A 110392-nucleotide genomic window follows, 5' to 3' on the forward strand; every position below is an offset into this window, starting at 1 on the left:
TACTACGTGGCCTACAACACGATGCACAGCCTGGTCACGGCAGGTGTCATCGCCGGCGTGTGGACCTTGTCCGCCGGACCGGAATGGGCTCTGCTGGCACTGCCCATCCACCTCCTGGGAGACCGGGCCCTGTTCGGGAACTCGTTCAAACCATTCGGTGTCGCCTTCGAACCGGAAATCCATCCCGCCTATCGTCTCTTCGAGCAGCAGTACCGGACTGCCGTCGTCGAAGAGGCCCGGCGTCAGGAGGAGGGCGCGCATGCCGTCCGTGCTTGACACCCTCACCGAACACAGCGACAACCCCAGTTGCTTTCTCGCCCTCAACAGCGGCAACGAGTACTTCCATGACGGATCGATCGACGGCGTGTGCGCCTATCGCCGCTCCGGGCGCCATGTCCTGCAGTTCGGCGGACCGTTCACCGCCCCCGAACACCGGGCGCGGCTGCTGGACTCCTTCGTGACGTACGCCGGACGCCGACTGGTGGCCGTACAACTCCAGCGCGAGGACGCGGAGCTGTACGCCGGACACGGCTTCACGGTGAACCAGATCGGGGCGTCGTACGCGGTCGACCTGGCCCGGTTCACCCTGCGCGGCTCACGCTTCGTACGACTGCGGAACAAGATCTCGCGGGCGAGGCGAGCCGGTCTCGACGTGGCCGAGGTCCAGCCCGGCGACGACTGCGCTGAACTGGACCGGGTGGACGAGCCCTGGCTGCGCGAGAAGGGCCGGCACGTCAAGGAGCTGCAGTTCCTCGTCGGCCAGCGGACCGGGCCGCTGCAACGCCACCGTCGGCTCTTCGTCGGCCGCGTCGACGGCGAAGCGGTCGGCTACATCAACTACTCACCCGTCTACGGCAGCCGCCCCGGCTGGCTGCACGACCTCAGCAGGCGCCGCCCCGATGCCCCGCCCGGCGTGATGGAGGCGCTCAACGCCACCGTGATGGAACAGCTCGTCGCCGACGGCGCCGCCTGGCTGCACTTCGGCTTCACCCCGTTCACCGGGCTGGAGCAGGAGCACGAAGTCCCGGGCCACAGCCGGATGTTCGCCCGCTTCGCGCGGCTGCTCGCCGAGCGCGGCAAGGCGATCTACCCCGCCCTGTCACAGCTCGAATACAAGGAGAAGTGGGCCCCGCACGCGGTCCTTCCGGAGTACATCGCCTTCCTGGGCACACCGCGCCTGCCCGCCGTGTGGCAACTCCTGCGCGCCACCAACGCCGTCTGACCCGTCCGGCCCGGCGAGCGCCGCCGTACGGCCCCATCCCGTCGGGCAGCCCGCCCGTGCCGCCGTAAGCCCGAGAACGACCCCCCACCCCGGAGGACCGCATCCGCATGAGATTCCTCGAGCGTGAACGCACCATCCTGGCCAAGCTGCTGCCCGACCTGGACACCGCCCTGTGTGAGACGCCGCTCATGGAGCTGGAGCGGCCGGGCAGCCCCGGCATCCGGTTCTTCCGGGACAGCGGCGGGCCGGGACTGCTGGTCCCGGAGCGCCATCAGGGCCGGGGAGCCACGGCGTTGGACGCGGTGCGCGTGCAGCGGGCCATCGGCAGCCGCTCGCCGTCGCTGGCCGTGGCGACCACCATGCACCACTTCTCCATGGCCACGCTCGTCGGTCTCGGCGACCGCGGCGAGGGACAGGGACTGGAATGGCTGCTGATCGAAGGCGTCGCGGCCGACAACCGCATCATCGCCTCCGGATTCGCCGAGGGCCGCCGCGGCGCGGGCATCCTGGAACCGACGATGACCGCCGAGGTCACCGAGGACGGCGTACGGATCAGCGGCGTCAAACGGCCGTGCAGCCTGGCCCGCTCCATGGACGTGCTCACCGCGAGCGTCCTGGTGCCCCGCGAGGACGGACCGGGCGACGAACTCGCGGTCGCCCTGGTGCCCGCCGAGAGCGAGGGCGTCAGCGTCAGCGGCTTCTGGTCCAGCGCCTTCCTGGCCGGCGCCGAGAGCGACCAGGTCACCCTCAACGACGTCGTCGTACCTGCGGAGTTGCTGCTGCGGACCGCGGCCACCGCGCAGGGCGGCATCGACGAGCTCCAGACGGCCGGTCTGATCTGGTTCCAGCTGCTGATGACGGGCAGCTACCTCGGCGCGGCCTCCGCCCTGGTCGAACGGGTGCTGCTCAACGACCGCATCCCCGAGCACGAGCGGGTACGGCTCTTCGTCGAGACCGAGGCGGCGGCGGCCGCCGCCGAGGGCCTCGCCCGCGGTGTCGACGCCGGCGACCTCGGCGAGTCCGTGCTCGCCCAGGCACTGTACGTCCGCTACGGCGTCCAGGACATCATCGCCCGCGTCGCCCCGCGCGCCGTCGAACTGCTCGGCGGGCTCAGCTTCATGACGTCCGACGAGGTCGGCCATCTCGCCGCCTGCGCCAACGGACTCTCCCTGCACCCACCGTCCCGGGCCAGGATGACCGGCCCCTTCGCCGACTATCTGGCCGACCGGCCGCTCGCGATCGCCTGACCGGCGCCGCCACCCACCGAACCCGTGCCGGCCGAGACCTGTTGGGGGAGCCCACCCATGCCGCGACACCTCCCGCGTCCCACCGTCCAACCCGCACCCAGGACCAGCGCACGCGACCGCCCGACCCTGCTGCTCACCGGAGGCAGCGGCGTCCTCGGACGAGCCCTGATCGAAGAGCTGGCCGCCGACTTCGACCTGCTCTGCCTCGTCCGCAACCGCCCACTGGGCGACCCCCGGGTGCGCGAGCTGCGCGGCGACCTCCTCGCCCCCCGCCTCGGCCTGAGCCGGCTCGCCTGGCACGAACTCGCCCTCGAGGTCGACGTCGTCCTGCACTCCGCCGCCGAGACCAACTGGCGTATGCGGCCCGCCGACATCGAGCGCACCAACATCCACGGAACCGAGGTCGTACTCGACCTCGCCGCTCGCGCCGACGCGCCCCTGTACCTGGTCAGCACCGCGTTCGTGGCCAGCACCCCGAGCGAGGAGGACGCGCGGCGCTTCCCGGGAGCCGCCGCCTACCTGGCCTCCAAGACCAGGGCCGAACAACTGGTCCGCGAGGCCGACCTGCCCGGCGCGATCATGCGCCCGTCCGTCGTCATGGGCGACTCCTCGACCGGCCGGATCGCCGGGCAGCAGGGCCTGACCAAGACCATCGGCTCGATGGTGCTCGGGCAGGTGCCGGTACTGCCCGGCGCGCCCGACGCCCGCGTCGACATGGTCCCGCAGGACTACGTGACCCGCGCCATCGGGGACCTCGTCCGCGGCGGGGTCGGCAGCGGCGAGTTCTGGCTCACCGCGGGCAAGGAGGCACCCCGGCTCAGCGAGATCGCGGACACCTGCGCGGAGTTCGCCGTCCGCCGCGGCCTGCCCGCACCGCAGCGGCCGCGGCTCATCCCCGTCGAGGCGGTGCACCGGCTGCTGCTGCCCATGCTGGAGGGCACCGCCCTGCCCGAGGCCACGCGCCGCAGGTTCCAGCACTACGCCGAGCTCCTGCTGGTCTTCCAGCGCGAGCTGCCCTTCGACACCTCGCTCGGCCGACCGCACTGCGGCACCCGGCTCAGCCACGCCGACATCCGAGCCGCGCTCGTGCGCAACCTGGAGAGCTGGGCCGACGAGCGCCCCGCCCTCCTCACCCGTCACCGCACCGCCCGCACCGTCGCGACCCCGACCGAGGTGGCCTCATGACACGCTCCCCGGACACCACGGCCGTACGGGCACAGGAAGCGGCGACGCCGCCGTCGGCTGCGCCGGCACAGGAAGCGGCTACGACGACGCCTGTGCCGACTCAGGAAGCGGCTACGGCGACGACAGCTGTGCCGACTCAGGCCGCCGCGACGGCGACGACGCCGGTGCCGGCACAGGCAACCGAACCCACCGACGTCCTCGACCTGTATCTGCGCCACATCGGCTCCGGCCGCGCCGTCATGGGCCGGGTGCTCGGCGGTATGTCCGAGGTGCGATCCGAAGGCCCCTGGATCCACACCGACGACGGCCGCAGGCTCCTCGACTTCGGTGGCTACGGCGTCTTCCTCCTCGGCCACCGGCACCCGGACGTCGTAGCGGCGGTGCACCGGCAGATCGACGTCCACCCGCTGGCGAGCCGGGTCTTCCTGGAACCGGTCGCCGCGCGCGCCGCACAGGCCCTGGCCGCCCATACGCCGCCCGGGATGGACTACGTCCACTTCGTCAACTCCGGCGCCGAGGCCACGGAGGCCGCCCTCAAACTGGCCCGCGCGCACGGCCGCAACGCCCTCGTCACCACCCGCAAGGGTTTCCACGGCAAGACGCTCGGCGCCCTCAGCGTCACCGCCAACGCCACCTACCAGACCCCCTTCCAGCCGCTGCTGCCCGACACCACACAGGTCACGTACGGGGACGCCGGCGATCTCAAGCAGGCGCTGTCCGTCCGCCGCGACCGGGCGTGCGTCATCGTCGAACCGGTGCAGGGCGAGGGCGGCGTGCACATCCCCGAACCCGGCTATCTCACCGAAGTCGCCGCGCTGTGCCGGGAGTTCGGGGCGCTGCTCGTCGTGGACGAGATCCAGACCGGGATGGGCCGGCTGGGCACCTGGTGGGGCGTGGACGCGGAGGGCGTGCGACCGGACATGCTGCTGGCCGGCAAGGGGCTCAGCGGCGGTGTCGTACCGGTCGCCGCGCTGGTCGCCACCGCCGAGGCGTACGCCCCCTTCAGCCGCGACCCCTATCTGCACACCTCCACCTTCGGCGCGTCCCCGATCGCCTGCGCTGCCGCCCTCGCCGCCGTCGAGACCATGGAGCGCGAGGACACCGTGGCCCGCGCGGCGGCCCTCGGCGCGCGCATCCTCGCGGGTGTACGGGAGACCTGCGCGCCGTACCGGGAGCTCCTCGTGCAGGACGTGCGCGGGCGCGGACTGCTGATCGGGATCGAGTTCGCCGAGGACCGGGCCGTCGGCGAGCTCCTGCTGGAACTCATCACGCGCGGCGTCCTCGTCAACCACTCCCTCAACTCCACCCGCGTGCTGCGCCTGACCCCGCCCGCCGTGGTGGCGGACGGCGCGCTCGATCTGTTCTTCACCACCCTCGCCGAGGCCCTGCACACCACGGCAGCCCGTATGGCCGGTTGATCAGGGAACCCCACCCCGGAAAGGAACCGAACCCCCCATGCGCCATGTGGTCCTGCACGCGATCGCCGACGGCTCGCAGCCGGCCGCCGTCTACCACCGCATCATCGACTTCCGCCGCTACCCCGAACTCACCGACACCGTGCGCGAGGTCCGCGTGGACACGCTCCCGGACGGATCGGTCGTGTCGGACTGGACGGTCTCCTTCCGCGGCGGGCTGATGCGCTGGCGGGAACGCGACACGTTCGCCCCGGACACCCTCACACTCACTTTCGAGCAGCTCAGCGGCGACTTCCAGACCTTCGAGGGGAGCTGGCGCTGCGAGCCGCACGACCGCGGCACGCTCGTCGTGTTCACCGCCGCCTTCGACCTCGGCATCCCGACCCTCGCGGAGATCCTCGACCCCGTCGCCGAGTCCACCCTGCGGACCAACATCGCCCGCATCCTGGCGGGCCTGGTGGGCGCGGAGGTGACCGATGAGTGCGCCGCCACCGCTCACGGCTGACCCGTCCACGTACTACGACCCCCTGCACGACGACCCCGGCCCCGGTGCCGCCCGCTGTCTCGGCCTGTACGCCAAACTGGCCGCCGGCGTCAGCGTGGTGACCGCGCGCGGCGAGGACGGCCCGCTGGGGATGACGGTCTCCGCTGTGACCTCCCTGTCGGCCCGGCCACCGCTGCTCCTGGCCTGTCTGCGGGACGGCTCCCGCACGCTCGCCGCCGTCCGGGCCCACGGCGCGTTCGCGGTGCACCTGCTGCGCGAGGAACAGCACGACCTGGCCGACCGGTTCGCCAACCCGACCGCCTCCGCCGCCGAACGGTTCGCCGGCACGGACCTGCGGGAGGTCCTCGGCGTCCCCGTCATCGCGGGCGCGCTCGCCTGGTCGGTGTGCCTGGTGGCGGACGTACGCCGCTACGGCGACCACCACCTGGTCGTCGGACAGGCCGCCGCCGTGCACGTGGGCGGCGGGCGACCGCTGCTGTGGCACGACCGCCGGTTCCGCTCGCTGCGCGACCTCGTGCCGGAGGGCACCGGATGACGCCGTCGGCGTACGGAACCCCCGCCTGGGAGCTGCCGGACCTGCCCGCACAGCCCCCGCTGCACGGCACGGCCACGGCCGACGTGGCGGTGGTCGGGGCCGGTCTTGCGGGCCTGGCCTGCGCCTACCACCTGGCCGAACGCGCCCCCGGCCGGGAGATCGCAGTGATCGACGCCGAGGGCCCCGCCGCCGGTGCCAGCGGCCGGGGCACCGGGCTGCTGGGGCCGCGCGCCGGGCCCGCGATCGACCGGGCGGTACGCCGGCACGGGCCCTGGGCCGCACGCCGGATGTATCTGGCGAGCGTACGGGCGGTGACGGAGGTTCTGGACCTGTGCGGGCGGCTCCACGTGCCGTGCGGGCTGCGGACCGGCGCACAGATCATGGCGACGCGCGCCCCGGCCGGCCTGGCCTCGCTCGGCCGGCAGGCCGGGGCCTACCGTGCGCTGGGCCTGGACGTGCCGGAGCTGTCCGGCGCGCAGGTACGCGCGCGTGTGGGCGTCCCGTACACCGCGGGCCTGCTGCACCGCACCGCCGCCACCCTCGACCCGGCGGCCCTCACCGGCGCCCTCGCCCGCGCGTGCGCCGCCAAGGGCGTGCGGTTCCATGGGCGCAGCCCGCTGCTGGCGGTGCGCGCGGGGGAGCGGGGCGGCTGCGAGCTGGACTTCCCGCAGGGCCGGCTCCGCGCCGGCCGGGCGGTGCTCGCCGTCAACTCCGCGGCGCCGTCCCTCGGTCTGCCGGTCGGCACGATCCTGCCCCTCGAGGTGTACGCCGTCGCCACCGCGCCCGTGAGCGACGCGGCGTACGAGGAACTGGGCGGCTACGACGGGTATGCCGTGGTCGACGCCCTGCCGATGGCCCCGTACTTCCGGCCGCTCCCCGACGGCGGTCTCGTGGCCGGCGGCGGCACGGTCACCCTGCCCACCGGACTCGGCGCGCCCCGGCTGCGCGCCGCTCGGGAGCGGGCCTGGGCGTGGCTGGCCCGCTGGGTGCGGTCCCTGCATCCCGACCTGGCCCACCTGCCGGTGACCCACCGCTGGTCCGGCCGCGTCGGCACGACCGGTGACGGGCTGCCGGTGGTCGGTCCCGTCCACGGCCTGCCCGGTGTCTGGTACATCGGCGGCTGCTGCGGCCACGGCCTGGCGATGTCCGTGGCCCACGGAGCCCATGTAGCCACTGCCCTTCTGGGCGATCCGGACCCCGGTGACCCGCTGCCCTGGCACCGCTCGGCCGCCCCGCGCATGCCCGTACACGGACCCGCCCGCCCCCTGCTGCGGACCTACCTGGACGTCCTGGGGGGCTCCACGCGACGCACCTGCTGACACCCGTTTCGTCGACACGTCCCACCGACACGGAGGTCGTTCCATGACCCGACGCCCCCTCGGCAGCGGCGGCTGCCTGCCGCCGACGCTTCGGATGGGCACCGCGGACGTCGCGTACCACCTGGCCACGCGCGGCAGACCGCTGCCCCTCGCCTTCGTGTTCGCGTTCGAGGGCCGGGCACCGACCCTGGACGCCGTACGCGCGCGCGTGGCCGAACGCGCCCACCGCATCCCGGCGTTGCGCTACCGCATCGCACGGGACCGCCCGGAGTTCCGGCGCGTGGACGGGTTCGCCGTGGAGCAGCATGTGCACGAGGTGTGGCTGCCCGAGGACGCCGATGAGGCGGAGGCCGCGCGGCTGATGCTGGCCCGGCCCATGAACCTGGGTCGACGGCCGCCGTGGGACGTGTGGCTGGTCCACGGCCCCGACGGCGGCCACAGCCTGTGCTATCGCTCCGACCACGCCGTGCAGGACGGTGTCGGCGCGGCCCACACGGCTCGGGACCTCCTCGACGATCATCCCCAGGACGGCCCCCCGGCCTACGACCCCTCGTGGCCGACCGGCCGAGGTCTGGCCGGCGCCCTCGGCGACGCCGTGGGCGGCTTCCGCGCACCCACCGCCAAGCCCGCCGTCGACGGGACGAGCAGCGGCCGCACGGCGCTGTGCCGGGCACACACCCCGCTGGCCCGGCTGCGCGCCATCGGCGGTGCGCAAGGCGGCACCGTCAACGACGTCTACCTCGCCGCCCTCTCCCACGCCGTCCACACCTGGCACATGAAGGCGACCGGAACGCTCCATCCGCCGCTGCCCGTCGCGATCCCCATGTCGGTCCGGTTGCCGGGCGAGGAGTGCGCTCCCGGCAACCGGATGGTCACCGCCCGGTTCCTGCTGCCCTGTGACGAGCCGTCAGCGCACCGGGCCCTGGCCCGGGTGGTCGCGGCCACGGCCCGGCTGCGCGCGAGCCGGCGCCGCGACGCGGTCCATCTGCTGGTGGCGGCCACACCCCGGGCCCTGGGCGCCCGCCTGGGCACTCGCATGGTCAACGGCGACGTCGTCGCCGGACCGGCCAGCGGCGTCAACTTCGGAACGGCCCTCGTCCACCAGGGCATCGCATCCCGCAGCGCCGCGGTCTTCTCGGACGTGGCGTCCGGGATCCGCCTCCTGACGACGCTGACCAGCCAGCACGACACCTCCTGCTTCACGGTCGTGCACGACGCCACGCTGGCCACCGCCGACGAACTCCCGGAGCTGTGGCTGGCGGCGCTTCTGGAACTGGAGCGGGCGTAACACGCGGCTGAGGAGGAACCCCGGGCGATACGGCCCGGCGCTCCTCCTTCGTGCCGGTCACTTCGTCAGCGTGCCCGTCGTCAGGAACGCGCACTTGGCGGCGGCCTCGGTGAGCAGCGGCAGATAGGGCGAGAGTCGCCGGATCACATACGGCAGCGTGAAGAGATCGGCGACTTCGGCCTCCCAGCCCTGCTCCGCCCACCAGCCCTCGGGGTCGGCGAGCTGCCAGTGCCAGGCGATCCCGGTCGTGGACAGGGCTTCCAGGAAGGGCGCCACGAACGCGGTCGAGGCCGCCTCGGCGTTCACGCACTCCGCGCCGAACGTGCTGCCGGGCGCGGAGAGTTCCGTCATCGCGCCGACGATCGACGTCACCGCGTCCGGCTGGAGGTGATACAGGAGCGTCTCGGCCAGCCACGCCGTGGGCCGGCGCGGATCGAAGCCCGCCGCGAGCAGGTCCTCGGCCCAGGACCCGGCAGGGTCGACGCCGACCGTGCTGCGCCGTCCGCAGGTGGGGCCGGTCCCGTCCAGCACGCGGTCCTTGAACTCCAGCACCGCGGGGGCCTCGATCTCGAAGACGTGCACACCGGCCGGCCAGTGCAGCCGGTAGGCACGGGTGTCGAGACCGGCGCCGAGCAGCACCACCTGGCGGCAGCCCGAGCGGGACGCGGTGGCGAGGTGCTCGTCGAAGAATCGGGTGCGCACCACGGCCCAGTCGGGCAGCAGGCGTTGCAGCGGCCCGTCGCCGGGCGGCCCACCGCCGAACCGGGCCGCGTGCAGGAAGTCAGCGGCCCAGGGATCGAGCACGTACGGCGAGTCCCGGCCGCACTCGGCGGCGTGCGCGGCGGCCGTCCAGAGCGCGACGCGCGGAAGGCCGTACGACGGTACCGGGCCCTCGGCATGGGGTCCGGCCGGCGCCGAAGGGGGCTGCGGGCGTGCGGTCTCGGGCAAGGAGAACCTCCGTGGGGTCGGTTGGTCCGATGGGTCAGCGGGAGCGGCGGCGGGCGAGCAGATAGGCCAGCGCGCCCAGGGCGACGAGGCCGCCGGAGGGGCGTGTGGGGCGCTGGCCGCCCATCGCGGCGGTGGTACGCGGCTCGTGGACCTGCAACGCGAACTGCCGATTGGCGATGTCGCCGAGCACCCCGCGCATCTGCTCGGGGCTGGTGACCGCTGCGAGCAGCAGCTCCATGGAGTTGCGCGCGAACTGGTGCCGCCCGAGGAACTCGCGGCCCAGTGCGAAGAGGATCTTCGCGACCTCGCCCTGGAACACCTCCGGCAGTGTGATCTCGGGGGCGAGGCAGCGCACCGAGCCGTCGAGGTTGGCGAAGGACTTGCCGAGCAGCGAGACCGCAGGCGGTGAGCCGATGCCCCGCTTGGTCGCCTTCGCGAGCACGGTGGTGAGGGACACCCCGAAGTTCAGGTCCTCCAGGGACAGATGGGAGACCTTCGGTACGAAGGCCGCCATGTCGGCGGCGAACGCCGGCATGTTGGACCACGACGTCACCCGGCCCATCTCGGCCCAGTGGTGCGCGAGCCCGGCGCCGTCGTTCTGCGCCAACGTCATGAACAGCGGCAGCAGTTGCAGACTCGTACGGCGGTCCAGGCGGCCGACCATGCCCCAGTCGATCAGCGTCGCGGGTCCCCCGGGTACGGCGAAGACGTTGCCCGCGTGCGGGTCGGCATGGAAGACGCGGTGCACGAAGTACCCGTGGTACATGAAACGCAGCAGGTCCTTGCCGACCTCGATGCGCTCGGCGTCGCTGAAGTGGGCGCGGTCGATGTGCCGCACCGACTTCCCCGGGGCCAGCGACTGGACCAGGACCCGGGGGCTCGCGTGCAGCACCCTGGGCACCTCCAGCGTGCGGAAGGACCGTACGTACTGCCGGGCCTCGTCCATGTTGCGGGCCTCGCCGGTGAAGTCCAGCTCCGGCTCCATCGCGTCGAAGACGGAGCCGAGCATCGCCTCGACGTCGATGACCTCGTTGAAGCGGGGCGCGACACGGGCGACGATCCGGGAGGCCCGGCGCATCAGGGCCATGTCCGCGAGCACGCCCTCCCGGATGCCGGGGCGCTGGATCTTGACCACGGCCGGGCGGCCGCCGGGCAGCGTCACCCGGTAGACCTGGGCGAGGGAGGCGGCGCCGAGCGGGGCGACGGTGTCGATGTCGTCGAACCGCAGCTTCCAGTCGGGGCCCAGATCACCGGCGAGCATGGGTTCGAACGCCGAGAACGGCTGGACGTCCACCTGGTCGTGCAGGTTCTGCAGCTCGTCCCGGATCGATTCCGGCACCATGTCGGGCCGGGTGGACAGGATCTGACCGAGCTTCACATAGAAGGGTCCGAGGCTCTCCAGGGCGTGCCGCACGGCCTTGGCCCGCCGCTCGTCGGACCCGGCGTGGCCCGCGTCGGCCTCGGCCGCGCCCGCCTGCCCCTGTCTCGTACGTCTGCGCAGCCGCGTGGCCTGTCCGACCTCGTCGGCGACGAGACTCCCCAGCACCTTGACCACCAGCCGCAGCCGATCCCCGACGACAGACGCCATCGTGCGTGAACTCCTCAGGTAGAGCGGGCCGCGAGGACCGGTCGGTGACCGGCCCAGCGGATGTACGTGCCGAGCCGGTCACCGCGATGCGTGCGGACGCGGCCGCCGTCAGGCCGAGGCGGCCTTGCCGGCCTGGCCCTGGAGCGCCTGGATGAGCTTCGGGATCAGTTCGAGGAGCTGGGCGAGCTGGGCCGGCAGCGAGAGCAGATCGCCCACGCCCTCGGCGGCGTGTCCGACACCGCCCGCCAACTGGCCTACTCCGCCCGCCAGTTGCCCCATCCCACCGAGCGCGTTCGCCGCACCGCCGACCGCGGCCAGGGGATTGGCCGCGCCCGCGGCCCCCGCGAGTCCGCCGAGCGCGGCGAGGGGATTGGCGGCCCCGGCGCCGCCGGCGGCCCCGGTGAGCGCCGCGAGGGGGTTGGCGGCCGCGCCCGCGGCTCCCGTCAGCGCCGCCAGCGGATTGGCCGCCCCACCCGCGAGCGTCCCCAGCGGATTCGCGGCGCCCGCGAGCAGCGCGGCCGGGTTGGCGGCGCCCGCCAGGGCCGCCAGGGCGTTCGCCGGCAGCCCGGCCAGGGCCTCGACGGAGCCGGCGGCGGACGAGGACTTCTCGGGTCGGTTGAGAATGTCGTCGAATGCCTCCTTTCCGCTGTCCGCCATATTGCCCATGAGGTCCTTGAGGATGTCCTGCATGTTTTTGTTGGACATGAACGAGTTTCCCTTTCGCTTGGTTATCCCGTGGCGTCTTCCATGGCTTTCACACAGGCCGTTCTGAGGCGTGCCCGCCCTCTGGTGAAAGCGGCCTCCGCCGCCTTGAGGGAGATGTTGTGAATGCGGGCGAATTCCGCCGTGGAAATTCCCTTGGACCGGGCGAGTATGACTTCCTGCTCCCGCCCCCGCAGCTGCTGGACCTGGTCGAGCAGCCATTTGCCGAACTCCTCGTCGCAGACGTCCTCCTCGGTCGTCCCGGGGTCGTCCAAGAAGGCCGTCCGCTGTAACAGACGTCTGCGTCGTTCCAGGTCACGATAGAAGTCCGTGCACAGGCGCAGCGCCACCGAGGTGAGGAAGGGACCAAGCCGGCTGCCGTCCAGGGCGGAGTGCGCGGCCGCCCGGGCCAGCGTCTCCTGCACACAGTCCTCGGCGTCCTGAAGGCTCGGGAGTCGTCGTCGGACCAGCCGCATGAGGCGGTCCCGGTGCTGGGATATGTCGTCCCAGGAGCATGGGGCGGGCGAGGGGCAGGAGGAATTTCGTGCCATGTGGAATGCAGCCCGTAGTCTCTCGATCGAGCAGGGGGAATGGTGGCCCGATTCAGAATTATGGGCCCTAATTTTTTCCTACCCGAGGCGCCGGGGTGGCAAACCGTAAATCGTTGTCCCGGAATGCGCAGGAATGATTTTCCGGAACGCGGACCGCTCTTATTTTCGGGTGGGAATCTCGCGGCGTGTCCAGTCGCGGTTCCAGTTGACCCACATGTCCCGCACGGTCTGCTGCACCAGGGAGGAGCCGCGCCGCACGTCGGTCGTGAGGGCCTGGACGGCCTCCTTGCCGACCAGTCGCGCGCCGCCCGTGAAGTACGTCCCGCGCACGTGCTGGGGCGAGCGGAACCGGCCCCACAGCAGGATCCGCATCAGCGGCCACAGGGTGAACACCCCGGACGGGCAGCGGTCCTCGGGGTCGAGCGTGCCCCACACCGCGGGGCACAGCCCGCTCTCCCGCAGCAGGTCGAAGATGCGCGTCACGGCCTGATCCTTCGTCAGATCGCCGCTGCCGTAGGCGAGTACGACGTCCCGGGCCTGCTCGAAGAGCTGCCCGACCCAGGGATTGTCGACCCCTTGGAGGCCCCGATAAGGCGCCGTCTCCAAGGCGTCGAATGCCGCTGGATCCCCTGTTTTCTCGAATGCCACCGCCGCCTGGTTCTGCGCGTTCGTCCCGTACAGCGTCGTGATGGTCCACACCCGGTTCCATGCGTTCCACAACTCGAAGTCGTCGAACGACAGATAGCTGCACGAGACCAGGTCGTCGTAGAACCGGAACATCCGCTTGATCCACTGCTCCAGATACGCGAACCGGGCGCTGTCGAAATCGTCCTCGCGCACCGCGTCGATGATCCGGTGGCCGAGCGCGTTGAGCGCCATGACCGTGACCGCGAGTCCGCTGGAGAACAGCGGGTCGATGAAGTCGCTCGCGTGCGGCAGCAGGCACCACCGGTCGCCGACCACGGTCCGCGACGAGAACTGCGTGCGGTCGGTCGACACATACGGCCGTACCGCCCGGGCCCCCTCGAACTGCCGCGCCACACTGGGGAACCGGCGCACATGGCGCCAGAACTCCTCCTCCGCGGACACCCCCTCGGGGCGCGGATGACGGTCCAGGTCGAGATTGACGCCTACGCTGCACAATTCGCTGGTACTGGCGCTGTGGTTGTCGAACGGGATGACCCAGAACCAGCCACCCGGGAAGAGATGGTGCAGCGTGCCCTGGCTGAACGGGCTGGGCATGCCGTGCTGTTCGCGCGGCGGTGCGACCGTGTCGAAGGGCCGCACGTTCACCATGTGCGTGAAGATGGTCCGCGAACGGGTGCGATACGGCGGCTCCTGCCGCAGCCCCAGCCGCTCGGGCAGCAGCGCGCGCATACCGCCGGCGTCGACGACGTACGACGCCTGGAAGGTGCCCTTCTCCCGGGTCACGAGGGTGACCCCGTCCTCCTCGAACTTCACGTCGTCCACGACGGTATGGGTGTGGGCGGTCGCGCCGTAGGAGACCGCGACATGGAACATGTACGCGTCGACGTCCTGCCGCAGATAGTGCGAGTCCGGTCCCAGCGGCGGCCCCCAGGTGGGGTACTGGGTGCACTCCTCGGCGCGAGTGGGCTCCGACTCGCGGTGGTAGACGAAGCTGAAGTTGCGCTTGACCCCGCAGTTCGACGACACATGGCGGCGCAGCGCCCCATTGGTCGCGAGATGCTCGATCTCCGGGACGTCGTAGCGGCGGGCGAGGACCCGCAGGCCGAAGGTGGTCTCGGGGACGGTGGACTCTCCGATGGCGAACCGGGGGTGACCGCTTCCCTCCAGAAGCAGCACCCGTACGCCATGGCGGGCGAGGATCGCCGCCAGCATCGTCCCCCCGATGCCGCCTCCGACGATGGCGACATCGAAAACACGCTGGTCGTCTTGCACGTCTTCGTCCTTTCGCGACGGGAAATGCGCTGTGCCGGGCCGGTGTCCGGCGGCCGTCAGACCGCCGGCCGGCCCGGCAGTGCCCGGCGCAGCCCGCAGGCGGCGATCCGGGCGGAGAACGACAGGGCGAACCAGGGAGTGGGCGCGAGCGCGGCCAACCGCCCCCGCTCGCCCGGCAGTCGGCGGTCACCGCGTCCGGTGACGTCGAGCCAGGCCCCGAAGTGCAGCAGCCGCGCTTCCGGGCCCGCGTTCCGCGCCGGCCGGGGCCGCATGTGCTCGCGGACCGCGCGGGTCAGCGCCGCGCGCCGCGCGTCGTCCACGCCGTGCCCGGCCAGGAAGCGGTCCAGCAACGCGGCCGAACGCCCCGGGAATCCGCCGCGCGGCGCCCCGCCACCCCCGGTCAGCCCGGTGTCGTGGAACGCCGTGGCGACGAACAGCCCCGCCCGGTCGTAGTGGATCCCGCGGGTCTGCGCGTAGGCGTCGGCCAGCAGGAACGTACGCAGCGAGTGCAGCGCGACGGGCTGCGGTACGAGGCGGCGCAGCTCGCGCAGCGCCGCCGTCACCAGCCGGTCTCCGAGCAGCCCCGCCACGGACGGCTCGGCGAGCAGCGGGCGCCACGTCCGCGGCGCCGTGGCGCCTTCGTCCGGCCCGGGATCCCGCAGGTCGTACGGCTGCGCGGGCATGTCGTGCGGATGCGCGGAGCTGCCGTGCGGGTGGGCGGAGCTGCCGTGCGGATGCGCGGAAATGCCGTGCGGGTTCGCGGACATGACCAACTCCTCTCGCATATGCGACGTGCCGGTTGCGCCTGTCTCTTCTCTTTACGCCCGGACCCGGCATCCCCCTGCCCCCGTCCCGCCACCGCCCGGACCTTGGCCGATCTTCGCCCTCGCACCCTCGAACGCGGATACGGCGGCGCGCGAACCCGGCGAACGCGGGCATGGATCCCCGGCACTGACCAGCCGCCACCGCGCTCGACAAGGAGCCGCCAGTGAAGGCCAGTACGTCCCACCCCTCCGAACCCGCAGCCGCCCACGCCCCGCGCCGGATGCTCCTGGGCTACGGCGCGTTCGTCGCCATACCCGTCGGCGTGACCGCGCTGATCCTCGCGTCGGTCGGCTACGCGGGCCCCGCCGGCCACGCGCCCGCCGAGTCCGGCGCCGTGCCCCTGTACCGGATCCTCGGCGCCCTCGCGCTGATCACCGCCTGCGCCGCCTGGGCCGGTGCGCAGGCCCGGCGGATCGGGCAGCCGCGGGTGGTCGGGGAGATCGCCGTCGCGCTGCTGATCGGGCCCTCGGTGTTCGGCGCGCTGCTACCGGACGTGCAGCGCTGGTTGCTGCCCCCCGAGGTGTTCCCGTTCCTCAACACGCTCGGGCAACTCGGCGTCACCCTCTTCATGTTCACCGTGGGACGTGAACTGTCGCTCACCGCGCTGCGCCGCGACGGTCTGTCCGCATCGACACTTATCGGCCATTCCGGCATCGCCATCCCGTTTCTGACCGGTGTGCTCGTCGCGCTGGCCCTGCCGGACACCTACCGGCCCGCAGGGGTGGGCGCCGTGCCGTTCGTGCTCTTCATGGGGCTGAGCCTGAGCATCACGGCCGTTCCCGTGCTCGCCCGGCTGCTCGCCGACGAGGGGCGGCTCAACACCCGGCTCGGCACCCTCGCCATGGCCTCGGCGAGCGTCGCCGACGTCACGGCCTGGTGCCTGCTGGCCCTCGTCCTGGCGATCGCGAGCGGAGGTTCCCTCACGGCCGCGGCCGTCACCGTCGGCTGGGTCGTCCTGTTCGGCCTCGTCCTGTGGTGTGTCGTACGCCCGCTGCTCGTGCGCCTGCTCGGCACGCGGCGCCCCGACGGCCCGATGGCCGCCGCCCGCACGGCCTCGATCGTCCTGGTGACGGTCCTGCTGTGCGCGCTGGCCACCGAACAGATCGGTGTGCACGCGCTGTTCGGGGCGGTGGCCGCCGGTCTCGCCATGCCGCGCACGGAGGCGGTGGAGCAGGTCGCCTGGCGGGTGGAGGGGCTCACCAGCTGGATGCTGCTGCCCTCGTTCTTCATGGCCGTGGGCCTGAGCACCCGGCTCGGCGCGGTGCACGGGGCGACGGGCTGGCTCATCTGCCTGGCCGTCCTGGCCGCGGCGGCCGCGGCCAAGTTCGTCGGCACGGTGGTGCCCGCCCGGCTGCTGCGCTTCTCCTGGCGGGAGTCGGGCCAACTCGGCGCGATGATGAACTGCCGGGGCCTGACCGAACTCATCATCCTCAACACGGGACTCGCGGCCGGCCTGCTCTCGCCCGCCCTGTTCGCCATGCTCGTCGTCATGGCACTCGCCACCACCGCCATGACCGGCCCCCTGCTGCGGCTCATGGACGACTGACCCGGCGTGGGGCCCGAGGCCCGTGCGCCCGGCGTGCTCTCCGGTTCCCCGTTCGGGGGAGTTGCCGCGCGCGGGAACCGGGCAGCCAGACACCGTGATCACCGTTCTGAATGTGCACGAACGCTCCCTCCCCGCACCCCTGGAGGCCGTCGGCGCGCTGATCGACGGCCTCGGCGGAACGGAGGACCGGCTGTGGCCGCCCGACTGGCCGCCGGTGCGCTTCGACGGGCCGCTCGCCGTCGGAGTGGCCGGCGGCCACGGTCCGGTGCGCTATGTGGTGAGCCACTATGTGCCGGGCCACTGGGCGCGCTTCCGGTTCACCGGACCGCGCGGCTTCGACGGCTTCCACGAGTTCAGCGTCGAACCCCTCGACGACGGGCGCACCGTGCTGCGCAACACCCTCGTCGTGCGCCCGCACGGGGTGCTCTGGCTGGGCTGGCTGCTGGTCGTCCGTCCGCTGCACGACGCCGCTTTCCGGCACAGCCTGGACTGCGCCGAGCGCGCGCTGACCGGGCAGGTGGCCCGCCCGGTGAAGTGGGGTTGGTACGTCAGGCTGCTGCGCGCCGCGACCGCCCGCCTGATGCCTCACCCGGCCGACGGCGTCGGTCAGGGGCGGTCGGGCCGGGACCGTAAGACCGGGAGAACGAAGGAAGGCCGCGCGCGCAGGAAGGACGGATCGCCGTGAGTTTCCCGCACCCCAAGATCCCCGGCATCAACACGGACGACATCACCACCGACCTCACCGAGGCACCGCACCGGGCGGCCGGCCTCGGCCAGGCCGCCGTCGCCGGAGTCGTCGCCACCGTCGACGTCCAGGCCGGACAGGACGACTGGGACCTGCCCCTGTCCGAGGAGCATCCGCGCCCGGTCGTGCTCGTGCACGGCACGTTCGGCAACCGCGGCTACACCTGGACCGAGGCCACCCCGCTGCTGCGGCGGACGGGCTACCGGGTCTTCCGCCTCGACTACGGGCAGCATCTGCACCCTGTGATCTTCGGGCTCGGCGACATCAAGAAGTCGGCCGCACAGCTGGGTGAGTTCGTCGACCGGGTCCTGAGCCGCACCGGCGCACGGCAGGTGGACCTCGTCGGCTTCTCGCAGGGCGGCATGATGCCCCGCTACTACCTCAACGCCCTCGGCGGCGCCCCCAAGGTGCACAACTTCGTCGGCATCGCCCCCAGCAACCACGGCGTCACCGCCCAGGGCCTGATGAACCTCGCGCGTCAGATCCCGGGCGCCAGGGAGCTGGTCGAGCAGGGCGCCGTGGGTACCGTCGTCCCGGCGTGGCCGCAACTCCAGCACGACCACCCCTTCCAGCGTGAACTCGCCGACCTGGGCGAGACCACCGAGGGTGTCCGGCACACGGTGATCGCGACGAGTCACGACGACGTGGTCACGCCGTACACCTCGTGCGCGCTCGCCGAGACGGAGGGCCGGTACGTCCGGAACGTGGTGCTCCAGGACCTCGCCCCGGAGGACCACACGGCGCACGCCGCCATGCCCTACAACCCGACCGTCCTGAAGGTGGTCCTCGAAGCGCTGGCCGAGTGAGCGAACGGATCGCTCAGCGGCTGCCGTCGAGCAACACCCGGGCGACCAGGGCCGGATCGTCGCTCATCGGCACATGGCCGCAGCCGGGCAGACGCACGAGACGCGCCCGGGGGATGATCCGCTTCGCCCGGACGCCCTGCCGGGGCACCAGGAGCCGGTCCTTGCTGCCCCACGCCACCGTGACCGGAATCCCCGAGACATCGTCGGTGAACTGCACGTCTCTGCCGGAGCGGAGGGTCTCGAAGAAGCCTACCGCGCGGGCCAGCCCGACCGTCTCGGCCACCACGGACTCGGGCGAACGGCGGCCGGGGCGGGCGTAGATGGTGCTCGTCAGGGTGGCGCGGCCGGCCGCGGAGCGGGACAGCCACTCGACGAGGGGCAGCGGCATGCGTTCGGCGGTCCGGCGCATCCCGGTCAGGACGGTGAAGGCGTACCGCCGCTCCGATGGCGACCAGAAGCCGGCCGGGGACAGGGCCGTGACCGAGCGCACGAGGTTCGCGCGGCCCAGGTCCAGGGCGAGCAGTCCGCCCAGCGAGTTGCCCGCGACATGCGGCCGCTCCAGCTCCAGGGCCTCGCACAGCGCTTCGAGCACGACGCTCATCGACGCCAGGTCGTGCCCCAGCCCCTCCGGCAGCGCGGGCGACTCACCGCACCCGGGCAGATCCACGGCTATCACGTCACGCTCGCCCTCCAGGACGGGTATCACCGGGTCCCACACCTGACGGTGGTGGCCGATGCCGTGCAGCAGGAGCAGCGGTTCGCCGGTGCCCACGCGCGCGTAGGAGACGGTCATGCTCTTCGGGCCGTGCGGGGTGGGGACTTTGAAGGAGACGGTGGCGGACATGCTGCTCCTCGTCGGGGCTCACGGACGGGCGTCGGGTAGACAGCCTGTCAGCAATTGCTACCGACGGGTAGACCCTGGCGGACGACCCTGCCCTCCCCGGCGATTTCGCCTGGACAGGGCCCGGCAGGTGGGCTGGGATGGTGCCGTGACCACCGGAACCGAGACCGACGTCTTCGAAGAGCACCGTCCCGTCCTCCTGGGCGTCGCCTACCGCATGCTCGGCCGCGTGGCCGACGCGGAGGACGTCGTGCAGGACGCCTGGCTGCGCTGGTCGGGCGCCGACCGGTCCGAGGTGCGCGAGCCGCGCGCCTATCTGGTGCGCGTCACCACCCGCCTCGCCATCGACCGGCTGCGCCAGGTCAAGGCGCGCGGCGAGACCTACACCGGCCCCTGGCTGCCGGAGCCGTACGTCACCGACTTCGGGGACACGGTCCCCGACACCGCGGAACGCGCCGTTCTCGCCGACTCCGTCTCGCTCGCCGTCCTCGTCGTCCTGGAGTCGCTGTCACCGCTGGAGCGGGCGGTGTTCGTGCTCAGGGAGGCCTTCGGCTACCCGTACGGCGAGATCGCCGTCATGCTCGACCGCGGTGAGGCGGCGGTACGTCAACTGGCCGGACGCGCCCGCAAACACGTCGACGAACGGCGGCCGCGCTACGAGGTCGACCCCACCCAGCGACGCGACCTGACCGAGCGATTCCTCGCCGCCGCCGCTGAGGGGGACCTGGAGGGGCTCATGTCGCTGCTGGCCCCGGACGTGCGGCTGGTCGGCGACAGCGGCGGCAAGGCGAAGGCGCCGCTGCGGGTCCTGGAGACGGCCGACCACGTGGGCCGCTTCCTCGTGGGCGCCGCACGCAAGGGCGTCGACGACCTGTCCTGGCGCTTCCTGGAGATCAACGGCGGCATCGCGGTGCTGGCACTGTCCGGCGGCAAGCCCGACTCCGTCTTCCAACTGGACGTGCAGGACGGGCGGATCCAGGCCGTCTACATCATCCGCAACCCCGACAAGCTGCGATCCCTGGCCACCGCCTAGACCACGGGGGCTTTGCCTTCATGTAACAAATGGCGTCCTGTACGAACGTGCCGTGAACGTTCCCGGGCGTCACGCGCATGCGTGGACATGGGATGGAGGATTGGTATTGACCAAGGGTGAGGGCCGCCCTATGGTCGCAGATAAGTGCAACAACCTTTAATAAACAAGGGCGCTAAAACGCCGCCGGGCCACGGCGATTGCGGAGGACAGGGTGGGGACCACGCAACTGGAATCGGTGCCGGAACCGAAGTACTGGCATCTGAGGACCGTGCTCACCGAAGCACTGGACTCGGAGTTCTCCGTGGGCGAGATCCTGCCCAACGAGCGCGACCTGGCAGCCCGCTTCGGCGTCGCCCGGGCCACGCTCCGCCAGGCTCTCGAACAGCTCGAACTGGAAGGCAGGCTCCAGCGCCGCCGCGGTGTCGGTACGACCGTCGCGCCCCCGCGCGTGGGCGTGGCCGTCGGCACCCAGCAGCACACCTGGCCCGGTGCGGCCGGCGACGTCTGGCAGACCACGGACTGCGAGCTGAGCGTGCCGCCCGCCTCGGTGGCCGACGCCCTGGAGAGCGGCCGGGACGAACCCGTGCACACCGTGCGCCGCTCGCGCGTCACGCACGGCCAGCCCGTCGCCGCCGAGCTGCTCCACATCCCCCAGTCCTCGGTGCCCGACCTCTCCGGCATCGACGCCCCGTCCGGGGCGGCCCGCGCGCGTGCCGTGCTGCGCGAACTGCACCGGCTGGAGCTGGAAGGCCGGGACAGCGCCGTCGAGCTGGGCTCGGCCCGAGCGGACGACGCCAAGGCGCTGGACCGCCTGCCCGGGGCGCCCGTCCTCGTCGTGACGACCCGCTACATCGCCGAGGGCCGCACCGCCGCGCTCTCCGTCGCCACCTACCGCGCGGACACCTGCCGGCTCACCTTCGGCGACTCCGGCGGCGTGGAGATCCACGAGAACCCGGAGCGCCGGGCGTCCTGACCCCGCACCGACCCGACCTCCCGCGCGCCCCGGACCCTGTCCGGGGCGCACGGCTGTGTCAGCGGCGTCCGGTCACCGTGCCCTCCACCGCGAACAGCTGCTCCTCCACATGGTCGAGGGCGAGGCGCAGTGCGCCCGTCGCGACGGCCGCCTCGCCGAGGAGGGACAGGGCGACGTTCGGCGGGCGCAGGCAGTAGCGGGCCAGTTCGCGCCGCAGGGGCTCCAGCACGCCGTCCAGGCCCGCCGCCCAGCCGCCCACGACGACCAGCTCGGGGTCGAGGGCGAGGACGAGCGCGGCCACGTCGTGGACCAGGCGCTGGATGAAGCGGTCTACGGCCGCGAGAGCCTGCTGGTCGCCCTCGCGGGCCTGGGCGAAGACCTCCGCGACGGCGTGTTCGTCGAGGGGGCGCAGGGGCTCGTCCGTGGTCGACAGGAGGGTCTCCGGAGTCGCCTCGCGGCCCAGCAGATGCAGCGCGCCGATCTCACCGGCCGCCCCGCCGTACCCCCGGTGCAGCTGCCCGCCGATCAGCGAACCGGCACCCGGGCTCAGCCCGGCCAGCACCATCACGACGTCGTCGGACTCGGTGGCGGAACCCTTCCAGTGCTCGGCGACCGCGGCCGCGTTCGCGTCGTTCTCCACCAGCACCGGGCACTTGAAGGACCGGCTCAGCCGCTCACCGAGCCGTAGCCCGGTCCACTCCGGCAGCGCGGCGCCCAGCCGCACGGTGCCGTCCGCGTCCACGATGCCCGGCGTCGCCACCCCCACGGCCCGCAGTGAACCGCGGGCGACACCGGCCCGGCGCAGCAGTTCGGCGACCCCCGTACGCACCCGCTCCAGCCGCTCGTCGGCCGGAGCCGTCTCGTCCACGTCCTTCGCGATGGAGCCGAGCACCCGGCCGTCCAGGTCGGCGAGGAGCGCGGCCACCCGGTGCGCCCCTATCTCCACGCCCAGCAGATGCCCCGCCTCCGCCCGGAACCGGAACCGCCGCGCGGGCCTTCCCTGACGCCGGGCCATACTCTCGTCCGCCGCCTTCTCGACGACGTACCCCGCCTCGATGAGCCCCTCCACCACACCCTCGACGGTCGGCCGGGACAGCCCGGTCACCCGGGTGATCTCCGTCAGCGTGGCGGCGTCCGTGGCACGCAGCGCGTGCAGCACCACCGCGGAGTTGATCCTTCGCAGCAGCGAGGGATCCCCGCCGGTCAGCTGCCCCAAAGCCCGTCCTCCCAGCTCGTGCGCGTGTTGGGCGGATGCTACTCGCCGGTGCGAACCCGGGCGAGTGGTGGGCACCGGCGACCTGGACCGACGTCCTGACCTCCGCACCTGCGACGGCCTGCCTCGGGCCCGCCCCGGACCCGCGATCACCCCGGCGCCACGAACCCCGACTCGTACGCCGTGATCACCGCCTGCGTGCGGTCGCGTGCCCCCAGCTTCGCCAGGACGGCACTCACATGCGACTTCACCGTCTCCGTCCCGACCACCAGCCGGGCGGCGATCTCCGCGTTCGACAGCCCGCGTGCCATCAGCCGCAGCACCTCGGCCTCCCGCTCCGTCAGCCGGGCCCGCTCCAGCAGCGCGCGTGCCGCCCGGTTCCCGCCGTCGTCGCCGTACTGCGCGGCCAGTTGCCGCACGGAGGCCGGGAACAGCAGCGACTCGCCCTCGGCGACCAGCCGCACCGCGTGCACGATCTCCGCCGGCCGGGCCCGCTTCAGGAGGAAGCCGTCGGCACCGGCCCGCAGCGCCTGGTAGACGTACTCGTCGTTCTCGAAGGTGGTGACGACGACGATCTTCGGCGGTTCGTCGACCGTCCGCAGCACCGCCCGCGTGGCCTCGATCCCGTCCAGCAGCGGCATCCGTACGTCCATGGCCACGACGTCGGGCCGCAGTCGCCGCACCAGCGGAATCACCGCGGCCCCGTCGGCCGCCTCCCCGACGACCTCGATGTCGGGCTGCGCCTCCAACACGGCCCGCAGACCCGCGCGTACGAGGGGCTCGTCATCGACGAGGAGAACGGTGACCGGCATCCGGTCAGCCTAGATCAACTCACCGGCAGCTCCACATGCACCTGCCAGTCACCTTCGGTGGGCCCGGTTCGCGCATGTCCGCCCAACAGGGCCGCGCGCTCGCGTATGCCACGCAGGCCGCTGCCTCTGCCGGGCCCGGGTATGTCGGCGGTCAGCGGATTGCGGACGTCGAGGGTGAGCGTGCCGTCCGCGAGCGCGATACGCACCCGCACGGGCACGGATCCCGCGTGGCGCAGCACGTTCGTCAGGGCCTCCTGGAGGATGCGGTAGCCCTCCCGGGAGACCGGACCCGGCACGGTGTCCAAGGGCCCCGTCATCTCGGCGTCGACTTTGGTGCCGGAGGCCCGCGCGGACTCCAGCAGACGGTCGGCCTCCGTGAGCGTCGGCCGGCCGTCGACCGGCCGCTCGGACTCCCGCAGCACGCCGAGGACCCGTTCCAGGTCCTCCAGGGCGGCCCGGCCGGTCTCCTCGATGGCGCTCAGGGCGCGGTCGGTGAAGGCGGGATCACCGGCGGCGCGTGCGGCGCCGGCCTGGACCACGGCCACGGTGAGCGCGTGGCCGATGGAGTCGTGGAGCTCGCGGGCGATACGGGTGCGTTCCAGTAGCTGCTCGGTGCGTTCCTCCAGGGCGGCGAGGCGCTCGGCCCGGGAGGGGCCCAGGAGACGCAGGGCGAGCGCGGTGATGAGGTGGCCCGCGGCGAGGACGGTCACCCCGAGGGCGGCCAGGAACAACGGCACGAGCAGGACGTGCCACCAGGCGTGTCCGGCGAGGACGAACGGCCCGCTCTGTTCGCTGTCGTGCCCGAACGGCGCCGACGCCGAGTCGACTATGGCGAACACCAGTTGGGCGCTGACCGTCATGGTCGCGTAGCCCAGCAGCAGCCGCGCCTGCAGCCATACGACGAGCCGTCCCCGGTCGCCCCAGGACGCGGACGGCGCGGCCACGATGTCGGTGCTCTCGCTGTCGTGCCGGTGACCGGTCAGCAGTAGCCTGGCCTGCAACCCCTCCACGGTGCGCACCGCCGGGACCAGGGCAGCGGGGAGGAGCGCCGCGGCCGCGATCAGCCAGATCCACCACGCCTCCCGCACGAACAGCAGCAGGCTCGGCGCCACGACGGCGATGAACAGATGCAGCCACCGTGTGTACGTCACCGCCCGGCCGAACGGGCGCAGCATGCGGACCATTTCGCCATCGTGCCAGCCGCCACTGACAACGGACCTCCCCCGCACGGGGGAGACGATCTCCACCGGCGGGGGAGGGCCCGGACGCTCTCCACCGGCCAGGCTGCTGCCATGACCAGCATCGAAGTCCAAGCCCTCACCAAGGAGTACGGCGGCCGGCGAGCCGTGGACGACCTCACCTTCACCGTCCTCCCCGGCCGCGTCACCGGATTCCTCGGCCCCAACGGCGCCGGGAAGTCCACCACCATGCGACTCGTGCTCGGCCTCGACCGGCCGACCGCCGGGACCGCCACCGTCGGCGGCCGGGCCTACGCGTCCCTGAGCGAACCCCTGCGCCACGTGGGCGCGTTGCTGGACGCCCGGGCGGCACACGGTTCGCGCACCGGCCGCGACCATCTGCGGATCCTGGCGGCGACCAACCGCGTCCCGGACCGCAGGGTCGACGAAGTGCTGGCGGAGACCGGGCTGGCGTCGGTGGCCCGGCGCCGGGTCAAGACGTACTCCCTGGGCATGCGTCAGCGGCTCGGCATCGCGGCGGCGCTGCTCGGCGATCCCGAGGTCGTCATGCTCGACGAGCCGTCCAACGGTCTCGACCCGGAGGGCATCATCTGGATCCGCGGCCTGCTGCGCCGCCTCGCGGAGGAGGGGCGCACGGTCCTGGTCTCCAGCCACCTCATGAACGAGACCGCGTCCTTCGCCGACCACCTCGTGGTCCTCGGCCGGGGACGCCTGCTGGCGGACACCCCGATGCGGGAGTTCATCCACGCACGCGTGGAACCCCGCGTCCGCGTCCGCACCGCCGACACCACCGCCCTGCGGACGGCACTCGCCCGGCACGGGCACGACGCCGTCCAGCACGAGGACGGGCACTGGATCGTGCGGCACGCACGCGTGGACGACATCGGCCGCCTCGCCTCGGAGGCAGGCGTCCCGCTGCTCGAACTCGCCGCCGAGGAGGCCACCTTGGAGCAGGCCTACCTCGATCTGACGGCCACCGAGACCGAGTTCACCGCACAGCCCCAGGAGGCCTGACCATGGCATTCGCGCCCGTACTCCACGCGGAGTGGCTCAAGATCCGTACGCTCCGCTCGCTGCCGGGAGCACTGCTGGCGCTGTTCGCCGTGACCACGGCGTTCGCCGCGCTCGCCGGCACCGACGGCAGCACCGACCCCGAGTTCGACCCCCTCTTCACCTCTCTGTCCGGTGTCCTTCCCGGCCAGATCGCCGCCGTCTCGTTCGGCGCCATGGCCGTGTCGTCGGAGTACCACGGGGGCGCGCTCCGGCAGACGCTGGCCGCGGTGCCGCAGCGCGGGCGGTGGTTCGCCGCCAAGATGACGGCCGTCGCCGTGCCGGCCCTGCTCGTCGGACTCGTCACCGCCCTCGCGGCGCTCGTCGTCGCCCGTGCCGGACTGGGCCCGGCGGCGAGCGGGCTCACCGCGGCCCAGCAGGTGCGTGGGGTCCTGGGCTGCGGGATCTACCTCATGCTCATGTCCCTGTTCGCGGCCGGGCTCACCGCCGTGTTCCGCAGCGGAGTGGCCACGCTGTCCGTCCTGATCCCGTTCATCCTCGTGGTGTCCTTCGTCGTCGGCGACGCCGCGGGCACCGTGGCCGACTACTTCCCGGACAAGGCGGGCCAGATCGTCCTGCACCAGACCTACGACGGCACCCTCGGGCCGTGGTCGGGTCTGACGGTGACCGCCCTGTGGACGGCGGCGGCCCTGCTCGCGGGGGTCTGGAGCGTGCGACGCCGGGACGCCTGACGGCACGCCAAATGTCAGTGCGGCCGGGTTTACTGGATCCCATGAACATCGCACGGCACATCGCCCTCGTCGACGAGTTGTGCTTCCGCCCGTTCGTGGCGGAGCACAGCGCGTGGGAGGGCGGCGAGAGCGGACCGGGGTACCACCTCGCCGTGTTAGAGAGCAGCCACGGAGACTGCGGGACACGGGCGTCCACGGTGGAGCAGTTCGAGAAGTACCGCGACGCCCTTTATGAGCCGCTCGCCGCCCGCTGGGGAGAGAAGCCCCCGTGGAACGGCCAGACCACCTTGCTGCGCACCGCACAGGAGGAGATACCCGAGCCCTGGACGTCGCTCAGCCAACGCGTGCGTGTGGCCTATGTCTGGGAGGCGGAGGGCACGGGTCGTTGGGTAGCGGTGGCCGTCGCCGACCGCGACCAGGCCGACGACGTGAAGCTCATCGCGGTGACCACCGAAACCGACCCACCGTGACCACCGGGACCGAACTCCCGTCGTGACCACCGGGACCGAACTCCCGTCGTGACCACCGGGACCGAACTCCCGTCGTGACCACCGGGACCGATCTCCCGTCGTGGCCACCGGGACCGATCTCCCGTCGTGGCCACCGGGACCGATCTCCCGTCGTGGCCACCGGGACCGATCTCCCGTCGTGACCACCGGGACCGATCTCCCGCTATGACCACGGGGCCCGATCTCTCTCCCCCCCCCGTGACCGTCCGAGGGTGCCCGATCAGGTCTCGGCCGCCGCCACCCGCAAGCGCCCGAACTCCTCCGCCATCGTCGCCGCCGTCCAATGCGCGTTCAACCCGCTCGGGTTCGGCAGGACCCACACACGCGTGTCCCCGATCGTCCGCTCCTGCGGGCCCACCTGAGCCTTGCGGTCCTCGAAAGCCGCCCGATAGGCGGTGACCCCCACGACGGCCAGCCAACGCGGCCGCAGCCGCTCCACCTTCGTCGCGAGAAGCCGCCCGCCCTCGCGATACTCCTCCGCGCTCAGCTCGTCGGCCCGGGCGGAAGCCCGCGCGACGACATTGGTGATGCCGAGCCCGTACGAGAGCAACTCGCCCTGCTCCGACGGCTTCAAGAGCCTCGGGGTGAAACCGGACAGATGAAGCACCGGCCAGAACCGGTTGCCGGGCCGGGCGAAGTGATGGCCGGTCGCCGCCGTCATCAGACCGGGGTTGATACCGCAGAACAGCACGTGGAGGCCGTCCGCGACGACATCAGGGACGAGTCGGTCACGGGCGGCCTCCAACTGCTCCTGCGTGAAGCGAGTCATACGGAGAGGCGACGGGTCAGAGGATGGCCCCGGGCGTGTAACCGGCGGCCTCCGGGCGCTGCTTCACGATCTCCTCGATCCGGCCGACGACCACGCCGACCTGGTCCGCGGCGGCGCCCGTGAAGGACAGCTTGTCGGCCATCAGCGCGTCCAGCTCGGCACGGTCGAGCGGGATGCGCTCGTCGGCGGCCAGCTTGTCGAGCAGCTCGTTGCGCTCGACGCCCTGCTCACGCATCGCCAGCGCGGAGGCGACGGCGTTCTCCTTGATCGCCTCGTGGGCGACCTCACGTCCGACGCCCGCGCGCACCGCGCCCATCAGCACCTTGGTGGTGGCGAGGAAGGGGAGGTAGCGGTCCAGCTCACGGGCGACGACCGCCGGGAACGCGCCGAACTCGTCCAGCACCGTCAGGAACGTCTCCAGCAGGCCGTCCAGAGCGAAGAACGCGTCCGGCAGCGCGACCCGGCGCACCACCGAGCAGGACACGTCGCCCTCGTTCCACTGGTCGCCCGCCAGCTCGCCGGTCATCGAGGCGTAGCCGCGCAGGATGACCATCAGGCCGTTCACGCGCTCGCAGGAGCGGGTGTTCATCTTGTGCGGCATCGCGGAGGAGCCGACCTGGCCCGGCTTGAAGCCCTCGGTCACCAGCTCGTGCCCGGCCATCAGCCGGATCGTCTTGGCCAGCGAGGACGGCGCCGCCGCCAGCTGCACCAGCGCGGTGACGACCTCGTAGTCCAGCGAGCGCGGGTAGACCTGGCCGACCGAGGTGAACGCCTGCGAGAAGCCCAGGTGCCCGGCGATGCGATCCTCCAGCTCGGCGAGCTTCGAGGCGTCCCCGCCCAGCAGGTCCAGCATGTCCTGTGCCGTGCCGACCGGGCCCTTGATACCGCGCAGCGGGTAGCGGGCAAGGAGCTCCTCGACCCGGCCGTAGGCGACGAGCAGCTCGTCGGCGGCGGTCGCGAAACGCTTGCCCAGCGTCGTGGCCTGCGCGGCGACGTTGTGCGAGCGGCCGGCCATGACCAGCTCGCCGTACTCACCTGCCAGCTTGCCGAGCCGCGCCAGCACGGCCACCGTGCGGTCGCGCATCAGCTCCAGCGAGAGCCGGACCTGGAGCTGCTCGACGTTCTCCGTGAGGTCACGGGAGGTCATGCCCTTGTGCACGTGCTCGTGCCCGGCGAGGTCGTTGAACTCCTCGATGCGCGCCTTCACGTCGTGCCGCGTGACCTTCTCACGCTCGGCGATCGAGGCCAGGTCGACGGTGTCCAGGACGCGCTCGTAGTCGGCGATCGCTTCGTCCGGCACTTCGATGCCGAGGTTCTTCTGGGCCCGCAGCACGGCGAGCCAGAGCCGGCGCTCGAGCTTCACCTTCTCCTCGGGGGACCAGAGCGTGGCGAGCTCGGTGGAGGCGTAGCGTCCGGCGAGGACGTTCGGGATGCGGGGCTTGGCGGGCGCAGAAGTCACGTGTACGGAGTTTACCCGGCGTCCCGAGGGCCCCGGACGGCGCCGCCGGGCAGAGCGCCCCAGGTCAGCGGTGCTCCGTGTGCCGCCCTGCCTTCCGGTCCGCGAGACGGACGGAATCGGCGCTGGCGATCGGGTGAATTCCCCGTTCATCGACGCGTCCCGGTTTCCTGGGGCCTCCACATTTCGTTCATAGTCTGCAAGTCGTGGCGAGTTTTTGCGCGCGGCATCCCGACTTCTGCGACGACCTAGCCAATCCCGGCGATCGACACCATCGCGTCAATGACCGACGTCGGCGTCCCCATTTCTCCCGAGAGAAAGAAAAAACGAGAATGCGACAGGCTCTGACCAGGGGATTGATCGTGGCCGCCGCCGCGACAAGCGCCCTGTCCCTGTACGGCACATGCGCTGCCGCGGCCCCAGGCGTGCAAGGGGCCAAGGTGAACTCCGCCGCCGCGCTGCCGGGCCACTCGGATCCCTGGGACTCGGACGGGCTGAACGATCAGCTGAACGAGAAAATCGGCAAGATGCACGAGAAATTCGACGAGGCGGACGAGAGAATCCAGGAGGCGAAGGACAGACTCAACAACCTGGATCTGCCGCAGCCCACTTCCAGCGAGACCACATCGGGATACGGCGACTCCGGCTACGGCACCGACGCTCCGAGCGACCACGGCTATGGCTCCGAGAAGCCGACCGACCACGGTGACGGCTACGGCTCCGAGAAGCCCAGTGACCACGGGTACGGCAGCGAGAAGCCCAGCGATCACGGCTACGGCAGCGACAAGCGGACCGATGACGGCTACGGCCGCGACAAGCCGGCCGATCACGGTGACGGCTACGGCTCCGAGAAGCCCAGTGACCATGGCTACGGCTCCGACAAGCCGACGGACCACGGCTATGGCTACGGCAGCGACAAGCCCAGTGACCACGGCTACGGCAGCGACAAGCGGACCGATGACGGCTACGGCCGCGACAAGCCGGCCGATCACGGTGACGGCTACGGCTCCGACAAGCCCAGTGACCACGGCTACGGCTCCGAAGAGCCGAACGACCACGGCTACGGACCGGACCACGGCTACGGCCAGGACCACGGCTACGGACCGGACCACGGCTACGGCCAAGACCATGGCGACGGCCACGATCACGACTGCGGCTATGGCCACGACTACGGCTGCGACGAGCCCGGCCCCGAGCCGACCAAGGCGCCGCCGGGGAAGCCGGACGACCCCCACATGCCCGACACGGGCATCGGCGCGGAGGGCGTCGTCGCAGGCATCGCCGCCAGTGGGGCGCTGCTGGTCACCGGAACCCTGATGTACCGGCGCAGCCGGGCCGCGTCCCGTCAGTCGTAACTAGGCCGCCGGGCCCTCGTACGGCAGCAGTTCGGGACGCTTCGCCGGCAGTCCGTCGCCGGAGGAGCGTCCCGTCAGCCGTCGGCCTATCCACGGCAGCAGGTGCCGGCGCGCGAAGCGCGCGTCGGCGACCCGCCGGGTGACCCAGCCCGGCGGCGGCGTGGCCGGCATCGGGGTGCGCCACTCGGTGTCCTCGGGGTCATGACCGAGCCCCTGCCACACCGCCTCGGCGACCCGGCGATGGCCCTCGGCCGACAGATGCAGCCGGTCCACGTCCCAGATGCGGGGATCGCTGAGCGAGGCCGCGCCGTACAGGTCGACGACGAGCGCGCCGTGCCGCTCGGCCAGCTCGTCGACGCAGACGAACAGTTCCTCCATGCGCGGCCGGAACCGCTCCAGGACCGGGCCCTGTCGCCCCGGGCTGCGCATCAGCACCAGTTGCCGGCACGCCGGGGCGAGCTTCTCCACCGCCTCCTCCAGCAGGCCGCGCACCCGCCCCATGTCGCACTTGGGCCGCAGGGTGTCGTTGAGCCCGCCGACGAGGGTGATCACATCGGCGCCCATGGCGGCCGCCACGTCGACCTGCTCCTCGACGATCTGCCCGATCAGTTTCCCGCGCACCGCGAGGTTGGCGTATCGGAAGCCGGGCGTGCGGGCGGCCATCCGCCCGGCCAGGAGGTCGGCCCAGCCCCGGTAGGAGCCGTCGGGGAGCAGGTCCGACATGCCCTCGGTGAAGGAGTCGCCGACCGCGACCAGGCTGCTGTATGTGGGGTTCGTCTGCATGGCGACAGGAATGGTATCCCGGCTCCATACCCGCCGGTCGGTCGGGCAGGGAGCCGGGCACATCACCGACGCGGCCCCGGGCACATCACCCGCTCGGGCCCCGCTGTCAGGCGCGCTGCCCGAACAGCTTCCGCAGCACGTCCTCCATGGTCACCAGGCCGGACAGCAGTCCGTCGCTGCCCAGCACGGCCGCGACATGCGTCCGGCTGCCCCGCATCGCGGTCAGCACGTCGTCCAGCGGGGTGCTCTCCCGCACCCGGGCGATCGGCCGCATGTCCGCCACCTCGAACGGGGCGTCCTGCTGGACGGCGTCCAGCGCGTCCTTCACATGCAGATAGCCCACGATCCGGCGCCCTTCGTCGACGACCGGGAAGCGGGAGAAGCCCGACTCGGCCGACAGCCGCTCCAGCTCCTCCGGCGTGACACCCACGCGCGCGTAGACGACGCGTTCCAGCGGGAGGACCACGTCACGCACCGGCCTGCGGCCCAGTTCCAGGGCGTCGTGCAGGCGCTCCCGCGCGCGGTCGTCGATGAGGCCGGCCTCGCCGGAGTCGCGCACCAGCCGCGCCAGTTCGGCGTCCGAGAAGGTCGCCGTGACCTCGTCCTTGGTCTCGACGCGCAGCAGCTTCAGCAGCGCGTTCGCGAAGGCGTTGATCGTGAAGATCACCGGTCGCACCGCCCGGGCCAGCGTGACCAGCGGCGGTCCGAGCATCAGGGCGCTGCGCACCGGCTCGGCCAGCGCGATGTTCTTCGGCACCATCTCGCCGAGCAGCATGTGCAGGTAGGTGGCCAGCACCAGTGCGATGGCGAAGGAGACCGCGCGCCCGGCGCTCTCCGGCACGCCCACCGCGTGGAACACCGGCTCCAGCAGGTGCTCGATCGCCGGTTCGGCGACCACGCCCAGCACCAGCGTGCACAGCGTGATGCCGAGTTGCGCGGCCGCCATCAGGGCGGACACATGCTGCAAGCCCCACAGCACGCTCTTGGCGCGCCGGTCGCCCTGCTCGGCGTACGGCTCGATCTGCGAGCGGCGCACCGAGATCAGCGCGAACTCGGCGCCCACGAAGAAGGCGTTGACGACCAGCGTCAGAAAGCCGATGAACAGCTGCACGGCGGTCATCGCCCGTTCTCCTTCTCGCTGTCGGTGGCGTCGTCGAGCGGCGCGTGCAGCAGCACCCGCGCGGCCCTGCGCCCGGCGGCGTCCACGACGTCGAGCTGCCAGCCGGCGACCGCGACCCGGTCACCCACGGCGGGGATCCGCCCGAGTTCGCTGGCGACAAGGCCGGCCAGGGTCTCGTACGGCCCTTCCGGGGCCCTGAGGCCCACGCGGGCGAGCTGGTCCATGCGGGCGGATCCGTCGGCCGAGAACAGGGCCCGGCCCTCGTCGTCGCTGCCCGCGGGGGCGAGGTCGGGCGTCTCGTGCGGGTCGTGTTCGTCGCGGACCTCGCCGACGACCTCCTCGACGATGTCCTCAAGGGTGGCGACCCCGGCCGTACCGCCGTACTCGTCGATGATCACGGCCATGGTGCGCTTGCCGGACAGCCGGTCCAGAAGCCGGTCGACGGTGAGCGTCTCGGGGACCAGGAGCGGCTCGCGCATCAGCTCGGAGACGGAGACGCGGGGGCGGCGCTCGGCCGGTACCGCAAGGATGTCCTTGACGTGCGCGGTCCCCACGACCGAGTCGAGGCTGCCGCGGTAGACGGGGAACCGGGACAGTCCGGTCGCCCGGGTCGCGTTCGCCACGTCCTCGCAGGTCGCCTGGGCGTCCAGGGCGACGACCTGGACGCGCGGGGTCATGACGTTCTCCGCGGTCAGGTCGGCCAGGTTCAGGGTCCGTACGAACAGCTCGGCGGTGTCCGCCTCCAGGGCGCCCTCCCGGGCGGAGTGCCGGGCGAGGGCGGCCAGCTCCTGGGGGCCGCGGGCCGCCGCGAGCTCCTCGGTGGGCTCCACACCGAAGCGGCGCACGATGCGGTTGGCCGTGTTGTTCAGATGCGAGATGAAGGGGCGGAAGAGCGCGCTGAACCAGCGCTGGGCGTTCCCGACGCGCTTGGCCACGGCCAGCGGCGAGGAGATCGCCCAGTTCTTCGGCACCAGCTCACCGACGACCATCAGGACGACGGTCGACAGGGCCGTACCGATCACCAGCGCGATCGAGCTCGCCGTCGAGCGGGAGATCCCCATCGACTCCAGCGGGCCCGCGAGCAGCGTGGCGATCGAGGGCTCGGCCAGCATGCCGACGACCAGGTTGGTGACGGTGATGCCGAGCTGGGCGCCGGAGAGCTGGAACGTCAGATTCCGTACGGCCTTCAGGGCGCCGGCAGCGCCCCGCTCGCCGCGCTCCACGGCCCGCTCCAGCTCGGCCCGCTCTACGGTGGTCAGCGAGAACTCGGCCGCGACGAAGGCGCCGCAGGCGAGCGACAGCAGGATCGCCACCAGAAGGAGGAGCACTTCCGTCATCGGGTCACCTCCGTCCCATGGTCGGACAGGGTGGGGAGGATCGCTCGATGTCTGCTACTGGGAGGCTCGCCCATGGGCGGACGCTCACACCTTTCCTTGGAAGACCGAAGTGGTCCACCAATAGTAAAGGATCGGCAAAGCAGTCAGTCCGTGAGCGGCTTCACCCACCGCCGCCAGTGCTCTTCGGGCGTGTACCCGGCCGCGCGCCAGGCATGATGCGCGGTTTCGTTCCGCCGCAGCACCATCGCGTCGCCCCGGCGCCCGCCGAGCCGTACGAACCGCTCCTCCGCCGCGGCCAGCAGCGCCGCCCCGATGCCCCGGCGGCGCCGCTCGGGGTGCACCGCAAGCCGGTACAGATGACACCGCCAGCCGTCGAAGCCCGCGATCACCGTGCCCACCAGCCGGTCGTCCTGCTCGGCCAGGATCAGGGCCTCGGGGTCGCGGGCGACCAGCCGTTCCACGCCGTCCCGGTCGTCGCTGATGCTCGCGCCCTCGGCAGCCGTCTTCCAGAAGGCGAGTACGGCGTCGAGGTCGTCGGCCGTCGCGGCCCGTATCCGCAGTTCAGTCATGCCGCGATCCCATCACGGCCGGTGGGACGCGGCGCCGGATTCCGGCATGCGGACGGCTACTTGCCGCGCAGTTCCTCGATCACCGGCGCGAACGCCTCCATGTAAGGCTCCAGGACGGTCAGATACGAGAATCCGTACCGCTCGCGCTGGGCCAGCACCTGCGCGGTGATCTGGTCCAGGGTGCCGATCAGGAGGATGGGCAGGGCCAGTGCCTGCTCCGGGGTCAGCTCCGGCACCCGGTCGAGGAGAGGCTGGACCACGGCCTCGCGGTCCCGCGTCACGGCCACCATCTGGAGCAGCAGATTCAACTCGGCCGGCTCCGCGCGGTCCTCGGCGAACCCGTGATACCGGGCCACCCGCTCGTCGAGCCGCTCGGCCGTGACCGGGACCAGCCGCCCGGTCGAGCTCTCGGGGTCCGCGTACGCGCCCCCGAACGCCGCGATGTCGGCGTGCTCGGCGGTCAGCCGCAGGACCCGGTCGCCGTTGCCGCCGACCAGCAGCGGCACCCGCGGTCGCTGCACGGGCCGTGGCTCGTACGACTCGGACTCCAGCAGCCGTTGAAGCTCCTCGACCGTGCGCCGCAGATGGGCCACGCGCTCGCCGGGCGTGCCGAAGGGCAGCCCCGCCGAGTCGTGCTCCGCCTGTACGTACCCCGCGCCCAGCCCGAGTTCGAGCCGCCCGCCCGTCAGCGCGTCGGTCGTCGCCACCTCACGGGCGAGCAGCGCCGGGTTCCACAGGCCCGCGTTCAGCACGAACGTGCCCAGGCGCGGCTGTTCGGTGGCCTCCGCCGCCGCGACCAGCGCCGGGAACGGGGCGGGCATGCCCAGGTGGTCGGGGACCAGGATCACGTCGTAGCCGAGTTCCTCGGCCCGGCGGCACTTGGCCCGCCACTCGTCGGCCGGGGCGGAGGTCAGCAGATTGACACCGAAGCGGAACGGACGCGGGCTCACCGACTGCGACATGAACTCTCCTCGCCTGCTGGGGACTTGAGTACCTGCCGCGATTCCATCACTCGTGCGCGATGGCCGCCAGCACATTCATGCGCGATGCACGCAACGCGGGCAGCAGTGCCGCCACGACGCCCACGACGGCCGAGCCGATCACCACCGCGACCATCGTGCCCCACGGGATCGCCAGCGCCGTCATGCCCTGCAACGCCAGCACCTGTTGGGTGCACACGCCCCACACCAGCCCCAGCGCGAGCCCCAGGACCGCGCCGAACACCGCGATCACCACCGACTCCAGCCGGATCATCCGGCGCAGCTGCCGCCGGGCCAGTCCGATGGCCCGCAGCAGCCCGATCTCCCGGGTGCGCTCCACCACCGACAGGGCCAGCGTGTTGACGACGCCGAGCACCGCGATGATGATCGCGAGCCCGAGCAGGGCGTACACGAGGTACAGCAGCACGGCGATCTGGTCGTGCACCAGGTCCTTGTAGTCGGCGATGTCGCGGACCTGCACCTGCGGGTACGGGTCGAGCGTCTTCTCCAGGCCGGCCCGCAGGTCGTCCGGGCTCGTGCCGGAGGCGGCGTTGACGTACACGGCCGCGTCCTGCCCGCCCGGCGCGTACTTCTGCAGGGTGGCCAGGCCGAAGTAGATCCCGCCCTGGCTGCCGAACCCGTCGGCGGACTCCTGGTCGGTGAGGGCGCCCACCGCCAGCTCGGCCGTGCGGCCGCCCTGGAACTCGACGGGGACGGTGCTGCCGACGCGTACGCCGTGGTCCTCGGCGAAGTCCTTGTCCATGGCGAGCTGTCCGTCCGCGAGCGCGGCCGCGGAGTCGCCCTGGGCGTAAGTGATGTTGGCGACCTTGTCGAGCTGCGGTTCGTAGGCCGCGGCGGTCGTCTTCACCCGGTCGCCGTCCGGGAGGCGTACGGCGACCGTCGTGAACTGCGAACGTACGACGAGCCCCACGCCCTCGGTGGCGCGGATCCGCTCGGTGATCTCGCGCGGGAACGGCACGAAGTTGCCGTTCTGCACGACGAAGTCGGCGCCCAGCGTCTTGTCGATCTGCTGGTCGAACGACTTGGTCATCGAGGCGCTCGCCACCGACATCCCGCCGACCAGAGCGAGCCCCACCATCAGGGCGGCCGCGGTGGCGCCGGTGCGGCGCGGATTGCGCAGGGCGTTGCGCTGGCTCATCCGGCCGATCGAGCCGAACAGCGCGGGGAAGGAACCGCCGAGCACCCGGATCACGGGCCGCACCAGCAGCGGTCCCGCGACCACGGTCGCGATCAGGGTCAGCAGCACGCCGAGGCCGAGCAGGGACGCGGCGGACGACGTCCTGGACGCCACGGCACAGCCCACCAGGGCCGCCGCGCCGGCCGCCCCGATCACCGAGCCCAGGATCGCGCGCAGCCGCAGCGGCCGTCCGATCTCGGCGATCTCCGCGTCCGCGAGGGCCGCCATGGGCGAGACGCCGGCCGCGCGCCGGGCCGGGAGATACGCCGCCACGAAGGTGACGCCCAGGCCGACGACGTACGCGGTCACCGGCGTGCCCCAGCCGACGACCATCTCGTCCGTCCGGATGTTCATGCCCATCAGACCCATCAGCTCGATGAGTCCGACGGCCAGTCCGATGCCGGCCGCGAGGCCCGCGGTCGAGCCGACCAGGCCGAGCAGCAGCGCCTCGGTCAGCACCGAGCGGCGCACCTGGCGCCGGTCCGCCCCGAGCGCCCGCAGCAGGCCCAGCTCACGGGTCCGCTGGGCGATCAGCATCGAGAACGTGTTGACGATCAGGAACACGCCGACCAGGACCGCGACGCCGGCGAAGCCGAGCATGACGTACTTGATGATGTCGAGGAATCCACCGAGCTGCTCGACGTCCGACTCGGCCTGCTCATCGGCGGTGCGCAGCTCGTAGGCGCCGCTGTCGTCGCCCAGCGCGTCCGCCACGCGCCGCTTGAGCTCGGCGTCGCTGACACCGTCGGCCGCGTCCAGCGTGATGCCGGTGGCGCCCTTGGGGTCGCCGATGAGCTTGGTCTGAGCGGTCGGGGTGTCGAAGAAGACCAGCGCGGCACCGGGGTTGGTGGTGGTGAAGGTGACGATGCCGACGACCTCGACCGGGAAGGAACCTTCCTGCCCGACGACCGTCAGCCGGTCGCCGATCCCCACGTCCTTGTCGTCGGCGGTGTCGGCATCGATCATCACTTGGCGGTCGCCCTTCGGTGCGTGACCGGAGGTGAGCTCGACGGGGCTGCGCTCGGTCGGGTTCCAGGCGGTGCCGATGGTGGGGGCGCCCGTGGTCGGGCCCACCGACTCGCGGTCCTCGTCGACGACGGTGATGCCCTCCACGTCCACGTCCGCACGGGCCGCCGAGACGCCGTCGACCTTCGCGAGGCGGTCGGCGAGCGAGGCCGGCAGGGTCAGGGTCTGCCCCGAGGGGATCGTCTCGTCGAAGGTCTCCTTCGGGGTGACGGTGACATCGGCGGCGGTCGAGGCGAAGAGCCGGTCGAAGGTACGGCTGACGGTGTCCGAGAAGATCAGGCTGCCCGCGACGAACGCCACGGAGAGGATCACCGCCAGGGCGGACAGCAGGAGCCGCCCCTTGTGCGCGAGGAAGCTCCTGAGCGTCGCCTTGAGCACCGGTCAGCCCTTCTCGGGCGGCGCCGGGGGAGGGGTCTGGCCGCCTGCTGCGGGGCCGGCGCCGGCGAAGTGGCGCATCCGTTCCAGTACGGCCTCCGCGGTCGGGCGCTCCATCTCGTCCACGATCCGTCCGTCGCCCAGGAACAGCACCAGGTCGGAGTGGGCGGCGGCGCCCGGGTCGTGGGTGACCATCACGACGGTCTGCCCCAGCTGGTCGACCGCCTCGCGCAGGAAGCCGAGGACCTCCAGGCCGGCCCGCGAGTCGAGGTTGCCGGTCGGCTCGTCCGCGAAGATCAGCTCCGGCCGGGAGGCGAGCGCGCGGGCGCAGGCGACGCGCTGCTGCTGGCCACCGGAGAGCTGGGAGGGCCGGTGCCCCAGCCGGTCCCGCAGCCCGAGGGTGTCGATGACCTGGTCCAGCCACTTCTCGTCGGGCTTCTTGCCCGCGATGTCCATGGGCAGGGTGATGTTCTCGACCGCGTTCAGGGTCGGGATGAGGTTGAACGACTGGAACATGAACCCGATCCGGTCCCGCCGCAGCCGGGTCAGCTCGCGGTCCTTCAGGCCGGTGATCTCGGTGTCGCCGAGCCAGACCTGCCCCGCCGAGACGTTGTCGAGGCCCGCCAGACAGTGCATCAGCGTGGACTTCCCGGAGCCCGAGGGCCCCATGACCGCCGTGAAACGGCCGCGCGCGATGTCGACGTCCACCGAGTCGAGGGCCAGCACTGTCGTCTCGCCCGAGCCGTAGGCCTTGGTCACGCCGCGGGCGCGGGCCGCGATCCCGTCCGCCGACGCGGGGCCGGGGACGTACTGGGCAGCTGCTGTGGACAAGACCGCCTCCTAGACGGAACGGACACAACGACACTCGTCCCCGCCGAGCGTAATGTGATCCATCGCACAGCGAGTATCCCCCGGAGGTCCCGGTCGCTCTCCGCCCCAGGTCGGGTCCCCGATATCGGTGTAAGGGGCAACATCCCGCCTTCGCGCGAAGCCCTTGCCGGTGCTAGCACAACCGCGCTAGCTTCGAGGTATGGCGAAGACCCAGCTGAACGTGAGAGTGGACGAGGGCACGGCCCGCGCCGCCCGCGAGCGCGCCCTGGCCCGCGGCATGAGCGTCAACCGCTACATCGAGGAGCTGGTCAAGCAGGACACCGGCGAGGTCGGCCACACCTTCGTGGAGGCCGCCGCCGACTTCATGAAGCAGTACGAGTCGGTGTTCGTCGACGAGTTCGGCGCCGACCGCGAAGGCTCGCGCGAAGGTCGCCACTGATCCGTTGAGCGAACTGAACATCGACCTTGCCTGGCTGCTCATGCTCGCCGAGAAGAGGACGCCGGGGGACCCCCAGGTCAGCGACTGGGGAGCCCTCGTCGCCGCGGTCGCCCGCCATCAGGCCGAGATATTCGACGTCCCCGTCTACGACAGCCCGCACGCCCGCGCCGCGTCCCTGCTCCAACTGCTCGTCCACGTCCCCGCGTTGGAGCGCTCCAACGCTCTGTTCGCCTCCGCCGTCGCCTACGCCTACCTGGTCGCCAGTGGCCTCAAGGTGGTCACCTCGCCCGAGCAGGTCCGCGACCTGGCCCGGCTGGTGAAGAGCGGCGAGGCCACGGTGCACGACATCGCACAGGAACTGCGGCAGTGGAGCCTGTGACTACTCGCTGACCGGCGGCCGCCACGCCGTCCCGAGGAAGCAGTACGACGAGGGGAGCGTCGGCCCGTTCTCCGGCATCATCACCTGCCGATAGGGGCCGAGTTCGAAGCCGGCCTCCCTGAGCGCCGCGACCGGATCGCGGGACACATGGCAGCCGCCGCTCACCAGCGGCCACACCGTCCGGTCCAGCGCTCGCTGCGTGAGGAGCATCGCGCGCCCGCCGCCCCGGCCGTGCTCGAAGAACCGCACCACACCGCCGGGCCTGAGCACCCGCCGTACCTCACCGAGCGTCCGAGGCACGTCCCGGACGCTGCACATCACCAGCGACAGCACCACCGCGTCGAAGGCCTCACTCTTCACCGGCAGTGCCTCCGCCGCGCCCGGCACCACGTCCACGGGCACCTCGGCGCGCAAGGCCGAGTCCACGGCCAATGAACGCAGCAGTCGCTCGGGTTCGATGGCGACGACCTCCGAGACGGAGCTCGGATAGTGGGCGAAGTTCAGACCGTTGCCGGCGCCGATCTCGATCACCCGGCCGGACAGCCCGGCCAGCAGCCGGTCGCGGATGTCGGCCATGCCCATCCGGGTCTCGGCGTTGACGCTGATCCGGGCGTAGAAACGGGCGAACAGCGGATGGTGCACGGCATCCCGTGACACCTTGCCGGAACCGGCGGACCGCAGGGCCATGGGGACCTCCCGGGCAGGACGCGACTCACCCTGATTCTCCCCACTTACGGGACCCGCGCACCTCCGCTGTGCACTCCGGCCCCCGTCCGGGCGGTCCCGGGCCGGCCCGGACTCAGCCGATGAAGTCCCGGACCTGCTCGTACACGCCGTGGTCGTCGTTCATGTCGGTGTGCGAGACGCAGCCGACCTCGACGTTGGTCGCGCCGCTCAGGATCGCGGTGGTGTCGGGTGTGAGCGCGTCGTCGCAGTTCGACCAGTACCGCCACGTCGCCGCGGCCACCCGGCTGCGCGCGCTCGCCGGATTCCGCCCCGGCAGCGAGGCCGTCCAGGGGCCGTTCTCAGGCCGTTCTCAGGCTGTCCACGGGCTGGCCAGAGGTCTTCTATGCGTCGGAGAAGGCGCGGGCGATCCCCGCGAGATTGCGCGGACAGGTCCATATCTCCCGCGTCCCCCGGTCCTCCTCCTGAGGGTGGGCCAGCATCTCCAGCGCCTCCTGAAGATCGTCCAGCTCACCGTCGTCCGCCATGCCGTCGCACGGGTGCTCCTCGTGCGCACAGTCCGTCTGCCCGAGAGCACGCTCGACGCTGTCCAGCGCCTTCAGCACGCGGGCCTCGGCCGCCGCGTCCGGGCGGGCATGGACCACGTAGGGGCCTATGAGCACCAGCCCGAGCACCCACAGCGCCGTGTCCGGTCCGGCCGCCGCCACGCTCTCCTCGAGGTTCCGGGCGCACTCCAGCACGGTGCGGTGCGTGTCGCCGAGGTGGTAGCCCTGCCGGATCTCGTCCCACTCGGCGATCAAGTCGTTCCACTGATCAGGGTCGGTCTGCATGATCAGAGACTGGCACAAGGGGCTGACAAGCCACGCACCGTCAGGGCGCCACCCGCCCCCGGAACCCCCCCGCGTCCCACGTCCCGGACAGCCTCGGCGCCAGCCAACCGGCCGCCGCGGCGCGGAAGTCGGCAGGCGTCAGCGCCCCCGCCCCCGCCGGCACCGCACCCAGCAGCGGTGCCGCCGCCACCTCCGGCAGATCCGCCACATTGCAACGCGAGGCCAGATCCGCCGCCTCGGGCCAGCTCCCGATCACCACGCCCAGCAGGTCCAGCCGCCGGCCGCGCAGTTCACGCGCCGTCAGCTCCGTCACGTTCAGCGTGCCCAGGCCCGCCGACGCCACTACGAGAACGGGCGCCGCCATCAGCTCGGCCGCGTCCGCCAGGGTGCCGCCCGCCTCGTCGAAGCGGACGAGCAGCCCGCCCGCCCCTTCCACCAGCACGAGGTCGTGCTCGGTGGCCAGCTTGGCGGCGGCATCGGCGATCTCGTGCGGACGCACCGCCGCCCGGCCGGCCCGGCGCGCGGCCGTCGCCGGGGCCAACGGGTCGGGATAGCGGGCGAGTTCCGCGGTCGTCACGCCGCCCGCGAGACGCGCGACCTCCTGCGCGTCGCCGTCCTCGTCCGGCCGTACGCCGGTCTGCGCGGCCTTCAGCACGGCCACCGACCGGCCCGCGGCCAGTGCTGCCGCGGCGACGGCGGCGGTCGTGACGGTCTTGCCGACCTCCGTGCCCGTGCCCGTGATCACCAGTACCGGCATGTCAGCCCTCCCGAGCCGCCGCGCACACCGCGCGGGCGATCCGTGCGACGTCCGCGTCGCCCGTGACGTACGGCGGCATCGTGTAGACGAGGTCGCGGAACGGCCGCAGCCACACGCCCTCGCGCACGGCGGCCGCCGTCGCCGCCCGCATGTCCACCTCATGGTCCAGCTGGACGACCCCGATGGCGCCGAGGACGCGTACGTCCTTCACACCCGGCAGGTCGGACGCCGGCGCCAGTCCCTCCCGCAGGCCCTTCTCGATCCGCTTGATCTCGGCCGGCCAGTCCTGCCCGAGCAGCAGCCCGATCGAGGCGCAGGCCACCGAGGCCGCCAGCGGATTGGCCATGAAGGTCGGGCCGTGCGCCAGCACCGGCACCTCGCCCCGGGAGATTCCCTCGGCCACGCGCGCGGTGCACAGCGTGGCGGCCATCGTCAGATAGCCGCCGGTCAGCGCCTTGCCCACGCACATCACATCCGGCGTCACCGCCGCGTGGTCGGCCGCGAACAGCGCGCCCGTGCGGCCGAACCCGGTCGCGATCTCGTCGAACACCAGCAGCACGTCGTGCGCGTCGCACGCCTCGCGCAGCACCCGCAGATACGCGGGGGAGTGGAACCGCATCCCGCCCGCGCCCTGCACGACCGGCTCGACGATCACCGCCGCCAGTTCGTGCGCGTGCCGCTCGATCAGCGACCGCAGATGCTCCGCGTACGACTCGTCGAACTCGGCCGGCGGCGGGTCCGCGAACACCTGGCGCTGGAGCACCCCGGTCCACAGCTCGTGCATGCCGCCCTCGGGGTCGCACACCGACATGGGCTGCCAGGTGTCGCCGTGGTAGCCGCCGCGCCAGGTCAGCAGGCGCTGCTTGCCGGGGCGGCCCAGCGAACGCCAGTACTGCAGGCACATCTTGACCGCGACCTCGACCGACACCGAACCGGAGTCGGCGAGGAACACATGCTCCAGGCCGTCGGGCGACATGTCGACAAGGAGCTTCGCCAGGCGTACGGCGGGTTCGTGGGTGAGCCCGCCGAACATGACGTGGCTCATCCGCGCCAGTTGCTCCTGCGCGGCCTCGTTGAGCACCGGGTGGTTGTAGCCGTGGATCGCCGACCACCAGGACGACATGCCGTCGACCAGCTCACCCGAGCCGTCCGCGAGCTTCAGCCGCACCCCGCTCGCCGACTCCACGACGAGCGGTTCACTGCGGCCGGGCATCGGACCGTACGGGTGCCACACATGCCGCCGGTCGAGCTCCAGCAGCTCGGGCACGGTCAGGCCGGACGCGGTGTGCGGGTCAGGCATTGGGCGCGAGGTCCGTTCCGGCGCCCCGTCGGCGTACCGCGACCAGGTCGGTGCGCGCCTCGTTGACCGGAGCGGCGGCGGCAGCGGCCGTACCGCACACACCGCCCCCTTCGTGCGACCCGCACCCGGCGCCCTCGTGGGACGACCCGCAGCCCGCGCCGCCGTGCGACCCACAGCCCGCGGCCTCGTGCGACCCGCAGCCGCCCCCGGCCGTCTCCGTCCGGTGCTCCGGCAGTGTCACCTGATCGGTGCCCTCCACCTCGAACCCGGCGTCGGCGATCATCTCCAGGTCGGCCTTGCCCGCCTGGCCCTCGGTCGTGAGGTAGTCCCCGAGGAAGATCGAGTTGGCCAGGTTCAGGGCGAGCGGCTGCATCGTGCGCAGATGGACCTCGCGGCCACCGGCGATGCGCACCTCGACGTCCGGACAGACGAACCGGACCATCGCCAGGATCCTGAGGCAGCGCTGCGGGGTGAGGTTCCACTCCTTGGCCAGCGGGGTGCCCTCGACCGGGATCAGGAAGTTCACCGGCACCGAGTCCGGGTCCAGCTCGCGCAGCGAGTAGACGACGTCGACCAGGTCCTCGTCGCTCTCGCCCATGCCGGCGATGAGACCGGAGCACGCGGACAGCCCGGCCCCGTGGGCCTTCTGCACCGTGTCGACGCGGTCGGCGTAGGTGTGCGTGGTCGTGATGTCCCCGTACGTCCCCTCGGACGTGTTGAGGTTGTGGTTGTAGGCATCCGCGCCCGCCTCGCGCAGCCGCTCGGCCTGTCCGTCGGACAGCAGACCGAGACAGGCGCACACCTCGACGCCCTCGTTCTGGTCCTTGATGGTCCTGATGGTCTCGGAGACCCGGTCCACGTCACGGTCGGTCGGGCCGCGCCCGGACGCCACCAGACACACCCGTTTGGCGCCACCCGCCAATCCGGCGGCCGCCGCCTGGGAGGCCTCGTCCGGCTTGAGCCAGGTGTACTTCAGGATGCCGGCGGTGGAGCCGAGGCGCTGGGAACAGTAGGAGCAGTCCTCGGGGCACAGGCCCGACTTCAGGTTGACCAGATAGTTGAGTTTCACCCGGCGACCGAACCAGTGCCGGCGCACCTTGCCGGCCGCGGCCACCACATCGAGCAGGTCGTCGTCGGAAGTGGCGAGGACGGCCAAGGCTTCCTCGCGGGTCGGCAGCTCGCGCCGAAGCCCCTTGTCCACCAGCGTGTTCAGCAGGTCCATGGGAGCTGATCCTGACGTACGGAGGGCGTCCGAGCCAAGGTGAGTTTGCACAACCCTGTCGTTTCGATGTGTGGGTATTGCCACACCGTGGGCGGGCCGCCCTACGGCTAGGGTCTGTGCACTGCCTACAAAAGCGACGTCTGTGTACCGCTTACCAAAGCCCCGGAGGAACCATGGCGTTCGGCTGGATCGACGAGCAGGCGGAGCTGCGCCGCAGCGCCGGGCTCGTACGGACCCTGCGCCCCCGCCCCGCCGACTCGCCCCTCCTCGATCTCGCGAGCAACGACTACCTGGGCCTGGCCCGGCACCCCGAGGTCACCGAGGGCGCGGCGCGGGCCGCGCGGACCTGGGGCGGCGGCGCGACCGGCTCCCGGCTCGTCACGGGCACGACACAGCTGCACGCCGAGCTGGAGCGCGAGCTGGCCGGCTTCTGCGGTTTCGAGGCGGCGCTGGTTCTCTCCTCGGGTTACGCGGCCAACCTCGCCGCGGTCACCGCGCTGGCCCCGCACGGCTCGCTGATCGTGTCGGACGCCGGCAACCACGCCTCGCTGATCGACGGCTGCCGGCTGGCCCGGGGCACCACGCAGGTCGTCCCGCACTCCGAGCCGGAGGCGGTGCGCAAGGCGCTGCACACGCACGAGGGCACGGCGGTCGTCGTGTCCGACACGGTCTTCTCCGTCGACGGCGACGCCGCCCCCCTGGCCGAGTACGCCGAGGCATGCCGGGAGCGCGGTGCGGGACTGCTGGTCGACGACGCGCACGGCCTCGGTGTCCTGGGCGAGGGTGGCCGCGGTGCCGCGCAGGCGGTGGGCCTCGCGGGCGCCGATGACGTCGTCGTGACGGTGACCCTGTCCAAGTCGTTCGGCAGCCAGGGCGGCGCCGTCCTGGGCCCCGCCAGGGTGATCGAGCACCTGGTCAACACAGCCCGGACGTTCATCTTCGACACGGGGCTCGCCCCCGCGTCCGCGGGTGCGGCGCTGGCGGCGCTGAGGTTGCTGCGCCGCGAACCGGCGCGGGCGGCGCGGGCGGGTGCGGTGGCACGCGAACTCCACGCGCGTCTGACCGCCGCGGGCCTGGAGGCGGTACGTCCGGACGCCGCGGTCGTGTCCGTGCGCGCCCCGTCCCCGGAGAAGGCCGTGCGCTGGGCGGCCGAGTGCCGTGCGGCGGGCCTCGCCGTGGGCTGTTTCCGTCCTCCCTCCGTCCCCGACGGCATCTCACGGCTGAGGCTGACCGCCCGCGCGGACCTCTCCGAGGCCGAGATCGAGCGCGCTGTTCGAGTGATCGGCGAGACACGACCATGAGTCGGCGTGACACGGCCCTGCTCGCACACGGAATGGAAGTGATCAGAACCGATCAGCGTTGATCGGATCGATCGGGGTCATCAGGACTGGAACGCGACCGTGAAACCCGCCCAGCTCTCGGGGGAGAAGAGCAGCGCGGGACCGGCCGGGTTCTTGGAGTCACGCACCGCGAGCAGCCCGGTCCAGGGACCGGAGTGCGGTCGTGCCGTCTCGACGCAGTTGTTCGCACCGGTGCTGTAGCTGCTGCGCAGCCAGCGCGCACCTGGTAGTTCGGTGCTCGACATGACGTTCCGAGGCAATGCTGTCATGGTGCCTCCTTACACACCGCCACCTAGCGCGGCGATGTAATCCAACGATTCCTCGGGCGAAAGGGCGTGGATCCGAAGGGTGTTGAAGGCCTCCGTGTAGGCCTGGAGGTCTTCTTTCCGTTCGAGGTAGAGGCTACTCGTCAAGTGGTCGAGAACAACCACATCCAGATCAGAAGTGCTCGAAAATGAGAAGATAACGAAAGGGCCAGTGAGGCCGATATGTTCGCCGGCCCTGAACGGCAGTACCTGTAGGCGGACTTGGGGCAGCTGCGCCGCCTCCATCAGCCGGCTCAGCTGCCGCGCCATCACCTCGGGCCCGCCGATCTCCCGGCGCAGCACGGCCTCGTCCAGCACCGCGCTCAGCTTCAGCGGCGGATCCGCGCGCAGCACGTCCTGCCTGGCCAGCCGCACCGCGACCAGCGCGTCGAGGCGGTCGTCGGCATCGCCGTCCAGCCCGCCGACCGCGGCCCGGGTCACCGCCCTGGCGTACTCGGGCGTCTGGAGCAGTCCGGGCACCACGGACGTCTCCAGCGTGCGCATCGCCCTCGCCTGTGACTCCAGGCTGATGAAATCCCGGTACGTCGGCGGCAGTACTCCGCGGTACGCGTGCCACCAGTGATGCCGGCCGCCGCCCTCGTCGGAACCCGCCAACACCAGCAGCAACTCCCGCAGTTGGGCATCACGTACACCGTAGACATCGAGCAGTAACCGCACATCGGCCGGTTTCACCCCGCTGGCGCCGGTTTCGATCCGGCTCACCTTGGACTGGTGCCAGCCCGCAAGCCGGGCCGCCTCACCGCTGGTGAGCCCCGCCCCGGTGCGTAACGCACGCAGTTCCGCGCCCAGTTTCCGGCGGCGTACCGCGGGACCGTGCTGCATGGGCTACTCCTTACTCCAACCGAGCCGCCCAAATACGGTCTGCCGTCGCAGAGTTCACCGCTTCGAGCGACAGATATATGCATATCTTGGTGGATCGCCACCCGTGACGGGTGCGGTAATGGCAGTCTGGCGACGAAGCACCAGTCCGGGACCGTACTCGAACCATCCGCTCCGTGTCGGACTGCGGTCCCATTGGAAAGGGACGACCTCGCCATGGCAGATCACCTGGAAGCATCCGTCACTCTGCCGAGCGATCCCGCCTCGGTGTCCGCGGCCCGGGCCTATGTGCTCACCACCCTCGCCGAATGGGGACTGCCACCGGACACGGAAGTGGCCGACACCATCCGCCTGATCGTCTCCGAACTCACCACCAACGCCGTACAGCACACCCTGGGCCAGTCACCCACCTTCACGGTGGACCTCGCGCTCGACCGTGACGAACACCTGCGCATCGGCGTCACCGACAGCCATCCGCGTTTCCCCAAGCGTCTGCCGGCCGCCGTGCAGCAGGACAACGGACGCGGCATGGTCATCATCCGCTGGCTGACCGCGGAGTGCGGCGGCAAGCTGAGAGTGCGCCCGACACGCGAAGGCGGCAAGACCGTCTCCATCGAACTGCCGTGGACTGTGCCAGTGCCGAGCGCTCCGCGGGAAGTGCCGTGACAGGTCGTCCGTCATCTGCGGCGCCGTCGTGGCCTGTCGCGCCCACGCGGCGGAGCCGCATATGGATACAGCCCCGCGCCCCTCAGGTGCGCGGCTGCTGGGCCCGGTTGAAAGTGCCGCGAAGCAGCGCACGGAAAGCATCCGCCGCGGGTGCCGTCTCTTCCCCGCGATACGCGATCGAGATCGTACGGCGTAACCACCCGCCCTCCAGAGCCCGCACCCCCACCGGACTGACCGACGTCCGCGCGACCATTTCCGGTACGACCGCCACGCCCAGCCCCGCACTGGCCAGCGCGCACACCAGCAGATACCCCGGCGTCGCCACCAGCACCGACGGCATGGCCCCCGCCTCGGTCAGCGCCGCCTCCACACCCCGCCGCGCCGGAGCGTCCGGCGCCATGCTGATCAGCGGCTGCCCGGCGAGCTCGGTGAGCGGAAGCCGCGTGGCACCGCTGGTGAGCACATGGCCCGGAGCGGACACCAGAACCAGTTCCTCGACGAGGATCCGCTCGACATCGACCGACGCGGGCAGCGGCGTCGGTTCCCCCGGCTCGTACGCGTGCGTCAGCGCCAGGTCGATCTCGCCCGCCGCCACCGCGGCCACGCCGGCCGACGGCTCGTAGTCGGCGACCGTCAACTCCACGTCCGGATGAGCCCGGCGGAAGGCGCTGAGGGCCGGCGGCAGCAGATGGATGCCGGCCGTCTGGAAGGTGCCGAGCCGCAGTGTGCCGCCGGACAGTCCGGTCAGCCGGGCCAGCTCGTGCCGGGCCCGGTCCAGCTCGTCGAGCACCCGCCGCGCCCGGACCACCAGCAGCTCGCCCGCACCCGTCAGCCGCGCCCCTCGGTGGTGCCGTACCAGAAGGGCCGTGCCGGTCTCCCGCTCCAGCTTGGCCAGCTGCTGGGAGAGCGCGGGTGTGGTGTACCCGAGCCGTTCTGCGGCGCGGGTGATCGATCCCGCCTCCGCGACCGCCACCAGCGCGGCGAGCCGGACCGGATCGTACATGCGAGCTCTCCGTCCGCCTCAGTCACACGTCTGCTTAAAGCAATGCTTTAGGGAGTCCCAGGATATTCGACATACCTGCTGAAGGCTCATGGGCGGCACGCTGGGGTCCATGGACGCTCAGCTCATCGCCTTCACCGGGGTCTCCGCCGGCCTGGTCGCCATGCCCGGGGCCGACTTCACCGTCGTCGTACGCAACGCACTCGTCTCCCGCCGGGCCGGCATCGCCTGCGCGCTCGGGATCGGGGCGGGACTGCTGGTGCATGTGACGATGGCGGTCGTCGGGGTGGCCGCGGTCCTGGCCGCCGTACCGGCGCTGTTCCGCGCGCTGCAGGTGGTCGGCGGCGTCTATGTGCTGTACCTGGGCGTGCAGACCCTGCGGCAGAGGCCCAGCGAAGTGGTGGACACGCGCGAGGAGTCCACCGCGCGGCCGCTGCGACAGGGCTTCGTGACCAACGCCCTCAACCCGAAGGCGTCGCTCACGTTCCTCAGCGTGCTGCCGCAGTTCGTGCCCGCGGGCGCTCCGGCACTGCCCCGGACGCTGCTGCTGGCCCTGATCGTGCTGGCGATCGCGCTGGTCTGGTTCCAGGTGGTCGCCCTGCTGGTGGACCGGCTCGGCAGGTGGCTGCGCCGGCCGCGCGCCGCACGTGCGGTCACGGTCGCCACCGGCGCGGCGCTGACCGCCTTCGGCGCGGCCCTGCTCGCCGGGCCGCTGCTCGCCCTCTGAGGCCCCGAGGGCGATGACGGCGCGTCAGGACGCCGCCACCGCCCCCGGAAGGTCACTTGACCCGGCCGTACCAGACGCTCCTGGTCCAGATCTTCTGCAGCTTGACCACGTCCCCGCTCTTCGGGGAATGCCAGATCTTTCCCTTCCCGGCGTAGATGCCGACGTGGTAGACGGACGACCCCGAGTGGAAGAACACCAGGTCTCCGGCCTTGCGGTTCTTGGCGGAGATGTGGCGGGTCTTGTTGTACTGCTGGGCAGCCGTGCGGGGCAGCTTCTTGCCCGCCTTCTTGAACGAGTACAGCGTGAGCCCCGAGCAGTCGAACCGGTTCGGCCCGGCGGCGCCCCAGCGGTACGGGGAGCCCTTCTTGGAGGCCGCGACCTTGAGTGCCTTCGATGCCGGCGTGGCGGCCTCCGCCTCGGAGGCGAAGCCAGGTGCCACGATCGAGCCGCCCACTGCGGCGATGGTGAGGGCCGAAGCCGTACCGGCCCGGACCATGAGCGACGGGACACGATTGAGCGCAGTCATGCGCAACCCTTCGTCAGCCGCCTGAGAAGGATGACCTGTCGGATTCGGGCTGGCGAAGTTGCCCGGCCGCGTTGCCACGGCTTCACCCCAAGGGCTGCTCGGATCGAACGAACGTCCGCTCCGGCGACCCGTCTTGCTCGGGTCCTCCACTCCTGCCGATCCACTCCGTCGACCGGTCATCCGGGCGGCGGCAGGACTCGGCGTCCGCCCGGATCGCCCCGCCGCTGCGGCGGGGGCTTGTCGTCAGACAGGGATCTTGACGCACGGATGAGCGAAATACCCAACGGAATCGGGGGTTTGTGGTGTTACTCACCACTCACCCGTTCGGGTGGGTGGCCCCCCGTTCGAGTGGGTGTCCAGATGCCCGAGGAGTCCCGGACCAGGGACGGAGCGCCTGATTCCGCCTGGCGCTCATACCTGTTGCGCAACCCTGACGGACAGGCAAAAGGAGAGCCGTCTACGCCGAAAGTGGGTACGCCTTTTGGTCCGTTTCGGCTCGGCACCGGACGCCCCGTCAGTGGGCCGGGGCGTCCGGAATCCTGCGGCACGGGTCGTCAACTGTCGGAGCGCGGGGGCACCGTGACACGAGCCGTGCGGCGCTCTCCGTCCAGCACGCGCAACGCACGCGCCAGCGTGGGAGCGTGCAGCTCCGTCTCGCCCCGCTGATGCATCAGCGCCAGCGCGTCCCGCAGCTCGGCCGCCCTGCTCACGAGCGCCTGGGCGGCCCGCAGTCCGCGATAGGTGTCGCCGTGGTGCGCCGGGTTGATCCGGCCGAGCAGGTCCACCACGTCGAGGTAACGGTCGATCAACTCGCCCTCCGCACGCGTCAGCGCGGGCAGCGGCGGCAACTCGGGTGGGAGCACCGGCCGTCACCGCCCCGTCGGCGGAGCGATGGTGTCCCTGCGGTTGGGGATGATCCGGTCCACCAGCCCGTACTCCAGCGCCTCTTGCGCGGTCAGGATCTTGTCCCGCTCGATGTCCTCGGCCACCTGCTCGCGATCGCGTCCGGTGTGCCGGGCGAGCATCTCCTCCAGCCGGGCCCGCACCCGCACCAGTTCGTCGGCCTGGATCGCCAGATCGCTGGTCTGCCCCTCGACCGGCTCGGGCAGCGTCGGCTGATGGATCACCACCCGCGCCCCCGGCAGTGCGAACCGCTTGCCCGCGGTGCCCGCCGCCAGCAGTACGGCGCCGGTCGCCCCGGCCTGCCCCAGGCAGATCGTCTCCACGTCACACGAGACGAACTGCATCGTGTCGTAGATCGCCGACATGGCGCTGAACGAGCCGCCGGGCGAGTTGATGTACAGCGAGATTTCCTGGTCGGGGTCCTTGTGCTCCAGGTACATGAACTGCGCCATCACGTCGTTCGCCGAGGTGTCGTCGACCGGCGTGCCGAGAAAGACGATCCGTTCCTCCAGCAGCTTCGAGTACGGATCCTGCGTCCTGAGGCCGGAACTCGTGCGTTCGGTGAACTCGGGCAGTACGTAGCGGGCGAACGGTCGGGTCATGGCTCACGCCTCCCTTGCCGGGGTGCCTGTAAAAAATGTACAGGACGTACATGACGTAATGTGGGGAGCATGGCCTACGAGATTCCGGTGACGCAAGCCAGGGCTGAGCTCGCCGATCTGATCAATCGCGTGGTGTACGGCGGTGAGCGCGTCGTGGTGACGCGCCACGGGAAGCCCCTTGTCGCCCTTGTCTCCGCCTCTGACCTCGAACGACTGGAAAAGCTCGGAGAGCCGGCGGAGCTCGCCGAGGAGCAGGTGATCAGCGCGGTCTCCAGCGTCCGCGAGGTCGCTTCCGCTCCCCGCGAACGCCGGCGCTTCGGGATCGCGGCCGAGCATCGCGGGGCGAGCCCCACCTAGCACCGGCCCCCAACGGCTCCGGACACGACGAGACCGTGCACCCCCGTCCGCTACAGCGGGGGTGCACGGTCGGTTCGGTGTGACCGCGGTCGGTCGTCGGTCGCGGTTCCTCGTTCGCCGGCCGGTGGTCAGCCGGAGGTGGCGGCCAGTTCCCGCTCGGGTACGGACTCGGTGCTCGTCGCACGTGCCTTGAGCGCGTTCCCCAGCAGGACGGCGCCCAGGCCCAGCGCGGCCCACCAGGTCAGCGTGAGGGCCGGACCGATCGCCGCCGCTCCGTCGAAGAACGACACCGAGCGCAGCAGGGTCGTGCCCGCCCCCGGCGGCAGCCACTGGCCGATCACACCGACCGGCTCCGGCAGCATCTGCGGTGCCGAGGCCGCTCCGGAGAACGGGTTGCCGATCAGCATGATCGTGGCCGCCGTGATGCCGATGCCGGCGGTGCCGACGAGGGCGGCGAGCCCCGCGACGGCCGCGCTCACGGCGAGCGTCGTCAGCGCGAACACCCCCGCCTCCGCCCACCAGTTCCCGGCGAGCACCCCCAGCCAGCCGTGCGCGATCGATGCCGCGCCCAGGCCGATCAGGGTGGCGGCACCGACCAGGGCGCCGACGGCGCGGACGCCGCGCAGCCCCAGCAGGGTCACCGCCGCGCCCGCCGCCATGCCGGCCAGGGCGAGCGGCAGGACGCTGGAGGTCAGGGCCGCGCCGCGCGGGTCGTTCTCCGGTGCGGCCACGACGTCGACGGTCTTGACCTGGGTGCCCTCGGCGGCGGCCTGCTGGGCCACCGCCTGCTGGAGGAGCTGGGCGACGGCCGGGCTCGCCGCGGACGCGGTCAGCAGCTCCGGGCCCTGGGGTGTCACGACGACGGCGCCGTACACGGTCCGGTCCTCGATGGCCTCGCGGGCGGCGGCCTCGTCGGCGTAGCGGTGGATGTCGAAGGCGCCCTCGTGCGTGCTGAGCCGCTGCTCCACCTGTGCGGTCGCGGCGGTCGGTCCGGCCACGCCCAGCGGCAGGTCGCGCGGGGCGGTGCGGGCGGCGGGCCAGGCGAAGGCCCACAGGGCGAGCGCGGCGAGGACCGGGACCAGGACGACGATCGCGATCAGGCGCCGGGGTGCGGCGTTCCTGGGTGCCGTAGCGGACGGGGTGGACATGGGTGCTCCCTGGGAGACGGACTAAAAAGAAGGATCGTTCGTTTTTGTTGTGTCACCACCGTCCTGCGCATGCCGCTCCTTGTCAAGAAGGAATGTTCGTTTTACTTTGTGACCATGGCCCGCGTATCCCAGGAACACCTCGACGCCCGCCGCCGGCAGATCCTCGACGGTGCCGCCCGCCTGTTCGCCCGCAATGGCTTCCACGCCACGTCGATGCAGGACGTGCTGAAGGAGGTCGACCTGTCGGCGGGCGCGGTGTACCGCTACTTCAGCGGCAAGGACGACCTCATCGCCGCGATCGTCAAGGAGGTACTCGGTGAGATCCGCGCGGCCTTCGCGGACGTCACTCGGCAGAGCCCGCCGCCACCGCCGGACCTCTTGGTCGGCCTGGTCCTGCGACGGACGCTGCGCGTCTGGGCGTCCCTGCGGGCCGAGGGCGACTCGCTCTTCCCGCGGCTGATCATGCAGGTCTGGGCGGAGACCGTGCGTAACGACGAGCTGGCGGCCATCCTGACGGACGTGTACGTCGAGCTGCGCGAGAACTGGGTGCTGGCCGTCGAGGCGTACCAGGAGGCCGGGATGATGCGGTCGGACGTCCCGGCGGAGCATGTGGCGCGCACCATGATCGCCACCGTGCAGGGGTTCATCGCTCAGCAGGCCCTGTTCGGCGGGGCGCCGGTGGAGGTCCTCCAGGACGGGCTGCGCGGGCTGATGAGCATGCCCGACGAGCGGCAGGGCGCCTGAGAGATCACAGCTTGGTTAACGTGCCCGAAACTCGGTCCAACTAGCCTGCCGATCCACGCCACCAGGCACTTTTGCCGTGTGGCCGCGGCAACCGGACCCCGCACGGTCCGGAGCGAGGACTGTGAGGTGGGACGTGCAACTGACCCCGCACGAGCAAGAGAGGCTGCTCATCCACGTGGCGGCCGACGTCGCCGAGAAGCGCCGGGCCCGCGGCCTCAAGCTGAACCACCCCGAGGCGGTCGCCCTCATCTCCTCGCACATCCTCGAGGGCGCACGCGACGGCCGTACCGTCGCCGAGCTCATGTCGTCCGGACGCAAGCTGCTCACCCGCGACGACGTCATGGAGGGCATCCCCGAGATGATCCACGACGTCCAGGTCGAGGCCACCTTCCCCGACGGCACCAAGCTGGTCACCGTCCACGACCCGATCGTCTGAGGGGGGCCTCGATGATTCCCGGAGAGATCCTGTTCGGCGACGGGCCGATCGTCTACAACGCAGGCCGCGAGGTCACCCGGCTCACCGTCCTCAACGCCGCCGACCGGCCCGTCCAGGTCGGCTCCCACTACCACTTCGCCGAGGCCAACCCCGGCCTGGACTTCGACCGCGCGGCGGCCCGCGGCAGGCGGCTGAACGTCGCCGCCGGCACCGCCGTGCGCTTCGAGCCCGGCATCCCCGTCGAGGTCGAACTCGTCCCGCTCGCCGGAGCCCGAGTGGTGCCCGGACTGCGCGGGGAGACCGGAGGTGCCCTCGATGCCTGAGATCTCCCGCGCCGCGTACGCCGATCTGTTCGGCCCGACCACCGGTGACCGTATCCGGCTCGCCGACACCGATCTGCTCGTCGAGATCGAGGAGGACCGCTCCGGCGGGCCCGGACTCGCCGGGGACGAGGCCGTGTTCGGCGGCGGCAAGGTCATCCGCGAGTCCATGGGCCAGTCCCGGGCAACCCGCGCGGAGGGCACCCCGGACACCGTCGTCACCGGTGTCGTGATCATCGACCACTGGGGCATCGTCAAGGCCGACGTCGGCATCCGCGACGGCCGGATCACCGGCATCGGCAAGGCGGGCAACCCCGACACGATGGACGGGGTGCACCCGGACCTCGTCATCGGCCCCGAGACCGAGATCATCGCCGGCAACGGACGGATCCTCACCGCCGGCGCCATCGACGCGCACGTCCACTTCATCTGCCCCCAGATCGCCGACGAGGCCCTCGCCTCCGGGATCACCACGCTCGTCGGCGGCGGCACCGGACCCGCCGAGGGCTCGAAGGCGACCACGGTGACGCCCGGCCCCTGGCACCTGGCCCGGATGCTGGAGGCGATGGAGGAACACCCCGTCAACTTCGGCCTGTTGGGCAAGGGCAACACCGTCTCCCACGAGGCGATGCTGTCGCAGATCCGCGGCGGCGCGCTCGGCCTGAAGCTGCACGAGGACTGGGGCTCCACCCCGGCCGTCATCGACGCCTCGCTGACCGTCGCCGACCGGACCGGTATCCAGGTCGCGATCCACACGGACACATTGAACGAGGCGGGTTTCGTCGGCGACACGCTCGCCGCGATCGCCGGACGCGGCATCCACGCCTACCACACCGAAGGCGCGGGCGGTGGACACGCACCCGACATCATGAGCGTCGTCTCCGAGCCGCACGTGCTGCCCAGCTCGACGAACCCGACTAGGCCGTTCACCGTCAACACCGCCGAGGAACACCTCGACATGCTGATGGTGTGCCACCACCTCAACGCGGCCGTACCCGAGGACCTGGCCTTCGCCGAGTCACGGATCCGGCCCTCGACCATCGGGGCCGAGGACATACTCCACGACCTCGGCGCGATCTCGATCATCTCGTCGGACTCGCAGGCCATGGGGCGCGTGGGCGAGGTCGTCCTGCGCACCTGGCAGACCGCCCATGTGATGAAGCGGCGGCGCGGCGCGCTGCCCGGGGACGGACGGGCCGACAACCGGCGGGTGCGGCGCTATGTCGCCAAGTACACGATCAATCCCGCGCTCGCGCAGGGCCTCGGCCGAGAGATCGGCTCCGTGGAGACCGGCAAGCTCGCCGACCTGGTGCTGTGGGAACCGGCGTTCTTCGGGGTGAAGCCGCAGCTCGTCATCAAGGGCGGGCAGATCGCCTACGCGCAGATGGGCGACGCCAACGCGTCCATCCCGACGCCGCAGCCGATCCTGCCCCGGCCGATGTTCGGTGCGATCGGACGGGCACCGGCCGCGAACTCGGTCAACTTCGTCGCCCCGCTCGCGATCGAGGACGGGCTTCCGGAGCGGCTGCAGTTGGGGAAGCGGTTCGTCGCCATCGAGTCGACGCGCGGCGTCACCAAAGCCGACATGCGTCAGAACGACGCGCGGCCCGAGGTGAGGATCGACCCCGACAGCTTCGCCGTGCACATCGACGGGGAGCTGGTGGAGGCCACGCCCGCCGCCGAACTGCCCATGGCACAGCGGTACTTCCTGTTCTGAGGGGAAGGTTCCGCGATGACACGAGCAGCACTTCTGGTCCTGGCCGACGGCCGCTTTCCCGCCGGGGGGCACGCACACTCCGGTGGGGCCGAAGCGGCCGTGAAGGCGGGACGCATCACCGGAGCCGCGAGCCTGGAGGACTTCTGCCGGGGGCGGCTGCACACGGCCGGGCTGGTCGCGGCCTCGCTCGCTGCGGCGGCCGCGTCCGGGGGCGACGTGGTGGAGTTGGACGCCGCCGCCGATGCCCGTACGCCGTCGCCCGCCCTCCGGCTTGCCGCGCGGAAGCTGGGGCGGCAGTTGATGCGGGCGGCTCGGGCCACCTGGCCCACCGGGGAGCTGGACGAGCTGGCCCGGCGGTTTCCCAAGGGGGCCCATCAGCCGGTCGTACTGGGGGGCGTTGCTCGGGCGGCGGGGTTGGGGGGCGTCGAGGCGGCGTACTGCGCGGCGTACGAGAGTGTGAGTGGGCCGGCGAGTGCGGCGGTGCGGTTGCTGAGTCTGGATCCCTTCGACGCGACGGCCGTGCTGGCGCGGTTGGCGCCGGAGGTGGACCGGGTGGTGGATCGGGCCGTGGACGCGGGGTGGGGGGTTGTCGCGGAGGGGGTCGACGCGTTGCCCGCGGCTTCGGGGCCGCTGCTGGAGATCGGGGCGGAGGTGCATGCGGCTTGGGCCGTGCGGTTGTTCGCGTCCTGAGCTTCCTCGCCCCCGCCGCCCCTACCCGTCCCGTCCTGAAGGGGCTCCGCCCCTTCGACCCCGCCGGGGCTGCCGCCCCGGACCCCCTTCGGCCTGAACGGCCGCATCCTCAATCGCCGGACGGGCTGTCATTTCTGGACCGGCGCCGAGAAAGGAACTCCCCATGCACCTCGACCACTCCCACGACGGCCCCGCCGCCGTCAGCGCCGACGCGCGCCGCCCCGACGGATCCCGTCGAGCGCTCCGCATCGGGCTCGGCGGCCCTGTCGGATCCGGCAAGACCGCCACTGTCGCCGCGCTCTGCCGTGCCCTGCGTGCGGAGCTGTCCCTCGCCGTCGTCACCAACGACATCTACACGCGTGAGGACGCCGAGTTCCTGCTGCGGGAGGCCGTGCTGCCGCCCGAGCGGATCACCGCCGTGGAGACGGGGGCGTGTCCGCACACCGCGATCCGGGACGACATCTCCGCGAACCTGGAGGCCGTCGAGGACCTGGAGGACGAGGTCGGACCCCTCGATCTGATCCTCGTCGAGTCCGGCGGCGACAACCTCACCGCCACCTTCTCCAAAGGACTCGTCGACGCGCAGATCTTCGTGATCGACGTGGCCGGAGGCGACGACATCCCCCGTAAGGGAGGGCCGGGTGTCACCACGGCGGACCTGCTCGTCGTCAACAAGACCGACCTCGCACCATACGTCGGCTCCGACCTGGCCCGGATGGCGGCCGACGCCAAGGCACAGCGCGCCGAACTGCCCGTCGTCTTCCAGTCGCTGAGGAGCGAGCCCGGCGTGACGGACGTCGCCGGCTGGGTGCGGGACCGGCTCGCGGCGTGGACCGCATGACGAGCGCGGCCGGTGGGGTACGGGCGCACGCGCGGATCGTCGCCCGGGCCGACGGACGGGGCGGTACGTCGCTGCCGGTGCTCGACGGCGAAGGACCGCTGGCGCTCAGACGGACCCGGGGCAGCGGGGCCGAGGCGCGGGTCGTGCTCGTCGGCGCGATGAGCGGGCCGCTCGGCGGCGACCGTTTCACCGTCGAGGCCGATGTCGAGGCGGGCGCGCGGCTGAGGGTGCGGTCGGCCGCCGCCACGATCGCGTTGCCGGGGCAGGGCAAGGGCGAGGCCCGCTACGACGTACGGCTGTCCGTGGCCGACGGCGGTGAACTGCACTGGCTGCCCGAGCAGTTGATCTCCGCTCGGGGCAGCGACCTGCATGTCACGACCCATGTCGACGTCGGTGCGGCCGGGCGGCTCGTGCTGCGTGAGGAGCAGGTGCTCGGGCGGGTGGGGGAGGAGCCGGGGCGGCTCGGCAGCCGGATCCGCGTGCGGGTGGCGGGGCGGACGGTGCTCGACCAGGAGCTGGCCTGCGGACCCGGAGCGCCGGGTGGCTGGGACGGGGCCGCTGGACTCGGTGGCCACCGGGCCGTCGGGCAACTCGTCGTCGTACGGCCCGAGTTCGGGGAGAATCCGGTTGCGGCCCGGGTGCTGGGGGAGAACGCCGCGGTGCTGCCTCTCGCCGGGCCCGCCGTCCTGGTGAGCGCCGTGGCGACGGACGCGCTGCGGCTGCGCGGGCTGCTCGACGAGGCACTCGACACCCTCGCCTGAGCAGCCGCTGGGCCGACGGCCGCGTCAGCTGATGGGCAGCCTCGGGAACCTGCGCTCCTTCTCAGACTTGGCGGCCTTCGCCGCCGCCTCTTCCTCGGCCTTGACGACGGCCGCGTACTGATCGACGTACTCCTGCTCGGAGAGGGACAGGATCGCGTACATGATCTCGTCGGTGACCGCGCGCAGGATGGCCTTCTCGTTCTCCATGCCCTCGTAGCGGGAGAAGTCCAGGGGCTTGCCGAAACGGATCTTCACCGGGTGGACGTTGGGGATGACCTTGCCGGGCGGCTGGGCCTCGAACGTGCCGATCATCGCGCACGGGATGACCGGGACCCCCGCCTTGAGGGCCATCACGGCGACGCCGACCTTGCCCTTGTAGAGACGGCCGTCGTGCGAGCGGGTGCCCTCGGGGTAGATGCCGAGGAGTTCGTCCTTGCTCAGAACGCCGAGCCCCTCGCGGATCGCGGCCTGGCCCGCCTCCTTGCCGGTGCGGTCGACCGGGATCTGCCCGGCGCTGCGGAAGAACGCGGCGGTGAGGCGGCCCCTGATGCCCGGGCCGGTGAAGTACTCCTTCTTCGCCAGGAAGGTGATGCGCCGCTTGAGGATCGCCGGCATCAGGAAGTGGTCGGAGAACGACAGGTGGTTGCCGGCGACGATGGCCGCGCCTGTGGCCGGTACGTGCTCAAGACCTTCTATTCGCGGCCGGAAAACCAGTCTCAGCAGCGGACCCAACAATACGTATTTAAGTACGTAGTAGAACAAAGGGGCGCTCCTCACTCGGGGGGATCAGCTCGGGCCGCCGCGTTCTGGCAGGTCAACCAGCGTGCCGTGGGGAGGCCAGTGTAGGCGCAGGGTCGAACGGCCGGAACCGGGCCGGGTGGGACCGATACCGACTCATGCCGACTTTCCTGACCGGGTGTCAGGCTGCCGGTGGGCGGCGGCGTTTGCGGGTGGGGAGGACCGCCGGACCAGCCTCGTCTCCGGGACGGGTACGCGGCAACCCGATGGCCGGGTTTGGCGTGATCACGATCGCCGGGTGCCAGGTCGTCCGTCCTCGCGGGCGGCCGCCGACACTGTCCGTCCATCACAGGCGCACGATGATCAGTGCCGTGTCGTCGGTCGCGCCGCCCGGTGGCAGCAGCTCCAGCAGGACGGCGTCGGCAAGGGCCTCCGGGTCGGCGGTGCGATGGCGCACGAGCGAGTCGGCGAGGCGCCCGAGCCCGGTGTCGATGTCCTCGTGACGCCGTTCCACCAGGCCGTCCGTGTACAGCGCGAGGGTGGCACCGCTCGTGTAGGTGGTGACCGCCTGGGGTCTCGGTATCGGATCGGGCCGGGCGTCCAGCGGCGGGTCGGTGGCCTGGTCGAGGAACTCCACCCGGCCGTCGGGATGGACCAGGACGGGCGGCGGATGGCCCGCGCTGCTGTAGGCGATGGTGTGGGTGTCGAAGTCGATGAACGTGGTGACCGCGGTGGCCGATTCGGCGCCGTCGACGACATGCGCGTAGCGCCCCAGCACGTCCAGGGCCTGCGCCGGACCGTCGGCGACCCGGGACGCGGCGCTCAGCGCGCTGCGCAGCTGCCCCATCACGCCGGCCGCGCCGAGACCGTGCCCGACCACGTCGCCCACCGCGACCCCGATACGGTTGCCGCCGACCAGGTCGACCAGGTCGTACCAGTCGCCGCACACGTTCAGCGCGCCGACCGCGGGCCGGTAGCGCACGGCGGCCCGGCCCGTGCGCACCTGCCGGCGCGGCGGCAGCATCGCCTCCTGGAGGGCGAGTGCCACCTCGCGCTCGCGGGCGTGGGACTGCCGCAGCCGCTCGTTGACCTCCTGCAGCTCACGCGCCCGCGTGTACAGCTCGGCCTCCAGCACCCGCGCCCGGCTGTTGCTGCCCGTGCCGCCGCGCAGCCGGATGAGTTCGGTGACCTCCTCCACCCGGTGCACGACGAGCGCCACCTTCCCGTCGGGGCCGAAGACGGGCGCGTTGACCGGGCTCCAGTACCGCTCGGTCCACTCGCCGGGGGGATCCTCGACGTCGTAGCGCTGCAGCGCCATGGCGTCTCGCTCGCCGGTGGTCACCACGCGCTGCATCGACGCCTGGAGGTTGCGCATGCCGGTGGCCGTGGAGTCGTTGGGGTTGTCGGGGAAGACGTCGAAGAGGTACCGGCCCACCAGCCCCGTCCGGGGGCGTCCGGACAGGCGCTGGAAGTCCTCGTTGGCATCGACGTAGACCAGGTCCGGGGTCAGCAGTGCCACCATTCCCGGCAGGGACTGGAAGACCGCCTCGTAGTCGACAGCCGCCTCGTTCATGGCTCCCGCCTCATCACCGGCATCTGACCATCGCTCAGGGCCTGCTCCGCCCAGATGATCTTCCCTTCGGGAACGAACCGCGTGCCCCAGCGCTGGGTGAACTGGGACACCAGCAGCAGTCCGCGACCGCCTTCGTCCGTGGTGCGCGGGTGGCGCAGATGCGGGGCGGTCGCGCCGCCGTCGAACACCTCGCAGACCAGCGCGCGCTCCCTGATCAGGCGCAGCCTGATGGGCCCGACGGCGTACCGGATCGCGTTCGTGACCAGCTCGCTGACCACCAGCTCCGTCGTGAACGCCAGCTCGTCCAGGCCCCAGTCGGCCAGCATCCGGGCGGCCGTCTTGCGGGCGTCGGAGACCGCCGCGGGGTCCGCGGGCAGATCCCAGTCGGCGACCTGTTCGGTGCCGAGCACCCGGGTGCGGGCCATCAGCAGCGCCACGTCGTCGTGCGGGCGGTCCGGGATCAGGGCGTCCACCACGGTCCGGCACTGGAGGTCGAGCGAGTCCGCGCGCCTCTCCAACGCGTGGCGCAACCGGTCCCGGTCCGGCTCCGCGGCCCGGTCGCCCTCCTCCCGCGCCAGCAGACCGTCGGTGTGCAGGGCGAGCGTGCTGCCGGCCGCGAGCGCCAGCTCCACCGACTCGAACGGGGCACCGCCCACCCCGAGAGGCGCCCCTTGCGGAAGATCCACGAAGGTGACCTCGCCGTCGGGCAGCACCACGGCGGGCGCCGGATGCCCCGCAGCCGCCATCGTGCACTGCCCGTCGACCGGGTCGTAGACGACGTACAGACACGCGGACCCCACCGACTGGGCGATGGCGTCCTCCTCCGTGCTCGCCTCCACGCCCTCCTCGCGGGCCGAGCGCGCGACGAGGTCGTCGAGGTGGGCCAGCACCTCGTCCGGCGGCAGGTCCAGCGCCGCGAGGGTCCGTACGGCGGTCCGCAGGCGGCCCATCGCCGCGGCGGCGTCGATGCCGTGCCCGGGAACCTCGCCCACCACCAGCGCGACCCGCCCGCCGGACAGCGTGATCAGGTCGTACCAGTCGCCGCCGAGGCCGGTCAGCTCGTCCGCCGGGCGGTAGCAGGCGGCGATCTCCACCGCGTCCTGCTCGGGCAGCCGGTGGGGCAGCAGGCTGCGCTGCAGGACCAGCGCGGCATCGCGCTCGCGCGTGTAGCGGCGCGCGTTGTCGACGCAGACGGCCGCGCGCGAGACCAGGTCCTCCGCCAGGGTCAGGTCGTCCTCGTCGAAGGGTTCCCGGCGGCGGTGCCGGAAGAAGGTGGTGACGCCGGTGGTGACGCCCCGCGCGCGGATCGGCACGATCATCACGCTCTGCAGCCCCAGCTCCAGGAAGGTCGCCGCCCGGTCGCCCGACGCATGGACGGCCCAGTCCCTGGCGAGCGGGTCGAGACGGGCCTGACGCCAGGGCAGGCCCGTCGCCAGGACCCGCAGCGGCGGGGCTCCGGCGAGATAGGCGGCCGTGTCGCCGACGGCGAAGGACGCCTCCGGCAGGTTCTCGTTCACCGACTGCTGCCCGGCCCGGTGCAGTGGTACCTCTGTCGTGTCGCCGGGCGGCCCGGCGGCGAGCTCGGCGCCCGCAAGGACCGGTTGCAGCAGGTCCACGGAGACGAAGTCGGCGAACGTCGGGACCGCCACGTCGGCCAGTTCCTGCGCGGTCTGCATGATGTCCAGGCTGCGGCCGATGTGCTCGCCGGCCCGGTCGAGCAGGTCGAGGCGCTGCCGGGCGCGGTGCCGCTCGCTGACGTCGACGACGGTGTAGTACACGCCCACCGGGTGGCCCTGCTCGTCCTCCAGCCGGGTGAACGACATCATGTGGGCCGTCTCCCGGTGCGGTGCGGACCGCACCAGACCCACGTGCTCGTAGCCCACCACCGGCTCACCGGTCTCCAGGACGCGCTGCATCTGCGCCTCGATCGACCGGGAGTTCAGACCCGGCTGGACGTTGGCCAGCCGCATCCCCAGCCGGTTCCGCGCCGGGCCGCCGCCGAACTGCTCCAGAGCGGCGTTCGACCACACGTACCGCAGATCGGTGTCCACGATCGCTATCCCGACGGGGGACCCGGCGACCATCTGCTCCAGCACGCGCCGGCTCATCGCCCACCCCGGGGCGTCGCCCATCTCGGACAGCAGCACCAGCCAGCTCGACGGGCCGGGTGCCTCCTGGGTCGAGGTCACGCGCACCATCACCCGGACCGGCTCCCCGCCCCTGCGCACCACGGCCAGCAGTCCCGACCAGCCGCCGTCCCTGCGGCACCGCCGCACGAGGTCGGGCAGGCGCGGGGCGTCCTCGGCCGACAGCAGGGTCCCGGCCTTCGTGCCGACCACCTCGGCGGCGGAGTACTTCAGCAGCCTCTGGGCGTCCCTGGTCCAGCCCGTCACCCGCCCCTGGGCGTCGAGCAGCACAGCCGCGGCGTCGGCCACGTCGAACCACTGCCGGGCGACGTCCTGCTCGTCGTATGTGCCCACGGCCGACCTCTCTGTCGGTGAGAGCGGTCTACCACCTCTTGTCCCCATCTTCACCCTTCCGCTCACACCTGCCTCCTTGTGGGGGCCGGGAGTGTGCGGGGGAGCCGGGGTGCGAGGCCGGCGGCCCGGCCCCCGCGATCGGGGAGCCGGGCCGCCGGTAAGAGGTCCCGTGAGGTCCCTCACCCGAGCCCGCCGGGAAGAGGTCCCTTGAGGTCCCCTACCCGAGCCCGCCGGGAAGAGGTCCCTTGAGGTCCCCTACCCGAGCCCGCCGGGAAGAGGTCCCTTGAGATCCCTCACCCGAGTACCTTCTCCAGCGTGCTCAGCGCCCCGGTCAGCTCCTCCGGGGTGATCGTGAGCGGGGGAGCGAGCCGGATCGTGGAGCCGTGGGTGTCCTTCACCAGCACGCCCTCACGCATCAGCCGCTCGCTGATCTCGCGGCCCGTACCTACCGCCGGGTCGATGTCGACGCCCGCCCACAGACCGCGCGCCCGGAAGCCGACGACGCCCTTGCCGAGCAGCGCCGACAGACCGCCGCGCAGCACCACGCCCAGCTCGCCCGCCCGGCGCTGGAACTCACCCGTCTCCAGCAGCTCGACCACGGCCGTGCCGACCGCGGCGGCCAGCGGGTTGCCGCCGAACGTCGAGCCGTGCTCGCCCGGCCGCAGCACCCCCAGTACCTCGCGGCTGCCCACCACCGCCGACACCGGCACGATGCCGCCGCCCAGCGCCTTGCCCAGCAGCAGCACGTCCGGCACGACCGACTCGTGCTCGACGGCGAGCGTGCGGCCCGTGCGGCCGAGGCCCGACTGGATCTCGTCCGCGATGAACAGGCAGCCCTTGCGGCTGGTCAGCTCGCGCACGCCGGCGAGATAGCCCTGGTCGGGAATGAGCACGCCCGCCTCGCCCTGGATGGGCTCGAGCAGCACCGCCGCCGTCGTCTCGTCGATCGCCGCCTCCAGCGCCGGCAGGTCGTTGTACGGCACGACCCGGAAGCCCGGCGTGAACGGGCCGAAGCCCTGCCGCGCGGTCTCGTCCGTGGAGAAGCTGACGATGGTCGTCGTACGGCCGTGGAAGTTGTCGGCCGCGACCACGATCGTCGCCCGGTCGGCCGGGACGCCCTTGACCTCGTACGCCCACTTGCGGGCCACCTTGATCCCGCTCTCCACGGCCTCGGCGCCCGTGTTCATCGGCAGCACCATCTCCTGGCCGGTCAGCGCCGCCAGCCGCTCGGCGAACTCGGCGAGCCGGTCGTTGTGGAAGGCGCGGGACGTCAGCGTCAGCCGGTCGAGCTGGGCGTGCGCCGCCTCGATCAGCGCCGGATGGCGGTGGCCGAAGTTCAGCGCCGAGTAACCCGCCAGCATGTCGAGGTAGCGGCGGCCCTCCACGTCCTCCACCCAGGCGCCCTCGGCGTGGGAGACGACCACCGGAAGCGGATGGTAGTTGTGCGCCAGGACCGGTTCCTCGGCGCGGATCAGATCGGCGGACGAACGGGTCTGCGCGGGCGCGGTCATGAGCGGATCTCCTGAGTGCAGCACTTGATGCCACCGCCGGCCTTCAGAAGCTCTGACAGGTCGACGGGGACGGGGACATAACCGCGCTCGTCCAGCCGGGCGGCGAGCGTCTCGGCCTGGGGCGCGATGAAGACATGACGGCCGTCGGACACGGAGTTCAGGCCGAAGGCCGAGGCGTCGTCGCGGGTCGCGAGCACCGCGTCCGGGTACAGCCGCGCGAGCACCTCACGGCTGCCCGGCGAGAAGGCCTCCGGGTAGTAGGCGATGTTGTCGTCGTCGAGCACGAACAGCGCCGTGTCCAGGTGGTAGAAGTACGGATCCACCAACGTCAGGCTGACCACCGGGTGGCCGAAGAACTCCTGCGCCTCCCGGTGCGCGTCCCGGGAGGTGCGGAAACCGGTGCCGGCGAGCACATAGCGGCCCGTCCACACCAGATCGCCCTCGCCCTCGCACACGGACTCGGGCCGGTACACGTCGAAGCCGGCCGTCTTGAACCACGTCTCGTAGTGCGTGGACTCGGGACGGCGCTCGGGCGCGTGGAAGAGGGAGCCGAAGACACGGCCGCCGACGACGACCGCCGAGTTCGCGGCGAACACCATGTCGGGCAGACCGACGACCGGCTCCAGCGTGTCGACCGCGTGACCGTGGGCACGGTAGGCACGGATCAGCGACTGCCACTGCTCCCGGGCCAGGTCGACGTCGACCTGGATGTCGGGTTGCATCCAGGGGTTGATCGCGTACTGCACGGCGAAATGTCTGGGCTCACAGACCAGGAAGCGCCGCCGGCGCGGCACACGGGTTTCGGGCACAGAGGGGTTCCTCCGCTTCCTACGGTGTCGATGAGGATTGACACCAAGGTAGGAAGACACGCCGACGCCCGACAAGAAACAAGAATTGCGCGTTCACGCAGGAATGCTGCGAATTCCGCGGCCCCGGCGCACGACTACTGCGCCCACCGACGCTCAGGTGCCCTCCGCGGGAGCGGCCTGGGTGGCGCCCGCCTCAGGACTGTCCGGGATCAGGTGCGACAGCACCATCACGCTGATCGTCTTCCGGATGAACGGCTCGACACGAATACGCTCCAGCACCTCCTCGAAGTGCTCCACGTCCCGCGCCCGCACATGCAGCAGCGCGTCCGCGCCCCCGGTCACCGTCATCGCCGCGGTGATCTCCGGATGGTTGCGGACCACCTCCGCGAGCCGCCGCGGCGGCGCCGCGCCCTCGCAGTACACCTCGACGTACGCCTCCGTACGCCAGCCCAGCGCCGACGGCTCGACCGTGGCCGTGAAGCCGGTGATCACGCCCGTCTCGCGCAGCCGGTCCACGCGCCGCTTGACCGCCGTCGCCGACAGCCCGACGCTGGAGCCGATCTCCGCGAAACTCGTCCTGGCGTTCGCCATCAGAGCGGTGATGATCTTCCGGTCGAGTGCGTCGAAGGAGGCCGCGCCGCTGTTCATGAAGGCACTGTAAGCGGCACAGCACCCAGCGCGAACGTCCACGCAGAGCACATGTCCAGGCGTGCCCGAAGCTCTTACACTCCCGTTCATGCTGCGCGCCCTGGCTGTCGACGACGAACGCCCCTCGCTGGAGGAACTGCTCTACCTCCTGCACGCGGACCCGCGCATCGGCAGCGCGGAAGGCGCCGGCGACGCGACCGAGGCGCTGCGGCGCATCAACCGCGCCCTGGAGTCGGGACCCCACGGCCCGGAGTCGATCGACGTCGTCTTCCTCGACATCAACATGCCCGGCCTGGACGGCCTCGACCTGGCCCGTCTGCTCACCGGTCTGGCCAAGCCGCCGCTCGTCGTGTTCGTCACCGCCCACGAGGACTTCGCCGTCCAGGCCTTCGACCTCAAGGCCGTCGACTACCTCCTCAAGCCCGTGCGCAAGGAACGCCTCGCGGAGGCCGTCCGGCGCGCCGCCGAGCTCCGCGACGCCGCCCCCCGAATACCCGTGAGCGAACCCGACCCCGACCACATCCCGGTCGAGCTGGGCGGCGTCACCCGCTTCGTCGCCGTCGAGGACATCACCCATGTCGAGGCCCAGGGCGACTACGCCCGGCTGCACACCGACAAGGGCAGCCACCTCGTCCGCATCCCCCTGTCGACCCTGGAGGAGCGCTGGCGCTCCCGCGGCTTCGTCCGCATCCACCGCCGCCATCTCGTCGCCCTGCGCCACATCGGCGAACTCCGCCTCGACGCGGGCACCGTCAGCGTCATGGTCGGCACCGAGGAGCTCCAGGTCAGCCGACGCCACGCGCGCGAGCTGCGGGACCTGCTGATGAGGAGGTCGTAGCCATGCCCAACCAGGACCCCGCCGAGCGCCGCGTCGTCGTCACCGGCCCGCCCCGCCGCAGCCGTCCCGCCTCCGGCTACTACCGCCCCCGCACCGAGATCGACGAGCAGACCACCCTCGGTCACACCTACGTACGGTCGCTGATGCGCACCCAGCTGCGCGCAGGCCTCACCGTGTTCGCGGTCCTCGGCCTGCTCATCGGCCCGCTGCCGCTGCTGTTCGCCGCCATGCCGGACGCCCGCCGCGTGGAGTGGCTGGTCCTCGGCTTCTGCCTCTACGCCCCGCTGGTCCTCCTCGCCCGCTGGTACGTGCGGCGCGCCGAACGCAACGAGCGTGACTTCGTGCGCCTCGTCGAAGACCGCTGAGCGCTCCGCTGGAGGTGCCGTGATATCTCGCCGATCGTCTGCCGCGCCGTTGTGGCTGGTCGCGCCGTTCCTCGCAGCCATACGGGGCGCGCTGCACGAACCCGAGGAGTGGCCGTGAACTCCGGCTACGCCGTCCCCGCCGTCGCCCTGGTGGTCCTGGCGACCGTCCTCGTCGGCGCCTTCGGCCTGCGCATATCCCGTACCACCTCCGACTTCTACGTCGCCTCCCGCACCGTCGGCCCCCGCCTCAACGCGGCCGCCATCAGCGGCGAGTACCTCTCCGCCGCGTCCTTCCTCGGCATCGCGGGACTGCTGCTCGTCCAGGGTCCCGACATGCTCTGGTACCCGGTCGGCTACACCGCCGGATACCTCGTGCTGCTGCTGTTCGTCGCCGCCCCGCTGCGCCGCTCCGGCGCCTACACCCTGCCCGACTTCGCCGAGGCCCGCCTCTCCTCCCAGGCCGTACGCCGGCTCGCGGGCGCCTTCGTCGTCGGCACCGGCTGGCTGTATCTGCTGCCCCAACTCCAGGGCGCCGGACTGACCCTGACCGTGCTGGCCGGAGCCCCCGACTCCCTCGGCGGACTCATCGTCGCCGTCGTCGTGGTCGCCATCGTCGCGGCCGGCGGCATGCGCAGCATCACCTTCGTGCAGGCCTTCCAGTACTGGCTGAAGCTGACCGCCCTGCTCGTCCCCGCCCTCTTCCTGATCCTCGCCTGGCAGGGCGACGGCGCCCCTCGGCACGCCTTCGACGAACCGGCGACCTTCCGTGAACAGAGCGTGGTCAGCGTCGACGACAGCATCAAGCTGAAGCTCGACCGCCCGCTCGACGTCACCGTGAGCGGCACGGTCGACGGCCGCACGCACGAGGAGCGCAAGCTCGAACTGCCCGCCGGCACCCATCACATCGAGGCCGGCACCCGGCTGACCTTCGCCAAGGGCGCACAGGTCCCCGAACGCGACCGCAGCACCGGCGGCGGCCTGTCCCCGTCGCAGGCCGAGAGCCGTGGCGAACGCCCGCTGTACGCGACGTACGGACTGATCCTCGCCACCTTCCTCGGCACCATGGGCCTGCCCCACGTCGTCGTCCGCTTCTACACCAGCCCGCACGGCGTCGCCGCCCGCCGCACCACCGTCGCCGTGCTGGGCCTGATCGGCGCCTTCTACCTGCTGCCGCCGGTCTACGGCGCCCTCGGCCGCCTCTACGCCCCCGAACTCACCCTCACCGGCGACGCCGACGCGGCCGCCCTGCTGCTGCCCGACCGCATGATCGGCGGCCTCGGCGGCGACCTGCTCGGCGCGCTGGTCGCGGGCGGCGCCTTCGCCGCGTTCCTGTCCACGGCGTCCGGGCTGACGATGGCCGTCGCGGGCGTGCTCACCCAGGACGTCCTCCCGACCCGCGGCGTACGCCACTTCCGGCTCGGCACGGTGATCGCCATGGCCGTCCCGCTCGCCGCGAGCGTCCTCGTCGGCGGACTTCCGGTGGCCGACGCGGTGGGCCTCGCCTTCGCCGTGTCGGCGTCCTCGTTCTGCCCGCTGCTCGTCCTCGGCATCTGGTGGCACCGGCTCACCCCGCCCGGCGCCGCCGCCGGGATGCTGGTGGGCGGCGGCTCCGCGCTGCTCGCCGTCGCCGCGACGATGGCCGGCTTCCCGGGCTCAGGCGCGGCCCACGCACTGCTCGCCTGGCCCGCCCTGTGGTCGGTGCCGCTGGGCTTCCTCACGATGATCCTCGTGTCCCTGGCCACCCCGGGGCGCGTGCCGCCTGGCACGGCGGCGATCCTGGCCCGGTTCCATCTGCCGGAGGAACTGCGGGCGGAGGCGAAGGCATGAGCGCCTCGACAGCGCCCCGAAGGTCAGCGCCCCGAAGGGGCGCGCGGCTGTGTTCGATGTGCGGCTGCCGCCGCGTGGGCGCGATCAGCCACATACTGCCCGCAGCCGACAAGCGGCCATGCGCGGCACTACCCGCAGAGCGTCCCGCGGAGGTGAACGCATGAGCGGATTCCTCGCGGGCCTGTCGGTGGCGATCCTGCCGCTGCTCGCCGCCGGCTTCTGGCTCGGCCGGCGCACCGCCCGACCGCAGAACCTCGGCGACCTCGGCACCCCCGTCGAGCACGCCACCTTCGAGACCCTGCACACCGCCTCCCTCGCCGCGCCCCCGCTGCGCGCCGGACTCACCGAGGAGACCGCCCGAAAATCCGCCCGCAGGCTGCGCTCACTGCTCGGCACCGACGCGCTGTGCCTCACGGACCGCGAGGACGTCCTGGTCTGGGACGGGGTCGGTGACCATCACCGTACGGAGATCATGGAACTCCTCTCCGGCCCCCTGGAGTCGGGCCGGGGCGAGGCCTTCCCGCTCACCTGCACCGCCCCCGACTGCCCGGTGCGCTGGGCGGTCGTCGCCCCGCTCACCGTCGACGACCGCGTCCACGGCGCCCTCGTCGCCTGCGCGCCCCGCGAGTCGGCGGTCCTGGTGCGGGCGGCGGGCGAGGTGGCCCGCTGGGTGTCCGTGCAGCTGGAGCTGGCCGACCTCGACCAGTCCCGCACCCGCCTGATCGAGGCCGAGATCAAGGCACTGCGCGCTCAGATCTCCCCGCACTTCATCTTCAACTCGCTCGCGGTGATCGCCAGCTTCGTGCGCACCGACCCCGAGCGCGCCCGCGAACTGCTCCTGGAATTCGCCGACTTCACCCGCTACTCCTTCCGCAGGCACGGCGACTTCACCACCCTCGCCGACGAACTCCACGCCATCGACCACTACTTGGCGCTGGTACGGGCACGCTTCGGCGACCGCCTCTCCGTCACCCTCCAGATCGCCCCGGAGGTGCTCCCGGTCGCCCTGCCGTTCCTCTGCCTCCAGCCCCTCGTGGAGAACGCCGTCAAGCACGGCCTGGAGGGCGCGGCCGACAAGTGCCACATCCAGATCACCGCACAGGACGCGGGCGCCGAGGCCCTCGTCGTCATCGAGGACGACGGCGCCGGCATGGACCCCGTGCTGCTGCGCCGCATCCTCGCGGGCGAGGACAGCCCGTCGGGAGGCATCGGACTGTCCAACGTCGACGATCGGCTCCGGCAGGTCTACGGCGACGACTACGGCCTCGTCATCGAGACCGCCCTGGGAGCGGGCATGAAAGTGACCGCCCGGCTGCCGAAGTACCAGCCGGGCGTGCACTCGGCGGGGCGACTCACCCGGGAGTGAGCCTCACGTCGGGCGGCTGACGACCATCCCCAGGGTGATGAGCCCCAGCACCACCCACCCGAACCACAGCCAGCCATTGCTCCCGAGCGCCACCGTGTAGGCCGTCACCACGACGAGGCCGCCGACGGTGAGCACCCCCATCGCCTTCGTAGAACCGTCCGTAGAACCGGGCATCGCAACACCCTCCTAAGGTTCGTCCCCCTCCATGGTGCCCCCGTTCTGCCTCCGAACGGTGCACACGACGAAATGGGTGCCGCTCTTCCAGGCCCCCTCGCTCGTCCAGGAGCCCGCCGTGTAGACGGAAGGATCGAATCCGTAGTCGCGGGGCGGCACCTCGCGGGCGCACGCCGTGTCCGATTCCGTGCGTGCCTCGGCGAGCGTGACGTCGGCGCCCAACCGGGTGAATCCGAGCACCTGCTCGTCGTGCCGCTCCGCGCAGGACACCAGCCGGGCGTCCCGGTGCGAGCGGACGTCCAGACAGTCACGGCGCTGCATGGTCGCCGTGTCCGCGAACGCCGCCCCCGGCTTGCGATGCCCGCCCAGCGGCCCGTACACCGGCCCGTGCGCCCCCAGCACCAGACAGGCCGTACGCTGCCCGGCGGCCTCGAACCCGGCCTCGGTCGGCACGACGGCGAAGCTGCGCACGTCCGCGAGCCGCCCGCGCAGCTCCCGCGTCCGCTCCTCGCACGCCGCCGGCCCGTCCTGCCGCGCCTCGGCGGCCGAGGCGGCCGCCACGAACGCCATCACCTGCCCGTCGGGCGCCTTCTCCCGGCAGCTGGAGTCGAGGCTCAGCCGGGGCGTGCCCTGGAAGGCGGGCGTGCCGGGCCAGTCGGCGAGCACACAGTCGCCGCCCTTCAGCGGCGCCCCGAGGCCCACGGCCCTCCCGTACGGCCGCCCCGTCCCCCCGGTGTCCGACTCCTGGGACATGGCGTACCAGACGCCGGCCCCCGCGAGCGCCAGCCCGAGCAGACCGGCGAGGACCGCGTGCCGGACGCGGGGGCGGGGCCGGAGTCCGCCACCGTCACCGGAAACAAAGCCCAGCGGTCCACCGGGAGGCTGAGTCGGGGAACCGCCGGGCTTTGCGCCCACCGTGCCGGAGCCCGGGCCCGGCGGCGCGCCGAGACGTCCGGACGGGGGACTGAAGCCCTGGGCATTACCGGGCCGCCCGGACACCGGCGGCGGTCCGAACCCCACCGGATCGGGCACGGGTCCCGGAGGCGGCGCACCGCCCCAGTGCGGCTGTGAACCGAGGTCGGTCTGCGTCCGCGCGTACGCGTCGGCCTCCGGCGTGACGATCCGCGAGAGCGCCGCCTCCGCCTGCGCGGCCGGCATGCGCCGCGCCGGGTCCTTCTCCAGCAGCGCCCACAGGACGGGCCCCAGCGCCCCGGCTCGCCCGGCCGCCCGGGGCTCGTCCATGACGACCGCGGTCAGCTCCGCCAGATGCGACTCACGGTCGAAGGGGCCCCGGCCCTCGACGCCGTAGTACAGCGTGCAGCCCAGCGAGAACACATCGGTGGCGGGCGTGGGCGCCCCGCCCGTGACCCGCTCGGGCGCCAGATAGCCCGATGTCCCGACGAGCACGGATGCCAGCGTGTACCGGGTCTCACCGGCGTCCGGCTGCACCGAGATGCCGTAGTCGGTGAGCAGGACCCGTCCGTACGGCGCCCCGGTACGGTCCGGCGCCAGCAGGATGTTCGCCGGTTTCACGTCCCGGTGCAGGACACCCCGCTCGTGCCCGGCGGTCAGCGCGTCCAGCACGGCGAGCCCGATGCGGGCGCACTCCGCGGGCGCCAGCGGGCCGCGCTGATCGACCAGATCGCGCAGGTTGACGGCGCCCTCGACGTACTCCATGACGATCCAGGGCAGTCCCTCGTGCTCCAGCACATCGTGCACGGTCACCACATGGGGATGGCCGCGCAGCCCCGCCGCGTGCCGGGCCTCGGCGCGGGCACGGGCCACCCGGGCCTCGCGCTCGTCGGCCTGGACCGGGTCCCGGAACACGATCTCCTTGAGCGCGACCTCGCAGGCGAGTCTCCGGTCGTGGGCGAGCCAGACATGGCCCATCCCGCCGCTGCCGAGCCGGTTCAGCAGCAGATAACGGCCGGCGATGACCCGGCCCACTCCCGACGTCGGTGATCCTGAGGGCATCCGGTGACTCCCGGGTTCTGCGGGTGCGCTGGGCGCGCGGTCGCTAGGCGGACGTGCTCGCGGTGGACGGGTCGTCGGTCGCGGACCGGCTCGTGGCGGGCCCGCTGGTGCCGGGCGGCGGCGCGCTGCTGATGACAGGCGGCGGTGAGCTGCTGGTCCGCGGCGGCGAGCTGGGCGAGGGCGGCGGGGGTGGAGGAGGGGGTGCCGAGCTCGTCGTGGGGGGCCTGGCGGACGCGGGTGGCGACGAGCTCGGCGGCGGGTCCGAGGCGGGCGGCGCGGTGGACGACGTTCCCGAGGACGGGGGCCCGCTCGTGGGGCCCGGCCCGGAGCTGCTGGGCCCGGAGCTGCTGGGGCCGGAGCTGCTGGGCCCAGACGCGGTGGGGCCGGAGCTACCGGGTCCTGAGCCGCTCGGCCCTGAGCTGCTGGGTCCGGGGCCGCTCGGTCCGGGGCTTCCCGAGCCGGATGTGGGGCCCGACGGATTCGAGCCGGAGGGCGACGAACCCGAGGGCGTCCGCGGTGTCGAGGCCGACGGATCCCGCGTCGCCGGGGACGACCCCGAGTCCGGGGGAGCGGACGTCGACCCGCCGGAGCTCCCCCCGGCCACGCTCAGCGTCACGTACTCGCCGAACCGCAGCTCGGTCCCGGCCGGCGGATCCGACGCCGTCACCCGGGCGCCGTCCGGCGGCAGCCCGCCGCCCGCGAAGGCGACGGCCAGCCCCTCGTCGGTCAGCTGCCGGCTCGCCTGCCCGAAGGTCGCCCCCGCGAGGTCGGGCACCGGGCGCCGCTCGCGTGTGTCGAAGGCGGTGTCCTCCTCGCCGGTGGTGCCGACGGGACGGGTGACACCGCGGTCCGGTTCATGGACGTCGACGAGGGCGAGCCGCTCCACTTTCCGCGTCGCCGGCCGCACGGCCACCACGGAGGACTCCTCGTAGCCCTTCCACTCCTCGTTGCGGTCGTCGAACTCGACCTTTATCCGGGTCGTGTCACCCTCGAAGGGCCGTAGTGGATTTCCGCACGAACACTTCACCGCGGGAAGACCCCGCTCGTCGACGAGAATCGCGATTCCGGTCTGGAGCAGCGCGTCGAAGGGGACCGCCTTTCCCTTTTTGTAGTCGTGGTTCTTCACCAGCGTGTCGTGACGCAGCAGAACCGGAGTGAGGCGATCGAGATATCCGGGAATCTCATCCGTGGTGAGGGAGAGCGCGGTTGCCCACGCCTGCGCCTTGCGGTCATTCGCGGGATCGGTGAGAAATCGCTTGAGCCGCTCGACATCACACACCGTCGGCTGCTTGGACCCCCCGTACAGACCCGGTGTGTCCCCCTGCTGAAGACCGCCGTGCGCCGTCCGCGCCGTGACCTGCGCGTCGTCCCGCCCGAGCCCTTGGTTCTCGTCGAAGAAAGGGGCCGACGAGGGAACTCCCGCGGCCACGGCCTTCACCAGGAACAGCGGTGTGTCCCGATTACACGCACCGACTGCCAGAACGAGGACCAAAAGGACGGCGATCCTCCGAATCACCGCCGTTGCGGACCTGTGTACGAAAACATGAAACGCCATGACCGCTCCCCCCGGCGGTTCCCCCGACGCGCTTCATGCTACTGAAAGGCGAAGCCCTTCGGTGTCGTCAGTTTCCGCGTGCGTTCAATGAGGCCAAATAGGCGTTGTACGCCTCGAGTTCCTTGTCGCCGTCACGGTCGGCGGCCCGGTCCTTGCGCTTGGCCTGCCGCTGCTCGGAGCCGTACCACTGGAACAGCAGCGCGATCAGCACCAGCACGGACGGAATCTCACTGAACGCCCAGGCGATACCGCCTGCCGCGTTCTGGTCGGAGAGCGCGTCGATACCGAGTGAGCCGGGCGGGTTCTTGAACGTCTCCACCATCGGCTCGGACGCCATCATCAACGCGATACCGAAGAACGCGTGGAACGGCATGCCGGCGAACAGCTCCAGCATCCGCATCAGATACCCCGGCCGGTGCGGACCGGGATCCACGCCGATGATCGGCCAGAAGAACACCACGCCCACGGCCAGGAAGTGCACCATCATCGCGATGTGCCCGGCCTTCGAGCCCATCAGGAAGTCGAACATCGGCGTGAAGTACAGCGCGTAAAGGCTGGCGATGAACAGCGGAATGGTGAATGCCGGATGCGTGATGATCCGCATGTACCGGCTGTGCAGCAGGGCCAGCAGCCATTCCCGCGGCCCCTTGCGGTCCCGCCCGGCGGGCGGCATCGCGCGCAATGCCAGCGTGATGGGCGCACCGAGCAGAATCAGGATCGGCGACAGCATGCTGATCACCATGTGCTGCACCATGTGCACGCTGAACATGACCATTCCGTAGTCATTCAGCCCGGTGCACATCACGAGCATCACGGACAGCACTCCGACGACATACGAGACGGTCCGCCCCACGGGCCATTCGTCGCCGCGCCGCCGCAGTCGCACGACCCCCCACGCATACAGCGCGAGCCCCGCGAGACAGGCGACGAGAAAGAACGGGTCCGCGGACCACGCAAGCCCTCGCCCCAGCGTGAACGGCGGCAGATCCATCATCATGCCGTGCCCGCTGTGATCCATCCGACGGCTCCTGTTTCGTGGGGGTTGTGCAAGTCTGTCCGCCCCAGATTAGAACCACCCCCGGTCGAGCTTTCGACCGGGGGCGGCTGCAACGTCCCTGAGGGGCGCGGGGAACTGCGCGATCAACCACAGATCCGCAGCACCCGGCGACGAAACAGAACCCCTACGGCGAGACCCCTAAAGCACGCACTCAGCCTCGTCGTACCGATCCTCCGGCACCGTCTTCAACGTCTCCACGGCCTCCGCCAACGGCACCATCACGATGTCCGTCCCCTGGAGCGCCGTCATATGCCCGAACTCCCCACGGTGCACGGCCTCCACCGCGTGCCAGCCGAACCGAGTGGCCAGCACCCGGTCGTACGCCGTCGGCGTCCCGCCCCGCTGCACATGTCCGAGAATCACCGGCCGCGCCTCCTTGCCGAGCCGCTCCTCCAGCTCGATGGACAGCTGCCGCGCGATCCCGGCGAACCGCTCGTGCCCGTAGATGTCCTTGCCGCCCTCGTCGAACGCCATGGATCCGGGCCGCGGCTTGGCACCCTCGGCCGCCACGACGATCGCGAACCGCTTGCCCGCCTGGAACCGCTCGCCGACGACGCGGGTCAACTCGTCGATGTCGAAGGGCCGTTCCGGAACGACGATGGCGTGCGCGCCGGCCGCCATGCCGGAGTGCAGCGCGATCCAGCCGGTGTGCCGCCCCATGACCTCGACGACCAGCACCCGCTGATGGGACTCGGCGGTGGTCTTGAGCCGGTCCAGGGCCTCGGTCGCCACGGTCACCGCCGTGTCGAAGCCGAAGGTGACGTCGGTGACCGCGATGTCGTTGTCGATGGTCTTCGGCACACCCACCACCGGCAGGCCGCTGTCCGACATCAGCCGGGCCGCCTTCAGCGTGCCCTCACCGCCGATCGGGATGATCGCGTCGAGGCCGAGCTCCTCGACATGGCCCTTGGCCCGCTCCACACCGTCCCGCAGATGGGAGGGCTGGACCCGGGAGGAACCGAGGATCGTGCCGCCGCGGGCGAGGATGCCGCCCACCGCGTCGAGGTCGAGCTTGAGGTAGTCGCACTCCAGGAGGCCCTTCCAGCCGTCCCGGAAGCCGATGACCTCGTCGCCGTGGTCGACGACGGCACGGTGCACGACGGACCGGATGACGGCGTTCAGGCCGGGGCAGTCGCCGCCGGACGTGAGGACACCAATGCGCATAGCCCGAAAACCTTCTCCACGTGGGCCGGGACCGGACCACGCTGTCCGGCTCGAATCCCCGCCACCCTAGCGGCATCGGGGGGCGGGGCCGAACCGTGCGTCCGCCTGCTGGACGACCCCGCTCACCTGTGCGGACGTGCCGTCAGACGGGCTGCCGAGCGACCGTGTTCAGGCAGGCTGCTGCGCGGCCGCGATGCGCTCGTTGCGCAGCGCCTCGTACCACCGGTCGTCGGTCGGCGGCAGCGCGTTCACATCGAGCGCCAGCTTCAGCAGCAGGTCGGCGATCAGCGGGTTGCGCGCCAGCACCGGGCCGTGCATGTACGTGCCGAAGACGGTGTCGTTGTACGCGCCCTCCGTGCCGTCGCCCGTGCCGTTGCCGTTGCCGAGGCGGACCTGGGCGAAGGGGCGGGCGGTCGGGCCGAGGTGGGTGACGCCCTGGTGGTTCTCGAAGCCGGTCAGCGGCGGCAGACCCAGGCGGGGGTCGATGTCGCCGAGCACGTCACCGACGCACCGGGCCCCCTCGCCCCGCACGGACACCACGTCGATCAGCCCGAGGCCGGGCTCGCGCTGACCGAGGTCGTTGATGAACTCGTGGCCGAGGATCTGGTACCCGGCGCACACCGAGAACACGATGGCGCCGTTCTCCACGGCACGGGTCAGACCGCCGTCCCGGCGCAGCCGCTCGGCGGCCAGCCGCTGCGGGCGGTCCTCACCGCCGCCGATCAGATAGATGTCGCCGGATGTCGGGATCGGCTGGTCGCTGCGCACGTCGAGGCGGGCCACGTCGAGGCCGCGCTGCCGGGCGCGGCGCTCCACGACGAGGACGTTGCCCTGGTCGCCGTAGGTGCTGAGCAGGTCCGGGTAGATCCAGACGACCCGCAGTTGGTTGTCGCTCACGTAAGTCCCCTGAAGTCTCTTGGCTCAGTTGCCGACCCGGCGGCGCAGGTCCTGGAACGCGGTGTAGTTGGCGATGACCTCGATCCGGCCGGGCGGGCACTTCTGCACGGCCTGGTCGAGGTTGTCGCAGACCTGGAACTGCTGGTTCGCGACCTCCAGGCGCACCGCGAGGTCGAGCCTGCGGTCGCCGATGACACAGATCGGGTGCCCGGTCAGCCGCGTGTAGTCGACGTCCCACAGCCAGGAGGTGTCGGTGCCGTCGGCGCCGCGCGCGTTCACCGAGAGGATCACCGGGGTCGGCGGCGGGTCGATGAGGGAGAACGTCTCCAGCCAGCCGGCCGGGTTCTTGGCCAGCAGCAGCCGCAGGTCCCGCCCCTCGAACTGCACGACGTCATAGCGCCCGGCGACGGCCTGCACCTGGTACATGCGCTCCAGGGCGACCTGCGGCGGCACCCCGAACACGGCGGCGACGGCGGCCGAGGAGGCGGCGTTGGCCTTGTTGGCACGTCCCGGCAGCTGGAGATGGATCGGCCAGGCCGAGCCGTGCGGGTCGAGGACGTGGTCGCCGGACAGGGCCCAGCTGGGCGTCGGACGCCTGAAGCCGCACTCGCCGCAGAACCAGTCGTCACCCGGCCGCTGCATCACACCGCCGCAGGACGGGCAGGACCAGGCGTCGTCCTTCCACATCTGTCCGGCGGCGACCCAGATGACGTTGGGGGACGACGACGCGGCCCAGACGACCAGGGGGTCGTCCGCGTTGGCCACGATCACGGCCTTCGAGCCCGACAGCCCCTCGCGCCAGTTCTCGGCGAGCATCCGGGTCTCGGCGGCCCGGTCCAGCTGGTCGCGCGAGAGGTTCAGCAGCGCGATGCACTTGGGGTCCGTGTCCCGGGCGACACCGGCGAGGTACTTCTCGTCGACCTCGATGACGCCGTAGCGGGCTTCCGAGCCGCCGGCGAGCGCCGAGGTGATGCCCGCGGGCATGTTGGCGCCCAGGGCGTTGGAGACGACCGGTCCGGCGGCCCGCAGGGCCTCCGCGATCAGCCGGGTCGTCGTGGTCTTGCCGTTGGTCGCCGAGACCAGGACCACGTCCAGGTTCTGCGCGAGCCTGGCGAGGAGGTCGGGGTCGAGTTTGAGCGCCACCCGGCCGCCGATCACCGAACCGCTGCCGCGCCCTGCGGCGCGCGATGCCGCCGCGACCGCCTTGCCCGCGGTCACGGCGATCTTGGCCCGCGGCGTGAGCGGGTCCGAGTTGCCTGCCATCAGTTCTCGATCCTCCTTGCGTACGCGCCGCGCTTCTGCCCTACGGCAACGTGGTGGTGGTCAGCCTATCGAGATCCATTCGCACTCCCGAATCGCCGTACCCTTGCGGCCATGCGCAACGCCTCCATTCCGGGCACTCACGGACGTGTTCGGCCCCTGACCCTGCTCGGAAGTCCCGTCCTGCACACCCCTTGCGAGGAGGTCACCGACTTCGGTCCGGAACTGGCGACGCTGGTGGACGACTTGTTCGCGACGATGTACGCCGCGCAGGGCGTGGGCCTCGCCGCCAACCAGGTGGGTCAGTCGCTTCGGGTGTTCGTCTACGACTGCCCCGACGACGAGGACGTACGACACCTCGGCCATGTGGTGAACCCACGGCTCGTGGAGGCGGACGGTGTGGTGATCCGCGGCCCCGAGGGCTGTCTGTCCCTGCCCGGCCTGGAGGCCGGGACGGAACGGTACGACCATGCGGTGGTCGAGGGGGTCACGGTGACGGGCGAGCCGGTCACGATCCACGGCACGGGCTTCTTCGCACGCTGCCTCCAGCACGAGTGCGACCACTTGGAGGGAAAGGTGTACGCGGACCGCGTGAGCGGATGGCGCCACCGCCGCCTCATGCGCCAGGTGACCCGGGCTTCTTGGCGCCGGTGATCGCGGTGCCGTCAGGGGCGCGGGGAACTGCGCGGCCAGCCCCCACGGACCCGCACCCGGAACGCAGGGGTCAGAACCCCGGACCGCCCATCTTGTCCCCCGCGGCAGCGAGCCGGCCCCACAACAGATCGGCCAGACTCCGCACCAACTCCGTCCGGGAGCACGGCCGTTCACCCAGCCACCAGTCCCCGGCGGCATGCATCATGCCGACTATCCCGTGGCCCCACACCCGGGCCAGCTGCTGACTCCCCGGCCCGAGATCCAGCCGCTCCTCGATGACGGTCGCCAGCTCCTCGCCCATCGTGCGGAGCAACGGCATCGAGTGCTTGCCGACGTCGAAGCCCTGGTCCGCGGTCTGGCCCCCCTCGGTCGGATGCATCAGGAACCGGTACACCTGAGGCCGGGCCTCGATCGCCGCGAGGTAGGTGTCCAGCGTGGCCTCGACCCGCTCGCGCCGGTCCGCGGGAGCGTCCAGCGCGGCCCGCAGCGAGTCCAGCAACGCATCCGTGTGACGCTTGGCCAACGCGGCGTAAAGTCCGCCCTTGTCGCCGAAGTGCCGATAAAGAATCGGCTTCGTGATGCCCGCCTCGGCCGCGATCGCGTTCATCGAGGCCTGTGGGCCGTCGCGCAGCACCACTCTGTCGGCGGCCTCCAGCAGTTCGCGCCGACGGCGATCGGCGGACCGTTGCTGGTCGGTCCGCTGTGTGGTGTCCATGAGCTCTCCCCGCCCGTACTGATTCGGTGACGCCTGCGCAAACTAACACTCAACCAGCCACAACCATCGAACGGGCTGCCGATCACGCATCGCGAGTTGACTTTACCTACTCGCTAGTAACAAACTAGGGTTACCGCAAGTAACAAGCATGCGCGAAGCCATGCACGTACGCCGCTGGAGGGGACATGGCCGAGTTCACCATGGAGCTCAACGACGAACAGAAGGAGGTCCGGGACTGGCTGCACGGCTTCGCGGCCGATGTGATCCGCCCCGCGGCCGCCGAATGGGACGAGCGTGAGGAGACTCCCTGGCCGGTCATCCAGGAAGCCGCGAAGGTCGGCATCTACTCACTCGACTTCTACGCCCAGCAGTACTTCGACCAGACCGGCCTCGGTATCCCGATGGCCATGGAGGAACTGTTCTGGGGTGACGCCGGCATCGCCCTGTCGATCGTCGGCACCGGTCTCGCCGCCGTGGGCGTCCTCGCCAACGGCACCGAGGAGCAGATCGGCACCTGGGTGCCCCAGATGTACGGCGACCCCGACGACGTCAAGCTCGCCGCCTTCTGCTCCTCCGAGCCCGACGCCGGCTCCGACGTGGCCTCGATGCGGACCCGTGCCGTGTACGACGAGGCCAAGGACGAGTGGGTGATCAACGGCACGAAGACCTGGGCGACCAACGGCGGTATCGCCAACGTCCACGTGGTCGTCGCGGTCGTCGACGCCGAACTCGGCTCCAAGGGGCACGCCTCCTTCATCATCCCGCCGAACACGCCGGGCCTGTCCCAGGGGCAGAAGTTCAAGAAGCACGGCATCCGCGCCTCGCACACCGCCGAGGTCATCCTGGACAACGTGCGGGTGCCGGGCTCCTGCCTGCTGGGCGGCAAGGAGAAGCTGGACGAGCGCCTCGCGCGGGCCCGCGAGCGGGCCAAGGCGGGCGGCGAGCGCGTGAAGAACGCGGCGATGGCCACGTTCGAGGCCTCGCGGCCGGCCGTCGGTGCGATGGCCGTCGGCACCGCCCGCGCCGCGTACGAGGTCGCCCTCGACTACGCCATGACGCGTGAGCAGTTCGGGCGGCCGATCATCGACAACCAGGGTGTGGCCTTCCAGCTGGCCGAGATGCGTACGCAGATCGACGCGGCGCGGCTGCTGGTGTGGCGGGCGTCCTGGATGGCGATCAACGGAAAGCCGTTCAATGCGGCTGAGGGCTCGATGTCGAAGCTGTTCGCCAGCGAGACGGCGAAGAAGGTCACGGCTCAGGCCATACAGATCCTGGGTGGTAACGGCTACACGCGGGAGTACCCCGTGGAGCGGATGCACCGGGACAGCGCGATCTACACGATCTTCGAGGGGACGAGTGAGATTCAGCGGCTGGTGATTGCTCGTACGTTGTCGGGTATGCCGATTCGGTAGCGCCTTGCGGGGTGCTGCGCGATTCGGTCTGCGGGTGGTTCGTGGCTGGTCGCGCAGTTCCCCGCGCCCCTGGGTCGGCAGGGTTGCCCGCGATGCCGAGTTGACGGAGGACTTCGATGACGGAAAATCCCCTCGTGTCGCTGATCGCCCGTGGCGAGACCGACCGCACCACCACTCTCGCCGCCCTCGCTCTCGAACAGAGCCGGGTGATCCCCGCCGACCGTCGCGCTTTCCTCCATCTGGCTCAGCGCAGTGCCTCCGCCGCCCCCTTCTTCACCCTGTTGGCGGAAGGCGAGGCGCTGGCAGGGGAGCGGCTGGGTGCGTTCGCTGCTGCCTGTGGGGTGACCGAGGAGCAGGCAGCCGGCCACGAACCGCTCCCGGGCTGCCAGGCATACCCCGCCTTTGTGGCCTGGCTGGCGCTGAACGCGGCACCGGCCGAGGCGGTATTCGCGCTCACAGCCAACTTCTCCACGTGGGGCGGCTATTGCGCGACGATCGCCGAGGCCCTGCGCCGCCACTACGGCTTCACGGACGAGGCCTGCGCTTTCTTCGACTTCTTCGCAGAGCCGTCACCGGAGCTGGACCGACAGGCACGAGCGGCCCTGGAGGCGAGTGAACTGGACGAAGCACGAGCGCACCGGTACGCCCGCCTTCTCCAGTCCTACGAGAACCAGTTCTGGTCAACGCTGCACGCAGCAACCCCCTAAGGGGCGCGGGGAACTGCGCGACGAGCCCCCCGAACCCGCACCCGGCACCGAACCGTCACCCCTACGGCGTAGTCCCGCTGCTGTGCGCAATACACGCCACGTCAATACGATCCGCGAGCTTCGCCAGCTCGATCGTCAGCGCGGCCACCGTGTCCTCGTCGAGGCCGTCCTCCCCGGCCTCGACAAGGTGCAGCCACCGACCACCCACCGTACGCAGCAGCTTGCTCACATCGGCGGCAGCAACCTGCAAGGTCCCCCGGTCATCGACGATCAGCGGCAGAGTAACTTCGCGGTTCACACCCGGGATCGTAGCCGCGCGGCGCTCACGCACCCTGCCAAACCGTAGTGATGTTGCAGAACTCGCGGATTCCGTGCCCGGACAGCTCACGGCCGAATCCGGACCGCTTCACTCCGCCGAACGGGAACGCCGGATGGGACGCCGTCATCCCATTGACGTACACGCTTCCGGCCTCCAGGTCGCGTACGAACCGGTCGACCTCGGCCTCGTCACGGGTCCACACGTTCGAACTCAGTCCGAAGGGTGAGTCGTTCGCGATCAGAACCGCCTCGTCCAGGTCGCTCGCCCGGTACAGCGTGGCGACCGGACCGAACGCCTCCTCGCGGTGGATCCGCATCTCGCGGGTGATACCGGCGAGGACCGTGGGCGGGTAGTACCAGCCGGGCAGTTCGGGGCGGCGGAGTTCGTGGCCGCCGCACAGCAGCGTCGCTCCGCTGCGCTTGGCGTCCTCGACCAGTTCCTCCAGGTCCGTCCGGCCCTGCTCGCTGGCCAGCGGGCCGACATCCGTCTCGTCCAGCATCGGGTCGCCGACCACCAGCGCCTTCATGCCCTCGACGAAGCGGTCGGCGAAGGCGTCGTAGACGTCCGTGTGCACGATGAACCGCTTGGCGGCGATGCAGGACTGCCCGTTGTTCTGCACCCGCGCGGTCACCGCGATCTGCGCGGCGCGGTCGATGTCGGCGGACGGCATGACGACGTAGGGGTCGCTGCCTCCCAGTTCCAGCACCGTCTTCTTGATCATCTCCCCGGAGGTGGAGGCGACCGCACGGCCCGCGGGTTCGCTGCCGGTCAGCGTGGCCGCCCTGACGCGCTCGTCACGCAGGACGTCGTCGACCTGGCCGGAGCCGATCAGCAGGGTCTGGAAGCAGCCCTCGGTGTAGCCCGCGCGGTGGAACAGGTCCTCGATGTACAGGGCGGTCTGGGGGACGTTCGAGGCGTGCTTCAGCAGGCCGACATTGCCCGCCATCAGCGCCGGCGCCGCGAAGCGGATCACCTGCCAGAGCGGGAAGTTCCACGGCATCACCGCGAGGACCGGCCCGAGCGGACGGTAGCGCACCCGTACCCGTGAGGCGCCCGAGTCCTTCACGTCGGAGTCGGCCGGCTCCTCGTCGGCGAGCAGGGCTTCGGCGCGTTCGGCGTACCAGCGCATCGCCTTGGCGCACTTGGCGGCCTCCGCGCGGGCCTGCTTGATCGGCTTGCCCATCTCGGTGGTCATCACCCGGGCGATGTCCTCCCGGTCGTCGTCCAGCAGGTTCGCGGCCTGGATCAGCAGGCGTGCCCGGTCGACGAAGCTCGTGGTCCGGTACGTGCGGAACGTGGCCTCGGCGAGCTGGAGCCTGCGCTCGATCTCCTCCTCGCCCATGGCCTCGTACGTCTTGAGCGTCTCGCCGTTCGCCGGATTGACCGTCGCGATGGGCATGACCGACCTCCTGGGAGCGGGCTGTTGCTTCGACCTTCCCGCGCCGCGGTGGGTACCGCAACGCGTGTACGGCTGCTCAGGCCGAGTGCTCCGCCAGCCGGTCGAGAAACGTGGCCTGGGCCTTGACGATCACCTCGCGTGCTCGGCCGAGGGGCAGCCACGCCACCCGGTCCAGCTCCGGGAACTCCTGCGTACGGCCGGAGCGCGGCGGCCACTCCATGGTGAAGGTGCCGGGGACGACGGTCGCGGGGTCGAGGTCGGCCTCGACCGCCCACACCGTGACGATCTTGCCGCCCGACTGCTTGATCTCACCGAGGGGTACGGCCTCCCCGTCGGGCGGCGCCAGCCCCAGCTCCTCCCGGAACTCGCGGCGGGCCGCCTCCCAGGCGGGCTCGTCGGGTTCGTACTCGCCCTTCGGGACCGTCCAGGCCCCGGCGTCCCGCTTGGCGAAGAACGGGCCGCCCATATGGCCGAGCAGCACCTCCAGGCCGTCGGCGGTGCGGCGGAAGAGCAGCAGACCGGCGCTGTGCTTCACGGCCGTACCTCCGGGTGGGCGGCGAGCAGGGCCGCGACCGTGTCGGCCTCCTCCGGCCGTTTGTCCTCGCGGTAGCGGACCACGCGGGCGAAGCGGAGGGTTACGCCGGCCGGGTAGCGGGTGGAGCGCTGAAGGCCGTCGTAGGCGATCTCCACGACGAGTTCCGGGCGTACGGTCACCACCCAGTCGTCGCCGCCGACGGCGAGCTCCTGGAGCCGTTCGGTCTGCCAGGTCAGCATCGCGTCGGTCATGCCCTTGAACGTCTTGCCGAGCATCGCGAAGCCGCCGTCCGCCGTGCGCGCCCCCAGATGGAGGTTGGAGAGCTTGCCGGTTCTGCGGCCATGGCCCCATTCGGCGGCCAGCACCACCAGGTCGAGGGTGTGCACGGGCTTGACCTTCAGCCAGGAGGCGCCGCGCCGGCCCGCGCTGTAGGGGGCGTCGAGGGCCTTGACGACCACGCCCTCGTGGCCGCGCCCCAGGGTCTCGGCGAGGAAGTCCTCGGCCCGCGGGAGGTCCTCGGGGCCGGAGACGAGCGCGCGGCGGACCCGCATCGGCTCGGGGACCAGCCGGGCCAGCTCCGCGTGGCGCTCGGTGAACGGCAGGTCGAGCAGGTCGTGGCCGTCGACGGAGAGGACGTCGAAGAAGACGGGGGAGACGGGGATCTCCTCGGCCGCCTTCGCCACGTCCACGCGGGAGCCGACACGGCCGGCTGTCTCCTGGAAGGAGCGGGGGCGGCCCTCGGTGTCGAAGGAGATGACCTCGCCGTCCAGGATGAAGCGCTCGCCTCTCAACTCCAGGGCGGCGGCGGTCACTTCGGGCAGACGGTCGGTGATGGCGTCCAGGGTGCGGGTGTAGAGCCGTACCGAGTCCCCGTCGCGGTGGACCTGGACCCGGATGCCGTCCAGCTTCTCCTCCACCGCGCACGCGCCCAGCTTGTCGACCGCCTCGGAGACCGAGGACGCGGTGTGCGCGAGCATCGGCAGGACGGGGCGGCCGACGGTGAGCCGGAAGCGGGCGAGAGACTGCGGGCCGTCCGTGAGCAGCGCCTGGGCGACCTGCTGGAGGGAGCCCGCGAGCATCACGGCCCGGCGTACGTCCGCGGGTGGTGCGTCGGTGGCCCGGGCCAGGCCCTCCATCGCCACGGCGTCCAGGGCGCCCTGGCGGACCTCGCCGGTGATCAGGCCGAAGAGGAAGCGTTGTTCGTGTTCTGTGGCGGCGCTCATCAACTCGCCTACCAGGCGGGACCGTTCGGCCTGTGAACCAGGGCCGGAGATCTTGCCGAGTGCGGTGAGGCGGGCGTCGACCTCGCGGACAGTGAGGGTTGGCTCGGCGGACGGCTGGACCGGATGGCTCAGGACCTTCCAGCCGATGCCGAGGCGGCCCTGGGGGAGGCGGCCGGCGAGGTACGGGATCACTATCGGTACGTCGTCCGCCTCGGCGTCCCGGAAGAGTTCCGCGAGAAGGGTGATCTTCCGGGAGCGGGCCGAGGTCGCGGCGATCTCCTGGGATACGTGAGCCAGCCGGGTGAGCAGCATGCAGACAATGATGGGTTGTCTTGCGGCTGAGGGCTCGTCGTGGGTTACAGCGTCTTGTCCAGGTCGGCGAAGAGCAGCTCTCCGTTGATGAAGGCCCCCGCCCGGTAGCCGCCCGCCGCCGCGTTGATGACCTGCTCCGAGAAGCCCATCGCGTTGCCCACCGCCCAGACGCCCGGCACGGAGGTCAGGCCCGTCGGGTCGACCACCGGGTACGTGCCGAAGGGGGTCTCCTGCATTTCGGCGTCCAGCTTCTCCAGCAACCCGGTCTGTGGCACCGCGCGAGGTGCGACGAAGACCACCTCGCGCGCTTGCACCGTGCCGTCCGCCAGACGCACCCCCGTCAGCCGGTCCTCCTCGATCACCAGCCCGGCCACCGCCCCCGGCACCACCTTCACCCCCGCCGCCGCAAGCCTCCGCAAGTCGTCGTCCGTCAGGTCGGACTCGGGGACCTCGTGCAGGAAGAAGGTCACGTCCTTCGACCACTGGGACACCATGAGAGCCTGGTGGACGCTTTGCGGAGTCGTCGCCAGCACGCCGAACGCCTGGTCGCGGACCTCCCAGCCGTGGCAGTACGGGCAGTGCAGCACGTCCCTGCCGAAGCGCTCGGCGACGCCGGGGACCTCGGGCAGCTCGTCCTTGAGGCCGGTGGCGATGATGACGCGGCGGGCGTGCAGGTGCCGTCCGCCCGCCAGGGTGACCACGAAGCCGGCGCCGCGCTCGACGTTCACCGCCCGGTCCCGGACCAGCTCGACGCCGTACCGTGCGATCTCCTCCCGTCCGACGGCCAGGAACTCGGCCGGTGGCATGCCGTCCCGGGAGAGATAGCCCTGCATATGGGCGGCCGGCGCGTTGCGTGGCTCGCCCGCGTCGACGACCAGGGTGCGGCGCCGGGCGCGGCCCAGGACGAGGGCGGCGGACAGGCCGGCCGCTCCGCCGCCGATGACGATCACTTCGTACTGCTCGTGGTCCTGCTCGGTCATGGTGACCACCTCCACGACGACAGTGGCTCCGGAGGCGCGGTATTGACAAACGTCTTTGCCGATTCTGCAATACGGGTATGAGTACCGACGATGTTCTCGCCGAAGTGGGGCCAAGGCTCAGGAGGCTGCGGAAGGACCGCGAGGTGACGCTCGCGGCGCTGTCCGAGACGACCGGCATCTCCGTCAGCACCCTGTCCCGGCTGGAGTCCGGTCTGCGCAAGCCCAGCCTGGAGCTGCTGCTGCCGATCGCCCAGGCCCATCAGGTGCCGCTGGACGAGCTGGTCGGGACGCCTCCGGTGGGGGACCCGCGGGTCAGGGCAGCCAAACCCATCGTGCAACACGGACGCACCTACTGGCCGCTCACCCGGCAGCCCGGTGGCCTCCAGGCCTTCAAGGTGCTGGTGCCGCAGCGCAGCGAGGAGCCCGAGCCGCGCACCCATGAGGGGTACGAGTGGTTGTACGTGCTGTCGGGGCGGCTGCGAGTCGTGCTCGGGGAGCACGATGTGGTGCTCACGGCCGGCGAGGCGGCGGAGTTCGACACGCGGGTGCCGCACTGGTTCGGGTCGACGGGGGAGGGGCCGGCGGAGTTCCTGAGCCTGTTCGGGCCGCAGGGGGAGCGTATGCATGTACGGGCGCGCCCCAAGCAGTCGTGAAAGGAGCCGTGACTCTTCCGACTCTTCCGGGAAGGACTGTTCCCTGAACGGCAAGCGACCGCTTAGTATGCGAACCGACCCCGGTCAGACGAAGCAGTCCCCCGTGGAGGCACCGCATGCAGGCATGGCAAGTGCACGAGAACGGCGAGCCGAGCGAGGTGATGCGCCTCGACGACGTCGAGACGCCCACGCCCGGCGACGGCCAGGTCCTGCTGAAGGTGCGTGCCGCCAACATCAACTTCCCGGACGCGCTGCTGTGCCGGGGGCAGTACCAGGTCCGGCCGCCGCTGCCGTTCACGCCCGGCGTGGAGATCTGCGGCGAGACCGAGGACGGGCGCCGCGTCCTGGCCAACCCGGCGCTGCCGTACGGCGGCTTCGCCGAGTACGCCGTCGCGGACGCCGCCGCCGTCCTGCCCGCGCCCGAGTCGCTCGACGACGCCGAGGCCGCCGCCCTGCACATCGGCTACCAGACCGGCTGGTTCGGACTGCACCGCCGGGCGGGCCTGGAGGCCGGCGAGACGCTGCTCGTCCACGCTGCCGCAGGAGGGGTCGGCAGCGCGGCCGTGCAGCTCGGCAAGGCGGGCGGGGCCCGGGTCATCGGTGTCGTGGGCGGGGCGGAGAAGGCCGCCGTGGCGCGCGAGCTCGGCTGTGACGTCGTCATCGACCGGCGTGCCGAAGACGTCATCGGCGCCGTGAAGGAGGCGACCGGCGGTCGGGGCGCCGACGTCATCTACGACCCCGTCGGCGGCGAGGCCTACGCCCAGTCCGCCAAGGTCGTCGCCTTCGAGGGCCGGATCGTGGTCGTCGGCTTCGCGAGCGGCGCCATTCCCAGCCCGGCGCTCAATCACGCCCTGGTGAAGAACTACTCGATCGTCGGTCTGCACTGGGGCCTGTACAACAACAAGAACCCGAAGCTGATCATGCACTGCCACGAGCAGCTCACCGAGCTGGCCGCCCGCGGTGCCATCAAGCCGCTGGTGAGCGAGCGCGTCCCGCTGGGCGGCGCGGCGGCGGCCGTGCAGCGGGTGGCCGACGGTGTCACCACCGGTCGTGTCGCCGTGGTGCCGTCGCTGGAGAACGGAGCCTCCGCATGACCATCGACACCGCCGAACTGCGCCGCCGTACGGCCGAGTTGCTGGCCGCGCATCCCCCGGCCACGACCGAGCCCCTGGACTTCCTGCGTGCTCGCTTCGACGCCGGTCTGGCCTGGGTGCACTACCCCGAGGGCCTCGGTGGCCTCGGCGCGCCCCGCTCACTCCAGGCTGTCGTGGACGCCGAGTTGGAGGCCGCCGGCGCCCCGGACAACGAGCCGCGGCGCATCGGCATCGGCCTCGGCATGGCCGCGCCGACGATCCTCAAGTACGGCACCGAGGAGCAGAAGCAGCGCTTTCTGCGGCCCCTGTGGACCGGAGAGGAGGTCTGGTGCCAGCTGTTCAGCGAGCCCGGCGCCGGATCCGACCTGGCCGCGCTCGGCACCCGGGCCGTACGCGAAGGTGACGACTGGGTCGTCAACGGGCAGAAGGTGTGGACCTCCAGCGCGCACATCGCCCGCTGGGCCATCCTCATCGCCCGCACCGACCCGGACGTGCCCAAGCACGCCGGCATCACCTACTTCCTGTGCGACATGACCGACCCCGGCGTCGAGGTCCGGCCGCTGCGCCAGATCACCGGTGAGGCCGAGTTCAACGAGGTGTTCCTGACCGACGTCCGTATCCCGGACTCCCGGCGCCTCGGCGCGATCGGCGACGGCTGGAAGGTCGCGCAGACCACGCTGAACAACGAGCGCGTCGCCATCGGCGGCATGCGGCTGCCCCGCGAGGGCGGCATGATCGGCCCGATCGCGAAGACCTGGCGTGAGCGGCCCGAACTGCGCACCCACGACCTGCACCAGCGGCTGCTGAAGCTGTGGGTCGAGTCCGAGGTCTCCCGGCTCACCGCCGAACGGCTCCGCCAGCAGCTCGTCGCCGGCCAGCCCGGCCCCGAGGGCGCCGGCATGAAGCTCGCCTTCGCCCGCCTCAACCAGGAGATCAGCGGCCTGGAGGTGGAACTGCGCGGCGAGGAGGGCCTGTTGTACGACGACTGGACCATGCGCCGTCCGGAGCTCGTGGACTTCACCGGCCGCGACGCCGGCTACCGCTATCTGCGCTCCAAGGGCAACAGCATCGAGGGCGGGACCAGCGAGGTCCTGCTGAACATCGTCGCCGAACGCGTCCTCGGCCTGCCCGCCGAGCCGCGCACCGACAAGGACGTCGCCTGGAAGGACCTGTCCCGATGACCGATCTTCTCTACTCCGAGGAGGAAGAGGCGCTGCGGGCCGCCGTACGGGACCTGCTGACCGACCACTGCGACGCGCCCGGCGTCATCGCGCGCACCGAGTCGGGCACCCCGCACGACCTGGAGGCGTGGAAGGCGCTCGCCGACTCCATGGGCCTGGCCGGGCTCCTCGTCCCGGAGGACAAGGGCGGCCAGGGTGCCACGCACCGCGAAGCCGCCGTCGTCCTGGAGGAACTGGGGCGCGCGGTCGCCCCCGTGCCCTACCTGACCAGCGCCGTGGTCGCCACCGAGGCGCTCCTCGCCTGCGACGCCGAGGGCGGCCTGCTCGCCGAGCTGGCGTCCGGGCGGCGTATCGGAGCCCTCGCCGTCGCGCTGAACGTCGCGCCCGGCGGCGCCTACAAGGTCGTACGGCATGAGGGTGGCGCCCTGCACGGGGAGTTGACCGGCGTCGCGGACGCCGCCGTCGCCGATGTGCTGCTGGTGCCCGCGGACGACGGCGGGCTGTACGCGGTCGACACCGACGCCGTGACCGTCGCTCCGCAGACGTCCCTTGACCTGACCCGGCCCGTCGCCACGGTCACCCTGGACGGTGCGCCGGGCCGGCTGCTGGGCGACGCCGAGCCCGCCGTACGCCGCGCCCTGCGGGCCGGCGCCGGACTGCTCGCCTCCGAGCAGCTCGGCCTCGCGGACTGGACGTTGACCGAGACGGTCCGCTACCTGAAGGAGCGCAAGCAGTTCAACCGGCCCGTCGGCGGTTTCCAGGCCCTCAAGCACCGGCTCGCCCAGCTGTGGCTCGAGGTCGTCAACCTGCGTGCCGCCGCGCGTGCCGCCGCCGACGCGCTCGCGACCGGCGAGGACGTCGACGTGGCGGTCGCCGTCGCGCAGGCCTACGCGGCGCAGGTCGCCGTGCACGCCGCCGAGGAGGCCCTGCAACTGCACGCCGGCATCGGGATGACCTGGGAACACCCCGTGCATCTGTATCTGAAGCGGGCCAAGGCCGACTCGATCGCCTACGGCACCGCGGGCGCCCACCGCGAGGCACTGGCCGAAATGGTCGACCTCCGCGCCCCCTGACGTACACCTGGACAAAGCCCGCGAGAAGCCCGCCCCACCTGGGGCGGGCTTTTTCGTGCGCCTTGCGCGCAGGAAGTGAACGAGGGACGGCGGTCCGGCCAACTCACCGTAGGGGCACTGCTGTTCGGGCCGTTCGGAATCGCATACTCGCAGCGGTTCCATCCGACCCTGTCAGGGAGGCAGAGCATGGCCCTCACCACCCGTCGCAGAGCCCTCACGACCCTCGGCGCCGCCCTCGCGGGCGCGGCCGCACTGCCCGCCGCCCCGGCGCTGGCGGGCGAACGGGGGCACGGCCCGCGCCCGTTGTGGCGGGCCCACGCCCACAACGACTACGAGCACCCGCGTCCCCTCCTCGACGCCCTCGACCACCGTTTCGGCAGCCTCGAAGCCGACATCTACCTCGTCGGCGACCAGCTTCTCGTCGCGCACGACCCCGAGGACCTGGACCCCCGCCGCACCCTGGAGTCCCTCTACCTCGACCCGCTGGCCGCCCGCGTCAAGGCCAACCACGGCTCCGTGTACCGGGGTCACCGGGGGCCGCTCCAACTGCTCATCGACATCAAGACCGAGGGCTCCTCGACGTACCTCGAACTCGACCGGCACCTCGCGCGCTACAAGCACCTGTTCACGACCTACGCCCACGGCCGGGTGTTCCGGGGCCCGGTCACCGCCGTGATCTCCGGCGACCGTGCCGCCCGTGCGCCGATGGAGGCACAGAAGCTCCGCCGCGCCTTCTACGACGGCCGTCTCGCCGACCTCGGAACCACCGCGCCCGCCTCCTTCGTCCCGCTGATCAGCGACAACTGGACGCTGAACTTCACCTGGCTCGGCGTGGGCGCCTTCCCGGACGCCGAACGGCGCAAGCTGCGCGGCATCGTCCAGGCGGCCCACTCCCGCGGACAGAAGGTGCGCTTCTGGGCCACCCCGGACGTGGCGGGGTCCGCGCGCGACGCCCTGTGGGGCGAGCTGCTCGCCGCCGACGTCGACTTCCTCAACACCGACGACCTCGCCGGCCTGGAGGCGTTCCTCGACGCCCACCGGACGGTCTAGCCGCGCCTCGCGGAAGACCACTCGTTCGGCCTACAGGTCAGCCGCCCGGACGAACCCTCCGCTACGCCACACTTGCCGCCGAACGCCGTGAACCGGGCAAGGCGGCGTGGCGGAGGAGGTTGACGATGGCCATTTCCATCTCTGTGGTGTTGCTGCTGTTCATCCTGGCGGTGATCTTCGTACGCAACGGCGGGCTGAAGATCACCCATGCGCTGGTGTGTCTGCTGCTCGGCTTCTACCTGGCCAGCACGAGCATGGCGCCCACCATCAACAGCGGCCTGACGGCCACGGCGGACATCGTGAGCAGTCTCAGACCGTGACCGTCAGGGACGCCGTCAGGAAGTCGAGAAGACCCCGATGCCGTTGGGCACGGCGCGTTCCCTGCCGTCGGACGGGTGATTGCGTACGGACACCGCCGCCGCCCCCGGCTCGCGCGCGACCAGCGTCGAGGAACCGCCGCCGTCCAGGCTGAACGCGTCGTCCGAGCCCAGGTTCCGCATCACCGAGGCGACCTCCGCGATGGTCAGGCCGGTGCGGTACTCGGCGGCACCGTCCAGCGCGAGCAGCACCAGACGTCGGCCGCTGTCCGCGATGCCCACGGCGGTCCGCACCGCCGAGGCCAGGTTGTCCAGCCCGGGCAGCGGCTGCCCTTCGTCGAGCACCGGATAGCCGCCCAGCGCGAAGCTGTACGGGACTCGGGACGACGACGCCGTCAGCTGGTGCCGCACCGAGACCGCCTCGCCCGCGTAGAACTTCCGCAGCTGCTGCGCGCCCGCCTCCCGGCCGACCAGCACGGTGGTGTCCGGGGCGATCGGACCGCTCCCGGGGGTGTCGGCCGTCGACACGACCTGGCCCTGACGGAGCGTCACCTCGTAGGTGTCGGTGCTGCACGGAGCCCCCCGGTCCGTGTCCGTGCCGCAGGTGGCGCGTACCCGGGAGACACTGCCCCACTTGGAGGTGAACGCGCCGATGCCGCCCACCGGCAGCGCGTACTGGTTGAGCCCGCGCAGCGGCAGATCGCCCTCGGGGGTGCTGATCGAGCCGGACAGGCTCAGTCCGTCCAGCCGTGCCCGGCCGTCCACGCCCACGCCGAACACGTCCTCGGTGCTCGTGCCGGGCGGCAGCGCGGGACCGAAGCGCTGGCCGTTCGGCACCGCCCCCTTCAGGGCCTCGCCCTGTGCGATCACCGGTCCGACGCTCGCGCCGGTCGCCTCCACGCCGGGGTGCTGGGCCTCACTGATGTTGAAGAAGTCGCCGTTCACGCCCGCCACGGCGCCCTGTGCGGTGGCCTGCCGCGAGAGGGTGGCCCGCGCCGCGGCCGCACCCGGGTACAGCAGATCGAGCCGGACGCCCGGCTCTCGGAGGTCGACGGTGAGGACGTGGGCGTGCGCCGTGCCCTTCGCCGCCGCGATGTCGAACTCGTCGTAGGTGACGCCGGGCGCGATCGGAGTGGCCCCCTGCGCGGCGCCGGCCGGTGCCGCCCCCACGAGGGCCGCACCGGCCAGCGCGCCGAGTGCCGTGAACAGAGTGAGTGCCGCTCTCGCTGATGCGCATCGTTTCTGACGAAGCGTCACCGATTCTCCCTGAGGTCTCGTCAAATGTCGCAGGACTCAGGGGAAGTGCACCAGACGGCGATGTCCGGCCGGGGATCTAGGCGCCGACTACGCGAGAACGGGTGAGGAAACGCACCCCCTCGGGTGCCTCGAGCGAGAAGCCGCTGCCCCGCCCCTCGACCACGTCGACGATCAGCCGGGTGTGGCTCCACGCCTCGTACTGACTGCGCGACATCCAGAAGGTCACGGGCTCCACCACCCCCTCGACGTGCAGCTCCGCGAGCAGGACGTCCGAGTCGCCGGTGCGGAACTCACCCTCCGGGTAGCACATGGGCGCGCTGCCGTCGCAGCAGCCGCCCGACTGGTGGAACATCAGCGGGCCGTGCGTCGCGCGCAGACGGCGCAGCAGCTCGGCGGCCGCCGGGGTCAGTTCGACGCGCGGGGTCTCCTCATACATGGAGCCAGGGCAGCACGGGCAACGTTGCGAGAGGGTTGCACGGCTCGTGGTGAGCGGCACGCGTGGGCACGCGTAGGGGACGCTCGCCGGTTTCGGTCCCGCGTCAGCGGTCGCGCCTGGAGCGGCGGGACTCGGTCAGGACGGGGAGCATCGGCAGCAGGGAGAGGACGACGACCACGGCGACCAGCGGCAGCAGGTAGGCGTCGATGCCGGGCACCGAGGCGCCGAGTGTGTAACCGAGCAGGACCAGGGCCTGCGACCAGAGCAGGCCGCCCACGATCTGCCAGATGGTGAACGTCCGCGTGGGAACGCCGAGGGCGCCGGCCGCCGGGTGCAGGACCGTGCGTACCATCGGCACGAAACGGCCGATCACCAGGGCCTTTCCATAGCCGTAGCGGGCCAGGAGCTTTTCCGCTCGGGCGGCCGCATCCCGTACGCGTCGTTTCGAGGTGCGGGCCAGCAGTGCCCGTCCGCCGTGCCGGCCCAGCAGGAAGCCGACCTGGCCGCCCACCACGGCGCCGACGGCCGCGCACAGCAGCACCTGCCACAGCACCAGCCGTGGCGCCTGGTCGGCGGTCGCCGCGCACAGCACGCCCGCCGGGAAGAGCAGGGTGTCACCGGGCAGGAAGAACCCGACCACGAGCAGGCCCGACTCCGCGAAGATCACCACGAGGACCCCGAGGGCGCCGAAGGTCGCCAGCACCGAGTCGCTGTCCATCGGGTTGACGGCGATCACCGCCCTCACCTCCCGGCCGTCCTCGTCCCGCGCCCTCACCTCCAGCATCCCGTGCGGGCGGCAGGGCCGCCCGCCGTCGCTCGGGCCCGTCCGTCGCTCAGGCCCGTCCGTGCGCCTCCTGGGAGCGTCTCGACAGGGCGTCGATGACCACCGCGGCGAACAGCACCCCGCCGGTGATCATGAACTGGACGGCGGCGGGTGTGTCCGTGAGGGCCATGCCCGAGGCGATCGACTGGATCACCAGCATGCCGAGCACCGCCGACCACGTCGAACCGCGCCCGCCGAACAGGCTGGTGCCGCCGATGACGGCCGCCGCGATGGCGTTGAGCAGCAGCACGCCCGAGCCCGAACTCTGACTCACCGAGGTGATGCGCGAGGCCAGGAACAGGCCGCCGATCGCGGCCATGGTGCCGGAGACCGCGAGTACGGCGGTCTGCACCCGCGTCACATGGAGGCTGGCGCGCCGGGCCGCCTCGACGCCGCCGCCGAGGGCGTACACCTGCCGTCCGTAGTGCGTGCGGCGCAGCACGATGTCGAGGCCGGCCACCACCACCAGGAAGATCAGGAGGGCCAGCGGCAGTCCCTGGAAGCGGTTGAGGAGATAGGCGGCGACGAACGCGATCACCGCGAGCCCGCCGGCGCGCACACCGATGAGCTGGAGCGAGCGGTGCGGCATGCCGGCGGCCATCCGGCGCCGCCGGTCCAGATACGACACCAGGAAGACGAGGCCGGTGGCGAGCGCGGCGAGGCCGTAGGCGACGGCGTCGTCGGTGAAGTAGTAGCTGGTCAGCTTGGCGACGAGCCCGTTCTCATCGAGGTTGATGGTGCCGCTGCTGCCCAGGATGTAGAGCATCAGGCCGTTCCAGGTGAGCAGCCCGGCGAGCGTGACGACGAACGCCGGCACCCGGGTTCTCGCGAAGGAATAGCCCTGCACGGTGCCCGCGGCCGCGCCGGCGAGCACCCCGATGATCAGGGCGAGCCACTCGGGCACGCCGTTCTGCACGTTCAGCACGGCGAACACGGCCCCCGCCAGTCCGCTGATCGAGCCGACCGAGAGATCGAGTTCACCGAGCAGCAGCACGAACACGATCCCGACGGCGATCAGCCCCGTGCCGACGATGTCCACGCTGAGATTGGACAGGTTGCGCGGCGAGAGGAAGTTGGAGTTCAGGGACTGGAAGGTGATCCAGACGACGGCGAGGACGACGACGACCGGGAGCGAGCCCACTTCCCCGGACCGCAGCTTGCGCCGGGCGAAGGCGGCCCAGCTCTGCACGGCCCGCCCGGCGGCGGACCCGGAGGGCGCCTTGCGGGCTCCGGCGCCGGGCGCGTCGGACGGGGCGGACTCGCCGGCCTCGGCCTGCGGGGTGTCCGTGATGTCGTGCGTCCCTTTCACCACGCCGCCTCCTCATGGGCCGGTCGGCGGGGCGTGCTCTCCGTCGCCCCGGTGATGGAGGAGATGATCTGTTCCTGCGAGGCGGTGTTCACGTCGAAGAAGCCGTTGTTGCGGCCGAGCCGCAGCACCGCGGCACGGTCCGCGAGCGCCTTGACGTCGCCCATGTTGTGGCTGATCAGCAGGACGCCCACGCCCCGGTCCCGTAGCTCGTCGACCAGGTCGAGGACCTCGGTGGTCTGCTGGAGCCCCAGCGCGGCGGTCGGCTCGTCCAGCAGCAGGAGCCGTGGCTCGCCGAGCAGGGAGCGGGCGATGGCGACCGTCTGCCGCTGACCGCTGGAGAGCGACACGACGGGGGCGCGCAGCTCCGGGACACCCCTGGTCAGGCGCTCCAGCAGATGGGCGGTGCGGCGCTCCATCTCCATCTCGTCGAGGAAGCCGTATCTGCGGATCTCCTGGCCGAGGAACAGGTTGCCGACGACGTCGAGGTTCCCGCACAGCGCGAGGTCCTGGTAGACGGTGGCGATGCCGAGGTCCCGGGCGTCGTTGGGGCGCCTGATGTGGACGGGACGGCCGTCCCAGGCGATGTCGCCCCGGTCCGCGGGCGCGACGCCGGAGATCACCTTGATCAGGGTGGACTTGCCGGCTCCGTTGTCACCCAGCAGCGCCAGGACCTGGCCCGCGTGGATCTCCAGCTCGATGTCCACGAGGACCTCGACGGCGCCGTAGCGCTTGCACACGCCGTGCAGCGCCAGCAGGGGGGCGGCAGGCACGGAACACCATCTCCTTCCCGTGGCCCGGCCGGTCCGGGCCGAGGTCAGGTCAGCCCGGCCGTTTCGCAGGCGTCGACGAGATCGGGGACGCAGATCTGACGGACCGTGTACACGTGGTCCTTCACCAAGGTGTCCTTGATGTCGCCGACGGTCACCGAGATCGGGGTGAGCATGACCGCCGGAACCGTCTGCCCCTCGCTCGTGCGCACCGTGTCCTTGGCCACCCGGTCCAGGTTCTCCCCGCGGGCCGCTGCCACGGCCATGGCGGCGCCGGCCGCGGCCTCGGGCGGGAAGGGCTTGTAGACGGTCATGTACTGGTCGCCGCGGACGATGCGCCGTACGGCGGCGAGTTCGGCGTCCTGCCCGGTGACCGGGGGCAGCGGGTCCACCTTGTTCGACTTCAGGGCGGAGATGCTGCCGGCGGCGAGGCTGTCGTTGGCGGCGTAGACCCCCTGGATGTTGCCGACGCCCAGGGCGGCGATGGCGCCGGACATGTTCAGGTTGGCGGTCTCGGTCCGCCACTGGAGGGTGTCGTACGCCTTGCCGATCTTCACCTGTCCCGACAGCACCGACAGGGCGCCCTGCTTGAACAGCACCGCGTTGGGGTCGCTGGGGTCGCCGTTCATCATCACGATCTCGGCCCCGGGCACCTCGTCGCCCATGGCCTTCAGCAGTGCCCGGCCCTGGAGCCTGCCGACCTCCTGGCCGTCGAAGGAGACATAGCCCGCGATGGGGCCCTCGGAGAGCCGGTCGTAGGCGATGACCGGGATGTCGGCGTCCTCGGCCTTCCTGACGGAGGCGGCCAGCGCCCGGGAGTCCACCGCCACCAGCAGGATGGCGTCGACTCCCTCGGAGATCATGGAGTCCATCTGCTGCTGTTGCATCGCGACGTCGCCCTTGGCGTTGCCGTGCTTGATCGTGCACGTGCGGCACAGTTCCCGGATGTTCTTCTCCAGGAGCTGACGGTCCTGGGTCTCCCAGCGGGCCGTGATCGAGTCCGGCAGCAGCATTCCGATCTCGGGCCCGTTCTCCGTGCCGGAGGTGCTCTTGCCGTCCGTCCCACAGGCGCCGAGTCCGACGGCCGTGAGGACCGCGATCATGGAGAGGGCCGCGTTGCGTATGGAGGCCTTCATACGAGGGATCTCTCTGCCGAGCATGGCGACACCTGGCCTTCTCACATGCCGACCACCTGGTCAGTGTGACACCGGGCGGGGCGATCTGCGAGCGCAGCCGGGGGCACCCGCCGGCGGCGGGCAGGGTGCTCCGCCGGCCGGGCGCGCGACGCGTCCAGAAGCGGCGAGCGGGCAGATATGTCCAGCTCATCCATATATGCGATTCTGGTGTTCGGGCGCCTGAACAGCGCTGGGAGCCGGGGTTGCCCCGAGCCCCCTCGACACCTCCGGCAGGGACGGGAGGAAGGTTGCGGACATGCCTCATGACGGTCGTGCCCGGACCGGATTTCCGGCGCCTGAGGCATCCGAGGCCGGCACCGCAGACACCGGTTCACCGCCTACGGGGCCGCGGACCGCCACGAGTGACCGTGCCCTGATCTTCGCCGGAGCGGCACTGACGGCGCTCTACACGACCGTCGCGGGCGGCGAGGAGATCCAGCTGCTGGAATCGGCCGGTGGCCTGACCCACGAGTACCGGCTGCCACAGCGGTTCTCCCTGTCGGGCGGCTCGGCCGCCGCGCAGGCCTTCCGCACCGACCGCCCCCTGTGGCTCAACGCCGCGGCCCTCGCCTCCTACCCCGAGGGCGCGCCCGCACCACCGCGGGCGAGGACGGCGTCACTCGGTGCGCTGCCCCTGGGCGCCGACGGCACCCGGCTGGGCTGCCTCGTCGTCGTGGGGGCCTCGGCGGACGGCTTCGACGCCGGACAGCAGCGCTTCCTGGAGCGGTACGCCGACGCCGTCGCCGAGGTGCTGCGCACCGAGGAGGGCCGGCCGTCGGGCGGGTCCCCGCTGAGCCGGGCCCTGAGCGGGCTGCGCGTCGGCTCGTTCGTCCTGGTGCCCGACACCGGTCTCATCGAGGCGGACGAGGCGCTCCTGGAACTGGTCGGCATCACCCCGGACGACTTCGACGGCAAGACCGACACCCTCCTCGCGCACGCCCTGCCGGAGGACATGTCCGCGCTGATGTCCGTCCTGGAGCCGACCCTGCACGCGCTGGGCCGACGGGAGCTGGAGTTCCGCGTCCGCCGCCCCACCGGCGAGGTGCGCTGGCTGAGCCTGAGCTGCCGGGTGCTCCCGGGCACCGCCGACGAGCCCGGTCAGCTGCTCGGCGTGGTGACGGCGACCCAGGTCAGGAGCCGCAGCGCCGACGACGTGTCCAGGATCCAGTGGCTGACCGCGGCCCTCGACGACGCGGTGACGGTCGGGGACGTCGGGCGGGTCGCGCTCACCGCGCTGCGCGAGCCCCTCGGCGCCGACCGGGTGGCACTCGCCGACATCCGGGACGAACGGCTGATGGTCACCCTGCTCGACCCGCCGGAGCCCGACGCCTGGCCGGAGCTGTGGCGCGCCCAGTGGCGTTCGGAGTGGCCCGACGCACCGGTCAGCGCCCTGCCCACCCTTCAACTGGCCCTGCGGGACGGCCGGATGGACCTGTGGCCCGCCGGCACCGCCCTCGAACCGGGCCTCGCGGGCGTCGGCCCCGGCGGCCTCGCCGTCCTGCCGCTGCCGGCCAAGGGCAGCGTCGCCGGGGTGTGCGTGGTCGGCTGGGACCGGCCGCACGAGTTCATCCCCGAGGAACGCTCCCTGCTGACCGCGACCGCGGCGCTGGTCGGACAGGCCCTCAAACGCGCGCACGCCCACGACGCCGAGGAGGAACTCGCGACGATGCTCCAGCGCAGCCTGCTGCCGCGGCGGCTGCCCGACCTGCCCGGTGGCATCGCCGTCGCCCGCTATCTGCCCGCCCGCCGCGGACTCCAGGTGGGCGGCGACTGGTACGACGTCATCGCGCTCTCCGAGGACCGGGTCGCGCTCGTCATCGGTGACGTGCAGGGGCACAGCGCCGGAGCCGCGACGATCATGGGCCAGATGCGCACCGCGGTCAGGGCCTACGCGGTGGAGGGCCACCCGCCCGACGTCGTCGTCTCGCACGCCAACCGCCTCCTCGTCGGCATGGAGACCGACCTCTTCGCCACCTGCTGCTACGTCGAACTGGACATGGAGGAGGGCACCACCCTCCTCGTCCGCGCCGGACACCTCTCGCCGCTGCTGCGCCATCCCGACGGACGCACCGAGGAGGTGCAGGTCGAGGGCGGACCGCCGCTGGGCATCCTCGCCGACGCGGAGTTTCCGCTGACCGCCGTCGCACTGACCCCCGGCACGGTGCTGGCCCTGGTCACCGACGGCCTGGTCGAGGCCGCGGACCTGCCCCTGGACGCCGGCATGGAACGCACCCGCGCCGCGCTCGCCGCCGCCGATCCGGTGGAACCGGCGCGGATGGCCGACGCCCTGCTCGGCGACATCGGCCGGCGCGAGGACGACGTGGCGCTGCTGCTGCTGCGCTACGACGGCATGAAGACCAAGCCGATCCGGGCCGGCTGGGTGGTGTGGCGGCTGCCCGACGCGGTCATGCACGCCCGCCGCTTCACCGCGCGCACCCTGCGCCGCTGGCACGTCCAGGAAGCCGCCGACGCGGTGCTCCTCGTCGTGTCCGAACTCGTCACCAACGCCTTGGTCCACACACAGGGCTCGGTACGCCTCGACTTGGTGCTGCGCGGCAACCGGGTCCGGGTCAGCGTGAGCGACTCCTCGCCGCGCGCGCCCGCCAAGCCCGTGATCGTGGACTGGGAGTCGACCGGCGGCCGGGGCCTGCTGCTGGTCGAAGCGGTGTCGGACGCCAGCGGCACGGTCCCGGTGGCCGGCGGGAAGCAGGTGTGGAGCGAGATCACGGTGCCGGCGAGCGATCCCGTCACCGCGGACGCGAGGTTGTGAACGGAGGGGAGCTGCGATGCGGACACATGCCCCGCGTGCCGTCGCGGCACTCGTCGCCGGACTGCTGGCGGTGGCCCTGGCGGGCTGCGGCGGGGACGGCGAGGCGGACACGGAGGGCTTCTCGGTGGGCCTGCTGCTGCCGAACCGGGTGACACCCCGCTGGGAGCACTCCGACAAGCCACTGATCGAGGAGCGGCTCAAGGAACTGTGCGACGACTGCACGATGGTGTACGCCAACGCCGAGAACGACGTGGCGAGACAGCGGCAACAGATGATCTCCATGATCACCAACGGGGCGAAGGTCCTGATCCTCGACCCCGCCGACAGCAAGGCGCTGCGTTCCTCGATCCTGGAGGCGGAGCGCTCGGGCGTCCCGGTCATCGCCTACGACCGGCTCGCCGAAGGACCGATCTCCGGCTTCGTCAGCTTCGACGGCTCGAAGGTCGGCAAGATGCAGGGCGAGGCGCTCATGAGGGCCATGGAGCGCCGGGGCGACGGCACGACCGTCGTGATGATGAACGGCGACCCGAGCAGCGCCAACGCGGCATGGTTCCGCGACGGCGCGATGTCCGTCCTGTCCGGCCGGGCCACCATCGCCAGGTCGTACGAGACCCTGGGCTGGAGCCCGGAGAACGCCCACGCCAATATGTCCGCCGCGATCTCCGCGCTCGGAGCGGAAAGCATCAGCGGTGTCCTGGCCGCCAACGACGCCATAGCCGCGGGCGTCATCTCCGCCTTCAAGAAGGCCGGTGTCGAGGACCTTCCCCCGATCACCGGCCAGGACGCCGACCTGGAGGCCGTGCGGCGCGTCGTCGAGGGCGAGCAGTACATGACGGTGTACAAGCCGTTCGAGAAGGAAGCCGCCGCGGCCGCCGCCATGGCCGTCGCCCTGGGGCGGGGCGAGGACGTCCGCGAGGTCTCGACGACGCAGATCGACAGCCCCACCCACCAGGACATCCCGTCCATCCTGCTCACGCCCGTCCCGGTGACGGCCGCCGACCTGGAGCGGACCGTCGTCCACGACGGCGTGTTCACCGTGCAGCAGATCTGCGTCCCCAGACTGCGCCCCGCCTGTGATCGGGTCGGACTCACCGGATGAGCCCGGCCCCACCGGGACGGCTGGTCGCCGCGCCGCGCCGGGCGCAGCATGGGAGGTGAACGAGCAAGGGAGGTCGGCCATGAAGACCGGAGCCTCGGACTACGACCGCTGGCTGTACTCGCACACCCCCTCGCAGGCCGAGGGCGAACGCGAGGAGCCGGCCGAGCGCACTGCGGTACAGCAGCACCCGGACGTCCCCAGGACCGAGCCGTCCCAGGCGGAGGGCGAGCGGACGGACGACATCAGGCCCGCATGACGGACTCCACGGCTCAGCGCAGGGTCCGCACGAACACGTCCCCGATCAGGTTCGTGTCCTCGGGCACCAGGCCGGGATGGTACGAGTCGAAGACGGCCGTCGACTCGTCCGCGCTCAGCGCCGCCCCGCCCACGGTGACGGGCGCGCCGTCCTGCCCGGGGGAGAGCAGCTCCTCCCGCCCGGTGCCCGGCTCGCGCAGGATCAGCCCCAGCGTCCGGTGGTTCGCGTCCGCCGTGTTCAGCAGCACCCTGGCGCCGTTCACCGACAGATCGGACACCAGCGTGAGGTCGGTGGGGGAGTGGCCGTCGTACCGCTGGAGCCTGCCGGTGCGCAGGTCGCGGACGAAGCCGTTCCAGCCGTCGTTCGGATCGGTGCCGGGCACCAGGTTTCCGGCGGTGGAGTCGAATCCCACCTTGGAGCCGTCGGCGCTCAGCACCGGAGCGACGGCCGACCGGTCGGCGGGCGCGCCGTCGTGGGTGGCGTCCGCCTGCACGGTCCGGCCGGTCACCCGGTCGTACACCAGGATGTCGCCCTGGTCGTCGTCGGCCGGTCCCGAATAGCCCTCCAGATAGGCGACCTTGCGGCCGTCGGCGCTCATCGAGATCTGCCGGCACTGATGGAAGTTCTTCGACCCGTCCGAGGGCCGGCTGACCCGCCGGACGTGCCCCGTCCGCCGGTCCAGGAGCATGACCCGGCAGGCGAACGCCCCGTGCTCGTCCACGCCGGGCCGGGCGACGAAGGCGACGTACCGCCCGTCGGCGCTGATCGGGGCGACGCCGTACGACACGTGGTAGTCCTCGTCGAGCGCGGGCGCGAGGCGCTCGGTCCGCCCGGTGCGCAGGTCCATGACGTGCACGGAGGACGTGGAGGTCGCGGAGGAGTACGAGGTGAAGGTCAGATGGCGCCCGGACTCGGACAGCTGCGGAGTCGACGTCGTCTCGCCCGGGACCACCACGCGCGTCAGCGGCGCGCCGGGTGCCGTCCGGTAGTAGACGCTGTACGACACGTCCGTGCCGGGGACCAGGTTCGTCGCCCCCGAGGCGAAGGCCACGACCTGACCGTCCGCGCTGACCACCGGCTCCACCGAGTGGCCGTTGCCGCCGACGCCGTCGGGAGTCACGCTGATCCGTTCGGTACGGGGGACCAGGTCATAGTCCGTCGCCGCCCCCACGGGCGTGGACAGCGAGGCGAGCGCTGCCGTCACGGCGGTGGTCAGGGCGATCCGTAAGCGAGGTCTCATCAGAGGTTTCCCTTCGGAGTCGGGCGACGTCAGACCGGGATGAAAGCGCGGAGACCGCGAAGGGTCAATGTTCTTTCCGCTCACGTGCCGCGCCGGGCCCAGAGCGGTGTCCAGATCTCGCCGTCCGGGGGATCGTGGTGCATCGAGGCGAGGTGCTCGCGCAGCGCGGCGAGTGCCGGGTGCGGGTTGTCGGCGTGCCAGAGCAGCGAGTGCGGGTAGACCGGCGTCGGGTCGCGCAGCGGGATGAGGCACATCTCGTGGCCGGCGGGCCGGACCAGCGGTGTCTGGGCGCCGAGGAAGGTCGCCAGTGTCGAGGAGGCCGCGATCGTGTCGATGAGCGCCTCGACGCCGAAGTTGGGGCCGGTCGCCTCGATGGTCAGCCCGAACTCGGCGGCCAGCGCCTCGTAGTAGGCGGTCCACTCCGTGCCGGGGATGTTGCCGGGCATCCAGATCCGATGCCCGGCCAACTGCGCGGGGGAGACGGTGGCCGCACCGGCGAACGCGTGGGCCGGGCCGGTGAACAGGTGCAGCGGCTCGTCGTGGACCGGGCTGATCTCGATGTTGTAGGGGATCCGCTGCCCCGGCATGGTGACGGCCCGGAAGGTGGCGTCGATGGTGCCGTCCCGTACGGCCGCGACGGCCTCCTCCGCGCCGGGCAGGGTCACGACGTCCAGGGCGATCTCGGGACGGGCGCGGTGGAATTCGCGCAGCAGGCCGGCCAGCGACGCCCGGCGGCCGATCACGTCGACGCGCAGGGCACGGCTGCCGGGGCGCACGGAGGCCCTCGCCCGCTCCTCGGCCTGGAGAAGGGACCGGGCATGCGCCAGGAACGCCTGCCCGTCGATGGTGAGTTCGGCACCGCGCGGCGTGCGGGTCAGCAACCGCACCCCGAGCTCCCGCTCCAGGGACGCGACGCGCTTGGACACGGCCTGCTGGGTCAGGGACAGATCGATGGCGGCTTTCTGGAACTGACCGGCGTCCGCGACGGCGACGAAGGTGCGTACGGCGTTGAGGTCCACGTCTGTCTCCCTGAGCTCGGCCGACCAGGTGCCGGTGGCCTAGTAGCCGTCGACACCGATCTCGGTGATCCCCGCGTACAGCCAGCTCCACAGGATGCCGCTGGGTGCCTCGGGGGCGAACAGGCCAGGGGCCAGTTCCGCCATCTCCTCCAGGAAGACCCGCGCCACCGCGTCCTGGTCCCCCTCCACCGGGTAGGGGTGCCAACAGGCGTTGCCGTAGCGGTAGACGGCTTCCAGGACCCGGGTGAAGACGTCGAGGTCCGGGGCCAGGGCGACGAGCGTTCCCTCCGTCGGGCCCTCCAGTCCGCTCCAGATGTGGACGCTCCCGTCGTGGCGGTGCAGATACAGCTCGCCGTACTCGCACGTGCCCAGGGCGATCAGGTCCCCGGCGGCCGTGCCGTCGGGCAGGCCGTCCTCGGGCAGGTCGTCCGAGGGGAGCATGGCGTCGGCCGGAAGGGTCTCGTATTCGGCCATGCCGCAGATCCACCACGAGGGCAGACCGATCTCCCGCAAGTGCCGTCTGCTGTCCTCGTGTTGGAGCCCTGCGGGCAGGTCGTCCTCGGTCAGGCGCACCACATGCCGCTCCCCGAAGGCGTCGTCGACCCGGGCCGCCGTGAGCGGTCCCGTCGGCCGTCGCGGCTCGGGTGCGGGGCCCGGTGGCGGTTCCTCGCAGGACGTGGAGTCGATGCCCGTCCCGCGCGGCCAGTCCCGCAGCACGTCGGCGTCCGTCTCGATGACCGCGATCCCGTGCGGGCTCTGGATCAGGTGCCGGGTCCTGCTGCCGTCGACGGCGAACGCGGCCGCCCCCTCCCAGTCCTCCGGTGCGGTCAGTGCCCACTCGTGCAGCGCGGGCGCGTCGAGTGCCGCGCGCGGCAGGTCCGCGTCCGACAGGGCCTTCTCGTCCTCGACCGGCACCCTCCGCCCCGTCTCCGCGTCCAGCAGGAGCGGACCGCGCCAGTCGACCACCTCGATGAGCTCCCTGCCCTCGTGCAGACGGCGGCGCACCTGGTAGTAGTCCCCGTTCAGGCTCGGGTGGGCCGTGAACCAGTTGGCCGGACGCCACCACGCCCACACCGTCCGCCAAGGCATGCCGGGTTCGGCCTTCACCACGGCCTCGGCGTACTCCTCGTGCCCCGTCGCGACGGCCGCGAAGTGCAGCCAGGAGGCGAACTCCGCCGACGGCACGTCCGCGCCGCCGAAGATCGCCTCGGCCTGGAGGAACACCTCGCGCCCCACGCCCACCGCGTCGGCGATGCGGTCGCGCACCTCGGTGCGGTCGGCGGTCGACAGCCGGGCGGGATCGGCCAGTACGTCGTCAAGATCCATGGACATGCGGTCATCGTGTCACCCACCACTGACAACACGACCTGGGCAGTCTTCCCACTCTTTCAATACATCGGATGGGTCAGGAAGATGGACGGTGTTCACCGACGTAGGCGCCATGGTCAGCCCTGGTAATCGGCCGAATTCCCTCTACTCTTGGTGCGGTTGAGGTCGTTGACAGGTTCCCGGGGCCTGCTAGGTTCCGCGATACACCCGATGTATCGGTGATCCGTCAGGTTTGGAGGACTGGGATGACCTCACAGCCGGAGCAACGTTCGAAGGTGGCCCGAAGAGCCGTGCTCGGCAGCGCCCTCGGCGGCGCGGCAGCCGCGGCCCTGCCCGGGACGGCCCACGCCGGGGAGGCCTTACAGGCGGATCCGTCCGCCGCCGACGCCCCTTCGGCCCGGGCCGGCGGACGCCCGTGGAAGCTCCGTAACACGATGAACGGCGACGGCGCCTGGGCCGGCTTCCTGCGTGGCCAGGACCTGCTGTGGTCCAGATTGCCCACCCGCTGGTACGAGGGCCCGTTCCTCGGGGACGGGCTGCTCGGCAGCATGGTCTACCAGGAGCCGGGCGCCAACCGCATCCGCTTCACCGTCCAGCACGGCCGGGTCCAGGACCACCGGCCCCAGTTCGGCAGCGGCTGGGGCACCTGCCGGCTGCCGGTCGGACACCTCACGCTCGATCCCGTCGGCACCGTCACCGCCGTGAACTGGCGGCTGAGCCTGTGGAACGCCGAACTCACGGGCACCGTCACCACCACCGCAGGCACCCTCACCCTCGCCGCCCTCGTCCACGACGAGGTCCTGGCCGTCCGTGCGACGGCCGACGGCGGCGAGCGGGTCACCTGGACCTTCCACCCCGAGGAGGCCGTCAGCCCGCGCAAGATCAGCGAGGCCCCGCCCGCCGGCTACACCGCCAACCCGCCCTGGACCACGCGGACCGCACCCGACGGCACCGAGCAGGTCCTGCAGCCCCTCACCGGCGGCGGCCGGACCGCCACCGCGTACCGCAGGGGCGACGACGAACTACTGCTCTCCGTCGGCCACAGCTTCCCCTCCACCACCGCCGCCGAGGCCGACTCCCTGCGCAACCTGCGCCGCGCGGCGTCGTACGACGCCGCGCGGCGACGGCACACCCGCTGGTGGCGCGCCTTCTACCGGAAGAGCTTCATCTCGTTCCCCGACCAACGACTCCAGAGCTTCCACTGGATCCAGCTCTACAAGGTCGCCTCCGCGAGCCGCGCCGGCGGCCCGGTGATGGCCACGTCCGGCCCCTGGCTGGAGCCCACGCCCTGGCCCGCGGTCTGGTGGAACCTCAACGTCCAGTTGGAGTACTGGCTCATCCACGGCTCCAACCACCTGGAACTGGACGCGCTCGCCACCACCGTGCGCCAGAACCAGGAACAGCTCATCGCCAATGTGCCCGCCGCCTATCGCACGGACAGCTCCGGAGTCGGCCGCAGTTCCGACATGTTCGCCAACCGTGGTGTGGGACAGCCGGGCACGGGCGCCGAGACCGGCGACCTCACCTGGGCGCTGCACAACGTGTGGCTGTCGTACCGCCACTCCATGGACAAGGCGCTGCTGCGCGACACGATCTTCCCGGTGCTGCGCCGGGCGATCAACTACTACCTGCACTTCCTCACCCCGGGCAGCGACGGCAGGCTGCATCTGCCGAGCACCCTCTCGCCCGAGTACCCCGTCGTACCGCCGCAGGACACCAACTACGACCTCGCCCTGATCCGCTGGGGCTGCCGGACGCTGATCGAGTCCGCCGAACTGCTCGGCGTGGACGACGAGTTGAGGCCGCGCTGGCAGGAGGTGCTCGCCAAGCTCACGCCCTACCCCGTCGACGACAACGGCTTCATGATCGGTGGCGACACCCCGTACGCCCAGTCCCACCGCCACTACTCGCACCTGCTGATGGTGTACCCGCTCCACCTCGTCAACTGGGACCAGCCGGAGAGCCGTGAGCTGATCACGAAGTCGGTCGAGCACTGGCACGCGCTCACCGGGGCCCACCGCGGGTACAGCTACACCGGGGCCGCCTCCCTCTACGCGATGACGGGGGACGGTGACACCGCGATCGGCTATCTGCGGAAGTTCTTCGACCCCGCCACCCGCTTCCCCTGCCAGGCCAACACCCACTACACCGAGGCCGGTCCGGTCATCGAGACACCGTTGTCCGCCTCGCAGTCCCTGCACGACATGTTCTGCCAGAGCTGGGGCGGGGTGATCCGCGTCTTCCCGGCCGTCCCCACCGACTGGGCGGATGTCACCCTGCACGACTTCCGCACCCAGGGCGCCTTCCTGATCAGCGCGGTCCGCAAGGCAGGGGTCACCCGGTTCATCCGGATCAGAAGCCTGGCGGGCGAGCCGCTCCACCTGCGCCACGGCCTCACCGGCAGGCTCACCGTGCTCCTCGACGACGGCACCCCGGCCCGCACCCGCGACCTCGGCGACGGCACCCTCGCCATCGACCTGCCCAAGGGCCGGGAGGTCCTCGTCCACGCCGGTGCCCGCCCAGACCTGGTCATCGCACCCGTCGCCGTCGCGGAACCGGGCCCGGCCTGGGGACTTCCGTAACCACCGCCCGATCGCACGCACCACGAGGAGGGTTCACATGGGGGTTCCCCTCAGGACCGCGGTCGCCGCGCTCTGCGCCGGGCTGGTGGCCACTTTTCTCACGACCGAGCCCGCACGGGCCGACCCGCGCGAGCACACCTGGACGGTATCCGGCCCCGGCGCGCATCAACCGGCGGCGCGGATCCGGCTGGACGACACGACCGGCGCCGTCAGTCTCTCGGTCACCCGCGGCGGCCGTACGGTCATCGAGCCGTCGCCCGTCGGCATCGTCACCGAACAGGCCGACCTCTCCAAGGACCTGCGCTTCCTGGACCGGAAGGACCGGAGGATCGACGAGCGGTATCGGACGAGGTCCGGCAAGCGACTGGACCGCCGGGTCCGTATGAACGAGACCCGGCTGTCGTTCGCCACCTCGACCGGCGCCCGGCTGGACCTCGTCGTCCGCGCCTCCGCCGACGGCGTCGCCTACCGCTACGTCCTGCCCGGCGGCCACGGCGACGTACTCGGGGAGACCTCCGCGTTCCACCTGCCGGCGGACGCCCCCGCCTGGCTCGGCACCTACCGGGTCGACAACGAGGGCCAGTTCGTGCGGTACACCGCCGCCGGGGCACCCACCGGCGAGTACTCCGACCAGGCACTGTTCGAGACGAACGGCGGTTACACCCTGCTCGCCGAGTCCGACCTCAGCGGCGCCTACTCCGGCGCCCGACTCGCCCACACCCAGGGCACCGGCACCTACCGCATCGAACTCGCCGACGACCGCATCGACACCGACGGGCCCCTCGCCACCCCCTGGCGGGCGATGATCACCGGCGACCTCGCCACCGTCACCCGCTCCACCCTCACCGACGACCTCGCCCCCGAATCCAAGGTCCCCGACACCTCCTGGATCAGGCCCGGCACCGTCCTGTGGACCTGGCTCGCGGGCGGCAGGGAGGCGGGCCAGAGCCTCGCCGCGCAGAAGGCGTACGTCGACTACGCCGCCGAGCGGAACTGGCCGTACGAGGCCGTCGACGCGGGCTGGTACTACAAGCCCGGCGCGTGGGAGACCGTCGATCCCGACTGGCAGACGAACAGTTGGATGCCGGAGCTCGTGCGCTACGCGCGGGCCAAGGGCGTGGGCATCGTCGTCTGGATCCACCAGCGAGAACTCGACACCCCCGAGGAGCGCGACCGGTGGCTGCCCACCCTGGAACGGTGGGGAGTCGAGGGAGTCAAGATCGACTTCATGAACTCCGAGGCACAGCCCATGCTCCGCTGGTACGACACCGTTCTCGCGGAGACGGCGGCCCACCACCTCATGGTGGACTTCCACGGCTCCACGATCCCCAAGGGCATCCAGCGCACCTGGCCCCACGTCATGACCCTGGAGGGCGTCGCCGGAGAGGAGAAACGCACCAACACCGCCGCCCATCTGACCACCCTGCCCTTCACCCGCAATGTCATCGGGTCCATGGACTTCACCCCGGGCGCCTTCCACCGCGTCGGGCTGCGCCCCAACTCCGATGCCGCCGAGGTCGGGCTGACCGTGGCCTATGAGTCGGGCCTCCAGATGTTCGCCGGCACCCCGCAGTCGTACGACCAACGGCCACTGGCCCGCGCCTACTTCGACCAGGTTCCGGCGGCCTGGGACGACACCCGTCTGCTCGCCGGACGGCCGGGCGAGGAGGCCGTGCTCGCCCGGCGCGGCGGTGACCGCTGGTTCATCGGCGGCGTGTACGCCGGTGCCGCCCGCACCGCCGAGGTGCCGCTCGACATCGGAGCGGGGCGCTGGCTGGTCGAGACGATCGAGGACGGCGCCGACGGACTCGTGCGGCGCCGGCAGGTCCTGCGCGGCGGCGACACGTTCGCCGTGGATGTCGTCGCGGGCGGCGGCTTCGCCTCGCTCGCCTGCCGTTGGCGTCCGGGCATCACGACCTGTCACCGCTGAGTACGGCGGTCCCGGCGGGCCGCACGCACTGTGGCCCGCCGGGACACGCACTCGACTGGGTTCACGTGGATGAACATCACTCATGTGGGTGTACAGGCAAGTGTCCGTCGTGCAAGGCTCGGTCAACTCCGTTCTCCTGTTGACCAGTTGGAGGGACCGCCATGACTGTTTCCCGGCGAACTGTGCTGGCCACGGCGGCCGGTGCCGCAGCGATAGGGGCGTCCTCGACGCCGGCAGTGGCCGCGGACGTGACCGCCGGCCGTGCACCGGTACCGACCCTGCGCAAGCTGCGCTCCGCGGCCGACTACGCCGTCGACAAACTCCACACCGTGGCACCGACGGTGACCGCCTTCCCCGTCGGCACGAAGTTCGAGAAGTGGACCTACTCGCAGAACGGCGACTGGGTCGGCGGGTTCTGGCCCGGCACGCTGTGGATGGCCTGGCTGTACAGCGGGGACGACGCCTTCCGCACCCGGGCGCTCGCCTCGGCCGAGAAGCTGGCCCCCCGTCAGAACGACACCGGCACGCACGACCTCGG

General features: G+C 71.6%; 109 protein-coding genes and 1 pseudogene (2 of these 110 running past the window's edge). 50 read left to right on the plus strand and 60 right to left on the minus strand.

Annotation, left to right across the window (positions count from 1 at the left end; translation table 11 throughout):
• The 9 genes from ACFPQ9_RS29980 to ACFPQ9_RS30020 all read left to right on the plus strand — a co-directional run.
• On the plus strand, positions 1 to 276 hold the 3' portion of the coding sequence (locus tag ACFPQ9_RS29980; protein ID WP_380860158.1) for a hypothetical protein. 219 nt of this gene lie to the left of the window's left edge; only the last 276 of its 495 coding nucleotides appear in the window; its start codon lies beyond the left edge, outside the window; it ends in the stop codon at positions 274 to 276.
• Positions 260 to 1222 (plus strand): bifunctional lysylphosphatidylglycerol flippase/synthetase MprF, encoded by a 963-nt coding sequence (locus ACFPQ9_RS29985; protein ID WP_380860161.1) that lies wholly within the window; start codon positions 260 to 262, stop codon positions 1220 to 1222. The genes ACFPQ9_RS29980 and ACFPQ9_RS29985 overlap by 17 nt, the downstream gene beginning before the upstream one ends.
• A gap of 107 nt (positions 1223 to 1329) precedes the next feature.
• Positions 1330 to 2469: an acyl-CoA dehydrogenase gene (locus ACFPQ9_RS29990; protein ID WP_380860164.1), complete on the plus strand. Its 1140-nt coding sequence runs from the start codon at positions 1330 to 1332 to the stop codon at positions 2467 to 2469.
• Positions 2470 to 2526: 57 nt separating this feature from the next.
• Positions 2527 to 3654, plus strand: coding sequence for an SDR family oxidoreductase (locus ACFPQ9_RS29995; protein ID WP_380860167.1), 1128 nt, complete (start codon positions 2527 to 2529; stop codon positions 3652 to 3654).
• Positions 3651 to 5072, plus strand: coding sequence for an aspartate aminotransferase family protein (locus tag ACFPQ9_RS30000; protein ID WP_380860170.1), 1422 nt, complete (start codon positions 3651 to 3653; stop codon positions 5070 to 5072). The genes ACFPQ9_RS29995 and ACFPQ9_RS30000 overlap by 4 nt, the downstream gene beginning before the upstream one ends.
• A gap of 37 nt (positions 5073 to 5109) precedes the next feature.
• On the plus strand, positions 5110 to 5574 hold the full coding sequence (locus tag ACFPQ9_RS30005; protein ID WP_380860173.1) for a type II toxin-antitoxin system RatA family toxin: 465 nt from the start codon (positions 5110 to 5112) through the stop codon (positions 5572 to 5574).
• Positions 5546 to 6109: a flavin reductase family protein gene (locus tag ACFPQ9_RS30010; RefSeq protein ID WP_380860176.1), complete on the plus strand. Its 564-nt coding sequence runs from the start codon at positions 5546 to 5548 to the stop codon at positions 6107 to 6109. The genes ACFPQ9_RS30005 and ACFPQ9_RS30010 overlap by 29 nt, the downstream gene beginning before the upstream one ends.
• The gene (locus tag ACFPQ9_RS30015; protein ID WP_380860179.1) at positions 6106 to 7428 is read left to right on the plus strand and encodes an NAD(P)/FAD-dependent oxidoreductase; all 1323 of its coding nucleotides are present in this window, start codon (positions 6106 to 6108) and stop codon (positions 7426 to 7428) included. The genes ACFPQ9_RS30010 and ACFPQ9_RS30015 overlap by 4 nt, the downstream gene beginning before the upstream one ends.
• 43 nt (positions 7429 to 7471) lie before the next feature.
• Positions 7472 to 8716, plus strand: a complete 1245-nt coding sequence (locus tag ACFPQ9_RS30020; RefSeq protein WP_380860182.1) for a wax ester/triacylglycerol synthase domain-containing protein — start codon at positions 7472 to 7474, stop codon at positions 8714 to 8716.
• Between the two features lie 57 nt (positions 8717 to 8773).
• Here the strand turns inward: ACFPQ9_RS30020 and ACFPQ9_RS30025 are convergent, their stop codons facing one another.
• From ACFPQ9_RS30025 to ACFPQ9_RS30050, 6 genes are all read right to left on the minus strand, one after another.
• Positions 8774 to 9664 (minus strand): SAM-dependent methyltransferase, encoded by an 891-nt coding sequence (locus tag ACFPQ9_RS30025; protein ID WP_380860185.1) that lies wholly within the window; start codon positions 9662 to 9664, stop codon positions 8774 to 8776.
• A gap of 34 nt (positions 9665 to 9698) precedes the next feature.
• Positions 9699 to 11252 (minus strand): ABC1 kinase family protein, encoded by a 1554-nt coding sequence (locus ACFPQ9_RS30030; protein ID WP_380860188.1) that lies wholly within the window; start codon positions 11250 to 11252, stop codon positions 9699 to 9701.
• Between the two features lie 108 nt (positions 11253 to 11360).
• Positions 11361 to 11957, minus strand: a complete 597-nt coding sequence (locus ACFPQ9_RS30035; protein WP_380860191.1) for a hypothetical protein — start codon at positions 11955 to 11957, stop codon at positions 11361 to 11363.
• Positions 11958 to 11980: 23 nt separating this feature from the next.
• Positions 11981 to 12430 carry an RNA polymerase sigma factor gene (locus tag ACFPQ9_RS30040; protein ID WP_380860194.1) on the minus strand — a complete coding sequence of 150 codons (450 nt, stop codon included), beginning with the start codon at positions 12428 to 12430 and terminating at the stop codon, positions 11981 to 11983.
• A gap of 234 nt (positions 12431 to 12664) precedes the next feature.
• Entirely contained in the window at positions 12665 to 14425 is a 1761-nt protein-coding gene (locus tag ACFPQ9_RS30045; RefSeq protein ID WP_380860197.1) for an NAD(P)/FAD-dependent oxidoreductase, read from the minus strand.
• Positions 14426 to 14481: 56 nt separating this feature from the next.
• Positions 14482 to 15192: a hypothetical protein gene (locus ACFPQ9_RS30050; protein WP_380860200.1), complete on the minus strand. Its 711-nt coding sequence runs from the start codon at positions 15190 to 15192 to the stop codon at positions 14482 to 14484.
• 221 nt (positions 15193 to 15413) lie between these two features.
• On the opposite strand from ACFPQ9_RS30050, the gene ACFPQ9_RS30055 reads away from it, so the two are divergent.
• The 3 genes from ACFPQ9_RS30055 to ACFPQ9_RS30065 all read left to right on the plus strand — a co-directional run bounded on the left by ACFPQ9_RS30055 (position 15414) and on the right by ACFPQ9_RS30065 (position 18347).
• On the plus strand, positions 15414 to 16796 hold the full coding sequence (locus ACFPQ9_RS30055) for a cation:proton antiporter domain-containing protein (protein WP_380860203.1): 1383 nt from the start codon (positions 15414 to 15416) through the stop codon (positions 16794 to 16796).
• Positions 16797 to 16890: 94 nt separating this feature from the next.
• On the plus strand, positions 16891 to 17481 hold the full coding sequence (locus tag ACFPQ9_RS30060; protein WP_380860206.1) for an SRPBCC family protein: 591 nt from the start codon (positions 16891 to 16893) through the stop codon (positions 17479 to 17481).
• Positions 17478 to 18347 carry an esterase/lipase family protein gene (locus ACFPQ9_RS30065; protein ID WP_380860209.1) on the plus strand — a complete coding sequence of 290 codons (870 nt, stop codon included), beginning with the start codon at positions 17478 to 17480 and terminating at the stop codon, positions 18345 to 18347. Before ACFPQ9_RS30060 ends, ACFPQ9_RS30065 begins: the two co-directional genes overlap by 4 nt.
• Positions 18348 to 18360: 13 nt before the next feature.
• Here ACFPQ9_RS30065 and ACFPQ9_RS30070 read toward each other — a convergent pair whose 3' ends face one another.
• Positions 18361 to 19191: an alpha/beta fold hydrolase gene (locus ACFPQ9_RS30070; RefSeq protein WP_380860212.1), complete on the minus strand. Its 831-nt coding sequence runs from the start codon at positions 19189 to 19191 to the stop codon at positions 18361 to 18363.
• 145 nt (positions 19192 to 19336) lie between these two features.
• Between ACFPQ9_RS30070 and ACFPQ9_RS30075 the strand changes: the two genes are divergently transcribed.
• Both ACFPQ9_RS30075 and ACFPQ9_RS30080 read left to right on the plus strand, forming a co-directional pair.
• Positions 19337 to 20221: an RNA polymerase sigma-70 factor gene (locus tag ACFPQ9_RS30075; protein WP_380860215.1), complete on the plus strand. Its 885-nt coding sequence runs from the start codon at positions 19337 to 19339 to the stop codon at positions 20219 to 20221.
• 211 nt (positions 20222 to 20432) lie between these two features.
• Entirely contained in the window at positions 20433 to 21194 is a 762-nt protein-coding gene (locus tag ACFPQ9_RS30080) for a GntR family transcriptional regulator (RefSeq protein WP_380860218.1), read from the plus strand.
• 58 nt (positions 21195 to 21252) lie between these two features.
• Here the strand turns inward: ACFPQ9_RS30080 and ACFPQ9_RS30085 are convergent, their stop codons facing one another.
• The 3 genes from ACFPQ9_RS30085 to ACFPQ9_RS30095 form a co-directional block, all read right to left on the minus strand.
• The gene (locus ACFPQ9_RS30085) at positions 21253 to 22410 is read right to left on the minus strand and encodes an ROK family transcriptional regulator (protein WP_380860222.1); all 1158 of its coding nucleotides are present in this window, start codon (positions 22408 to 22410) and stop codon (positions 21253 to 21255) included.
• 146 nt (positions 22411 to 22556) lie between these two features.
• Positions 22557 to 23219, minus strand: coding sequence for a response regulator transcription factor (locus tag ACFPQ9_RS30090; RefSeq protein WP_380860225.1), 663 nt, complete (start codon positions 23217 to 23219; stop codon positions 22557 to 22559).
• A 14-nt stretch (positions 23220 to 23233) separates the two neighbouring features.
• Positions 23234 to 24403: a sensor histidine kinase gene (locus tag ACFPQ9_RS30095; RefSeq protein WP_380860228.1), complete on the minus strand. Its 1170-nt coding sequence runs from the start codon at positions 24401 to 24403 to the stop codon at positions 23234 to 23236.
• Positions 24404 to 24511: 108 nt separating this feature from the next.
• Here ACFPQ9_RS30095 and ACFPQ9_RS30100 point away from each other — a divergent pair, with 108 nt between their 5' ends.
• From ACFPQ9_RS30100 to ACFPQ9_RS30110, 3 genes are read left to right on the plus strand one after another with little or no spacing between them, the layout of a single operon-like run.
• Positions 24512 to 25432 (plus strand): ABC transporter ATP-binding protein, encoded by a 921-nt coding sequence (locus ACFPQ9_RS30100; protein ID WP_380860231.1) that lies wholly within the window; start codon positions 24512 to 24514, stop codon positions 25430 to 25432.
• Between the two features lie 2 nt (positions 25433 to 25434).
• Positions 25435 to 26160, plus strand: coding sequence for an ABC transporter permease (locus tag ACFPQ9_RS30105; protein ID WP_380860234.1), 726 nt, complete (start codon positions 25435 to 25437; stop codon positions 26158 to 26160).
• A 41-nt stretch (positions 26161 to 26201) separates the two neighbouring features.
• The gene (locus ACFPQ9_RS30110; protein WP_380860237.1) at positions 26202 to 26630 is read left to right on the plus strand and encodes a hypothetical protein; all 429 of its coding nucleotides are present in this window, start codon (positions 26202 to 26204) and stop codon (positions 26628 to 26630) included.
• Between the two features lie 259 nt (positions 26631 to 26889).
• Here the strand turns inward: ACFPQ9_RS30110 and mug are convergent, their stop codons facing one another.
• On the minus strand, positions 26890 to 27438 hold the full coding sequence (gene mug / locus ACFPQ9_RS30115; RefSeq protein ID WP_380860240.1) for a G/U mismatch-specific DNA glycosylase: 549 nt from the start codon (positions 27436 to 27438) through the stop codon (positions 26890 to 26892).
• 16 nt (positions 27439 to 27454) lie between these two features.
• Positions 27455 to 28897: an adenylosuccinate lyase gene (gene purB / locus ACFPQ9_RS30120; protein WP_380860243.1), complete on the minus strand. Its 1443-nt coding sequence runs from the start codon at positions 28895 to 28897 to the stop codon at positions 27455 to 27457.
• Positions 28898 to 29226: 329 nt separating this feature from the next.
• Between purB and ACFPQ9_RS30125 the strand changes: the two genes are divergently transcribed.
• Entirely contained in the window at positions 29227 to 30249 is a 1023-nt protein-coding gene (locus tag ACFPQ9_RS30125; RefSeq protein ID WP_380860246.1) for a hypothetical protein, read from the plus strand.
• On the opposite strand, the gene ACFPQ9_RS30130 is transcribed toward ACFPQ9_RS30125, so the two are convergent.
• The 7 genes from ACFPQ9_RS30130 to ACFPQ9_RS30160 form a co-directional block, all read right to left on the minus strand.
• Entirely contained in the window at positions 30250 to 31032 is a 783-nt protein-coding gene (locus tag ACFPQ9_RS30130) for an SGNH/GDSL hydrolase family protein (protein WP_380860249.1), read from the minus strand. It lies immediately after the preceding gene.
• 106 nt (positions 31033 to 31138) lie between these two features.
• Positions 31139 to 32152 carry a hemolysin family protein gene (locus tag ACFPQ9_RS30135; protein WP_380860252.1) on the minus strand — a complete coding sequence of 338 codons (1014 nt, stop codon included), beginning with the start codon at positions 32150 to 32152 and terminating at the stop codon, positions 31139 to 31141.
• Positions 32149 to 33489: a hemolysin family protein gene (locus ACFPQ9_RS30140; protein WP_380860255.1), complete on the minus strand. Its 1341-nt coding sequence runs from the start codon at positions 33487 to 33489 to the stop codon at positions 32149 to 32151. The genes ACFPQ9_RS30135 and ACFPQ9_RS30140 overlap by 4 nt, the downstream gene beginning before the upstream one ends.
• A 143-nt stretch (positions 33490 to 33632) precedes the next feature.
• A complete protein-coding gene (locus ACFPQ9_RS30145) occupies positions 33633 to 34058 on the minus strand; it encodes a GNAT family N-acetyltransferase (RefSeq protein ID WP_380860257.1) in 426 nt (141 codons plus the stop codon).
• Between the two features lie 56 nt (positions 34059 to 34114).
• Positions 34115 to 35020, minus strand: coding sequence for an LLM class F420-dependent oxidoreductase (locus tag ACFPQ9_RS30150; protein WP_380860260.1), 906 nt, complete (start codon positions 35018 to 35020; stop codon positions 34115 to 34117).
• Positions 35021 to 35066: 46 nt separating this feature from the next.
• Positions 35067 to 37640, minus strand: coding sequence for an ABC transporter permease (locus ACFPQ9_RS30155; RefSeq protein WP_380860263.1), 2574 nt, complete (start codon positions 37638 to 37640; stop codon positions 35067 to 35069).
• A gap of 3 nt (positions 37641 to 37643) precedes the next feature.
• On the minus strand, positions 37644 to 38468 hold the full coding sequence (locus tag ACFPQ9_RS30160) for an ABC transporter ATP-binding protein (protein ID WP_380860266.1): 825 nt from the start codon (positions 38466 to 38468) through the stop codon (positions 37644 to 37646).
• Positions 38469 to 38667: 199 nt separating this feature from the next.
• Between ACFPQ9_RS30160 and ACFPQ9_RS30165 the strand changes: the two genes are divergently transcribed.
• The gene (locus ACFPQ9_RS30165; RefSeq protein ID WP_380860269.1) at positions 38668 to 38907 is read left to right on the plus strand and encodes a toxin-antitoxin system HicB family antitoxin; all 240 of its coding nucleotides are present in this window, start codon (positions 38668 to 38670) and stop codon (positions 38905 to 38907) included.
• A 4-nt stretch (positions 38908 to 38911) separates the two neighbouring features.
• A complete protein-coding gene (locus ACFPQ9_RS30170) occupies positions 38912 to 39286 on the plus strand; it encodes a fic family toxin-antitoxin system, toxin component (protein WP_380860272.1) in 375 nt (124 codons plus the stop codon).
• On the opposite strand, the gene ACFPQ9_RS30175 is transcribed toward ACFPQ9_RS30170, so the two are convergent.
• The 6 genes and pseudogenes from ACFPQ9_RS30175 to bioB all read right to left on the minus strand — a co-directional run bounded on the left by ACFPQ9_RS30175 (position 39287) and on the right by bioB (position 44079).
• Positions 39287 to 39973, minus strand: coding sequence for a class I SAM-dependent methyltransferase (locus ACFPQ9_RS30175; RefSeq protein WP_380860275.1), 687 nt, complete (start codon positions 39971 to 39973; stop codon positions 39287 to 39289). It abuts the gene before it with no gap.
• A gap of 112 nt (positions 39974 to 40085) precedes the next feature.
• A pseudogene (locus tag ACFPQ9_RS30180) lies at positions 40086 to 40232 on the minus strand (lipase); the annotation flags it as partial.
• 121 nt (positions 40233 to 40353) lie between these two features.
• Positions 40354 to 40800 (minus strand): hypothetical protein, encoded by a 447-nt coding sequence (locus ACFPQ9_RS30185; protein ID WP_380860278.1) that lies wholly within the window; start codon positions 40798 to 40800, stop codon positions 40354 to 40356.
• A 40-nt stretch (positions 40801 to 40840) separates the two neighbouring features.
• On the minus strand, positions 40841 to 41557 hold the full coding sequence (bioD, locus tag ACFPQ9_RS30190) for a dethiobiotin synthase (protein WP_380860280.1): 717 nt from the start codon (positions 41555 to 41557) through the stop codon (positions 40841 to 40843).
• 1 nt (position 41558) lies between these two features.
• On the minus strand, positions 41559 to 42857 hold the full coding sequence (locus tag ACFPQ9_RS30195) for an adenosylmethionine--8-amino-7-oxononanoate transaminase (RefSeq protein ID WP_380860283.1): 1299 nt from the start codon (positions 42855 to 42857) through the stop codon (positions 41559 to 41561).
• Complete coding sequence (gene bioB, locus ACFPQ9_RS30200; RefSeq protein ID WP_380860286.1) at positions 42850 to 44079, minus strand: biotin synthase BioB; 1230 nt, start codon at positions 44077 to 44079, stop codon at positions 42850 to 42852. The genes ACFPQ9_RS30195 and bioB overlap by 8 nt, the downstream gene beginning before the upstream one ends.
• Before the next feature lie 173 nt (positions 44080 to 44252).
• Here bioB and ACFPQ9_RS30205 point away from each other — a divergent pair, with 173 nt between their 5' ends.
• Complete coding sequence (locus tag ACFPQ9_RS30205; protein ID WP_380860289.1) at positions 44253 to 45380, plus strand: 8-amino-7-oxononanoate synthase; 1128 nt, start codon at positions 44253 to 44255, stop codon at positions 45378 to 45380.
• Positions 45381 to 45460: 80 nt separating this feature from the next.
• On the opposite strand, the gene ACFPQ9_RS30210 is transcribed toward ACFPQ9_RS30205, so the two are convergent.
• Positions 45461 to 45688, minus strand: coding sequence for a DUF397 domain-containing protein (locus tag ACFPQ9_RS30210; RefSeq protein ID WP_380860292.1), 228 nt, complete (start codon positions 45686 to 45688; stop codon positions 45461 to 45463).
• A gap of 9 nt (positions 45689 to 45697) precedes the next feature.
• Positions 45698 to 46567, minus strand: coding sequence for a helix-turn-helix domain-containing protein (locus ACFPQ9_RS30215; protein WP_380860295.1), 870 nt, complete (start codon positions 46565 to 46567; stop codon positions 45698 to 45700).
• Positions 46568 to 46780: 213 nt separating this feature from the next.
• On the opposite strand from ACFPQ9_RS30215, the gene ACFPQ9_RS30220 reads away from it, so the two are divergent.
• Positions 46781 to 47230 carry an ATP-binding protein gene (locus ACFPQ9_RS30220; RefSeq protein ID WP_380860298.1) on the plus strand — a complete coding sequence of 150 codons (450 nt, stop codon included), beginning with the start codon at positions 46781 to 46783 and terminating at the stop codon, positions 47228 to 47230.
• 82 nt (positions 47231 to 47312) lie between these two features.
• Here the strand turns inward: ACFPQ9_RS30220 and ACFPQ9_RS30225 are convergent, their stop codons facing one another.
• Positions 47313 to 48233 carry a LysR family transcriptional regulator gene (locus ACFPQ9_RS30225; RefSeq protein WP_380860301.1) on the minus strand — a complete coding sequence of 307 codons (921 nt, stop codon included), beginning with the start codon at positions 48231 to 48233 and terminating at the stop codon, positions 47313 to 47315.
• 109 nt (positions 48234 to 48342) lie between these two features.
• Here ACFPQ9_RS30225 and ACFPQ9_RS30230 point away from each other — a divergent pair, with 109 nt between their 5' ends.
• Positions 48343 to 48957: a LysE family translocator gene (locus tag ACFPQ9_RS30230; RefSeq protein ID WP_380860304.1), complete on the plus strand. Its 615-nt coding sequence runs from the start codon at positions 48343 to 48345 to the stop codon at positions 48955 to 48957.
• Between the two features lie 52 nt (positions 48958 to 49009).
• On the opposite strand, the gene ACFPQ9_RS30235 is transcribed toward ACFPQ9_RS30230, so the two are convergent.
• From ACFPQ9_RS30235 to ACFPQ9_RS30245, 3 genes are all read right to left on the minus strand, one after another.
• Complete coding sequence (locus ACFPQ9_RS30235) at positions 49010 to 49483, minus strand: C40 family peptidase (protein ID WP_380860307.1); 474 nt, start codon at positions 49481 to 49483, stop codon at positions 49010 to 49012.
• 554 nt (positions 49484 to 50037) lie between these two features.
• Positions 50038 to 50346 carry a hypothetical protein gene (locus ACFPQ9_RS30240; RefSeq protein ID WP_030956806.1) on the minus strand — a complete coding sequence of 103 codons (309 nt, stop codon included), beginning with the start codon at positions 50344 to 50346 and terminating at the stop codon, positions 50038 to 50040.
• 6 nt (positions 50347 to 50352) lie between these two features.
• Positions 50353 to 50988 (minus strand): ATP-dependent Clp protease proteolytic subunit, encoded by a 636-nt coding sequence (locus ACFPQ9_RS30245; RefSeq protein WP_380860311.1) that lies wholly within the window; start codon positions 50986 to 50988, stop codon positions 50353 to 50355.
• A 69-nt stretch (positions 50989 to 51057) separates the two neighbouring features.
• Between ACFPQ9_RS30245 and ACFPQ9_RS30250 the strand changes: the two genes are divergently transcribed.
• Positions 51058 to 51345, plus strand: coding sequence for a type II toxin-antitoxin system Phd/YefM family antitoxin (locus ACFPQ9_RS30250; RefSeq protein ID WP_380860314.1), 288 nt, complete (start codon positions 51058 to 51060; stop codon positions 51343 to 51345).
• A 128-nt stretch (positions 51346 to 51473) separates the two neighbouring features.
• On the opposite strand, the gene ACFPQ9_RS30255 is transcribed toward ACFPQ9_RS30250, so the two are convergent.
• Positions 51474 to 52493 (minus strand): ABC transporter permease, encoded by a 1020-nt coding sequence (locus ACFPQ9_RS30255; RefSeq protein ID WP_380860317.1) that lies wholly within the window; start codon positions 52491 to 52493, stop codon positions 51474 to 51476.
• Between the two features lie 114 nt (positions 52494 to 52607).
• On the opposite strand from ACFPQ9_RS30255, the gene ACFPQ9_RS30260 reads away from it, so the two are divergent.
• From ACFPQ9_RS30260 to ACFPQ9_RS30290, 7 genes are all read left to right on the plus strand, one after another.
• Positions 52608 to 53237 carry a TetR/AcrR family transcriptional regulator gene (locus ACFPQ9_RS30260; protein WP_380860319.1) on the plus strand — a complete coding sequence of 210 codons (630 nt, stop codon included), beginning with the start codon at positions 52608 to 52610 and terminating at the stop codon, positions 53235 to 53237.
• Positions 53238 to 53370: 133 nt separating this feature from the next.
• The gene (locus tag ACFPQ9_RS30265; protein WP_380860322.1) at positions 53371 to 53673 is read left to right on the plus strand and encodes an urease subunit gamma; all 303 of its coding nucleotides are present in this window, start codon (positions 53371 to 53373) and stop codon (positions 53671 to 53673) included.
• 11 nt (positions 53674 to 53684) lie between these two features.
• Complete coding sequence (locus ACFPQ9_RS30270; RefSeq protein WP_380860325.1) at positions 53685 to 53996, plus strand: urease subunit beta; 312 nt, start codon at positions 53685 to 53687, stop codon at positions 53994 to 53996.
• Positions 53989 to 55710 (plus strand): urease subunit alpha, encoded by a 1722-nt coding sequence (locus tag ACFPQ9_RS30275; protein WP_380860328.1) that lies wholly within the window; start codon positions 53989 to 53991, stop codon positions 55708 to 55710. Before ACFPQ9_RS30270 ends, ACFPQ9_RS30275 begins: the two co-directional genes overlap by 8 nt.
• A gap of 15 nt (positions 55711 to 55725) precedes the next feature.
• Positions 55726 to 56400 (plus strand): urease accessory protein UreF, encoded by a 675-nt coding sequence (locus tag ACFPQ9_RS30280; protein ID WP_380860331.1) that lies wholly within the window; start codon positions 55726 to 55728, stop codon positions 56398 to 56400.
• A gap of 163 nt (positions 56401 to 56563) precedes the next feature.
• Complete coding sequence (gene ureG / locus ACFPQ9_RS30285) at positions 56564 to 57241, plus strand: urease accessory protein UreG (protein WP_380860334.1); 678 nt, start codon at positions 56564 to 56566, stop codon at positions 57239 to 57241.
• On the plus strand, positions 57238 to 58002 hold the full coding sequence (locus ACFPQ9_RS30290; protein WP_380861314.1) for an urease accessory protein UreD: 765 nt from the start codon (positions 57238 to 57240) through the stop codon (positions 58000 to 58002). Before ureG ends, ACFPQ9_RS30290 begins: the two co-directional genes overlap by 4 nt.
• 24 nt (positions 58003 to 58026) lie before the next feature.
• On the opposite strand, the gene ACFPQ9_RS30295 is transcribed toward ACFPQ9_RS30290, so the two are convergent.
• From ACFPQ9_RS30295 to ACFPQ9_RS30320, 6 genes are all read right to left on the minus strand, one after another.
• Positions 58027 to 58764, minus strand: coding sequence for a lysophospholipid acyltransferase family protein (locus ACFPQ9_RS30295; RefSeq protein ID WP_380860337.1), 738 nt, complete (start codon positions 58762 to 58764; stop codon positions 58027 to 58029).
• Between the two features lie 322 nt (positions 58765 to 59086).
• Positions 59087 to 60313 (minus strand): PP2C family protein-serine/threonine phosphatase, encoded by a 1227-nt coding sequence (locus tag ACFPQ9_RS30300; RefSeq protein WP_380860340.1) that lies wholly within the window; start codon positions 60311 to 60313, stop codon positions 59087 to 59089.
• Complete coding sequence (locus ACFPQ9_RS30305; RefSeq protein WP_380860343.1) at positions 60310 to 62793, minus strand: SpoIIE family protein phosphatase; 2484 nt, start codon at positions 62791 to 62793, stop codon at positions 60310 to 60312. The genes ACFPQ9_RS30300 and ACFPQ9_RS30305 overlap by 4 nt, the downstream gene beginning before the upstream one ends.
• 293 nt (positions 62794 to 63086) lie before the next feature.
• Positions 63087 to 64304, minus strand: coding sequence for an ornithine--oxo-acid transaminase (gene rocD, locus ACFPQ9_RS30310; protein WP_380860346.1), 1218 nt, complete (start codon positions 64302 to 64304; stop codon positions 63087 to 63089).
• Complete coding sequence (gene ddaH, locus ACFPQ9_RS30315; RefSeq protein ID WP_380860349.1) at positions 64301 to 65113, minus strand: dimethylargininase; 813 nt, start codon at positions 65111 to 65113, stop codon at positions 64301 to 64303. The genes rocD and ddaH overlap by 4 nt, the downstream gene beginning before the upstream one ends.
• Positions 65114 to 65266: 153 nt before the next feature.
• Positions 65267 to 65761, minus strand: a complete 495-nt coding sequence (locus ACFPQ9_RS30320) for an Lrp/AsnC family transcriptional regulator (protein ID WP_380860352.1) — start codon at positions 65759 to 65761, stop codon at positions 65267 to 65269.
• Positions 65762 to 65849: 88 nt separating this feature from the next.
• Between ACFPQ9_RS30320 and ACFPQ9_RS30325 the strand changes: the two genes are divergently transcribed.
• From ACFPQ9_RS30325 to ACFPQ9_RS30340, 4 genes are all read left to right on the plus strand, one after another.
• A complete protein-coding gene (locus ACFPQ9_RS30325; protein WP_380860355.1) occupies positions 65850 to 66599 on the plus strand; it encodes a LytR/AlgR family response regulator transcription factor in 750 nt (249 codons plus the stop codon).
• A 2-nt stretch (positions 66600 to 66601) separates the two neighbouring features.
• A complete protein-coding gene (locus tag ACFPQ9_RS30330) occupies positions 66602 to 66964 on the plus strand; it encodes a hypothetical protein (protein ID WP_380860358.1) in 363 nt (120 codons plus the stop codon).
• 114 nt (positions 66965 to 67078) lie between these two features.
• Positions 67079 to 68791, plus strand: a complete 1713-nt coding sequence (locus ACFPQ9_RS30335; RefSeq protein ID WP_380860361.1) for a sodium/solute symporter — start codon at positions 67079 to 67081, stop codon at positions 68789 to 68791.
• 160 nt (positions 68792 to 68951) lie between these two features.
• On the plus strand, positions 68952 to 70157 hold the full coding sequence (locus tag ACFPQ9_RS30340) for a sensor histidine kinase (protein ID WP_380860364.1): 1206 nt from the start codon (positions 68952 to 68954) through the stop codon (positions 70155 to 70157).
• 3 nt (positions 70158 to 70160) lie between these two features.
• On the opposite strand, the gene ACFPQ9_RS30345 is transcribed toward ACFPQ9_RS30340, so the two are convergent.
• From ACFPQ9_RS30345 to ACFPQ9_RS30375, 7 genes are all read right to left on the minus strand, one after another.
• The gene (locus ACFPQ9_RS30345; protein ID WP_190072240.1) at positions 70161 to 70331 is read right to left on the minus strand and encodes a hypothetical protein; all 171 of its coding nucleotides are present in this window, start codon (positions 70329 to 70331) and stop codon (positions 70161 to 70163) included.
• Positions 70332 to 70343: 12 nt separating this feature from the next.
• Positions 70344 to 72305 (minus strand): serine/threonine-protein kinase, encoded by a 1962-nt coding sequence (locus ACFPQ9_RS30350; RefSeq protein ID WP_380860368.1) that lies wholly within the window; start codon positions 72303 to 72305, stop codon positions 70344 to 70346.
• A gap of 43 nt (positions 72306 to 72348) precedes the next feature.
• Positions 72349 to 73860 (minus strand): DUF6777 domain-containing protein, encoded by a 1512-nt coding sequence (locus ACFPQ9_RS30355; protein WP_380860371.1) that lies wholly within the window; start codon positions 73858 to 73860, stop codon positions 72349 to 72351.
• A gap of 67 nt (positions 73861 to 73927) precedes the next feature.
• Positions 73928 to 74878 carry a cytochrome c oxidase assembly protein gene (locus ACFPQ9_RS30360; RefSeq protein ID WP_380860374.1) on the minus strand — a complete coding sequence of 317 codons (951 nt, stop codon included), beginning with the start codon at positions 74876 to 74878 and terminating at the stop codon, positions 73928 to 73930.
• Positions 74879 to 75055: 177 nt separating this feature from the next.
• Complete coding sequence (locus ACFPQ9_RS30365) at positions 75056 to 76081, minus strand: 6-phosphofructokinase (protein WP_380860377.1); 1026 nt, start codon at positions 76079 to 76081, stop codon at positions 75056 to 75058.
• Positions 76082 to 76249: 168 nt separating this feature from the next.
• Entirely contained in the window at positions 76250 to 76978 is a 729-nt protein-coding gene (locus ACFPQ9_RS30370; protein WP_380860380.1) for a type 1 glutamine amidotransferase, read from the minus strand.
• Positions 76979 to 77002: 24 nt separating this feature from the next.
• Positions 77003 to 78241 (minus strand): MurT ligase domain-containing protein, encoded by a 1239-nt coding sequence (locus tag ACFPQ9_RS30375; protein WP_380860382.1) that lies wholly within the window; start codon positions 78239 to 78241, stop codon positions 77003 to 77005.
• Between the two features lie 111 nt (positions 78242 to 78352).
• Between ACFPQ9_RS30375 and def the strand changes: the two genes are divergently transcribed.
• Positions 78353 to 78892, plus strand: a complete 540-nt coding sequence (def, locus tag ACFPQ9_RS30380) for a peptide deformylase (RefSeq protein ID WP_380860384.1) — start codon at positions 78353 to 78355, stop codon at positions 78890 to 78892.
• A 70-nt stretch (positions 78893 to 78962) separates the two neighbouring features.
• On the opposite strand, the gene ACFPQ9_RS30385 is transcribed toward def, so the two are convergent.
• Positions 78963 to 79607, minus strand: coding sequence for a TetR/AcrR family transcriptional regulator (locus ACFPQ9_RS30385; RefSeq protein WP_380860387.1), 645 nt, complete (start codon positions 79605 to 79607; stop codon positions 78963 to 78965).
• Between the two features lie 185 nt (positions 79608 to 79792).
• On the opposite strand from ACFPQ9_RS30385, the gene ACFPQ9_RS30390 reads away from it, so the two are divergent.
• Both ACFPQ9_RS30390 and ACFPQ9_RS30395 read left to right on the plus strand, forming a co-directional pair.
• On the plus strand, positions 79793 to 81019 hold the full coding sequence (locus ACFPQ9_RS30390) for an acyl-CoA dehydrogenase family protein (RefSeq protein WP_380860390.1): 1227 nt from the start codon (positions 79793 to 79795) through the stop codon (positions 81017 to 81019).
• 116 nt (positions 81020 to 81135) lie between these two features.
• Entirely contained in the window at positions 81136 to 81726 is a 591-nt protein-coding gene (locus tag ACFPQ9_RS30395) for a thiaminase II/PqqC family protein (RefSeq protein ID WP_380860393.1), read from the plus strand.
• 61 nt (positions 81727 to 81787) lie between these two features.
• On the opposite strand, the gene ACFPQ9_RS30400 is transcribed toward ACFPQ9_RS30395, so the two are convergent.
• The 5 genes from ACFPQ9_RS30400 to ACFPQ9_RS30420 form a co-directional block, all read right to left on the minus strand.
• Positions 81788 to 82024, minus strand: coding sequence for a DUF6213 family protein (locus tag ACFPQ9_RS30400; protein ID WP_030054037.1), 237 nt, complete (start codon positions 82022 to 82024; stop codon positions 81788 to 81790).
• Positions 82025 to 82049: 25 nt separating this feature from the next.
• Positions 82050 to 83444, minus strand: a complete 1395-nt coding sequence (locus ACFPQ9_RS30405; RefSeq protein ID WP_380860395.1) for an NADP-dependent succinic semialdehyde dehydrogenase — start codon at positions 83442 to 83444, stop codon at positions 82050 to 82052.
• 76 nt (positions 83445 to 83520) lie between these two features.
• On the minus strand, positions 83521 to 83979 hold the full coding sequence (locus ACFPQ9_RS30410) for an NUDIX hydrolase (RefSeq protein WP_380860398.1): 459 nt from the start codon (positions 83977 to 83979) through the stop codon (positions 83521 to 83523).
• Positions 83976 to 85514 (minus strand): ATP-dependent DNA ligase, encoded by a 1539-nt coding sequence (locus ACFPQ9_RS30415; RefSeq protein ID WP_380860401.1) that lies wholly within the window; start codon positions 85512 to 85514, stop codon positions 83976 to 83978. Before ACFPQ9_RS30415 ends, ACFPQ9_RS30410 begins: the two co-directional genes overlap by 4 nt.
• A gap of 44 nt (positions 85515 to 85558) precedes the next feature.
• Positions 85559 to 86494: an NAD(P)/FAD-dependent oxidoreductase gene (locus tag ACFPQ9_RS30420; protein WP_380860404.1), complete on the minus strand. Its 936-nt coding sequence runs from the start codon at positions 86492 to 86494 to the stop codon at positions 85559 to 85561.
• 77 nt (positions 86495 to 86571) lie between these two features.
• Here ACFPQ9_RS30420 and ACFPQ9_RS30425 point away from each other — a divergent pair, with 77 nt between their 5' ends.
• From ACFPQ9_RS30425 to ACFPQ9_RS30450, 6 genes are all read left to right on the plus strand, one after another.
• A complete protein-coding gene (locus tag ACFPQ9_RS30425; RefSeq protein ID WP_380860407.1) occupies positions 86572 to 87147 on the plus strand; it encodes a helix-turn-helix domain-containing protein in 576 nt (191 codons plus the stop codon).
• A 116-nt stretch (positions 87148 to 87263) separates the two neighbouring features.
• Positions 87264 to 88241, plus strand: coding sequence for an NADPH:quinone oxidoreductase family protein (locus ACFPQ9_RS30430; RefSeq protein ID WP_380860410.1), 978 nt, complete (start codon positions 87264 to 87266; stop codon positions 88239 to 88241).
• Positions 88238 to 89422 (plus strand): acyl-CoA dehydrogenase family protein, encoded by a 1185-nt coding sequence (locus tag ACFPQ9_RS30435; RefSeq protein ID WP_380860413.1) that lies wholly within the window; start codon positions 88238 to 88240, stop codon positions 89420 to 89422. The genes ACFPQ9_RS30430 and ACFPQ9_RS30435 overlap by 4 nt, the downstream gene beginning before the upstream one ends.
• Complete coding sequence (locus tag ACFPQ9_RS30440; protein WP_380860416.1) at positions 89419 to 90495, plus strand: acyl-CoA dehydrogenase family protein; 1077 nt, start codon at positions 89419 to 89421, stop codon at positions 90493 to 90495. The genes ACFPQ9_RS30435 and ACFPQ9_RS30440 overlap by 4 nt, the downstream gene beginning before the upstream one ends.
• Positions 90496 to 90681: 186 nt before the next feature.
• On the plus strand, positions 90682 to 91545 hold the full coding sequence (locus ACFPQ9_RS30445) for a phosphatidylinositol-specific phospholipase C/glycerophosphodiester phosphodiesterase family protein (RefSeq protein ID WP_380860419.1): 864 nt from the start codon (positions 90682 to 90684) through the stop codon (positions 91543 to 91545).
• 125 nt (positions 91546 to 91670) lie between these two features.
• Positions 91671 to 91865 carry a hypothetical protein gene (locus ACFPQ9_RS30450; RefSeq protein WP_107912016.1) on the plus strand — a complete coding sequence of 65 codons (195 nt, stop codon included), beginning with the start codon at positions 91671 to 91673 and terminating at the stop codon, positions 91863 to 91865.
• Between the two features lie 15 nt (positions 91866 to 91880).
• Here the strand turns inward: ACFPQ9_RS30450 and ACFPQ9_RS30455 are convergent, their stop codons facing one another.
• The 6 genes from ACFPQ9_RS30455 to ACFPQ9_RS30480 all read right to left on the minus strand — a co-directional run bounded on the left by ACFPQ9_RS30455 (position 91881) and on the right by ACFPQ9_RS30480 (position 97590).
• Positions 91881 to 93119: a phosphodiester glycosidase family protein gene (locus ACFPQ9_RS30455; RefSeq protein ID WP_380860423.1), complete on the minus strand. Its 1239-nt coding sequence runs from the start codon at positions 93117 to 93119 to the stop codon at positions 91881 to 91883.
• A gap of 76 nt (positions 93120 to 93195) precedes the next feature.
• On the minus strand, positions 93196 to 93555 hold the full coding sequence (locus ACFPQ9_RS30460) for a DUF779 domain-containing protein (protein WP_093745157.1): 360 nt from the start codon (positions 93553 to 93555) through the stop codon (positions 93196 to 93198).
• 103 nt (positions 93556 to 93658) lie between these two features.
• On the minus strand, positions 93659 to 94291 hold the full coding sequence (locus ACFPQ9_RS30465; protein ID WP_380860427.1) for a DedA family protein: 633 nt from the start codon (positions 94289 to 94291) through the stop codon (positions 93659 to 93661).
• A gap of 97 nt (positions 94292 to 94388) precedes the next feature.
• Positions 94389 to 95690: a sugar ABC transporter permease gene (locus ACFPQ9_RS30470; RefSeq protein WP_380860430.1), complete on the minus strand. Its 1302-nt coding sequence runs from the start codon at positions 95688 to 95690 to the stop codon at positions 94389 to 94391.
• Positions 95684 to 96457 (minus strand): ATP-binding cassette domain-containing protein, encoded by a 774-nt coding sequence (locus ACFPQ9_RS30475; RefSeq protein WP_380860433.1) that lies wholly within the window; start codon positions 96455 to 96457, stop codon positions 95684 to 95686. The genes ACFPQ9_RS30470 and ACFPQ9_RS30475 overlap by 7 nt, the downstream gene beginning before the upstream one ends.
• Before the next feature lie 44 nt (positions 96458 to 96501).
• A complete protein-coding gene (locus tag ACFPQ9_RS30480; protein WP_380861316.1) occupies positions 96502 to 97590 on the minus strand; it encodes a substrate-binding domain-containing protein in 1089 nt (362 codons plus the stop codon).
• Between the two features lie 295 nt (positions 97591 to 97885).
• On the opposite strand from ACFPQ9_RS30480, the gene ACFPQ9_RS30485 reads away from it, so the two are divergent.
• The 3 genes from ACFPQ9_RS30485 (at position 97886) to ACFPQ9_RS30495 (ending at position 101754) form a co-directional block, all read left to right on the plus strand.
• A complete protein-coding gene (locus tag ACFPQ9_RS30485) occupies positions 97886 to 100399 on the plus strand; it encodes a SpoIIE family protein phosphatase (protein WP_380860436.1) in 2514 nt (837 codons plus the stop codon).
• 16 nt (positions 100400 to 100415) lie between these two features.
• Entirely contained in the window at positions 100416 to 101498 is a 1083-nt protein-coding gene (locus tag ACFPQ9_RS30490; protein WP_380860439.1) for a sugar ABC transporter substrate-binding protein, read from the plus strand.
• Between the two features lie 79 nt (positions 101499 to 101577).
• On the plus strand, positions 101578 to 101754 hold the full coding sequence (locus tag ACFPQ9_RS30495; protein ID WP_380860442.1) for a hypothetical protein: 177 nt from the start codon (positions 101578 to 101580) through the stop codon (positions 101752 to 101754).
• Between the two features lie 13 nt (positions 101755 to 101767).
• On the opposite strand, the gene ACFPQ9_RS30500 is transcribed toward ACFPQ9_RS30495, so the two are convergent.
• The 3 genes from ACFPQ9_RS30500 to ACFPQ9_RS30510 all read right to left on the minus strand — a co-directional run bounded on the left by ACFPQ9_RS30500 (position 101768) and on the right by ACFPQ9_RS30510 (position 105345).
• Positions 101768 to 102994, minus strand: a complete 1227-nt coding sequence (locus ACFPQ9_RS30500) for a TolB family protein (protein WP_380860445.1) — start codon at positions 102992 to 102994, stop codon at positions 101768 to 101770.
• Between the two features lie 80 nt (positions 102995 to 103074).
• Complete coding sequence (locus tag ACFPQ9_RS30505; protein WP_380860448.1) at positions 103075 to 104013, minus strand: LysR family transcriptional regulator; 939 nt, start codon at positions 104011 to 104013, stop codon at positions 103075 to 103077.
• A gap of 39 nt (positions 104014 to 104052) precedes the next feature.
• Positions 104053 to 105345 carry an SUKH-4 family immunity protein gene (locus tag ACFPQ9_RS30510; protein ID WP_380860451.1) on the minus strand — a complete coding sequence of 431 codons (1293 nt, stop codon included), beginning with the start codon at positions 105343 to 105345 and terminating at the stop codon, positions 104053 to 104055.
• A gap of 242 nt (positions 105346 to 105587) precedes the next feature.
• Between ACFPQ9_RS30510 and ACFPQ9_RS30515 the strand changes: the two genes are divergently transcribed.
• The 3 genes from ACFPQ9_RS30515 to ACFPQ9_RS30525 all read left to right on the plus strand — a co-directional run.
• Complete coding sequence (locus ACFPQ9_RS30515) at positions 105588 to 107924, plus strand: glycosyl hydrolase family 95 catalytic domain-containing protein (protein ID WP_380860454.1); 2337 nt, start codon at positions 105588 to 105590, stop codon at positions 107922 to 107924.
• Between the two features lie 37 nt (positions 107925 to 107961).
• Positions 107962 to 109854, plus strand: a complete 1893-nt coding sequence (locus ACFPQ9_RS30520; RefSeq protein ID WP_380860457.1) for a glycoside hydrolase family 97 protein — start codon at positions 107962 to 107964, stop codon at positions 109852 to 109854.
• A gap of 161 nt (positions 109855 to 110015) precedes the next feature.
• Positions 110016 to 110392, plus strand: partial view of a glycoside hydrolase family 88 protein gene (locus tag ACFPQ9_RS30525; RefSeq protein ID WP_380860460.1) — the start only. The gene runs 856 nt beyond the window's last position; only the first 377 of its 1233 coding nucleotides appear in the window; its start codon is at positions 110016 to 110018; the stop codon falls past the right edge of the window.

The sequence above is a fragment of the Streptomyces coerulescens genome, from assembly GCF_042657965.1.
Lineage (GTDB): Bacteria > Actinomycetota > Actinomycetes > Streptomycetales > Streptomycetaceae > Streptomyces > Streptomyces coerulescens.

Excerpts from the sequence above, each read along its gene's own strand:
- ACFPQ9_RS29985 (WP_380860161.1), top strand. The coding sequence starts at position 260 with ATGCCGTCCGTGCTTGACACCCTCACCGAACACAGCGACAACCCCAGT.
- ACFPQ9_RS29990 (WP_380860164.1), top strand. The coding sequence starts at position 1,330 with ATGAGATTCCTCGAGCGTGAACGCACCATCCTGGCCAAGCTGCTGCCC.
- ACFPQ9_RS29995 (WP_380860167.1), top strand. The coding sequence starts at position 2,527 with ATGCCGCGACACCTCCCGCGTCCCACCGTCCAACCCGCACCCAGGACC.
- ACFPQ9_RS30000 (WP_380860170.1), top strand. The coding sequence starts at position 3,651 with ATGACACGCTCCCCGGACACCACGGCCGTACGGGCACAGGAAGCGGCG.
- ACFPQ9_RS30005 (WP_380860173.1), top strand. The coding sequence starts at position 5,110 with ATGCGCCATGTGGTCCTGCACGCGATCGCCGACGGCTCGCAGCCGGCC.
- ACFPQ9_RS30010 (WP_380860176.1), top strand. The coding sequence starts at position 5,546 with ATGAGTGCGCCGCCACCGCTCACGGCTGACCCGTCCACGTACTACGAC.
- ACFPQ9_RS30015 (WP_380860179.1), top strand. The coding sequence starts at position 6,106 with ATGACGCCGTCGGCGTACGGAACCCCCGCCTGGGAGCTGCCGGACCTG.
- ACFPQ9_RS30020 (WP_380860182.1), top strand. The coding sequence starts at position 7,472 with ATGACCCGACGCCCCCTCGGCAGCGGCGGCTGCCTGCCGCCGACGCTT.
- ACFPQ9_RS30030 (WP_380860188.1), bottom strand. The coding sequence starts at position 11,252 with ATGGCGTCTGTCGTCGGGGATCGGCTGCGGCTGGTGGTCAAGGTGCTG.
- ACFPQ9_RS30035 (WP_380860191.1), bottom strand. The coding sequence starts at position 11,957 with ATGTCCAACAAAAACATGCAGGACATCCTCAAGGACCTCATGGGCAAT.
- ACFPQ9_RS30040 (WP_380860194.1), bottom strand. The coding sequence starts at position 12,430 with ATGCGGCTGGTCCGACGACGACTCCCGAGCCTTCAGGACGCCGAGGAC.
- ACFPQ9_RS30050 (WP_380860200.1), bottom strand. The coding sequence starts at position 15,192 with ATGTCCGCGAACCCGCACGGCATTTCCGCGCATCCGCACGGCAGCTCC.
- ACFPQ9_RS30070 (WP_380860212.1), bottom strand. The coding sequence starts at position 19,191 with ATGTCCGCCACCGTCTCCTTCAAAGTCCCCACCCCGCACGGCCCGAAG.
- ACFPQ9_RS30090 (WP_380860225.1), bottom strand. The coding sequence starts at position 23,219 with ATGCCGGTCACCGTTCTCCTCGTCGATGACGAGCCCCTCGTACGCGCG.
- ACFPQ9_RS30095 (WP_380860228.1), bottom strand. The coding sequence starts at position 24,403 with ATGGTCCGCATGCTGCGCCCGTTCGGCCGGGCGGTGACGTACACACGG.
- ACFPQ9_RS30100 (WP_380860231.1), top strand. The coding sequence starts at position 24,512 with ATGACCAGCATCGAAGTCCAAGCCCTCACCAAGGAGTACGGCGGCCGG.
- ACFPQ9_RS30105 (WP_380860234.1), top strand. The coding sequence starts at position 25,435 with ATGGCATTCGCGCCCGTACTCCACGCGGAGTGGCTCAAGATCCGTACG.
- ACFPQ9_RS30110 (WP_380860237.1), top strand. The coding sequence starts at position 26,202 with ATGAACATCGCACGGCACATCGCCCTCGTCGACGAGTTGTGCTTCCGC.
- mug (WP_380860240.1), bottom strand. The coding sequence starts at position 27,438 with ATGACTCGCTTCACGCAGGAGCAGTTGGAGGCCGCCCGTGACCGACTC.
- ACFPQ9_RS30125 (WP_380860246.1), top strand. The coding sequence starts at position 29,227 with ATGCGACAGGCTCTGACCAGGGGATTGATCGTGGCCGCCGCCGCGACA.
- ACFPQ9_RS30130 (WP_380860249.1), bottom strand. The coding sequence starts at position 31,032 with ATGCAGACGAACCCCACATACAGCAGCCTGGTCGCGGTCGGCGACTCC.
- ACFPQ9_RS30135 (WP_380860252.1), bottom strand. The coding sequence starts at position 32,152 with ATGACCGCCGTGCAGCTGTTCATCGGCTTTCTGACGCTGGTCGTCAAC.
- ACFPQ9_RS30140 (WP_380860255.1), bottom strand. The coding sequence starts at position 33,489 with ATGACGGAAGTGCTCCTCCTTCTGGTGGCGATCCTGCTGTCGCTCGCC.
- ACFPQ9_RS30145 (WP_380860257.1), bottom strand. The coding sequence starts at position 34,058 with ATGACTGAACTGCGGATACGGGCCGCGACGGCCGACGACCTCGACGCC.
- ACFPQ9_RS30150 (WP_380860260.1), bottom strand. The coding sequence starts at position 35,020 with ATGTCGCAGTCGGTGAGCCCGCGTCCGTTCCGCTTCGGTGTCAATCTG.
- ACFPQ9_RS30165 (WP_380860269.1), top strand. The coding sequence starts at position 38,668 with ATGGCGAAGACCCAGCTGAACGTGAGAGTGGACGAGGGCACGGCCCGC.
- ACFPQ9_RS30175 (WP_380860275.1), bottom strand. The coding sequence starts at position 39,973 with ATGGCCCTGCGGTCCGCCGGTTCCGGCAAGGTGTCACGGGATGCCGTG.
- ACFPQ9_RS30185 (WP_380860278.1), bottom strand. The coding sequence starts at position 40,800 with ATGCAGACCGACCCTGATCAGTGGAACGACTTGATCGCCGAGTGGGAC.
- bioD (WP_380860280.1), bottom strand. The coding sequence starts at position 41,557 with ATGCCGGTACTGGTGATCACGGGCACGGGCACGGAGGTCGGCAAGACC.
- ACFPQ9_RS30195 (WP_380860283.1), bottom strand. The coding sequence starts at position 42,857 with ATGCCTGACCCGCACACCGCGTCCGGCCTGACCGTGCCCGAGCTGCTG.
- bioB (WP_380860286.1), bottom strand. The coding sequence starts at position 44,079 with ATGGACCTGCTGAACACGCTGGTGGACAAGGGGCTTCGGCGCGAGCTG.
- ACFPQ9_RS30205 (WP_380860289.1), top strand. The coding sequence starts at position 44,253 with ATGGCGTTCGGCTGGATCGACGAGCAGGCGGAGCTGCGCCGCAGCGCC.
- ACFPQ9_RS30210 (WP_380860292.1), bottom strand. The coding sequence starts at position 45,688 with ATGACAGCATTGCCTCGGAACGTCATGTCGAGCACCGAACTACCAGGT.
- ACFPQ9_RS30215 (WP_380860295.1), bottom strand. The coding sequence starts at position 46,567 with ATGCAGCACGGTCCCGCGGTACGCCGCCGGAAACTGGGCGCGGAACTG.
- ACFPQ9_RS30220 (WP_380860298.1), top strand. The coding sequence starts at position 46,781 with ATGGCAGATCACCTGGAAGCATCCGTCACTCTGCCGAGCGATCCCGCC.
- ACFPQ9_RS30225 (WP_380860301.1), bottom strand. The coding sequence starts at position 48,233 with ATGTACGATCCGGTCCGGCTCGCCGCGCTGGTGGCGGTCGCGGAGGCG.
- ACFPQ9_RS30230 (WP_380860304.1), top strand. The coding sequence starts at position 48,343 with ATGGACGCTCAGCTCATCGCCTTCACCGGGGTCTCCGCCGGCCTGGTC.
- ACFPQ9_RS30235 (WP_380860307.1), bottom strand. The coding sequence starts at position 49,483 with ATGACTGCGCTCAATCGTGTCCCGTCGCTCATGGTCCGGGCCGGTACG.
- ACFPQ9_RS30245 (WP_380860311.1), bottom strand. The coding sequence starts at position 50,988 with ATGACCCGACCGTTCGCCCGCTACGTACTGCCCGAGTTCACCGAACGC.
- ACFPQ9_RS30250 (WP_380860314.1), top strand. The coding sequence starts at position 51,058 with ATGGCCTACGAGATTCCGGTGACGCAAGCCAGGGCTGAGCTCGCCGAT.
- ACFPQ9_RS30255 (WP_380860317.1), bottom strand. The coding sequence starts at position 52,493 with ATGTCCACCCCGTCCGCTACGGCACCCAGGAACGCCGCACCCCGGCGC.
- ACFPQ9_RS30260 (WP_380860319.1), top strand. The coding sequence starts at position 52,608 with ATGGCCCGCGTATCCCAGGAACACCTCGACGCCCGCCGCCGGCAGATC.
- ACFPQ9_RS30270 (WP_380860325.1), top strand. The coding sequence starts at position 53,685 with ATGATTCCCGGAGAGATCCTGTTCGGCGACGGGCCGATCGTCTACAAC.
- ACFPQ9_RS30275 (WP_380860328.1), top strand. The coding sequence starts at position 53,989 with ATGCCTGAGATCTCCCGCGCCGCGTACGCCGATCTGTTCGGCCCGACC.
- ACFPQ9_RS30280 (WP_380860331.1), top strand. The coding sequence starts at position 55,726 with ATGACACGAGCAGCACTTCTGGTCCTGGCCGACGGCCGCTTTCCCGCC.
- ureG (WP_380860334.1), top strand. The coding sequence starts at position 56,564 with ATGCACCTCGACCACTCCCACGACGGCCCCGCCGCCGTCAGCGCCGAC.
- ACFPQ9_RS30290 (WP_380861314.1), top strand. The coding sequence starts at position 57,238 with ATGACGAGCGCGGCCGGTGGGGTACGGGCGCACGCGCGGATCGTCGCC.
- ACFPQ9_RS30300 (WP_380860340.1), bottom strand. The coding sequence starts at position 60,313 with ATGAACGAGGCGGCTGTCGACTACGAGGCGGTCTTCCAGTCCCTGCCG.
- rocD (WP_380860346.1), bottom strand. The coding sequence starts at position 64,304 with ATGACCGCGCCCGCGCAGACCCGTTCGTCCGCCGATCTGATCCGCGCC.
- ACFPQ9_RS30320 (WP_380860352.1), bottom strand. The coding sequence starts at position 65,761 with ATGAACAGCGGCGCGGCCTCCTTCGACGCACTCGACCGGAAGATCATC.
- ACFPQ9_RS30325 (WP_380860355.1), top strand. The coding sequence starts at position 65,850 with ATGCTGCGCGCCCTGGCTGTCGACGACGAACGCCCCTCGCTGGAGGAA.
- ACFPQ9_RS30330 (WP_380860358.1), top strand. The coding sequence starts at position 66,602 with ATGCCCAACCAGGACCCCGCCGAGCGCCGCGTCGTCGTCACCGGCCCG.
- ACFPQ9_RS30340 (WP_380860364.1), top strand. The coding sequence starts at position 68,952 with ATGAGCGGATTCCTCGCGGGCCTGTCGGTGGCGATCCTGCCGCTGCTC.
- ACFPQ9_RS30345 (WP_190072240.1), bottom strand. The coding sequence starts at position 70,331 with ATGCCCGGTTCTACGGACGGTTCTACGAAGGCGATGGGGGTGCTCACC.
- ACFPQ9_RS30350 (WP_380860368.1), bottom strand. The coding sequence starts at position 72,305 with ATGCCCTCAGGATCACCGACGTCGGGAGTGGGCCGGGTCATCGCCGGC.
- ACFPQ9_RS30355 (WP_380860371.1), bottom strand. The coding sequence starts at position 73,860 with ATGGCGTTTCATGTTTTCGTACACAGGTCCGCAACGGCGGTGATTCGG.
- ACFPQ9_RS30360 (WP_380860374.1), bottom strand. The coding sequence starts at position 74,878 with ATGGATCACAGCGGGCACGGCATGATGATGGATCTGCCGCCGTTCACG.
- ACFPQ9_RS30365 (WP_380860377.1), bottom strand. The coding sequence starts at position 76,081 with ATGCGCATTGGTGTCCTCACGTCCGGCGGCGACTGCCCCGGCCTGAAC.
- ACFPQ9_RS30375 (WP_380860382.1), bottom strand. The coding sequence starts at position 78,241 with ATGGCAGGCAACTCGGACCCGCTCACGCCGCGGGCCAAGATCGCCGTG.
- def (WP_380860384.1), top strand. The coding sequence starts at position 78,353 with ATGCGCAACGCCTCCATTCCGGGCACTCACGGACGTGTTCGGCCCCTG.
- ACFPQ9_RS30385 (WP_380860387.1), bottom strand. The coding sequence starts at position 79,607 with ATGGACACCACACAGCGGACCGACCAGCAACGGTCCGCCGATCGCCGT.
- ACFPQ9_RS30390 (WP_380860390.1), top strand. The coding sequence starts at position 79,793 with ATGGCCGAGTTCACCATGGAGCTCAACGACGAACAGAAGGAGGTCCGG.
- ACFPQ9_RS30395 (WP_380860393.1), top strand. The coding sequence starts at position 81,136 with ATGACGGAAAATCCCCTCGTGTCGCTGATCGCCCGTGGCGAGACCGAC.
- ACFPQ9_RS30405 (WP_380860395.1), bottom strand. The coding sequence starts at position 83,444 with ATGCCCATCGCGACGGTCAATCCGGCGAACGGCGAGACGCTCAAGACG.
- ACFPQ9_RS30415 (WP_380860401.1), bottom strand. The coding sequence starts at position 85,514 with ATGCTGCTCACCCGGCTGGCTCACGTATCCCAGGAGATCGCCGCGACC.
- ACFPQ9_RS30420 (WP_380860404.1), bottom strand. The coding sequence starts at position 86,494 with ATGACCGAGCAGGACCACGAGCAGTACGAAGTGATCGTCATCGGCGGC.
- ACFPQ9_RS30425 (WP_380860407.1), top strand. The coding sequence starts at position 86,572 with ATGAGTACCGACGATGTTCTCGCCGAAGTGGGGCCAAGGCTCAGGAGG.
- ACFPQ9_RS30430 (WP_380860410.1), top strand. The coding sequence starts at position 87,264 with ATGCAGGCATGGCAAGTGCACGAGAACGGCGAGCCGAGCGAGGTGATG.
- ACFPQ9_RS30435 (WP_380860413.1), top strand. The coding sequence starts at position 88,238 with ATGACCATCGACACCGCCGAACTGCGCCGCCGTACGGCCGAGTTGCTG.
- ACFPQ9_RS30440 (WP_380860416.1), top strand. The coding sequence starts at position 89,419 with ATGACCGATCTTCTCTACTCCGAGGAGGAAGAGGCGCTGCGGGCCGCC.
- ACFPQ9_RS30445 (WP_380860419.1), top strand. The coding sequence starts at position 90,682 with ATGGCCCTCACCACCCGTCGCAGAGCCCTCACGACCCTCGGCGCCGCC.
- ACFPQ9_RS30450 (WP_107912016.1), top strand. The coding sequence starts at position 91,671 with ATGGCCATTTCCATCTCTGTGGTGTTGCTGCTGTTCATCCTGGCGGTG.
- ACFPQ9_RS30460 (WP_093745157.1), bottom strand. The coding sequence starts at position 93,555 with ATGTATGAGGAGACCCCGCGCGTCGAACTGACCCCGGCGGCCGCCGAG.
- ACFPQ9_RS30480 (WP_380861316.1), bottom strand. The coding sequence starts at position 97,590 with ATGAAGGCCTCCATACGCAACGCGGCCCTCTCCATGATCGCGGTCCTC.
- ACFPQ9_RS30485 (WP_380860436.1), top strand. The coding sequence starts at position 97,886 with ATGCCTCATGACGGTCGTGCCCGGACCGGATTTCCGGCGCCTGAGGCA.
- ACFPQ9_RS30490 (WP_380860439.1), top strand. The coding sequence starts at position 100,416 with ATGCGGACACATGCCCCGCGTGCCGTCGCGGCACTCGTCGCCGGACTG.
- ACFPQ9_RS30495 (WP_380860442.1), top strand. The coding sequence starts at position 101,578 with ATGAAGACCGGAGCCTCGGACTACGACCGCTGGCTGTACTCGCACACC.
- ACFPQ9_RS30500 (WP_380860445.1), bottom strand. The coding sequence starts at position 102,994 with ATGAGACCTCGCTTACGGATCGCCCTGACCACCGCCGTGACGGCAGCG.
- ACFPQ9_RS30510 (WP_380860451.1), bottom strand. The coding sequence starts at position 105,345 with ATGTCCATGGATCTTGACGACGTACTGGCCGATCCCGCCCGGCTGTCG.
- ACFPQ9_RS30515 (WP_380860454.1), top strand. The coding sequence starts at position 105,588 with ATGACCTCACAGCCGGAGCAACGTTCGAAGGTGGCCCGAAGAGCCGTG.
- ACFPQ9_RS30520 (WP_380860457.1), top strand. The coding sequence starts at position 107,962 with ATGGGGGTTCCCCTCAGGACCGCGGTCGCCGCGCTCTGCGCCGGGCTG.